This window comes from Pseudarthrobacter sp. Pseusp20, assembly GCF_059492155.1.
The window spans coordinates 1,806,528-1,919,001 of the sequence record NZ_CP168521.1 but is presented as its reverse complement, the minus strand read 5'-3'; the positions used below and the strand labels follow the sequence as shown (position 1 = coordinate 1,919,001).

At 66.5% G+C, this 112,474-nt stretch carries 106 protein-coding genes and 2 rRNA genes (2 of these 108 only partly in view); 26 read left to right on the top strand and 82 right to left on the bottom strand.

All coding sequences use genetic code 11. The annotated features are described in order from the left end of the window. The 5 genes from ACEN9K_RS08925 to ACEN9K_RS08905 form a co-directional block, all read right to left on the bottom strand. Window positions 1–2,843, bottom strand: a 23S ribosomal RNA gene (locus tag ACEN9K_RS08925) (it extends 287 nt beyond the left edge of the window). Between the two features lie 488 nt (window positions 2,844–3,331). Further along, window positions 3,332–4,854 (bottom strand): 16S ribosomal RNA (locus ACEN9K_RS08920). The 16S and 23S rRNA genes sit together here, the layout of an rRNA operon. Window positions 4,855–5,350: 496 nt before the next feature. Further along, window positions 5,351–6,664 (bottom strand): tyrosine--tRNA ligase, encoded by a 1,314-nt coding sequence (gene tyrS, locus ACEN9K_RS08915; protein ID WP_056391308.1) that lies wholly within the window; start codon window positions 6,662–6,664, stop codon window positions 5,351–5,353. A gap of 34 nt (window positions 6,665–6,698) precedes the next feature. Then, window positions 6,699–8,927 (bottom strand): HelD family protein, encoded by a 2,229-nt coding sequence (locus ACEN9K_RS08910; RefSeq protein ID WP_495635563.1) that lies wholly within the window; start codon window positions 8,925–8,927, stop codon window positions 6,699–6,701. 81 nt (window positions 8,928–9,008) lie between these two features. Beyond that, a complete protein-coding gene (locus ACEN9K_RS08905) occupies window positions 9,009–9,668 on the bottom strand; it encodes a DNA-3-methyladenine glycosylase (protein WP_018771551.1) in 660 nt (219 codons plus the stop codon). A gap of 128 nt (window positions 9,669–9,796) precedes the next feature. Here ACEN9K_RS08905 and ACEN9K_RS08900 point away from each other — a divergent pair, with 128 nt between their 5' ends. After that, on the top strand, window positions 9,797–11,275 hold the full coding sequence (locus ACEN9K_RS08900; RefSeq protein WP_488314798.1) for an AlkA N-terminal domain-containing protein: 1,479 nt from the start codon (window positions 9,797–9,799) through the stop codon (window positions 11,273–11,275). Next, window positions 11,272–11,781: a methylated-DNA--[protein]-cysteine S-methyltransferase gene (locus tag ACEN9K_RS08895; RefSeq protein ID WP_495635562.1), complete on the top strand. Its 510-nt coding sequence runs from the start codon at window positions 11,272–11,274 to the stop codon at window positions 11,779–11,781. The genes ACEN9K_RS08900 and ACEN9K_RS08895 overlap by 4 nt, the downstream gene beginning before the upstream one ends. 6 nt (window positions 11,782–11,787) lie before the next feature. Here ACEN9K_RS08895 and ACEN9K_RS08890 read toward each other — a convergent pair whose 3' ends face one another. The 10 genes from ACEN9K_RS08890 to argC all read right to left on the bottom strand — a co-directional run bounded on the left by ACEN9K_RS08890 (window position 11,788) and on the right by argC (window position 21,853). After that, window positions 11,788–12,525, bottom strand: a complete 738-nt coding sequence (locus ACEN9K_RS08890; protein ID WP_223994685.1) for a maleylpyruvate isomerase family mycothiol-dependent enzyme — start codon at window positions 12,523–12,525, stop codon at window positions 11,788–11,790. 38 nt (window positions 12,526–12,563) lie between these two features. Continuing rightward, window positions 12,564–13,112 carry a pyridoxine/pyridoxamine 5'-phosphate oxidase gene (locus ACEN9K_RS08885; protein ID WP_134166030.1) on the bottom strand — a complete coding sequence of 183 codons (549 nt, stop codon included), beginning with the start codon at window positions 13,110–13,112 and terminating at the stop codon, window positions 12,564–12,566. Between the two features lie 70 nt (window positions 13,113–13,182). Beyond that, on the bottom strand, window positions 13,183–14,610 hold the full coding sequence (argH, locus tag ACEN9K_RS08880) for an argininosuccinate lyase (RefSeq protein WP_488314800.1): 1,428 nt from the start codon (window positions 14,608–14,610) through the stop codon (window positions 13,183–13,185). Window positions 14,611–14,615: 5 nt separating this feature from the next. After that, window positions 14,616–15,821 (bottom strand): argininosuccinate synthase, encoded by a 1,206-nt coding sequence (locus ACEN9K_RS08875; protein WP_488314801.1) that lies wholly within the window; start codon window positions 15,819–15,821, stop codon window positions 14,616–14,618. A 45-nt stretch (window positions 15,822–15,866) separates the two neighbouring features. Then, a complete protein-coding gene (locus tag ACEN9K_RS08870) occupies window positions 15,867–16,397 on the bottom strand; it encodes an arginine repressor (protein ID WP_018771558.1) in 531 nt (176 codons plus the stop codon). Then, window positions 16,397–17,398 carry an ornithine carbamoyltransferase gene (gene argF, locus ACEN9K_RS08865; protein WP_018771559.1) on the bottom strand — a complete coding sequence of 334 codons (1,002 nt, stop codon included), beginning with the start codon at window positions 17,396–17,398 and terminating at the stop codon, window positions 16,397–16,399. The genes ACEN9K_RS08870 and argF overlap by 1 nt, the downstream gene beginning before the upstream one ends. After that, on the bottom strand, window positions 17,395–18,648 hold the full coding sequence (locus ACEN9K_RS08860; RefSeq protein WP_223994683.1) for an acetylornithine transaminase: 1,254 nt from the start codon (window positions 18,646–18,648) through the stop codon (window positions 17,395–17,397). Before ACEN9K_RS08860 ends, argF begins: the two co-directional genes overlap by 4 nt. After that, the gene (argB, locus tag ACEN9K_RS08855; RefSeq protein ID WP_018771561.1) at window positions 18,645–19,604 is read right to left on the bottom strand and encodes an acetylglutamate kinase; all 960 of its coding nucleotides are present in this window, start codon (window positions 19,602–19,604) and stop codon (window positions 18,645–18,647) included. The genes ACEN9K_RS08860 and argB overlap by 4 nt, the downstream gene beginning before the upstream one ends. A gap of 54 nt (window positions 19,605–19,658) precedes the next feature. Next, window positions 19,659–20,825, bottom strand: coding sequence for a bifunctional glutamate N-acetyltransferase/amino-acid acetyltransferase ArgJ (argJ, locus tag ACEN9K_RS08850; RefSeq protein WP_056391324.1), 1,167 nt, complete (start codon window positions 20,823–20,825; stop codon window positions 19,659–19,661). Next, a complete protein-coding gene (gene argC / locus ACEN9K_RS08845) occupies window positions 20,822–21,853 on the bottom strand; it encodes an N-acetyl-gamma-glutamyl-phosphate reductase (protein ID WP_026266113.1) in 1,032 nt (343 codons plus the stop codon). The genes argJ and argC overlap by 4 nt, the downstream gene beginning before the upstream one ends. 162 nt (window positions 21,854–22,015) lie before the next feature. Between argC and ACEN9K_RS08840 the strand changes: the two genes are divergently transcribed. Then, entirely contained in the window at window positions 22,016–22,981 is a 966-nt protein-coding gene (locus tag ACEN9K_RS08840; protein ID WP_018771564.1) for a quinone oxidoreductase family protein, read from the top strand. Window positions 22,982–23,066: 85 nt separating this feature from the next. On the opposite strand, the gene pheT is transcribed toward ACEN9K_RS08840, so the two are convergent. Both pheT and pheS read right to left on the bottom strand, forming a co-directional pair. Then, entirely contained in the window at window positions 23,067–25,610 is a 2,544-nt protein-coding gene (gene pheT, locus ACEN9K_RS08835; protein WP_488314802.1) for a phenylalanine--tRNA ligase subunit beta, read from the bottom strand. 2 nt (window positions 25,611–25,612) lie between these two features. Beyond that, window positions 25,613–26,674, bottom strand: a complete 1,062-nt coding sequence (gene pheS, locus ACEN9K_RS08830) for a phenylalanine--tRNA ligase subunit alpha (RefSeq protein ID WP_144600331.1) — start codon at window positions 26,672–26,674, stop codon at window positions 25,613–25,615. A gap of 201 nt (window positions 26,675–26,875) precedes the next feature. Here pheS and ACEN9K_RS08825 point away from each other — a divergent pair, with 201 nt between their 5' ends. The 3 genes from ACEN9K_RS08825 to ACEN9K_RS08815 all read left to right on the top strand — a co-directional run bounded on the left by ACEN9K_RS08825 (window position 26,876) and on the right by ACEN9K_RS08815 (window position 29,185). Next, window positions 26,876–27,328: a hypothetical protein gene (locus ACEN9K_RS08825; RefSeq protein WP_495635561.1), complete on the top strand. Its 453-nt coding sequence runs from the start codon at window positions 26,876–26,878 to the stop codon at window positions 27,326–27,328. After that, a complete protein-coding gene (locus ACEN9K_RS08820; RefSeq protein WP_495635560.1) occupies window positions 27,328–27,984 on the top strand; it encodes an SIMPL domain-containing protein in 657 nt (218 codons plus the stop codon). The genes ACEN9K_RS08825 and ACEN9K_RS08820 overlap by 1 nt, the downstream gene beginning before the upstream one ends. 94 nt (window positions 27,985–28,078) lie before the next feature. Then, window positions 28,079–29,185 (top strand): Rv2578c family radical SAM protein, encoded by a 1,107-nt coding sequence (locus tag ACEN9K_RS08815; RefSeq protein ID WP_018771569.1) that lies wholly within the window; start codon window positions 28,079–28,081, stop codon window positions 29,183–29,185. Here ACEN9K_RS08815 and ACEN9K_RS08810 read toward each other — a convergent pair. Further along, complete coding sequence (locus ACEN9K_RS08810; RefSeq protein WP_056390889.1) at window positions 29,182–29,628, bottom strand: (deoxy)nucleoside triphosphate pyrophosphohydrolase; 447 nt, start codon at window positions 29,626–29,628, stop codon at window positions 29,182–29,184. The genes ACEN9K_RS08815 and ACEN9K_RS08810 overlap by 4 nt on opposite strands. Window positions 29,629–29,802: 174 nt before the next feature. Between ACEN9K_RS08810 and ACEN9K_RS08805 the strand changes: the two genes are divergently transcribed. After that, window positions 29,803–31,011 (top strand): MFS transporter, encoded by a 1,209-nt coding sequence (locus ACEN9K_RS08805; protein ID WP_495635559.1) that lies wholly within the window; start codon window positions 29,803–29,805, stop codon window positions 31,009–31,011. A gap of 148 nt (window positions 31,012–31,159) precedes the next feature. Continuing rightward, window positions 31,160–31,435 carry a GlsB/YeaQ/YmgE family stress response membrane protein gene (locus ACEN9K_RS08800; protein WP_018771572.1) on the top strand — a complete coding sequence of 92 codons (276 nt, stop codon included), beginning with the start codon at window positions 31,160–31,162 and terminating at the stop codon, window positions 31,433–31,435. 103 nt (window positions 31,436–31,538) lie between these two features. Here ACEN9K_RS08800 and ACEN9K_RS08795 read toward each other — a convergent pair whose 3' ends face one another. The 4 genes from ACEN9K_RS08795 to infC all read right to left on the bottom strand — a co-directional run bounded on the left by ACEN9K_RS08795 (window position 31,539) and on the right by infC (window position 34,380). Further along, window positions 31,539–32,465 (bottom strand): TrmH family RNA methyltransferase, encoded by a 927-nt coding sequence (locus ACEN9K_RS08795; RefSeq protein WP_495635558.1) that lies wholly within the window; start codon window positions 32,463–32,465, stop codon window positions 31,539–31,541. 72 nt (window positions 32,466–32,537) lie between these two features. After that, the gene (gene rplT, locus ACEN9K_RS08790) at window positions 32,538–32,927 is read right to left on the bottom strand and encodes a 50S ribosomal protein L20 (protein ID WP_018771574.1); all 390 of its coding nucleotides are present in this window, start codon (window positions 32,925–32,927) and stop codon (window positions 32,538–32,540) included. Window positions 32,928–33,045: 118 nt separating this feature from the next. Next, window positions 33,046–33,240: a 50S ribosomal protein L35 gene (rpmI, locus tag ACEN9K_RS08785; RefSeq protein ID WP_018771575.1), complete on the bottom strand. Its 195-nt coding sequence runs from the start codon at window positions 33,238–33,240 to the stop codon at window positions 33,046–33,048. Between the two features lie 117 nt (window positions 33,241–33,357). Beyond that, a complete protein-coding gene (gene infC, locus ACEN9K_RS08780; protein WP_488314805.1) occupies window positions 33,358–34,380 on the bottom strand; it encodes a translation initiation factor IF-3 in 1,023 nt (340 codons plus the stop codon). Between the two features lie 401 nt (window positions 34,381–34,781). On the opposite strand from infC, the gene ACEN9K_RS08775 reads away from it, so the two are divergent. Next, the gene (locus tag ACEN9K_RS08775; RefSeq protein WP_018771577.1) at window positions 34,782–35,168 is read left to right on the top strand and encodes a DUF1844 domain-containing protein; all 387 of its coding nucleotides are present in this window, start codon (window positions 34,782–34,784) and stop codon (window positions 35,166–35,168) included. 114 nt (window positions 35,169–35,282) lie between these two features. On the opposite strand, the gene ACEN9K_RS08770 is transcribed toward ACEN9K_RS08775, so the two are convergent. The 8 genes from ACEN9K_RS08770 to ACEN9K_RS08735 form a co-directional block, all read right to left on the bottom strand. After that, complete coding sequence (locus ACEN9K_RS08770; RefSeq protein WP_488314806.1) at window positions 35,283–36,599, bottom strand: MFS transporter; 1,317 nt, start codon at window positions 36,597–36,599, stop codon at window positions 35,283–35,285. A gap of 57 nt (window positions 36,600–36,656) precedes the next feature. Next, complete coding sequence (locus ACEN9K_RS08765; protein ID WP_495635557.1) at window positions 36,657–37,541, bottom strand: SseB family protein; 885 nt, start codon at window positions 37,539–37,541, stop codon at window positions 36,657–36,659. 19 nt (window positions 37,542–37,560) lie between these two features. Continuing rightward, complete coding sequence (gene priA, locus ACEN9K_RS08760; protein WP_018771580.1) at window positions 37,561–38,307, bottom strand: bifunctional 1-(5-phosphoribosyl)-5-((5-phosphoribosylamino)methylideneamino)imidazole-4-carboxamide isomerase/phosphoribosylanthranilate isomerase PriA; 747 nt, start codon at window positions 38,305–38,307, stop codon at window positions 37,561–37,563. Between the two features lie 96 nt (window positions 38,308–38,403). Then, complete coding sequence (locus ACEN9K_RS08755) at window positions 38,404–38,562, bottom strand: hypothetical protein (RefSeq protein WP_495635556.1); 159 nt, start codon at window positions 38,560–38,562, stop codon at window positions 38,404–38,406. Further along, window positions 38,563–39,324 carry an imidazole glycerol phosphate synthase subunit HisH gene (gene hisH / locus ACEN9K_RS08750; protein WP_495635555.1) on the bottom strand — a complete coding sequence of 254 codons (762 nt, stop codon included), beginning with the start codon at window positions 39,322–39,324 and terminating at the stop codon, window positions 38,563–38,565. It abuts the gene before it with no gap. Continuing rightward, window positions 39,321–39,947, bottom strand: coding sequence for an imidazoleglycerol-phosphate dehydratase HisB (gene hisB, locus ACEN9K_RS08745; RefSeq protein ID WP_018771583.1), 627 nt, complete (start codon window positions 39,945–39,947; stop codon window positions 39,321–39,323). The genes hisH and hisB overlap by 4 nt, the downstream gene beginning before the upstream one ends. Window positions 39,948–40,008: 61 nt before the next feature. Further along, complete coding sequence (locus ACEN9K_RS08740; protein WP_495635554.1) at window positions 40,009–41,127, bottom strand: histidinol-phosphate transaminase; 1,119 nt, start codon at window positions 41,125–41,127, stop codon at window positions 40,009–40,011. Window positions 41,128–41,235: 108 nt separating this feature from the next. Next, a complete protein-coding gene (locus ACEN9K_RS08735) occupies window positions 41,236–41,637 on the bottom strand; it encodes a LysM peptidoglycan-binding domain-containing protein (RefSeq protein ID WP_081620253.1) in 402 nt (133 codons plus the stop codon). A gap of 353 nt (window positions 41,638–41,990) precedes the next feature. Between ACEN9K_RS08735 and lexA the strand changes: the two genes are divergently transcribed. Continuing rightward, complete coding sequence (gene lexA, locus ACEN9K_RS08730) at window positions 41,991–42,725, top strand: transcriptional repressor LexA (protein WP_495635553.1); 735 nt, start codon at window positions 41,991–41,993, stop codon at window positions 42,723–42,725. A 78-nt stretch (window positions 42,726–42,803) separates the two neighbouring features. On the opposite strand, the gene ACEN9K_RS08725 is transcribed toward lexA, so the two are convergent. Both ACEN9K_RS08725 and hflX read right to left on the bottom strand, forming a co-directional pair. Further along, window positions 42,804–44,864, bottom strand: coding sequence for an ATP-dependent DNA helicase (locus tag ACEN9K_RS08725; RefSeq protein ID WP_495635552.1), 2,061 nt, complete (start codon window positions 44,862–44,864; stop codon window positions 42,804–42,806). Beyond that, on the bottom strand, window positions 44,857–46,437 hold the full coding sequence (gene hflX, locus ACEN9K_RS08720; RefSeq protein ID WP_488314810.1) for a GTPase HflX: 1,581 nt from the start codon (window positions 46,435–46,437) through the stop codon (window positions 44,857–44,859). The genes ACEN9K_RS08725 and hflX overlap by 8 nt, the downstream gene beginning before the upstream one ends. A gap of 437 nt (window positions 46,438–46,874) precedes the next feature. Between hflX and ACEN9K_RS08715 the strand changes: the two genes are divergently transcribed. Beyond that, the gene (locus ACEN9K_RS08715; protein ID WP_495635551.1) at window positions 46,875–47,498 is read left to right on the top strand and encodes a class I SAM-dependent methyltransferase; all 624 of its coding nucleotides are present in this window, start codon (window positions 46,875–46,877) and stop codon (window positions 47,496–47,498) included. On the opposite strand, the gene dapF is transcribed toward ACEN9K_RS08715, so the two are convergent. From dapF to ACEN9K_RS08685, 6 genes are all read right to left on the bottom strand, one after another. Further along, complete coding sequence (dapF, locus tag ACEN9K_RS08710; RefSeq protein WP_056390943.1) at window positions 47,470–48,414, bottom strand: diaminopimelate epimerase; 945 nt, start codon at window positions 48,412–48,414, stop codon at window positions 47,470–47,472. The two genes, ACEN9K_RS08715 and dapF, sit on opposite strands and share 29 nt — an antisense overlap. Before the next feature lie 44 nt (window positions 48,415–48,458). After that, window positions 48,459–49,370 carry a tRNA (adenosine(37)-N6)-dimethylallyltransferase MiaA gene (gene miaA, locus ACEN9K_RS08705; protein ID WP_495635550.1) on the bottom strand — a complete coding sequence of 304 codons (912 nt, stop codon included), beginning with the start codon at window positions 49,368–49,370 and terminating at the stop codon, window positions 48,459–48,461. Between the two features lie 2 nt (window positions 49,371–49,372). Continuing rightward, complete coding sequence (gene miaB, locus ACEN9K_RS08700; protein WP_495635549.1) at window positions 49,373–50,950, bottom strand: tRNA (N6-isopentenyl adenosine(37)-C2)-methylthiotransferase MiaB; 1,578 nt, start codon at window positions 50,948–50,950, stop codon at window positions 49,373–49,375. Between the two features lie 3 nt (window positions 50,951–50,953). Then, on the bottom strand, window positions 50,954–51,454 hold the full coding sequence (locus ACEN9K_RS08695) for a regulatory protein RecX (RefSeq protein ID WP_196804798.1): 501 nt from the start codon (window positions 51,452–51,454) through the stop codon (window positions 50,954–50,956). Window positions 51,455–51,574: 120 nt separating this feature from the next. Further along, window positions 51,575–52,630, bottom strand: a complete 1,056-nt coding sequence (recA, locus tag ACEN9K_RS08690) for a recombinase RecA (protein ID WP_026266121.1) — start codon at window positions 52,628–52,630, stop codon at window positions 51,575–51,577. 250 nt (window positions 52,631–52,880) lie between these two features. Next, the gene (locus tag ACEN9K_RS08685; protein WP_018771595.1) at window positions 52,881–53,105 is read right to left on the bottom strand and encodes a DUF3046 domain-containing protein; all 225 of its coding nucleotides are present in this window, start codon (window positions 53,103–53,105) and stop codon (window positions 52,881–52,883) included. 41 nt (window positions 53,106–53,146) lie between these two features. Between ACEN9K_RS08685 and ACEN9K_RS08680 the strand changes: the two genes are divergently transcribed. Next, window positions 53,147–53,677, top strand: coding sequence for a MarR family winged helix-turn-helix transcriptional regulator (locus tag ACEN9K_RS08680; RefSeq protein WP_018771596.1), 531 nt, complete (start codon window positions 53,147–53,149; stop codon window positions 53,675–53,677). A 126-nt stretch (window positions 53,678–53,803) separates the two neighbouring features. On the opposite strand, the gene ACEN9K_RS08675 is transcribed toward ACEN9K_RS08680, so the two are convergent. The 7 genes from ACEN9K_RS08675 to ACEN9K_RS08645 all read right to left on the bottom strand — a co-directional run bounded on the left by ACEN9K_RS08675 (window position 53,804) and on the right by ACEN9K_RS08645 (window position 61,770). Further along, window positions 53,804–54,256 (bottom strand): helix-turn-helix domain-containing protein, encoded by a 453-nt coding sequence (locus ACEN9K_RS08675; protein ID WP_018771597.1) that lies wholly within the window; start codon window positions 54,254–54,256, stop codon window positions 53,804–53,806. A gap of 168 nt (window positions 54,257–54,424) precedes the next feature. Next, window positions 54,425–54,904, bottom strand: coding sequence for a CinA family protein (locus tag ACEN9K_RS08670; RefSeq protein WP_018771598.1), 480 nt, complete (start codon window positions 54,902–54,904; stop codon window positions 54,425–54,427). Further along, window positions 54,901–55,581, bottom strand: a complete 681-nt coding sequence (gene pgsA, locus ACEN9K_RS08665) for a CDP-diacylglycerol--glycerol-3-phosphate 3-phosphatidyltransferase (RefSeq protein WP_495635548.1) — start codon at window positions 55,579–55,581, stop codon at window positions 54,901–54,903. Before pgsA ends, ACEN9K_RS08670 begins: the two co-directional genes overlap by 4 nt. A gap of 17 nt (window positions 55,582–55,598) precedes the next feature. Beyond that, window positions 55,599–58,487 carry an FtsK/SpoIIIE family DNA translocase gene (locus ACEN9K_RS08660; RefSeq protein WP_144600345.1) on the bottom strand — a complete coding sequence of 963 codons (2,889 nt, stop codon included), beginning with the start codon at window positions 58,485–58,487 and terminating at the stop codon, window positions 55,599–55,601. Window positions 58,488–58,669: 182 nt separating this feature from the next. After that, window positions 58,670–60,361, bottom strand: coding sequence for a ribonuclease J (locus ACEN9K_RS08655; RefSeq protein ID WP_018771601.1), 1,692 nt, complete (start codon window positions 60,359–60,361; stop codon window positions 58,670–58,672). Between the two features lie 40 nt (window positions 60,362–60,401). Further along, window positions 60,402–61,310, bottom strand: coding sequence for a 4-hydroxy-tetrahydrodipicolinate synthase (dapA, locus tag ACEN9K_RS08650; RefSeq protein WP_018771602.1), 909 nt, complete (start codon window positions 61,308–61,310; stop codon window positions 60,402–60,404). A 58-nt stretch (window positions 61,311–61,368) separates the two neighbouring features. Beyond that, complete coding sequence (locus ACEN9K_RS08645) at window positions 61,369–61,770, bottom strand: hypothetical protein (RefSeq protein ID WP_495635547.1); 402 nt, start codon at window positions 61,768–61,770, stop codon at window positions 61,369–61,371. A 101-nt stretch (window positions 61,771–61,871) separates the two neighbouring features. Between ACEN9K_RS08645 and ACEN9K_RS08640 the strand changes: the two genes are divergently transcribed. Beyond that, complete coding sequence (locus ACEN9K_RS08640) at window positions 61,872–63,107, top strand: heparan-alpha-glucosaminide N-acetyltransferase domain-containing protein (RefSeq protein ID WP_495635546.1); 1,236 nt, start codon at window positions 61,872–61,874, stop codon at window positions 63,105–63,107. 19 nt (window positions 63,108–63,126) lie between these two features. Here the strand turns inward: ACEN9K_RS08640 and ACEN9K_RS08635 are convergent, their stop codons facing one another. The 7 genes from ACEN9K_RS08635 to ACEN9K_RS08605 form a co-directional block, all read right to left on the bottom strand. Continuing rightward, on the bottom strand, window positions 63,127–63,600 hold the full coding sequence (locus tag ACEN9K_RS08635) for a hypothetical protein (RefSeq protein WP_018771605.1): 474 nt from the start codon (window positions 63,598–63,600) through the stop codon (window positions 63,127–63,129). A 3-nt stretch (window positions 63,601–63,603) separates the two neighbouring features. After that, the gene (dapB, locus tag ACEN9K_RS08630; protein ID WP_134164459.1) at window positions 63,604–64,374 is read right to left on the bottom strand and encodes a 4-hydroxy-tetrahydrodipicolinate reductase; all 771 of its coding nucleotides are present in this window, start codon (window positions 64,372–64,374) and stop codon (window positions 63,604–63,606) included. A 129-nt stretch (window positions 64,375–64,503) separates the two neighbouring features. After that, the gene (locus ACEN9K_RS08625) at window positions 64,504–64,995 is read right to left on the bottom strand and encodes a molybdenum cofactor biosynthesis protein MoaE (RefSeq protein WP_018771607.1); all 492 of its coding nucleotides are present in this window, start codon (window positions 64,993–64,995) and stop codon (window positions 64,504–64,506) included. Next, entirely contained in the window at window positions 64,985–65,515 is a 531-nt protein-coding gene (locus tag ACEN9K_RS08620) for a MogA/MoaB family molybdenum cofactor biosynthesis protein (protein ID WP_223994645.1), read from the bottom strand. Before ACEN9K_RS08620 ends, ACEN9K_RS08625 begins: the two co-directional genes overlap by 11 nt. After that, window positions 65,512–66,003: a cyclic pyranopterin monophosphate synthase MoaC gene (gene moaC, locus ACEN9K_RS08615; protein ID WP_026266123.1), complete on the bottom strand. Its 492-nt coding sequence runs from the start codon at window positions 66,001–66,003 to the stop codon at window positions 65,512–65,514. Before moaC ends, ACEN9K_RS08620 begins: the two co-directional genes overlap by 4 nt. Beyond that, on the bottom strand, window positions 65,991–67,298 hold the full coding sequence (locus tag ACEN9K_RS08610; RefSeq protein WP_018771610.1) for a molybdopterin molybdotransferase MoeA: 1,308 nt from the start codon (window positions 67,296–67,298) through the stop codon (window positions 65,991–65,993). Before ACEN9K_RS08610 ends, moaC begins: the two co-directional genes overlap by 13 nt. A 68-nt stretch (window positions 67,299–67,366) precedes the next feature. Continuing rightward, window positions 67,367–68,935, bottom strand: a complete 1,569-nt coding sequence (locus ACEN9K_RS08605) for a molybdopterin-dependent oxidoreductase (RefSeq protein WP_495635694.1) — start codon at window positions 68,933–68,935, stop codon at window positions 67,367–67,369. A gap of 265 nt (window positions 68,936–69,200) precedes the next feature. Here ACEN9K_RS08605 and moaA point away from each other — a divergent pair, with 265 nt between their 5' ends. From moaA to ACEN9K_RS08590, 3 genes are all read left to right on the top strand, one after another. Then, on the top strand, window positions 69,201–70,328 hold the full coding sequence (moaA, locus tag ACEN9K_RS08600) for a GTP 3',8-cyclase MoaA (protein ID WP_268002883.1): 1,128 nt from the start codon (window positions 69,201–69,203) through the stop codon (window positions 70,326–70,328). Window positions 70,329–70,333: 5 nt separating this feature from the next. Further along, the gene (locus tag ACEN9K_RS08595) at window positions 70,334–70,600 is read left to right on the top strand and encodes a MoaD/ThiS family protein (RefSeq protein ID WP_056390936.1); all 267 of its coding nucleotides are present in this window, start codon (window positions 70,334–70,336) and stop codon (window positions 70,598–70,600) included. A gap of 97 nt (window positions 70,601–70,697) precedes the next feature. Next, window positions 70,698–72,530, top strand: coding sequence for an HNH endonuclease signature motif containing protein (locus ACEN9K_RS08590; protein ID WP_495635693.1), 1,833 nt, complete (start codon window positions 70,698–70,700; stop codon window positions 72,528–72,530). 56 nt (window positions 72,531–72,586) lie between these two features. On the opposite strand, the gene ACEN9K_RS08585 is transcribed toward ACEN9K_RS08590, so the two are convergent. Beyond that, window positions 72,587–73,504: a helix-turn-helix transcriptional regulator gene (locus ACEN9K_RS08585; protein ID WP_223994641.1), complete on the bottom strand. Its 918-nt coding sequence runs from the start codon at window positions 73,502–73,504 to the stop codon at window positions 72,587–72,589. Between the two features lie 345 nt (window positions 73,505–73,849). On the opposite strand from ACEN9K_RS08585, the gene ACEN9K_RS08580 reads away from it, so the two are divergent. Next, complete coding sequence (locus ACEN9K_RS08580; RefSeq protein WP_018772255.1) at window positions 73,850–74,131, top strand: hypothetical protein; 282 nt, start codon at window positions 73,850–73,852, stop codon at window positions 74,129–74,131. An 8-nt stretch (window positions 74,132–74,139) separates the two neighbouring features. Here the strand turns inward: ACEN9K_RS08580 and ACEN9K_RS08575 are convergent, their stop codons facing one another. The 10 genes from ACEN9K_RS08575 to truB all read right to left on the bottom strand — a co-directional run bounded on the left by ACEN9K_RS08575 (window position 74,140) and on the right by truB (window position 84,204). Next, window positions 74,140–74,646 carry a DUF1579 family protein gene (locus tag ACEN9K_RS08575; RefSeq protein WP_495635545.1) on the bottom strand — a complete coding sequence of 169 codons (507 nt, stop codon included), beginning with the start codon at window positions 74,644–74,646 and terminating at the stop codon, window positions 74,140–74,142. Window positions 74,647–74,745: 99 nt separating this feature from the next. Then, window positions 74,746–76,089 (bottom strand): M16 family metallopeptidase, encoded by a 1,344-nt coding sequence (locus ACEN9K_RS08570; RefSeq protein WP_018772253.1) that lies wholly within the window; start codon window positions 76,087–76,089, stop codon window positions 74,746–74,748. A gap of 112 nt (window positions 76,090–76,201) precedes the next feature. After that, complete coding sequence (locus tag ACEN9K_RS08565) at window positions 76,202–78,460, bottom strand: polyribonucleotide nucleotidyltransferase (RefSeq protein WP_018771972.1); 2,259 nt, start codon at window positions 78,458–78,460, stop codon at window positions 76,202–76,204. 240 nt (window positions 78,461–78,700) lie between these two features. Beyond that, window positions 78,701–78,970, bottom strand: coding sequence for a 30S ribosomal protein S15 (rpsO, locus tag ACEN9K_RS08560; RefSeq protein WP_013600532.1), 270 nt, complete (start codon window positions 78,968–78,970; stop codon window positions 78,701–78,703). 184 nt (window positions 78,971–79,154) lie between these two features. Beyond that, window positions 79,155–80,414, bottom strand: a complete 1,260-nt coding sequence (locus ACEN9K_RS08555) for a kynureninase (protein WP_495635544.1) — start codon at window positions 80,412–80,414, stop codon at window positions 79,155–79,157. Continuing rightward, on the bottom strand, window positions 80,411–81,265 hold the full coding sequence (gene kynA, locus ACEN9K_RS08550; RefSeq protein WP_018771970.1) for a tryptophan 2,3-dioxygenase: 855 nt from the start codon (window positions 81,263–81,265) through the stop codon (window positions 80,411–80,413). Before kynA ends, ACEN9K_RS08555 begins: the two co-directional genes overlap by 4 nt. Window positions 81,266–81,344: 79 nt before the next feature. Further along, window positions 81,345–82,328 (bottom strand): bifunctional riboflavin kinase/FAD synthetase, encoded by a 984-nt coding sequence (locus tag ACEN9K_RS08545; protein ID WP_018771969.1) that lies wholly within the window; start codon window positions 82,326–82,328, stop codon window positions 81,345–81,347. A gap of 96 nt (window positions 82,329–82,424) precedes the next feature. After that, window positions 82,425–82,892 carry a hypothetical protein gene (locus tag ACEN9K_RS08540; protein WP_223994637.1) on the bottom strand — a complete coding sequence of 156 codons (468 nt, stop codon included), beginning with the start codon at window positions 82,890–82,892 and terminating at the stop codon, window positions 82,425–82,427. 19 nt (window positions 82,893–82,911) lie between these two features. Further along, window positions 82,912–83,265 carry a hypothetical protein gene (locus ACEN9K_RS08535; protein ID WP_223994635.1) on the bottom strand — a complete coding sequence of 118 codons (354 nt, stop codon included), beginning with the start codon at window positions 83,263–83,265 and terminating at the stop codon, window positions 82,912–82,914. A 3-nt stretch (window positions 83,266–83,268) separates the two neighbouring features. Beyond that, on the bottom strand, window positions 83,269–84,204 hold the full coding sequence (truB, locus tag ACEN9K_RS08530; protein WP_026266187.1) for a tRNA pseudouridine(55) synthase TruB: 936 nt from the start codon (window positions 84,202–84,204) through the stop codon (window positions 83,269–83,271). Between the two features lie 101 nt (window positions 84,205–84,305). Here truB and ACEN9K_RS08525 point away from each other — a divergent pair, with 101 nt between their 5' ends. Further along, entirely contained in the window at window positions 84,306–85,463 is a 1,158-nt protein-coding gene (locus ACEN9K_RS08525) for a pyridoxal phosphate-dependent aminotransferase (RefSeq protein WP_495635543.1), read from the top strand. A gap of 50 nt (window positions 85,464–85,513) precedes the next feature. Here the strand turns inward: ACEN9K_RS08525 and trxA are convergent, their stop codons facing one another. Then, the gene (gene trxA, locus ACEN9K_RS08520; RefSeq protein WP_223994631.1) at window positions 85,514–85,951 is read right to left on the bottom strand and encodes a thioredoxin; all 438 of its coding nucleotides are present in this window, start codon (window positions 85,949–85,951) and stop codon (window positions 85,514–85,516) included. 2 nt (window positions 85,952–85,953) lie between these two features. Beyond that, complete coding sequence (locus tag ACEN9K_RS08515; RefSeq protein WP_018771963.1) at window positions 85,954–86,457, bottom strand: nucleoside deaminase; 504 nt, start codon at window positions 86,455–86,457, stop codon at window positions 85,954–85,956. 174 nt (window positions 86,458–86,631) lie between these two features. Here ACEN9K_RS08515 and ACEN9K_RS08510 point away from each other — a divergent pair, with 174 nt between their 5' ends. After that, window positions 86,632–87,759: a ScyD/ScyE family protein gene (locus ACEN9K_RS08510; protein ID WP_495635542.1), complete on the top strand. Its 1,128-nt coding sequence runs from the start codon at window positions 86,632–86,634 to the stop codon at window positions 87,757–87,759. Between the two features lie 72 nt (window positions 87,760–87,831). Here ACEN9K_RS08510 and rbfA read toward each other — a convergent pair whose 3' ends face one another. The 5 genes from rbfA to rimP all read right to left on the bottom strand — a co-directional run bounded on the left by rbfA (window position 87,832) and on the right by rimP (window position 93,832). After that, window positions 87,832–88,341 (bottom strand): 30S ribosome-binding factor RbfA, encoded by a 510-nt coding sequence (gene rbfA / locus ACEN9K_RS08505; protein WP_018771961.1) that lies wholly within the window; start codon window positions 88,339–88,341, stop codon window positions 87,832–87,834. Between the two features lie 304 nt (window positions 88,342–88,645). Then, complete coding sequence (infB, locus tag ACEN9K_RS08500; RefSeq protein ID WP_056389874.1) at window positions 88,646–91,561, bottom strand: translation initiation factor IF-2; 2,916 nt, start codon at window positions 91,559–91,561, stop codon at window positions 88,646–88,648. Between the two features lie 152 nt (window positions 91,562–91,713). After that, a complete protein-coding gene (locus ACEN9K_RS08495; RefSeq protein WP_495635541.1) occupies window positions 91,714–92,061 on the bottom strand; it encodes a YlxR family protein in 348 nt (115 codons plus the stop codon). Between the two features lie 179 nt (window positions 92,062–92,240). Next, window positions 92,241–93,221 carry a transcription termination factor NusA gene (gene nusA / locus ACEN9K_RS08490; RefSeq protein ID WP_018771959.1) on the bottom strand — a complete coding sequence of 327 codons (981 nt, stop codon included), beginning with the start codon at window positions 93,219–93,221 and terminating at the stop codon, window positions 92,241–92,243. Further along, window positions 93,221–93,832, bottom strand: a complete 612-nt coding sequence (rimP, locus tag ACEN9K_RS08485; RefSeq protein WP_056389881.1) for a ribosome maturation factor RimP — start codon at window positions 93,830–93,832, stop codon at window positions 93,221–93,223. Before rimP ends, nusA begins: the two co-directional genes overlap by 1 nt. 104 nt (window positions 93,833–93,936) lie before the next feature. Between rimP and ACEN9K_RS08480 the strand changes: the two genes are divergently transcribed. The 3 genes from ACEN9K_RS08480 to ACEN9K_RS08470 all read left to right on the top strand — a co-directional run bounded on the left by ACEN9K_RS08480 (window position 93,937) and on the right by ACEN9K_RS08470 (window position 97,114). Continuing rightward, window positions 93,937–95,139 (top strand): DUF4439 domain-containing protein, encoded by a 1,203-nt coding sequence (locus tag ACEN9K_RS08480; protein WP_495635540.1) that lies wholly within the window; start codon window positions 93,937–93,939, stop codon window positions 95,137–95,139. 99 nt (window positions 95,140–95,238) lie between these two features. Then, the gene (locus ACEN9K_RS08475) at window positions 95,239–96,006 is read left to right on the top strand and encodes a VIT1/CCC1 transporter family protein (protein ID WP_018771956.1); all 768 of its coding nucleotides are present in this window, start codon (window positions 95,239–95,241) and stop codon (window positions 96,004–96,006) included. 67 nt (window positions 96,007–96,073) lie between these two features. After that, a complete protein-coding gene (locus ACEN9K_RS08470; RefSeq protein WP_495635692.1) occupies window positions 96,074–97,114 on the top strand; it encodes an aminoglycoside phosphotransferase family protein in 1,041 nt (346 codons plus the stop codon). A 57-nt stretch (window positions 97,115–97,171) separates the two neighbouring features. On the opposite strand, the gene ACEN9K_RS08465 is transcribed toward ACEN9K_RS08470, so the two are convergent. The 3 genes from ACEN9K_RS08465 to ACEN9K_RS08455 are packed head-to-tail and all read right to left on the bottom strand — an operon-like array spanning window position 97,172 to window position 101,222. Further along, the gene (locus ACEN9K_RS08465; protein WP_478222067.1) at window positions 97,172–98,563 is read right to left on the bottom strand and encodes a pyridoxal phosphate-dependent decarboxylase family protein; all 1,392 of its coding nucleotides are present in this window, start codon (window positions 98,561–98,563) and stop codon (window positions 97,172–97,174) included. 56 nt (window positions 98,564–98,619) lie between these two features. Continuing rightward, window positions 98,620–99,414: a sulfite exporter TauE/SafE family protein gene (locus tag ACEN9K_RS08460; RefSeq protein WP_056389888.1), complete on the bottom strand. Its 795-nt coding sequence runs from the start codon at window positions 99,412–99,414 to the stop codon at window positions 98,620–98,622. Next, entirely contained in the window at window positions 99,411–101,222 is a 1,812-nt protein-coding gene (locus ACEN9K_RS08455) for a proline--tRNA ligase (RefSeq protein WP_478222068.1), read from the bottom strand. Before ACEN9K_RS08455 ends, ACEN9K_RS08460 begins: the two co-directional genes overlap by 4 nt. 399 nt (window positions 101,223–101,621) lie before the next feature. Between ACEN9K_RS08455 and ACEN9K_RS08450 the strand changes: the two genes are divergently transcribed. The 3 genes from ACEN9K_RS08450 (at window position 101,622) to ACEN9K_RS08440 (ending at window position 103,845) form a co-directional block, all read left to right on the top strand. Further along, the gene (locus tag ACEN9K_RS08450) at window positions 101,622–102,455 is read left to right on the top strand and encodes an ABC transporter ATP-binding protein (RefSeq protein WP_478222069.1); all 834 of its coding nucleotides are present in this window, start codon (window positions 101,622–101,624) and stop codon (window positions 102,453–102,455) included. Further along, window positions 102,455–103,210 carry an ABC transporter permease gene (locus tag ACEN9K_RS08445; RefSeq protein WP_056389897.1) on the top strand — a complete coding sequence of 252 codons (756 nt, stop codon included), beginning with the start codon at window positions 102,455–102,457 and terminating at the stop codon, window positions 103,208–103,210. Before ACEN9K_RS08450 ends, ACEN9K_RS08445 begins: the two co-directional genes overlap by 1 nt. A 92-nt stretch (window positions 103,211–103,302) precedes the next feature. Continuing rightward, a complete protein-coding gene (locus ACEN9K_RS08440) occupies window positions 103,303–103,845 on the top strand; it encodes a TetR/AcrR family transcriptional regulator (RefSeq protein WP_478223455.1) in 543 nt (180 codons plus the stop codon). A gap of 33 nt (window positions 103,846–103,878) precedes the next feature. On the opposite strand, the gene ACEN9K_RS08435 is transcribed toward ACEN9K_RS08440, so the two are convergent. From ACEN9K_RS08435 to dxr, 9 genes are all read right to left on the bottom strand, one after another. Next, window positions 103,879–104,445, bottom strand: coding sequence for a hypothetical protein (locus ACEN9K_RS08435; protein WP_478222070.1), 567 nt, complete (start codon window positions 104,443–104,445; stop codon window positions 103,879–103,881). A gap of 4 nt (window positions 104,446–104,449) precedes the next feature. After that, window positions 104,450–104,596, bottom strand: coding sequence for a hypothetical protein (locus tag ACEN9K_RS08430; protein ID WP_268002874.1), 147 nt, complete (start codon window positions 104,594–104,596; stop codon window positions 104,450–104,452). A 103-nt stretch (window positions 104,597–104,699) separates the two neighbouring features. Continuing rightward, window positions 104,700–105,590, bottom strand: a complete 891-nt coding sequence (locus tag ACEN9K_RS08425) for a GNAT family N-acetyltransferase (RefSeq protein WP_056389905.1) — start codon at window positions 105,588–105,590, stop codon at window positions 104,700–104,702. Further along, window positions 105,553–106,719: a flavodoxin-dependent (E)-4-hydroxy-3-methylbut-2-enyl-diphosphate synthase gene (ispG, locus tag ACEN9K_RS08420; protein ID WP_018771945.1), complete on the bottom strand. Its 1,167-nt coding sequence runs from the start codon at window positions 106,717–106,719 to the stop codon at window positions 105,553–105,555. The genes ACEN9K_RS08425 and ispG overlap by 38 nt, the downstream gene beginning before the upstream one ends. Before the next feature lie 34 nt (window positions 106,720–106,753). After that, on the bottom strand, window positions 106,754–107,047 hold the full coding sequence (locus tag ACEN9K_RS08415) for a YciI family protein (protein WP_495635539.1): 294 nt from the start codon (window positions 107,045–107,047) through the stop codon (window positions 106,754–106,756). Between the two features lie 172 nt (window positions 107,048–107,219). Further along, window positions 107,220–107,843 carry a hypothetical protein gene (locus tag ACEN9K_RS08410; protein ID WP_495635538.1) on the bottom strand — a complete coding sequence of 208 codons (624 nt, stop codon included), beginning with the start codon at window positions 107,841–107,843 and terminating at the stop codon, window positions 107,220–107,222. Between the two features lie 63 nt (window positions 107,844–107,906). Beyond that, on the bottom strand, window positions 107,907–108,611 hold the full coding sequence (locus ACEN9K_RS08405) for a MarR family transcriptional regulator (protein WP_377204785.1): 705 nt from the start codon (window positions 108,609–108,611) through the stop codon (window positions 107,907–107,909). A 77-nt stretch (window positions 108,612–108,688) separates the two neighbouring features. Beyond that, window positions 108,689–110,020: a M50 family metallopeptidase gene (locus tag ACEN9K_RS08400; RefSeq protein ID WP_134164470.1), complete on the bottom strand. Its 1,332-nt coding sequence runs from the start codon at window positions 110,018–110,020 to the stop codon at window positions 108,689–108,691. A gap of 17 nt (window positions 110,021–110,037) precedes the next feature. Continuing rightward, a complete protein-coding gene (gene dxr, locus ACEN9K_RS08395) occupies window positions 110,038–111,222 on the bottom strand; it encodes a 1-deoxy-D-xylulose-5-phosphate reductoisomerase (protein ID WP_495635537.1) in 1,185 nt (394 codons plus the stop codon). Between the two features lie 102 nt (window positions 111,223–111,324). On the opposite strand from dxr, the gene ACEN9K_RS08390 reads away from it, so the two are divergent. Next, window positions 111,325–112,474 carry the 5' portion of a lipase maturation factor family protein gene (locus ACEN9K_RS08390; protein WP_495635536.1) on the top strand. Its footprint extends 320 nt past the window's final position, so 1,150 of the gene's 1,470 nt are visible here — the first part of the coding sequence; the start codon lies at window positions 111,325–111,327; its stop codon lies off the right edge, out of view.

The following is a 112,474-nucleotide window of genomic DNA, read 5'->3' as shown; positions in this document are numbered from 1 at the left end:
CAGCGGATAGGGACCGAACTGTCTCACGACGTTCTAAACCCAGCTCGCGTACCGCTTTAATGGGCGAACAGCCCAACCCTTGGGACCTACTCCAGCCCCAGGATGCGACGAGCCGACATCGAGGTGCCAAACCATGCCGTCGATATGGACTCTTGGGCAAGATCAGCCTGTTATCCCCGAGGTACCTTTTATCCGTTGAGCGACGGCCATTCCACAATGTACCGCCGGATCACTAGTCCCGACTTTCGTCCCTGCTCGAGATGTCTCTCTCACAGTCAAGCTCCCTTGTGCACTTACACTCGACACCTGATTGCCAACCAGGCTGAGGGAACCTTTGGGCGCCTCCGTTACTTTTTAGGAGGCAACCGCCCCAGTTAAACTACCCATCAGGCACTGTCCCTGACCCGGATTACGGGCCGAAGTTAGATGTCCAAAGTGACCAGAGTGGTATTTCAACGATGACTCCACCCGAACTGGCGTCCGGGCTTCAACGTCTCCCACCTATCCTACACAAGCCACTCCGAACACCAATACCAAACTATAGTAAAGGTCTCGGGGTCTTTCCGTCCTGCTGCGCGTAACGAGCATCTTTACTCGTACTGCAATTTCGCCGAGTTTATGGTTGAGACAGCGGGGAAGTCGTTACTCCATTCGTGCAGGTCGGAACTTACCCGACAAGGAATTTCGCTACCTTAGGATGGTTATAGTTACCACCGCCGTTTACTGGGGCTTAAATTCTCAGCTTCGCCTTGCGGCTAACCGGTCCTCTTAACCTTCCAGCACCGGGCAGGAGTCAGTCCGTATACATCGTCTTGCGACTTCGCACGGACCTGTGTTTTTAGTAAACAGTCGCTTCCCCCTGGTCTCTGCGGCCCCGATCCCCTCCACACCGCAAAGGGTGTATCAAGGTTGGGGCCCCCCTTCTCCCGAAGTTACGGGGGCATTTTGCCGAGTTCCTTAACCATAATTCTCTCGATCGCCTTGGTATTCTCTACCTGATCACCTGTGTCGGTTTGGGGTACGGGCGGCTAAAACCTCGCGTCGATGCTTTTCTCGGCAGCATAGGATCACCAAATCCCCCCAAACGGGGGTCCCATCAGATCTCAGGCACCATGAGTGGCGGATTTGCCTACCACTCGCCCTACATCCTTAGACCGGGACAACCATCGCCCGGCTCGGCTACCTTCCTGCGTCACACCTGTTAATACGCTTGCCTCCCGGGATCAGGTCCTGCGCTCCACCAAAACCCTCACACCACAAGGGCGCTCGGGCAGGCTTCGGGCAGTTAGTATCCCCCGCTCAGCATGGGCGGTTTTTCGCCGGTACGGGAATATCAACCCGTTGTCCATCGACTACGCCTGTCGGCCTCGCCTTAGGTCCCGACTTACCCAGGGCAGATTAGCTTGACCCTGGAACCCTTGATCATTCGGCGGACGGGTTTCTCACCCGTCTTTCGCTACTCATGCCTGCATTCTCACTCGTGTAGGCTCCACCGCTGGTTTACACCGCGACTTCACCGCCCACACGACGCTCCCCTACCCATCCACACGCCTGAACCACAAGGGCTTAGCTAAAATGTGAATGCCACAACTTCGGCGGTGTACTTGAGCCCCGCTACATTGTCGGCGCGGAATCACTTGACCAGTGAGCTATTACGCACTCTTTTAAGGGTGGCTGCTTCTAAGCCAACCTCCTGGTTGTCTGGGCAACTCCACATCCTTTCCCACTTAGCACACGCTTAGGGGCCTTAGTTGGTGGTCTGGGCTGTTTCCCTCTCGACTATGAAGCTTATCCCCCACAGTCTCACTGCTGCGCTCTCACTTACCGGCATTCGGAGTTTGGCTGACGTCAGTAACCTTGTAGGGCCCATTAGCCATCCAGTAGCTCTACCTCCAGCAAGAAACACGCAACGCTGCACCTAAATGCATTTCGGGGAGAACCAGCTATCACGAAGTTTGATTGGCCTTTCACCCCTACCCACAGCTCATCCCCTCCATTTTCAACTGAAGTGGGTTCGGTCCTCCACGACGTCTTACCGTCGCTTCAACCTGGCCATGGGTAGATCACTTCGCTTCGGGTCTAGATCACGCCACTCACACGCCCTATTCAGACTCGCTTTCGCTACGGCTGCCCCACACGGGTTAACCTCGCGACGTAACACTAACTCGCAGGCTCATTCTTCAAAAGGCACGCCGTCACCAGAATCAGACTGGCTCCGACGGATTGTAAGCACACGGTTTCAGGTACTGTTTCACTCCCCTCCCGGGGTACTTTTCACCTTTCCCTCACGGTACTGGTCCGCTATCGGTCATTAGGGAGTATTTAGGCTTATCAGGTGGTCCTGACAGATTCGCACGGGATTTCTCGGGCCCCGTACTACTTGGGATACTCTCACAGGCGGTACAAACACATTACGGTTACGGGACTAACACCCTCTCTGGCCGGCCTTTCAAAACCGTTCACCTATGCGCGCACATCACACCCCACCAGCCCGGCAGAACTGGTATGGAAAGTCCCACAACCCCGACCATGCAACGCCCGCCGGCTATCACACATGGAACGGTTTAGCCTGATCCGCGTTCGCTCGCCACTACTAACGGAATCACTATTGTTTTCTCTTCCTGCGGGTACTGAGATGTTTCACTTCCCCGCGTTCCCCCCACGCACCCTATGTGTTCAGGTACGGGTCACCGAGTCACTCGCGCGCTCGGCGGGGTTTCCCCATTCGGACACCCTGGGATCACAGTCCGGTTATCGACTCCCCCAGGCTTATCGCAGATTCCTACGTCCTTCTTCGGCTCCTAATGCCAAGGCATCCACCGTGTGCTCTTAAAAACTTGACCACAAAGATCAAAAACATTTCTCGAGAGAACCACAGAAACCAACCACACCCCAACACCCAAAGGGCATCAACAGCGCAGCCAGATCCAGGTTCATTAATCTTGGAAATTGCTTCTTATACAAGATGCTCGCGTCCACTATGTAGTTCTCAAACAACAACCCCACACCACACACCCCACACACCCAAACAGGCGCACGGAACGTCACGGCAGGGAAACCAGAAACAAACAAACCCAGGGGAAAACCCCCGGCCCTGTTGCCTCAGGACCCAACAGTGTGCCAAACACAAAACCACGCATCCCCCCGCCCCACCGTTCCAGAACCATCACTGGCTCGTACTAGACAAGACAAAAAAACACGCAGCCGCTATTTGTTGATATTCCACCCATGAGCACCCGCCACGGAACAATCGTCCATGCTGCGGGCTTGCTTCCTGACAACCCCCCACACCGGCATTCACCAGCACAGAAGAGTTGGAGGTGCTCCTTAGAAAGGAGGTGATCCAGCCGCACCTTCCGGTACGGCTACCTTGTTACGACTTAGTCCCAATCGCCAGTCCCACCTTCGACAGCTCCCTCCCACAAGGGGTTAGGCCACCGGCTTCGGGTGTTACCAACTTTCGTGACTTGACGGGCGGTGTGTACAAGGCCCGGGAACGTATTCACCGCAGCGTTGCTGATCTGCGATTACTAGCGACTCCGACTTCATGGGGTCGAGTTGCAGACCCCAATCCGAACTGAGACCGGCTTTTTGGGATTAGCTCCACCTCACAGTATCGCAACCCTTTGTACCGGCCATTGTAGCATGCGTGAAGCCCAAGACATAAGGGGCATGATGATTTGACGTCGTCCCCACCTTCCTCCGAGTTGACCCCGGCAGTCTCCTATGAGTCCCCACCATCACGTGCTGGCAACATAGAACGAGGGTTGCGCTCGTTGCGGGACTTAACCCAACATCTCACGACACGAGCTGACGACAACCATGCACCACCTGTAAACCAGCCCCAAAGGGGAAACCACATTTCTGCAGCGGTCCGGTTCATGTCAAGCCTTGGTAAGGTTCTTCGCGTTGCATCGAATTAATCCGCATGCTCCGCCGCTTGTGCGGGCCCCCGTCAATTCCTTTGAGTTTTAGCCTTGCGGCCGTACTCCCCAGGCGGGGCACTTAATGCGTTAGCTACGGCGCGGAAAACGTGGAATGTCCCCCACACCTAGTGCCCAACGTTTACGGCATGGACTACCAGGGTATCTAATCCTGTTCGCTCCCCATGCTTTCGCTCCTCAGCGTCAGTTAATGCCCAGAGACCTGCCTTCGCCATCGGTGTTCCTCCTGATATCTGCGCATTTCACCGCTACACCAGGAATTCCAGTCTCCCCTACATCACTCTAGTCTGCCCGTACCCACCGCAGATCCGGAGTTGAGCCCCGGACTTTCACGGCAGACGCGACAAACCGCCTACGAGCTCTTTACGCCCAATAATTCCGGATAACGCTTGCGCCCTACGTATTACCGCGGCTGCTGGCACGTAGTTAGCCGGCGCTTCTTCTGCAGGTACCGTCACTTACGCTTCTTCCCTACTGAAAGAGGTTTACAACCCGAAGGCCGTCGTCCCTCACGCGGCGTCGCTGCATCAGGCTTTCGCCCATTGTGCAATATTCCCCACTGCTGCCTCCCGTAGGAGTCTGGGCCGTGTCTCAGTCCCAGTGTGGCCGGTCACCCTCTCAGGCCGGCTACCCGTCGTCGCCTTGGTAGGCCATTACCCCACCAACAAGCTGATAGGCCGCGAGTCCATCCAAAACCACAAAAGCTTTCCACCAACCACCATGCGATGGAAGGTCATATCCGGTATTAGACCCAGTTTCCCAGGCTTATCCCAGAGTCAAGGGCAGGTTACTCACGTGTTACTCACCCGTTCGCCACTAATCCACCAGCAAGCTGGCATCATCGTTCGACTTGCATGTGTTAAGCACGCCGCCAGCGTTCATCCTGAGCCAGGATCAAACTCTCCGTTGAAGTAAAACAAAAACAGACACAACCACAACCACCGGAAATAACGGCAGAAACAGCTGCACAAAATTTGAAACCAGCTAAAAACACCATGCACACCACGGGGTGGCGGCACAGCACAATCAACCAATTACATACATAATCGGTATCAACAAACTTGGCACACTATTGAGTTCTCAAACAACAGACACATTCGAATATTCCCGGAAACAATTCGAAAGAATTTCTTTTCCGTATTTCTTCGCTGCGATGTTTCCATCTTATTTCATTCATATTCACTTTCGCAAATCCGGATTTTCTTCCGGAATTCACTCGGTGGGATGAATCCGCCCAGCACAACGGGAAGCAATTTCTCCAATTCCACGCGGTGCGCGGCAAGAATTGCTTCTCATAAGTTGGGGGTTTGTCACCACTCAGCGGCGGCGACTCAGAAAACAATACACGCCCCCCAGCGGCCGTGCAAATCGGCCGCCGAAGGGCGTGCATACGGACCGTGAAGGTGCTAGGGAACCAGCACCTCAACAGTGGCCAGGTTCTTCTTGCCCCGGCGCAGGAGCAGGTACTGGCCGTGCAACAGTTCAGACTCGGAGATCACGGCCTCCGGATCTGACACCTTCGCGTTGTTCACGTAGGCACCTCCTTCACCAACGGTGCGCCGGGCGGCGGACTTGCTTTCCGATAGACCGGACGCCACCAGCAGGTCGACGATCCCCATCCCGTCCACCTGCACCGTGGCCGAAGGAAGTTCGGAGGTAGCCGCCTGGAGCGTTGCCTTGTCCAATGCGGCCAGGTCGCCGTTGCCGAAAAGCGCCGCTGAAGCGGCGATGACTTTTTCGGTGGCGTCCACGCCGTGCACCAGTGAGGTCACTTCGAAGGCCAGCTTCCGCTGTCCTTCCCTGGCAAAGGGACGCTCGGCCACGGAAACCGCGATCTCTTCGATCTCGGCCCGGGTGAGGAACGTGAACACCTTGAGCCGGTCCACAACGTCGGCGTCGGCGGTGTTGAGCCAGAACTGGTAGAAGGCGTACGGGCTGCACATGCCCGCGTCCAGCCAGATGGCGTTGCCCTCGCTCTTGCCGAACTTGGTTCCGTCGGAGTTGGTGATGAGGGGAGTTCCCAGGGCGTGGACGCTCTTGCCCTCCACCTTGCGGATCAGGTCGGTACCGCTGGTGAGGTTGCCCCACTGGTCCGAACCACCGGTCTGCAGCACACAGCCGTAGTCGCGGTAGAGCTGCAGGTAGTCCATGCCCTGCAGGATCTGGTAGCTGAACTCGGTGTAGCTGATGCCCTCGTCGGAGTTGAGGCGGGATGCCACGGCGTCCTTGCGCAGCATCGTTCCAACCCTGAAGTGCTTGCCCACTTCACGCAGGAAGTCGATGGCGCTCAAGGGCGCCGTCCAGTCCAGGTTGTTTACGATCCTGGCAGCGTTGTCACCCTCGAAGCTGAGGAAGCGGCTGACCTGGGCCTGCAGGTAGCCCACCCACTCCGCCACCGTGTCCTTGGTGTTCAGGGTTCGTTCAGCGGTGGGGCGGGGATCGCCGATCATACCCGTGGAGCCGCCAACGAGTCCCAGTGGCTTGTGCCCGGCCAGCTGCAGCCGCCGCATGACCAGGAGCTGGACGAGGTTTCCCAGGTGCAGGCTCGGGGCGGTGGGGTCGAAACCGCAATAGTATGTGACCGGCCCGTCGGCGAGGAGCTTCTCAAGCTCTGCTTCGTCGGTGGACACATGGACCAGCCCACGCCACTTCAGTTCCTGCCAAATGTTGGCGAAAGTGGGATCGTTGCGCTGCGGTTCGAGGTTGTTCAGTTCTGGCACGCTTCCTAAGTTAGCAGTAACGCCCGGCGCCGGGTCAGCCAGCAATCCCGGCAGGCACGGGTTGCGAGGCAATCAGCCGCAGGCGCTGTGTTGCACGTGTCATGGCTACGTACAGGTCCCCCACCTTGCCGTGCTCATGGTTGAGCATGACGGATGGTTCCAGGACCACCACGCCGTCGAACTCCAGGCCCTTGGCCTCGCGCGGGCTGATCACCACGATGTCCTGCTCGTAGCTGCCGGCGCCGGTGCCGATCCGTCGCCCATACACGGCACGCAGTGCTGCTGTGGCCCGGGGCAGGAGGTCACCATCGGCGATCACGGCGAGCAGGCCGCCGTCGAGCGCGTCAAGTTCTTCCGGGAGGACCTCCACGAGCCGGCCGACCACCGCGCCGTTCCCTACTTCGTCGATGATGGGCGCCCAGCGCCCCTCACGAACGGCCTTGGGCGCGGAAACCACAAGGCCCGCCGCGTTGGCCATCCTGACGGCGGCTTCGGCGATCTGCGAGGGCGTGCGGTAGTTGACGGTCAGCTCCTCCAGCTGCCAGCGGTCACCGAACAGCGGAGCAAGCGCCCCCTGCCACGAGTTGGCTCCGGCCACGGAGCTGGTCTGCGCGATGTCGCCCACAATGGTGAAGGACTTCAGCGGGCAGCGCCGGACCAGGAGCCGCCACTGCATGGGTGAGAGTTCCTGCGCCTCATCCACCACGATGTGCCCGAAGGCCCAGGTGCGGTCGCTCGTTGCGCGTTCGGCAGCGGTTTGCCGCCCTTCCTGTTCCTGGTTCTGCTCGGCCAGTTCCTCCGCGGACATCAGGGGGTCCACGCCGGCGGCCTGCATGTTGACCAGGGTCTGCTTGGCGTTGGCAAGGTCGCGGGCACGGTCATGCTCCTGCTGGGCCAGTCCGCGCCCGGCGGCCGGGTCCAGCTCGCCGAGCAGTTCGGCGGCCTCGTCCAGCAGCGGCACGTCCGATTCCGTCCACGGGGCATCCGCGGGACGCTGCAGCAGCGCCCGCTGGGCCGGGGTCAGGTTGGGGGTGCAGAATTCCAGCACCTCCGGCTTGCTGAACAGATCCGAGATCAGCTTCTCCGGCGTCATGGGCATCCAGCACAGGTTCAGCGCAATCCGCACATCGCGGGCCGTTCGGACATCTTCGGCAAGGTACGAGCGGTCCGCGTTGTTGCCGAGGTTGCCGGCTTCGACGAGCTCGGTCATCTGTTCGGTCAGCTCGCGCAGCAGGATCTTCACGAACGTCACGCGTGCCTCGTTGTACGGCTTCCCGGTGGCGCGGGCACGTTCCCTTGCACGCCGGACCTGCCGGGGTGTGAGGGTGAGCTTGCGGCCGTCCACTTCAAGGATCCGGTTCTGCGCGGGGACGCGCATGCGGTTGGACACGGCGTTGGCCACGATCGCGGCCATGTCCAGGCGGCCCTTCAGGGCTGCCACGTCCGCATCTGTTTCGGGAACGGCATTGATGCCGGGCATCAGGCGGCCCACGCTGGCCATGACGACACCGGTTTCCCCGAGCGAGGGCAGCACCCGTTCGATGTACTTCATGAACGACGACGACGGCCCCACCAGGAGCACGCCGGCACTTTTGAGGCGGTCACGGTGGGTGTACAGCAGGTAGGCGGCCCGATGCAGGGCCACGGCGGTTTTGCCGGTGCCCGGCCCGCCCTGGACCACGACGGCGCCGGAAATGGAGGACCGGATGATGCGGTCCTGTTCCGACTGGATGGTGCTGACGATGTCCGACATGCGGCCGGTCCGCTTGGAGTTCAGGGCCGCGAGCAGGGCCCCTTCGCCCTGCAGCGATTCGTCGTCGGTAAGCATCCCCGCGTCCAGGACGTCGTCCTCGATCGCCTTGACGTCCCGCCCCTGCAGGATCAGGTGCCGGCGGCGGCGGACGCCCTGCCGGTCGAAGGCCGTGGCCTGGTAGAAGTGCCCGGCCTCGGGCGCACGCCAGTCCACCATCAGCCGCTGCAGGTCCTCGGTGGTAAGCCCGATGCGGCCAATGTACTGGGCTTCACCGGAGTCCAGGTCCAGGCGGCCGAACACCAGCCGGTCATCGACGGCGTCCAGCTGGGCCAGGCGGTCCTCATACAGTGCAGCGAACGCATCACGTTCCGAAACGTTCTGCATGGTGCCCACGGCTCCGGCGCGCCGGACCTGCGCCAGCTGGCGGCGCTTTTCCTCCCGGAGTTCCTCCAGCCGGGCATACAGGCCGGCTACATACTCCCGTTCGTGGGCCAATTCGGCGTCGTGCATTAACGTTCCCCTATCGCGAAAGACAGACCGTCCATTCTACAACCATTTCCGTTAACGCTTGTGAAACGTTGCAGCCGGCAGTCAACGTGCCGGCTGCTTCCGGATCCGGGGCTTGGCAGCCTTGTATTTGGAGACGGTGGGGTCGCCGGTGAGCCAGAATCGCCAGGCGTATTCCGCCGATCCCCCGGCGCCGGCCACGCCCACCCGCGGGCCCGTACTTACCGGACCGCCGGTGCAGGAGGGAAGCTCCAGGCCGAAAGGTGGAGCCAGCGCGTCCCGGCCACTGTCCGCCGTCGTCAATCCAAGCGCTTTGGCCAGGCGGGCCGGACCGCTGGCCAGGTCGGCGGGCGTTCTCGACGTCGGACGGCGCCGTTGCGCCAGTTCAAGTCCGTCCACCACCTCCCCTGCCCGCAGCAACAGGGCGGACGCAACGCCTGCCGGGCCGCAGACAATGTTGGTGCAGTGGTGCATGCCGTAGGTGAAGTAGACGTAGAGGTGCCCGGCGGGGCCGAACATTGGCGCATTGCGGGGTGTCGGGCCCCGGTAGGTATGCGAGCCCGGGTCCGGATGGAGCGAATCCTCGGGCCCAAGGTAGGCCTCCACCTCGGTGAGCCGGATGGACACCGCGCCGTCCCGGGACTGGTGCGTCAGTACGGCGCCAAGCAGCTGCGGGGCGAGCTCGCGGGCATCTCCGGACAGGAAACTCCGGAGCGTCCCGGCGTCCGGAGCACTTTCGTTCATTGCTCGACTTTACCCGGATGCCGCCCGTTTCATCCGCCCGGCAGCCGCCCCGGCGCCGGATTCCCGCCCTCCACGGCCATGTCCGATTTCCGCTAGTACCGGCCGGGGTGGGCTGGCAGGATGGAGGAATGGACTTCTGGCAGCGCTACCGGGCAATCGATGCCCGCGACCCCCGGTTCGACGGCCAGTTCTATACCGCCGTCCGCACAACCGGGATCTACTGCCGCCCCTCCTGCCCGGCCCGCACCCCCAAGGCGTCCAACGTGACGTTTTACGAGACGTCCGCCGCGGCACACGAGGCGGGATACCGGGCCTGCAAGCGCTGCCTGCCGGAGGCGGTGCCGGGAACCCCTGCCTGGAACGTGCGGCAGGACGTTGCGGGCCGGGCCATGCGGCTGATCAACGACGGCGTGATCAACCGGGACGGGGTGGCAGGCCTCGCGTCCCACCTGGGGTATTCGCAGCGCCAGCTTAACCGGATCCTGGGGCAGGAACTGGGTGCCGGTCCCCTGTCGCTGGCCCGCGCTGCGAGGGCGCAGACCGCACGTACGCTGCTGGTGTCCACCTCCATGAAGCTGGCCGACATCGCCTTCGCGGCCGGCTTCAGCAGCGTGCGGCAGTTCAACGAGACCATCGCCGAGGTGTTCGACATGACCCCCACCGCACTTCGCAGGACGGTCCGGCACCCGGCCCCCGGTGGCGGCACGACGGCGCTGACCCTTGGCCTGCCCTACCGTCCGCCGTTTGATCCAAGCATCTTCTCCTTCCTTGCGGTCCGTGCCATCCCCGGCATCGAGGAGGGTACGGCCACCTCCTACGCACGGACCCTGCGGCTCCCCCATGGCGATGCGCGCTTCCAGGTGGCGTACGACGGCGGCACGCGGGCAAAGCAGCTCACCCTCACCGTGGGTGCGGTGGACCTGCGGGACCTTCCGGCGCTGCTGAGCCGCGTGCGGAGGCTGTTCGACCTGGACGCAGACCCCGAAGCGATCGACGGTGCCCTCACGGCCGACCCCAGGCTTACCGCCTCCGTTGCCGGCGCTCCCGGAATGAGGATGCCGGGGGCGCTGGACCCGCAGGAACTGCTGGTGCGGGCCATGGTGGGCCAGCAGATCACGGTGGCGGCGGCCCGGACCGCACTGACCCAACTGTCCGCCGCCGGCAGTCCCAGCAGCACGGCCGGCGACGGCCTGGACAGGCTCTTCCCGACGCCGGCCCAAATAGCCGCGGCCGGCCACCTGCTGCGCGGGCCCAGGAGACGGACCGAATCGCTCCTCCAGGCGGCCTCGGCCATGGCCGCCGGAGAACTGGAGTTCGGCTATGGGGACGACCTAACCGGCCTGGGCGCCAAACTGCTGCCCTTGCCGGGGGTGGGACCATGGACCGTGGGGTACGTGGCCATGCGGGTCCTGGGCGCCCCGGACGTCTTCCTCGCCAACGACGCCGCCGTTCGGAACGGAATCCGCGCCATCGATAATGGTGACAGCGCCCTGAGCCCGGACTTCCGGGAGACCAGCCCGTGGCGCTCCTACGCCACCATGCACCTGTGGCGCGCCGCAGCACGGCCCGCACCGACAACAACCGTTCCCGCGAAAGGGATGCCATGAAAGCGCAACTGATGCAGCTGTCCACGCCTGACGGGCCCTTCACCATCCTTGCCCGGGACGGTGTGGTCCTCGCTTCGGGATGGACGGCAGGCCTTGCAGAACTCACCGGACAGGTCCATCCCACGCTGCGGCCCGACGCCGTGGAGGACGTGGCAAGCCTTGGCGGGATCTCGTCCGCCGTTGAAGCCTTCTACGACGGCGACCCCGCTCCCGCCATGGCAGTACGGGTCCTGCAGCAGTCGGGCCCGTTCCGCGCCCACGCCTGGGACGTGCTGCGCCAGGTCAAACCCGGCTCACCCGTTACATACACCGAGTATGCGGCCCTCGCGGGCAACCCGCGTGCGGTCAGGGCGGCGGCCAGCGCCTGTGCCTTCAATGCAGCGGCGTTGTTCGTTCCCTGCCACCGGGTGATCCGGACCGATGGCTCGCTGGGCGGCTTCCGCTGGGGCCTGCCCATCAAGGAAAGCCTGCTGGCCCGCGAGGCTGGCCAGGACTGCTTCAGTTGAGGACGACTACTTTGGGTCGGGCATCGCCGAAGGCCAGGGCAGCAGGGCGGGAAGGTCGGTGCCGTCCCCGGCGGCGGTGGCCCGCAGGCTGTCCAGCGACGGCTTGCGCCCAGCGAGCCAGGCGGCGATATCCGTGACCATGCCGCTGACGACGACGGTGCTGCCGCCGGCGCCAAGGGCCAGCGGCGGAAGTGCCACCGGCTGCAGGACAAGCCGGGTACCGGCCGGGACGCGGGCGGCCAGGAAGTCGAAGAGGTGGGAGCAGAATTCCCTGTTCCAGGTTTCGGGTCCCGTGCCGGCATCCAGGTCCGCGGTGTGGATGACGAGCTCGCGCCATAGCGCCAGCCCCGCATCGAAGATGACGCCGTCGCGGAACGCGATGGGCGTCTGCCACTCATCCCCGTCCAGTGCGTCAAAAGCCGCCAGCGCGCGGCGCAGCGCAGCATCGACGTCCTCCCTGTGCTGCCCAAGGCTGTGCCCCGCGGCCAGATCGATGGCGCGGTTGCGGCCTTCCACGCCGCCGTCGTAAAGCTCCACCGTTTCACCGCGGCGGCCGTACTCCACCTGACGGGCCAGGGCGTCGCAGATTCCGGCGAGGTGGGCCAAAAGGTGCCCGCGGCTCCAGCCGGGAAGCGTGGACGGAGCACGTTCGCCGCCGTCGGGAATCCGGTCCAGCCCGGCAGTCAGCGCGGCGCCGGCCGTGTGCAGTTCGGCCAGGAGGCCGGCAGGAGAAGGAGAGGTCATGCGGCCAGCCTAGCCGAGCACCCAGGCGCGCCAGGTACTTATTCCAGCGGCGATCCGTCCGGCCCGACACGGTGCCGGACATGGTTGCCGTCGTTGCTGGCCTGCCAGAACTCGATCTCGACGGGCTGGAGGGCGTAGAGCTGCCACTGGGGATTGTCGCTTCCGTCGGCCCGGGGCCGCTCGTGCCAGTCCACCGCGGAAGCCTCGGCAGAAAGCTCGGCCACAGCGCCGGCCACCCGGACCTGGCGGCCCAGGCCCGGCCAGTAGAAGTTCATGGCGGCACGTGGTTCAGCGGCCAGCTCCCGGCCCTTGCGGGAGGTGCGTGACGTGGCGAAGTGCCAGCCGTCGTCGTCAATGTTCTTCAGGATCAGCATCCGCGAGGACGGCTGCTGCCCACCGCCGGATGCCTCGCCCACCGTGGCCAGGCTGAACGCGTGCGGCTGCTGCTCCCCCGCGTCCAGCGCCTCATCCAGCCACTGCTTGAACAGCAGCGCCGGGTCCTGCGGGGCGTTGTCCGGGTCGAAACCGGGCAGGCCGGAGGGGAAATCGGGAAGGGTGCGAAGGAACTTGCGGAAGGTTTCGCTCATGGCTCCACCCTAGCCACAATCAGCAAGGGGCCCCGCGGAAAAACCACGGCGCCCCTTGCAGATCCGGTATTTAGCCTGCGTACGCCCGGACGTCGGCGAGCTCGGCTTCCAGTGCGGCGAGCTGGCGTTCGACGGCGGCCGGCGCCGTTCCGCCCTGGGAGTTGCGGCTGTTCAGGGAGCCTTCCGTGGACAGGACCGTGCGGACCTCGGGGGTGAGATGCTCCGAGATGGCAACGTACTCCCCGTCCGTAAGGTCCCACAGTTCCACACCACGGGATTCCGCCTGCTTGACCGCCGCGCCGGAGAGTTCGTGCGCCTCGCGGAACGGCACGCCCTGGCGGACCAGCCATTCGGCGATGTCCGTGGCCAGCGCGAAGCCCTGCGGGGCCAGCGACTCCATCCGTTCAGTGTTGAACTTGAGGGTGGCGATCATGCCGGAGACGGCCGGAAGCAGCAGCTCCAGGGTGTCGGCGGCGTCGAATACCGGTTCCTTGTCCTCCTGCAGGTCGCGGTTGTACGCAAGCGGCAGGCCCTTGAGCGTGGCCAGCAGCCCGGTGAGGTTGCCGATCAGGCGCCCTGCCTTGCCGCGCGCCAGCTCTGCCACATCCGGGTTCTTCTTTTGCGGCATGATCGAGGACCCCGTGGAGTACGAATCATGCAGCGTGACGAAGGAGAACTCCTTGGTGGCCCAGAGGATGACTTCCTCTGAGATCCGGGAGAGGTCCACGCCGATCATCGAGCAGACCCAGGCGAACTCGGCGAAGACGTCGCGGGACGCGGTGCCGTCGATCGAGTTATGCGTGGCGGAGTAGAAGCCCAGCTCAGCGGCCACTGCTTCCGGGTCGAGCCCCAGCGAGGAGCCGGCCAGGGCACCCGAACCGTACGGCGAGACGCCGGCCCGCTTGTCCCAGTCCTGCAGCCGCTGCACGTCGCGCAGCAGCGCCCAGGCGTGGGCCAGCAGGTGGTGGCTGAGCAGGACCGGCTGGGCGTGCTGCAGGTGGGTGCGGCCCGGCATGGCAACACCGTGGTGTGCCTTTGCCTGCTCCACCAGGGCATCCACCGTGGCAAGGACGCCGCGCGCGATGATCCTTGCGTGGTCGCGCAGGAACATCCGGCCCAGGGTGGCCACCTGGTCGTTGCGGGACCGGCCGGCGCGGAGCTTGCCGCCCAGCTGGGTTCCGGCCCGCTCGATCAGTCCGCGTTCCAGGGAGCCATGCACGTCCTCGTCGGATTCCGCCGGCAGGTACGCCCCGGACGCCACGTCCTCGTCCAGCTGCGTGAGGGCCGCCAGCATGCCTTCGAGCTCGGCATCGTCCAGCAGTCCTGCTTTGTGCAGGACGCGGGCGTGCGCCTTGGAGCCGGCGATGTCGTAACGGGCCAGGCGCCAGTCGAAGTGCGTGGACTTGCTTAGCGCCGCGAGGGCGTCCGCGGGGCCACCGGCGAACCGGCCGCCCCACAGCGCGCCTGTGTTGGTGGCTTCCAGTTTTTGCCCAGCCACAGGGGCTACTTCCCTGCGACCCGGATGTCGCGGCCGGAGGCAACCTTGGCGGACATGCCCCACAGCTCGATGAAGCCCTTGGCCTGGGACTGGTCGAAGGTGTCGCCGGTGTCGTAGGTGGCCAGCGAGAAGTCGTACAGCGAGGTGTCCGAGCGGCGGCCGTTGACGATGGCCTGGCCGCCGTGCAGGGTCATGCGGATGTCGCCGGAGACGTACTTCTGGGTGTCCTCGATGAAGGCGTCCAGGGAGCGCTTCAGCGGGGAGAACCACTGGCCGTCATAGACCAGCTCGGCCCAGCGCTGGCCAACGGTGGCCTTGAAGCGGGCCTGCTCGCGCTCCACGGTGATGTCCTCGAGGTGCTTGTGCGCGGTGATCAGGGCTATGGCACCGGGGGCTTCGTAGATTTCGCGGGACTTGATGCCCACCAGGCGGTCCTCGACGACGTCGATGCGGCCCACGCCCTGGGCGCCGGCGCGGCGGTTGAGTTCCTTGATGGCCTGCAGCGGAGTGACCTTGACGCCGTCGATCGCTACCGGGACGCCGGCTTCGAAGGAGATGATGACCTCATCCGGGGCCGGCGGGAACTCCGGGGTGGCGGTGTAGTCGTAGATGTCCTTGGTGGGGGCGTTCCAGATGTCCTCGAGGTAGCCGGTTTCCACGGCGCGTCCCCAGACGTTCTGGTCGATGGAGTACGGGTTCTTCTTGGTGGTCTCGATGGGCAGTCCCTTTTCCTCGGCGAAGGCGATGGCCTTGTCGCGGGTCAGGGCGAGGTCGCGGACCGGTGCGATGCACTTCAGGTCCGGGCCCAGGGTCTGGATGCCCACCTCGAAGCGGACCTGGTCGTTGCCCTTGCCGGTGCAGCCGTGGGCCACGGTGGTGGCGCCGAATTCGCGGGCTGCCTTCACCAGGTGCTTGACGATGACCGGGCGGGAGATGGCGGACACCAGCGGGTAGTGGCCCTGGTAGAGGGCGTTGGCCTTCAGGGTGGGCACGCAGTATTCGTTGGCGAACTCGTCCGATGCGTCGGCCACGTAGGCCTCGACGGCGCCGCAGCCCAGGGCGCGCTGGCGGATGGTTTCCAGCGATTCGCCGCCCTGTCCGACGTCCACCGCCACGGCGATGACCTCGGCACCGGTGGCTTCACCGATCCAGCCGATGGCGACGGACGTGTCCAGGCCGCCGGAGTAGGCCAGCACAATGCGTTCAGTCACTTTAGATGCTCCTTGTTGGGGTTGGTTGGTTCGTTGTCTTCAAGCTTATTGCCCGGCTTCTTCTGCCATTTGCAGGAAGCGGGCTGCCAGGTCCGGTCCGCCCAGCGGGTCGCGGGAGACCAACAGGACGGTGTCGTCCCCGGCGATGGTGCCCAGGATGGACGGCATCACCGAGTGGTCGATGGCCAGGGCCAGGAAGTTCGCGGCGCCCGGCGGAGTGCGCAGGACCGCGATGTTGGCCGAGGCTTCGGCGGTGACCAGCAGTTCGCTGCACAGCCGGGCCAGCCGGGCATCCAGGATCTCCTGCGTCACGCCGCTTTTCGCGGCCCGCTCGCCGCCTTCGCCGGGAACGGCGTAGACCAGGACGCCTTCCTTGCCGCGGACGCGGACGGCGCCCAGTTCCACCAGGTCGCGGGACAGCGTGGCCTGGGTGACCTGCACGCCGTCGTCGGCCAGCAGCGCCGCAAGCTCAGCCTGGGAACGCACGGACTGCCCGGTGAGGATGGCGGTGATGCGCGCCTGCCGGGCGGTCTTGGTGGCCGGGCTGGTGCCCGGGGAGGACGGCTGGGCGGACACTAGAACGTGCTCTCTCCGGTGCCCTCGACGGGGGAAAGGCCGTCAACGAAGGCCAGGCCCGAGCGGTGCATCAGCCAGGCCATCAGCGCCTTCTGGGCGTGCAGCCGGTTTTCCGCCTCGTCCCAGACGATGGACTGCGGGCCGTCGATGACGTCGGCGGAGATTTCGTAGCCCCGGTAGGCCGGGAGGCAGTGCAGCACGACGGCGTCATCCGCGGCGAGTGCCATGGCGTCCGAATCGACGGAGTAGTCCCGGAACAGCTGGAGCCGGGCCTCCTTCTCGGCTTCCTGCCCCATGGAGACCCACGTGTCGGTGGCCACGACGTCGGCGCCCTTCAGCGCTTCCTTGGCATCGGTGGTGATGAGCACGGAACCGCCGGTTTCAGCCGCGCGCTCCTCAGCCGCGGCCACGATGTCCGCGGCCGGCAGGTAGCCCTCCGGGCCGGCGATGCGGACGTGCATGCCGGCGGTGACTCCGGCCAGCAGGTAGGAGTTGGCCATGTTGTTGGCGGCGTCGCCGAGGTAGCTCATGGTGAGTCCCTTGAGGTCGCCCTTGTGTTCCTTGACGGCCAGCAGGTCCGCCAGGAGCTGGCACGGGTGGTAGTCATCGCACAGGGCGTTGATGACGGGAACCCTTGAGTTCTCCGCCATGGCCACCAGGCCGGCGTGGGCGCCGGTGCGCCACACAATGGTGGAGACCATCCGTTCGAGCACCTTGGCGGTGTCCTCCACGGATTCCTTGTGCCCGATCTGCGCCTCGCCGGGGTTGATGACCAGGGCATTGCCGCCCATGTCCGCGATGCCGGTGGCGAATGAGACCCGGGTCCGGGTGGAAGTCTTGTCGAAGATCACGGCCACGGTCTTGCGGCCGCTGCCTTCAGCGGCGAACGGCTGGACGCTGTAGGGGGCCGCCTTCATGCGGGCGGCGAGCTCCAGGACTTCCGCCTGTTCGGCGGGGCTGAGGTCGGTGTCCTTGAGGAAGTGCCGGGTTGCGGTGGTCACTGGGCGTCCTTAGCTGTCTGGAGGATTGCCGGGAATGCGGCGAGGAACGTGTCGGCCTGTGCCGTGGTGAGGATCAGCGGCGGGGCCAGGCGGATGGTCCGCGGGCCCGGGCTGTTGACGATGAAGCCTGCGTCGAGGCCCGCCTGCACGACGGCCGGTGCTACGTCGGCGTCGAGGTCGAAGCCGATCAGCAGCCCTTCACCCCGGACCTCGGTGACGCCGGGGATCGCGGCCAGTGCGGAGCGCAGGTGTTCGCCCACGGCCGTGGCGTTGGCCAGGACGTTCTGGCTTTCGAGGGCGTGGAGGGTGGCGAGGGCGGCTGCCGTGGCCACCGGGTTTCCGCCGAAGGTGGTGCCGTGCTGGCCGGCGGACAGCAACGACGACGTCTGCCCACCCATGGTGATCAGGGCACCGATGGGGAATCCGCCGCCCAGCCCTTTGGCCAGGGTGATGGCGTCAGGGACAATCCCCGCATCCTCGCTGGCGAGCCACTTGCCGGTGCGGCCGATGCCGGTCTGGACCTCGTCCAGGATCAGCAGGGCGCCGGCTTTGCTGGTGGCCTCCCGCGCGGCCTTCAGGTAGCCCGGCGGCAGGGGGCGCACACCTGCCTCACCCTGGATGGGCTCCAGGAACACGGCGGCCACGGTTTCGTCCACTGCTGCCTCCAGCGCAGCAATGTCGCCGAACGGGATGTGCACCACGCCACCGGGCAGCGGCTCGAAGGGCGCCCGGTAGGCCTCTTTGGCGGTCAGTGCCAGGGCGCCCATGGTCCGGCCGTGGAACGCGCCCTCGAGGGCGATGATGGTGGTCCGCTTGACCGTACCGTCGCCGGTATTGCGGCGGGCAAGTTTGAAGGCGGCCTCGTTGGCTTCGGTGCCCGAGTTGCTGAAGAACACCTTGGAGCCGGCAGGAGCGTGCGCCAGTTCCAGCAGTTTTTCGGCCAGCGCCACCTGGGTGGGGCTGGTAAAGAAGTTGGAGACGTGGCCCAGTGTGGCCAGCTGGCTGGCGATGACTGACGTCACGAAGGGGTGGGCGTGGCCCAGGGCGTTCACAGCGATCCCGCCCAGCAGGTCCAGGTACTCCTTGCCGTCGGCGTCCCACACCAGGCAGCCGGCACCGCGGACCAGGACCCGTTGCGGCGTGCCGAACACGTTCATCAGCGAACTGGAGTAGCGCGAGAGCCACTCGGAGCCTGCGTGGCCCGTGGTTTCCACCAACTCGGTGACTGAAGGCTTTTCAACCGTGTTCATCCGTTGATCTCCTCGTCCGGGACAACCTGGGTGCCGATGCCCGCCGTCGTAAATGTTTCCAGAAGCATGGAATGGGCCAGGCGCCCGTCCACGATGTGTGCCCGTTCCACGCCCTCGTCAACGGCCTTGAGGCAGGCCGCCATCTTGGGGATCATCCCGGACTCGAGCCTGGGCAGCATCTCCCGCAGCTCCGACGCCGTGAGGGAGGAGATCAGGGAGGTCTTGTCCGGCCAGTTGGCGTAGAGGCCTTCGACGTCGGTGAGGATCACCAGCTTCGAAGCGCCCAGCGCCGAGGCGACGGCGGCCGCTGCGGTGTCCGCGTTGACGTTCAGGACCTGGCCCGTGGGCTGGAACCGCGCGGTCCCCGCCACGCTTTCTCCGCCGTCGACAATTTCCGGGGCCACCGTGGAGATCACGGGGATGCGGCCGGCGTCGAGGATGTCCACGATGCCGGCGGGGTCGACGCCCACCACCTCGCCCACCAGCCCGAGGTCCACCTCTTCGCCGTCCACCACGGTGCCGGTGCGGACAGCGCGCAGCAGCCCGCCGTCTTCACCTGACATGCCCACGGCGTAGGGCCCGTGGGAGTTGATCAGGCCCACCAGTTCGCGTCCCACCTGGCCGGTGAGGACCATGCGGACCACATCCATGGCCTCGGGCGTGGTGACCCGGAGGCCGCCCTTGAACTCGGATTCGATGCCCAGCCGGCCCAGCATGGAGTTGATCTGCGGGCCGCCGCCGTGGACCACCACGGGGTGGATCCCCACATGGTGGAGGAAGACGATGTCTTCGGCGAAGGCGCGGCGGAGTTCGTCGTTCACCATGGCATTGCCGCCGTACTTGATCACCATGGTGGTGCCGGCAAACCGCTGGATCCAGGGCAGCGCCTCGATCAGGGTTGCCGCCTTGTCCTGGGCAGCGGACATGCTTGTGGTTTCACGCGTTTGGGTGTTCATGTTGTCACTTTCCGCAGCGGTTCATGCCTTGGCGGGCAATGGCTGGAGGGGCCCCTAGCTGGAGTAGGCGCTGTTCTCGTGCACGTAGTCATGGGTGAGGTCGTTGGTCCAGATGGTGGCCTCGGCATCGCCTGCCTGCAGGTCGATTTCCACCAGGACTTCGCGCGGCTCCAGGTCCACCAGGCTGCGGTCGTCGCCGATGCTGCCGTTGCGGCAGATCTGGACGCCGTTCATGGCCACGTTGAGCTGGTCCGGCTCAAAGGCGGCGTCCGTGGTGCCCACCGCGGAGAGCACGCGGCCCCAGTTGGGATCCTTGCCGAAAATGGCCGCTTTGAACAGGTTGGAGCGGGCCACGGAGCGGCTGACGGTTTCGGCGTCCGCTTCGCTGGCAGCGTTGAACGTGCGGATGGCGATGTCGTGGCTGGCGCCCTCGGCATCGGCGATCAGTTTGCGGGCCAGCTCGGCGCAGACCTTGGTCAGCCCGGCACCGAAATCCTCGGCCGAGGGCACAGCCGCGGAAGCGCCGGAAGCCAGCAGGACAACCGTGTCGTTGGTGGACATGCAGCCGTCGGAGTCGGCGCGGTCGAACGTAACCCGCGTGGCGTCGCGGAGGACGACGTCGAGCATTTCGGGCTGCACCACGGCATCCGTGGTGAGGACCACCAGCATGGTGGCCAGGCCGGGGGCCAGCATGCCGGCGCCCTTGGCGATGCCGCCGATGCTGAATTCCTGGCCGTCGGCGTCGGTGCCGATGAAGAGGGCCGACTTGGGCACGCTGTCGGTGGTCATGATGGCCGTGCCGGCGTCCGGTCCCCCGTCGGTGCTGAGTGCTGCTGCAGCGGCCTCGACGCCCGGCAGGATCTTGTCCATGGGCAGCTGCTCGCCAATCAGGCCGGTGGAGCAGACGAACACGTCGGTGGCTGAGATGCCCAGGACCTCGGCCACTTTCTCCGCGGTGCTGTGGGTGTTCTGGAAGCCCGTGGGACCGGTGCAGGCGTTGGCCCCGCCGGAGTTGAGGATGACGGCATCCACGCGGCCGTCCGAGACCACCTGGCGTGACCAGTGCACGGGGGCTGCGGCCACGCGGTTGCTGGTGAACACGGCGGCGGCGGCTTTGGATGGTCCGTCGTTGACGACCAGGGCGAGGTCCGGGTTGCCGGAGGCCTTGAGTCCGGCGGTGACGCCTGCTGCCCGGAATCCCTGGGGGGTGGTGATGGTCACGGAGCTACTCCCTGCAGGTTGAGGCCGGCGGTTTCGGGCAGGCCGAGTGCGATGTTCATGGACTGCACGGCTCCGCCGGCAGTGCCCTTGGTCAGGTTGTCGATCACGCAGGCGACGACCACCCGTCCCGTGTGGGCGTCGAAGGCCAGCTGCATGGCTGCGTGGTTGGAACCCTGGACCGATTTGGTCCCGGGCCACTGGCCCTCGGACAGCACGTGGACGAACGGCTCGTCGTCGTACGCTTCGGTCCATGCCTGCCGCAGCTGCGCTGCGGTGGTGCCGGCCTTGACCTTGGCAGTGGCGGTGGTCAGGATGCCGCGGCTCATGGGAGCAAGGGTGGGCGTGAAGGAAACGCTGACTTTTTCCCCTGCCGCGTTGGAGAGGCCCTGCTCGATCTCGGGGGTGTGCCGGTGTCCACCGCCCACGCCGTAGGGACTCATGGAGCCCATGACTTCAGCGCCGATCAGGTTGACCTTGGCGGCCTTGCCCGCGCCCGAGGTGCCGGAGGCGGAAACGATCACGACGTCGTCGGGCTCCAGCAGGTGCGCAGCGAAGCCGGGGGTCAGCGCCAGGAGGGCGGACGTTGGGTAGCAGCCGGGAACGGCGATGCGCTTGGCGCCCTTGAGGGCTTCCCGCTGGCCGGGCAGCTCCGGGAGTCCGTAGGGCCAGGTGCCGGCATGGGGCGAGCCGTAGAACTTCTCCCACGCGGCGGGGTCTTCAAGGCGATGGTCGGCGCCGGCGTCGATGACGACTGTCCCTTCGGGAAGCTGGGCGGCGATCTCGGCGGAAGCACCGTGCGGCAGCGCCAGGAAGACGACATCGTGGCCGGAGAGGTTCTCCACCGTGGTGTCTTCAAGGATGCGGCTGGCCAGTCCATGCAGGTGCGGCTGCAGTTCGCCGAGGCGGGACCCGGCATTGCTGTGCGCTGTGATGGCACCGATGGTCACACCGGGGTGCCCCGCCAGAAGGCGAAGGACCTCTCCCCCGGCGTAGCCGCTGGCACCCGAAACCGCAACAGAAATAGTCATGCTCCGACTATACAGCAATAGTTATGCATTGATGCCGATATTTATGCATGGCCGTCCTTGAGGCCTGCGGTTACGCCGGGACTTGCCGTGCCGGTCTGCGGTGTCCCTAGGATGGTCTCGGCAGCCGGGGCCGGAAACGCCGGGACCCGCGAAAGGAGAGCCATGACGCATGCAATCGTCGCACGGCAGGCAGGCGGACCGGAAGTCCTTGACTACGCCGAGGTTCAAACACCCGCTCCGGGGCCGGGCCAGGTGCTCTTCAAAGTCGGGGCGGCCGGCGTCAACTTCATCGACACCTACAAGCGCAGTGGGACCTACAAAGTCCAGTACCCCTTCACCCCCGGCACGGAAGCCGCAGGGACGGTGGAAGCCGTGGGCGAAGGCGTCACCGGCTTCTCCGTGGGCGACCGGATAGCCACGGCCGAGGGCCTGAACTGCTACGCGGACTACGCCCTGGTGGATGAGGACGCCGCACTGCCGGTACCGAAAGGCCTGGATGTCTTTACCGCCGCCGCCCTTCCCCTCCAGGGCATCACCGCGCACTACCTGGTCAATTCCACCTTCAAGGTGGAATCCGGGCACACCGTACTGCTGCACGCCGGGGCCGGCGGGGTTGGACTGCTGCTCATCCAGCTGCTCAAGGCAAAGGGCGCCCGGGTCATCACCACCGTGTCCAATGACGGGAAAAAGGCCCTCGCCCTTGAGGCCGGCGCGGACCATGTGCTGCGCTACGAAGGTTTTCCGCACCACGTGCGCGAGCTCACCGGCGGCAAGGGCGTGGACGTGGTGTACGACGGCGTGGGTAAGGATACGTTCGACGGCTCCCTTAACGCCCTTGGTGTCCGGGGAATGCTGGTGCTGTTCGGCGCAGCCTCCGGCCCGGTCCCGCCATTTGACCCGCAGCGCCTCAACGCCGGGGGTTCCCTGTTCCTCACCCGGCCCACCATGGGCCACTACCTGCGGGATGCCGCGGAGCGACGCTGGCGCTCCGACGAGGTCTTTGCAGCGGCCGCCGGCGGGAGCCTGAAGGTCCGCATCGGGGCCCGCTACCCGTTAAGCCAGGCCGGGCAGGCACACCGCGACCTTGAGGGCCGGAAAACCACCGGAAAGGTTCTCCTGGTGCCGTAGGAAACCCCGCTTCGCCGGATAATGAAGAAGTCCCCGCGCCCATTCAAGGGTGCGGGGACTTCCGTGGTTCACGGGTTTGTCCTGCTTAGCGCTGGACGGCTCCGAACCGTTCCGCGGCCAGGGCAACTGCCTGCTCACGCGCGGCCGAGGCTTCGTCAGCGGTGAGGGTGCGGTCAGCGGCGCGGAAGCGGAGGCCGAAGGCCAGCGACTTCTTGCCCTCCTCGATGCCCTTGCCTGCGTAGACATCGAACAGCGCGACGTCCTCCAGCAGCTCACCGGCGCCTTCACGCAGCGCACCAAGGACCTCGTCCGCGGGCACGTCGGCGGGAACAACGAGTGCAACGTCCTGCGTCGCCACCGGGAACGTGGAGATGTGGCGGGCCACGATCACATCCGGTGCCGCCTCAAACAGGGCGTCGGCATTGAGTTCAAGTGCCACCGAACGGGCCGGCATGTCCGAGGCCGCCAGCAGCTTGGGGTGCAGTTCGCCCGCGTACCCCACGGTCTCTCCCGTCCGCAGTGCGAGCCGGGCGGTGCGGCCGGGATGGAACGCCTGGTGGCTGCCCTGCGTGACCACAAGGTCGACGCCGAGGACGTCGCCCGCAAGGCGGGCAACATCCAGCGCGTCGGCCCAGTCCCACGTCCGCGGAGTATGGCCGGCAGCAGCCGGGGAATCGTGGCCGGTGAGGATGGCGGCCACATGGAACGGCTGGTCCGGGACGCCGTCGTACAGTGCGTCGAGCACCTCGTCGGCGGGCTTGGCGCCCAGCGGCGGGATGGAGGCAGTGCCCACGGTCCCGGCGGGAAGGAACACCAGGCCCGATTCGAACAGGGCGAGGTCGCGGAAGCCGCGCGAGTGGTTGCGCTTGGCCACCTCGATCAGCCCCGGCAGGATGGACGTGCGCAGGTAGCCCTGTTCCTCGCTGATGGGGTTGGCCAGCTTGACCGCGCTCCGCTGGGCACCCTGCTCGGCGACGCCAAAGGTGTCGTTGGCGGCCTTGGACACGAACGGGTAGGACAGCACCTCGGTCAGGCCGGCGTCGGCCAGCGACTGGATCAGGCGCCGGCGCTGCTGCTGGATCCGGGTGAGTCCGCGCCCCGGAGGGGCCACCGGCAAGGTGGCCGGGATCTTGTCGTAGCCCACCAGCCGTGCGATTTCCTCGGTCAGGTCTTCCTTGGTCTCCAGGTCGCTGCGCCACGTGGGCGGCGTAACGCTCCAGCCGCCGTCGTTCTTCTCCACGACGGCGCCCAGGTCCTCAAGGGAGGTGACGATCTGCTCTTCGGTGAAGTCGACGCCGATGCGGGCAGCGGCGAAGCCGGCGGGCAGCCCGATGGTGATGGTTTCCGGAGCCGTGCCCACGTCGGTTCCGGGTTCGTCGGCGGTGCCGCCGGCCAGTTCCACCAGGAGGTCCACCACGCGCTGGGCGGCGACGCCCGCCACCTGCCAGTCAACCCCGCGCTCGAAGCGCTTGGACGCCTCGGAGGGCAGCTTGTGCCGGCGACGCGACCGCCCAATGGACACCTCGTCGAAGTGCGCTGCTTCCACCAGGACGTTCGACGTCGAGTCACTCACCTCAGTGGCGGCGCCGCCCATGACGCCCGCGATGCCGATGGCGCCCGAATTGTCGGTGATCAGCAGGTCCTCGGCGTCAAGGGTGCGCTCCTTGCCGTCCAGGGTGGTGATCTTCTCGCCTGCGGAGGCACGCCGCACCACGATGTCGCCGGACAGCTTGTCCAGGTCGTAGCAGTGCGTGGGCTGGCCCAGCTCGAGCATGACGTAATTGGAGATGTCCACCGGCAGGGAGATGGAGCGGATGCCTGCCAGCCGGAGCCGGGACACCATCCACGGCGGGGTGGGGCGGGTAGCGTCAACGCCGCGCACAGTGCGTGCCACGAAGCGGTCGCAGCCGGGCTTGCCGTAAATGGGGGCGTCGTCGTTGAGTTTGACGCCGTAACCCCCGGACAGCTCTGCCGGGGCGTTGACCCTCGCGGCAGGGTCCGTGAAGGCGGTGCCGGTGGCGTGGGCGTACTCGCGGGCAACCCCGCGGATGGAGAAGGCGTACCCGCGGTCCGGGGTGACGTTAATTTCCGCGGCCTGGTCATAGAGGCCCAGCAGTTCCATGGCGTCGGTGCCCACTTCCGGGTCCAGCCCGATGCGGGACAGCACCAGGATGCCGTCGTGGTCCTCGCCGATGCCCAGTTCGCGGACTGAGGCGATCATGCCGGCGGACAGGTGGCCGTAGGTCTTGCGGGCCGAAATGTGGAAGTCGCCGGGCAGCACGGCACCCGGAAGCGTGACCACCACTTTGTCGCCCTCAACGAAGTTGTGGGCGCCGCAGATGATGCCCTGGACGCCGGAGGGGTCAATGCCGTCCCCGGTGAGGGTCTGCTCCTGCCCCTCGGGGACAACGCGGACCTGGCACCAGTTGATGGTCTTGCCGTTGGTCTGGGGTTCCTTGACCAGGCTCAGGACCTGGCCCACCACGACAGGGCCCCTCAGCGTGTCCGTGGGGCGGTGGACCGCTTCTTCCTCGAAGCCCACCTTGACCAGTTCGGCCATGACGTCTTCGGCCGTTGCATCGGCCGGTACGGCCGCGAATTCACGCAGCCAGGAAAGTGGGATACGCACTGTTAGATCTCCATCCCGAAGTGCTCGCTGAACCGTACATCGCCTTCGATCATGTCGCGCATGTCCCCCACCTCGTTGCGGAACATGAGGGTGCGCTCGATGCCCATGCCGAAGGCAAAACCTGAATAGACGTCCGGGTCGATGCCGGCGGCGCGCAGGACGTTGGGGTTGACCATGCCGCAGCCGCCCCACTCGATCCACGCCGGGCCGCCCTTGGCCCCGGGATGGAAGATGTCCAGTTCGGCGGACGGCTCCGTGAACGGGAAGTAGTTGGGGCGCAGCCGGATCTGGGCTTCATCGCCGAACATCTGCCGGGCGAAGTGCTCAAGGGTGCCGCGCAGGTCCGCCATGCTGAGGTTCCTGTCGATGGCCAGGCCCTCGAACTGGTGGAACACCGGGGTGTGGGTGGCGTCCAGTTCATCCGTGCGGAACACTTTGCCCGGGCACAGCACGTAGATGGGAACCTCGCGTTCCAGCATGGACCGGACCTGCACCGGGGAGGTGTGGGTCCGCATCAGCAGGTGGGCTTCAGGCGGTTCCACGAAGAAGGTGTCCTGCATTTCGCGGGCAGGGTGGTCCGGCTTGAAGTTCAGGGCGTCGAAGTTGAACCACTCGGATTCCACCTCGGGGCCTTCGGCGATTTCCCAGCCCATGCCCACGAAGATGTCCGCCACGCGGTCCTGCAGCGTGGAGAGCGGGTGGCGGGCACCTGCATGACGGCGGCGCGGAGCGGCGGTGACGTCCACAGTTTCCTCGACCAGGATCCTGGCGTCGTTCTCGGCTTCCAGTACCGCCGTGCGGTCGGCGAGCGCCTTGTTGACCCGGCCGCGGGAGGCGCCCATCAGCTTCCCGGCGAGCGCCTTCTGGTCCTTGGGCAGGCGGCCAATCTCACGGTTGGCTAGGCTCAGCGGGGACTTCTCGCCGCTGTGGGCAAGGCGCACCGCCTTCAGCTCGTCAAGGGTGGCCGCACCGGCGATGGCGGTGATGGCCTGATCTACAGCGGCGTTGATGGCGGCCTCATCCGTGGGGTTCGGGATGGCGGCGCCCGGCAAAGTTTCAGTCATCTACTGTTCTTAGCTACGAGTCGTGGCTGCCGGCGGCCGGGGCAGCCGTTGGCGGTTTCCCGCCCGGCGCGTCCGTCGCTGGCAGGTCATGGATGAATGCGCTGAACGTCAGTGTCATTCAATGACCAGGTCAGGGCTCGCCGGCAGGACCGGCGGCCACTGCCCTCCAGTCTAGTTGAACCCTCCGGCTACCATGGCCTCATGACTTTGCGGCAGCGCGCGGGTACCTTTCACGGCCCGACGACGGCCCAGCGGCTCAGGCGGGCAGCGAACCTCCTGAACGGGAGCACCCTGGCCGGGCTCGCCGTCGCGCTCGCCGCCAGGACGCAGATCAGCCGGGGCCCCCGCGGCCTGATCCTTGCCGCAGGCTACCGCTGGCGGTTGCCGTTCGCGCACGCCTACACCCTTGGGAACGTCGTGCTGTGCCGGAGCACGGCCGGTGAACTGCTGTCCCGGCCCGCACTCCTGGGACACGAGGAAGGGCACTGCACCCAGTACGCGTGGTGCCTCGGATTGCCCTTCATCCCCCTGTACCTGGCAGCCGCCGGCTGGTCGGTGCTGCGCACCGGAAATCCGGGAACGGGCAACATCTTTGAGCGCCGGGCAGGGCTGGCGGCCGGCGGCTACCCGCCCACTGCGTCGAGGCGCGCGTGATGGGCCCGGAAGCCCCCGCGCACGGGAATGCGCGAACAGTCACCGCCACGGGCACGGGATGGGCGGAGGCACCCCCTGACCTGATGCTGGTTTCGGTGGGCGTCGAGTGCCGTGCCGGATCGGTGGAGGAGGCGTATGCGGCGGCCGCGGAAGGCCTGGCCATGATGGGCTCGGTCCTCCGCGGCCACGGTGTTGCACCGGCCGATATCCGCTCGGCGGGGATGAGCGTCCGCGCCGACCTCGCCTGGCGGGACGGCGAGGGCCAAAAGCTCGTGGGGTACGTGGCGGCCAGCAGCGTCACGGTCCGGCTCAGGGACATCGCCACCGCGTCCGCCACCATCTCCGCGGCCGTCGACGCGGCCGGGGATTCCGCCCGGCTGAACACCCTGCAATTGGTCCTTTCCGACGACACCGCCGTCCGGGCTGAGGCCCGGGAAGCCGCCTGGCACGACGCACTCCGCACTGCCGGGCAGTACGCAGCGTTGGCCTCCGCCCGCCTGGGACCGGTGTTGTCCGTGACGGACCAGCGCCCGGCGCCGGGCCCGGTTCCCCTGGCGGGCATGCAGCGGGCCTCTGCTCCGGAGGGCATGACGGTGGAACCGGGCGCAAACCGGGTGGAGGCAACCGTGACCGCCACGTGGGCCCTGGAGCAGTAGGCCGCCCCTTCCACCGGCCGGTACCTCTGGGCGACCGGCTGGTATCAGCGCGCGGCGCCTTGACTTCCATTCGAACATGTTTTCGAATGGAGCCATGAGATGGGAAGCGCAGGCACTGGTACCCGATACGCCTGACACCGCGGGTGCCGCTGCTCCGGCGCTGCTTCCGCTGGCAGGACTGGTGCGTTCCGTCACCACCCCCGAGTTCGCCGGCATCACGTTCCACGAGGTCACCGCCAAATCGGTGCTCAACAGGGTCCCGGCAGGGTCAAAGATGCCTTTCGAATGGACCGTCAATCCCTACCGCGGCTGCAGCCATGCCTGTGTCTACTGCTTCGCCCGCAAGTCCCACACCTACCTGGATTTCGACGCCGGGATGGACTTTGACAGCCAGGTGGTGGTGAAGGTGAATGCCGCGGAGGTCCTCCGCAAGGAACTGAACAAGGCATCCTGGACACGCCAGCAGGTGGCGCTGGGTACCAATACGGACCCCTACCAGCGGGCCGAGGGCCGGTACCGGCTCATGCCCGGCATCATTGCCGCCTTGGCGGAATCCGGCACTCCCCTGTCCATCCTCACCAAGGGAACGCTGTTGGCACGGGACATCCCGTTGCTCAAAAGGGCTGCCACGCAGGTGCCCGTGGGGCTGGGCATTTCCCTGGCCATGACGGACGAGGCCCTCTCGGAGGCCATCGAACCCGGTACCCCAGGACCCAGGGCCCGGCTGAAACTCGTCTCCCGCTTACGTGAGGCCGGACTGCCATGCGGCGTCATGGCCATGCCCATCCTGCCGTGGTTGTCGGACAGCGACGAAGCACTTGATTCCCTCTTCGCTTCCCTGGCCACTGCCGGGGCCACCGGCGTTACGGCCGGCGCCCTCTACCTGAAACCTGGCACCCGGGAGTGGTTCATGCAGTGGATTGCCAAACACCACCCCGAATTGGCCGGCCGCTACCGGCGCCTGTACGGGACGGGTTCCTACGCCTCCAAGGAGTACCGCACCTGGCTCGCCGGCAGGGTCCGCTATTTCAAGGCACGCCATGGGTTTTCGCATTCGTCCGGCTTCAGCCACCGGGACCTGGACGATCCCCGTGCCGAGGAAGCGCAGTACCCGGCAGGAAGCATTCCGGCCGGCACGAATGCCGGGCCCCCCGGCGTCCCTTCTTCGTCCCGGCCCTCGCAGCAGGACGCGCTTTTCTAGCGGCTCCGGCCCAGCGACGATCCCACGGATTCCAGCAGCGCATGGACAATCGGATAGTCGGCGGGGATCCACGGCAAGGTGAGGACAGCTTCCCGGTCCCGCAGGTCCACCCAGCGCAGTTCGTCATGGTCTTCAAGGGGCAATGGTTCGCCGTGGGTCACCTCAGCGAACCACACCCTCATACTGGCCCGGTCATTGAGGGGCCAGCCAGCCGGTGTTTCCGCATGAAGTTCCAGTCCCAGGCGCACGCCGATTCCCAGTTCCTCAGCCAGCTCCCTCACCAGCGCCGTTTCGGGTTCCTCCCCGGGCTCCACCTTGCCGCCGGGGAACTCCCACAGCCCCGCCAGGTGCTCCGGCGCGCTTCGCCGTGCCACCAACAGGGCCGCCGGATTGGCCAGCCGGTCCACCACAGCTCCGCCCACAACCTGAATCAGTCCAGTCACCGGGTCATTCTATGGGCCACAATGGAGTGTCCGGGAACAGCATTCCCGCCTTAGGAACAGTTCCTGCCGGGAATACGTCCTGCCCAGCCGGGGTTTGCCACACTGTCCGGACCGTCCTGCCCCACTGCCGTGGCATCCGTCCCTTGCGAGTCCCACGTTTCAAGAAGCAGGAATATGAGCAGCGTTCTTTCCCCGTCCACGGCAACCCGCAGCACGACCCCCAACATCGGCATGGCGATTTTCGCCCTGGCCATGGGCGGCGTAGGCATCGGCGTCACCGAGTTCACCATGATGGGCCTGCTCAAGGAAGTGGAGCAGGGCCTGGCAATTACCACTCCGCAGGCCGGCAACCTGATCTCCGCCTATGCGCTGGGGGTAGTGGTAGGCGCTCCGCTGCTGGCCGCCGTCGGCGCCAGGCTCCCCCGCAAGAAACTGGCGCTGGGGCTGCTGCTGTTCTTTACCGTGGCCAACCTGGCGTCATTCGTTGCCCCCGACTATGGCTGGATGCTGGTGTCCCGCTTTGCCGCCGGCCTGCCGCACGGAGCGTTCTTCGGCGTTGCAGCCGTCATCGCGGCTTCCCTCGTTCCGCCCACACGGCGCGGTTGGGCCATCTCCATGGTCATGGCCGGGCTCAGCGTCTCCAACGTCGTGGGAGTACCGTTCGCCACCTGGCTGGGACAGACCTTCGGCTGGCGCCTGCTGTTTGTCCTGGTCGGTGCCATCGGCCTGCTGGCACTGGCCATGGTGTGGAAATTCGTCCCCTTCCAGCACGCCCACCCCGACGCGAGCATCCGGCGCGAGCTCGGGGCCCTCAAACGGCTCCAGGTATGGCTGGCACTCCTGGTGGGCATCGTGGGTTTCGGCGGCTTCTTCGCCACCTATACCTACATCGCCCACACCATGACCTCCGTGGCCGGCATCCCCTCCACCCTGATCCCCCTTGTGGTGGCGCTCTACGGTCTTGGCATGGTGGCCGGGAACGTCTTCGGCGGCAGGCTCGCTGACAAATCCGTCATGGGCACCCTGTACCGGGTCCTCCCTGCCATCGCCGTGGCTCTGGTGGTCTATGCGGTGGCGGCGCACTGGCAGTGGAGCGCCATGGTCATGGTGTTTGTGGTGGGAGCTTCCGGTTCCATGCTCATCCCCGCTCTGCAGACCCGGCTGCTGGACGCCTCGCCGGATGCCCCATCGCTGGCATCCTCCCTCAACCATGCCGCGCTGAACGTCGCCAACGCGCTGGGAGCCTTCCTCGGCGGCCTTGTCATCGCCCTCGGGTGGGGCTTTGTTGCCCCGGCGCTGGTCGGCGCCGTCCTCGCCGTCCTTGGTTTCGGCGTCGCGCTCCTCAGCGGCCTGCTTGAACGCAAGAGGCCGCTGGCTGCCTGAGGTTATGCGCACGGAGCCCCGAAAACGGCGGCCCGCGCTGTCCTAACGATGCAGCAACGCCGTCACCCGAGCTACTGACTTTGCAGGGGGCTTATGTTAGCTTGAGCCTCATCGGGACTATTAATCCCGGTCACAATAAGGAGGAGACATGGGTTTTCTTGCTTGGATTATTTTGGGCCTCATAGTCGGGGCCATCGTTAAGGCCGTTATGCCCGGACGGGTCGGCGGCGGCTGGGTCACCAGCCTCATCCTCGGTGTCGTCGGTGCCATTGTTGGCGGCTGGATTGGCAGCCTCCTGTTCAACAAGGGCGATCTTGCCTTCTTCGACCTCGGCACCTGGATTCTCGCTATCGTCGGCGGCCTGCTTGTCGCCGGCATCTACGGAGCAGTCACCGGACGCGGAAAAGCAACCCGCGCACCCTGATCACTCCGTCTACCAACACCCCATCGGCCCCGGACTTCCGGGGCCATTCTTTTTTTGGAAGGCCCCTGGCCTTTCCCCGAAGTTCCCGGGCCGTGGCGCGTTCCTATCCGGCCTGTTCCTGCCCCACTGCAGCAGCGGCACCGCGCTGGGAGCGGGCGCTGGCGTAGAGGCATACCGTGGCCGCCGTCCCAAGGTTGAGGCTCTCGGCGGCGCCGTAGACAGGAACGGCCACCCGGTGGTCGGCCAGTTCCAGCTCCTCCGCGGAGAGTCCCTGTGCCTCGTTCCCAAAGAACCAGGCCGTGGGACCGGCGAGGTCGTACACAGACTCCGGCCCTGTTCCGGTGAGCCGGCGCCGGGCGTTCTCGTCCTGCAGGACATCGAGGTCCAGCTGCCCGTAGCCGTCGGCGGCGAGGATGCCGATGCCGCGGGCCTTGCAGGCTGCAGCCAGTTCCGCGGGATCGGCGGCCAGCACCACCGGAAGGTGGAACAGCGAACCAGCGGTGGACCGGACGGCCTTGGGGTTGTAGATGTCCACGCTGGACGTCGTGAACACCACGGCGTCGGCACCGGCGGAATCGGCCGCACGCAGGACCGTTCCCGCATTCCCCGGGTCCCGCACCTGGCACAGCACGGCAATCAGGCGGGGCCCGGCGTCGAGCACGTCCGCCAGAGCCACGTCCACAAACCTGCAGACCGCCACTATCCCCTGCGGGTTGACGGTGTCCGCCATGGCTGCCAGGACCTCATCCGTGGCCAGCCGTGCGCTGGTGCCCTCGGAGAGCTCTTCAAATTCGGGAAAACGGTCAAGGCAGCTTTCGCTGGCGAAGACCTCAGTCACTACTCCGGGACCTCCCGCCGCAAGGCGCTGCTGGTGGAGCTTGAGTGCCTCACGGACGGCCTGCGGGCCCTCGGCCAGAAACTGCCCGCGCTTTAAACGGGCCGGGCGCCCTGCAAGCTTTGCCACATCCCTGACCCGATCAGCTCGGGGGTTGGAAAGTGGAAGGTCTTGCGGGCGCCCGGTTTCGTTCATACAGAAAACTGTAGTAGCTGCTGCCACCAGTTCCTGAACGGGCCCCTCAGGCGAGGGGCGGAAGCTGCTTGCCTAGGCTGCGGCTGCCTTCTTGGCGGAGGTGTCTGCCGGAAGGGAGTCCTTGGCCACCTGGACCAGCGCGGCGAAGGCGTTGGCGTCAGAGACGGCAAGCTCGGCCAGCATACGGCGGTCAACCTCGACCTCGGCGGCCTTCAGGCCCTGGATGAGGCGGTTGTAGGTGAGGCCGTTGGCGCGGGACGCAGCGTTGATGCGCTGGATCCACAGGCGGCGGAAGTCGCCCTTCTTCTTCTTGCGGTCGCCGTAGCTGTACACAAACGAGTGCAGCAGCTGCTCCTTGGCCTTGCGGTACAGGCGCGAACGCTGTCCGCGGTAACCCTTTGCGCGTTCAAGAACAACCCGGCGCTTCTTGTGGGCGTTGACCGCCCTCTTCACACGTGCCACGTGCGTACTCCTTCGAAAATCTGATCCCAAGCATCTACTGCCGGTGAACCGGCGGCCTGAGAATGCTGTTTGGCAGGTGACGGACCGCCAGGCGGCGGCCCCTCATAGAACTTGGAAATTAGATGCCGAGCATCTTCCGGATGACCTTGGCGTCGCCCTTGAAGACGATCCGGTCGCCGGCAAGGCGGCGGGTCAGGCGGGAGGACTTGTGCTCCAGGTAGTGGCGGCGGTTGGCCTGCTGGCGGCGCAGCTTGCCGCTGCCGGTCAGCTTGAAGCGCTTCTTAGCACCACTGTGGGTCTTCATCTTCGGCATGGGAACCGATCTCCTTACGTTTCTGCAGGCCCGGGGGCCGCAGTTCTATCGCGCAGCCACCCCTGCGGGCAGCATGCTGGTTGCTGACTGCCGGAGGCGTACCCCGGCAGCTGTGAACTAGTTGGTCTTCTTGCCGGCCGGCTTCGGCGCTGCCTTGGGGGCAGGGCGCGCAGCAGGCTTCGGCGCAGCAGGCCTGGCCACCGGCTTGGGTGGTGCAGGCACAGCGGCCGGTCTCGGTGCCGCCGGCGCGGCGGCTTCCGGCTTGGCGGCAGCTGCAGGCCTGGGAGCCGGAGCGGCCTTCGGCGCAGCAGCCTTGGGGGCTTCCTGCTTCGGAGCTTCCTGCTTCGGCGCTTCCTGCTTCGGCGCAGCAGCCTTGGGGGCTTCCTGCTTCGGAGCTTCCTGCTTCGGCGCAGCAGCCTTGGGGGCTTCCTGCTTCGGAGCTTCCTGCTCAGGTGCCTCAACAGCGGGCGCCTCGGCGGGGGCGTTGTCCTCGGCCACAGCCTCCGGCTCCGTGGAGACGGTGAAACCTTCGGGCAGCAGGTCCGCCAGTGACTGCGTCAAGGGGGCCTGGTCCTCGCCGGACGTGTCAACGCGTCCGGAAGCCTTGGCTTCGTTCTGGGCCTTGGCCTCGGCCCGCTGCGTGGCGCGCCGTGCCTCAGCCTTGGCTTCAGCCTTGTTCTTCAGCGGCCCAACCACCATGACCATGTTGCGGCCGTCAATGCGGGGGCTGGACTCCACCACGCCAACTTCGGCGACGTCGTCCGCGAAGCGCTGGAGCAGGCGGATGCCCATCTCCGGACGCTGCTGCTCACGGCCACGGAACTGGATCATGGCCTTGACCTTGTCCCCGGCACCGAGGAAGCGCAGGGCGTGGCCGCGCTTGGTCTCGTAGTCGTGGGTGTCGATCTTCAACCGGAAACGGATTTCCTTCAGAACAGTGTTCGTCTGGTTCTTCCGGGCCTCACGTGCCTTGACCGCGGCCTCGTACTTGTACTTGCCGAAGTCCATCAGCTTGCACACCGGAGGCTTCGCCTGAGGTGCAACTTCAACGAGATCAAGGTCGGACTCGGCAGCCAGTCGCAGGGCATCCTCAATACGGACGATTCCTACCTGTTCACCTGCAGGGCCGACCAGCCGCACCTCGGGGACGCGGATACGCTCATTGATTCTTGGCTCGCTAATGTTAAAGCTCCTGTGTTTGTTGTTGAGTCCGGCAAATAGAGAAGGCCCCCAATTGCCGGAGCAATCGAAGGCCTCAGATAGGTTGGCTCGGCAACCCCGTCAGGGCTGCACGCACACAGTCCCGGCGTGTGCCGGTCCATGCCCAACCAGATACCCGGCAACCTTACGTCCCCTGCAGGTTCCAAAGGAACGCCTGGGACAGCGGCTGACGCGGGTGGGAGAGAACTCCGCTTGCAAACTGGAAGCCATTCTACAGAAAAAATTCCCGTCAACGCCGCAAAAGCGCTGTTGGGAACCTGATCGTTTGGGACAATCCCTGAAATAACGACATCCAGTCGGTCTGTGTCAAGCTTACCAGTATGAGCACCTCAGACAGTAATTCGTACGTCTTCGAGCCCGGTGACGCAGGCGCAGACGTTTCACAACAGATCCGGGACATCTCGGAAGTCCCCGCCATCGAGGTCATCACCACGGCCGCCGTGCACCTCATGAGCGCAGCCGCGGTAAAGCTTGGCCTGGCCGCAGAAGACAACGCGGCCGAGCTGAAGGACCTGGACGAGGCCCGGAAGCTGATCACCGCCCTGGCCGGCCTGGTGACGGCAGCTGCCCCCGAAATCGGCTCGCAGCACGCCGGACCGTTGCGCGATGGGCTGCGGTCCCTCCAGCTGGCGTTCCGTGAAGAGTCGCTGATTCCGGATGCACCGGGCAAGGGCCCGGGCGAAAAGTACACCGGCGCAGTGAACTAAGGAAGAACCCACCCAAGCAGCGTCCGACGGCGGGACGGCCTTTCAAGGTCGTCCCGCCGTCGTCGTTTCCAGGCAAAGCACCCGGGGCTTGACCGGCCACTCCGTACCTGCCGTTCAGCGCGGCGGACGGAAATATCGGGCGGCGGCTTTTCGGCGGCGCTGCTGGAGGGCCAGGCCCACCAGGCACAGCACGACGCCGGCGGCGCCAACCGAAACGAAACCCCCGGACGGTCCCATGAGGTCGATGAAGATGCCGGCCAGCGGCGAGCCGAGGGCAACACCAGCGGTCAGGGCTGAGCCGTACCAGCCCATCGCCTCCCCGCGCCGTTCCTCCGACACCAGGTCCGCGACCGTTTCGGAGGCTGCGGAGAGGACGGGGGCGCAGAGCAGGCCGGGCAGGATGGAAACCAGTGCCAGCGTCCAGGTGTCGTGGGCGAAGGCCATGGGCAGCGTCAGCGCCGCCATTCCCAGCAGCAGGATGACAGGCGGGATGGGCCGGTGCATGGCGCCGTAGATGAGTCCGCCCACCACCGAGGCGGCGCACCAGAAGACGAACACGATGCCGATCTCGCTCTGGCGGCCTCCGGTTTCCAGCGCCGCAACGATGCCAACGTCGGTACCGCTCAGGACCATGCCGGCGCCGGCGGCAACGGCAAAGAGTGCCGCGACCGTTGCGGTGAACCACGCGAAGCCGCCCGCCAGCCTTCCGCGCAGTCCCTCTGCCGCACGGCTGGCCGTCCCGGCCGGTGACAGTTCCGCGGCGGCTTCCTGGACGTGGGCCGGAGCGGTGGCGACCACGGCGGCTTCCGCGGCATGTTGCTCATCCCCGGCGCATTCGGCGGTTTGCGCCGGGCTGCGGGTGGGCGGGTTGAACCACATGAGGGACAGCCCTGCCAGGGACGTGGCCACGCCCACCACGGTCAACCCGGCAACGGTAAATCCACTGGTGGCCACCACGGCGCCGGCGGCCGGCCCGATCATGAATACCATTTCGGTGGTGATGGCGTCCAGGGCGAACGCGGTGCGGCGCTGGTCGCCCTCCGCCAGGACGCCCAGGGACTGCCGGACCACGCTGAAAATTGGCAGCGTGAGCAGGCCGCCCACGAAGACCAGTGGGAGGAGCCACTGGTAGGACACGTGCGGCACCACAGACCAGATCAGCGTCTCCGAGATCACGGACGGGATGAGTGCGGTCCGCAACCCTACGGTGTCAACGCGCCTGCCGCGCCACGGGGCGCCCAGGGCAATACCGATGGTCATGACCGCTGCGGCGGCGCCGGCCGCGGCATAGCCCTGGCCAAGGGTGAGGACGATGTGCAGGGTCAGGAGCACCCCGGCCGCTGAGTGCGGGATGCGGGCGATCATGCCAACCAGCAGCAGCCGGCGGATTGGCCGGACGGCGAGCAACTCCCGGTAGAGAGCGAAATTCACGAAACGGTCCTTCAGGGTATGCCGCAGCACTGGCGGGGATCACCCATCCGGCTGCGTCTAGTCGGGAGCGCGCCTCAGTTTGATTTCCAAGGAGTCGACGCGCTCCCCAAACAATACATTCCGCGACCACTCCGCCTGGAGGTTGGCCACCAGTTCCTGGACCCCGGCGGCGTCCAGGCCGTCCTCAAGGTACAGCACCACCTGAAGTTCCGGCCCGGCACCCCCGCCAGGGACTACTGCGCCATCGGCAGCACTGGAAGCCACTCCCCTGCCCGGCATAAGCCCAATGCTGCGGATGGCGGCGAACCCGGAGGCTGCGCGCGCCATTTCATCGGCCAGCTGGGGGTCGTTGTAGGAGGGGGTCCAGTCGTGCTGCTTTGCCAATGCCCAGACCCCCGGACGGCGCACCACGAACGTCACGTCGGCGCCCGGGTCCAGGACCAGGAGCTCGGCGCCTTCGGCGACTGCCGAGAGGGCAGCCCGCGCGGCGTACACGGCGACGGGCCGGGCCTCGGGATGCCAGGCGGCCAGCCCGGCGGCCGAGGTGAAGGCGGGGAGGGCAGTCCTGCCGTCAGCCGCCTTCAGCGTTACCAGCGCCATGTCCGCCTGCTTGTCAGCGTGCAGTCCGTGGGCTGTTTCCGACTCTTCAGCCAGCTGCGCAACAATCGGAATGAAGACCCGGGCCGTTGCCAGGGCGGCCACGACGCCCGCTTCATCGCCTGCCCCTTGCCGGAGCGCGTCCAGGGCGGCGAGGTAGCCGGCGTCGGCCGTTCCGTCGTCGTCCTCGAAGTTGTGGATCCTGCTGTCGTCACCGGCCAGGCTGCGTCCTGCCCATGGCTGGCCCGCCGAATCCGTGGCGCCACCAGCGCCGGACAGGGCTGCCGCGATATGTCCGGGCAGCTGGCGTGCTGGCTGCCGCCCTGGCTCCTCGACGTTAGGCATGGGGTCGATGTCCGCCGGGTCAGCGCCGGCCGGCGACGTCGAGGGCTTCGGGCAGCGTGAAGGCTCCGGCGTACAGGGCCTTGCCCACAATCGCGCCTTCCACGCCCAGCGGGACCAGGGACCGGAGGACCTTCAGGTCGTCCAGGCTGGAGATGCCGCCGGAAGCCACAACCGGCTTGCCGGTCTTTTCCACCATCTGGCGGAGGAGTTCGACGTTGGGGCCCTGCAGAGTGCCGTCCTTGGTCACGTCGGTCACGACGTAGCGGGAGCAGCCGGCCTCTTCGAGACGGCCAAGGACCTCCCAGAGGTCCCCGCCTTCCTTGGTCCAGCCGCGGCCGGCGAGGGTTGTTCCGCGGACGTCGAGGCCCACGGCGATTTTGTCGCCAAAGCGTTCGATGGCCCGGCGGGTCCACTCCGGGTTCTCCAGTGCAGCCGTTCCCAGGTTGACCCGGGCCACGCCCAGGTCAAGGGCGGCTTCCAGTGTTTCGTCGTCGCGGAGGCCTCCGGAGAGCTCCACCTTGATGTCCAGCCGGCCCACGACTTCCCGGAGCAGGTCTGCGTTGGAGCCGCGGCCGAAGGCTGCGTCCAGGTCCACCAGGTGCACCCATTCGGCGCCTTGCTGCTGCCAGTTCAGCGCAGCTTCAAGGGGGGTGCCGTAGCTGGTTTCACTGCCCGCCTCGCCCTGGACCAGCCGGACGGCCTGGCCGTTGACGACGTCGACGGCTGGCAGCAGTTCAAGTACCGGCAGGTCATGTGCGGTGGTCATACTCATCCTCGGTGTCGATTTCGGTGCGGAAAGCAGGGCGCTGGGTCCGCGATGCTGTTGGGGTGAAGTTGGCGGCCCTCGCGCTGTGGGCTGTGGTCAGTCTGCCGGCAGGGTCAGCAGGTAGGCCGCCACCAGTGACATGGCGGCCAGGACGTAGAACGCCACCTGTGTCCAGAGTGGCTTGCGCTGCTGCCGGAATGAGATGCCGCCACCGATGAGGATGCCGGCGAGGCCCATCAGGAGTACCGACCACATCTAGGCGTCACTGCCGGCGTCCGCCGGTGCTGCAGCGGATTGACCGGCGGCCGGTTTCCGCAGGCCTTCCACCCAGTTGCGCAGGAGCCGCGCACCGGCGTCGCCGGACTTTTCGGGGTGGAACTGGGTGGCGCAGAGGGGGCCGTTCTCGACGGCGGCGATGAAGGGGCCGCCGTGTTCGGACCAGGTGACCAGGGGCGGCGCCATCCGTGGCTGGATGACGTCGAAGTTCCATTCCTGCACGCCGTATGAGTGCACGAAGTAGAAGCGTTCGTTTTCGACCCCGGCAAAGAGTTTGGAGCCTTCCGGCACCTTGACCGTGTTCCAGCCCATGTGCGGAACCACCTCCGCGGGGAGGGCCTCTACCTTGCCGGGCCATTCGCCAATGCCTTCGGCTTCGGTGCCGTGTTCCACTCCGGCTTCAAAAAGGACCTGGAGGCCCACGCAGATTCCAAGCACGGGGCGTCCGCCTGCCACCCGCCTGCCGATCAACCTGATGCCGTCCACGGCCTTGAGTTCGCGCATGACGGTCTCGAACGCACCTACGCCCGGAACCACCAGGCCGTCCGCGTTCAGTACATCCTCGGGCTTGGCGCTCAGGACTACTTCCGCGCCGGCACGTTCCAGTGCCCGGACTGCGGACCTGACGTTCCCGGAACCGTAATCGAGCACGGTGACCGTGGGTTTGCCCTCAGGTGAAGGCAGCTTGCCTGATGCTGACGGATCGATGATCGCCCCGTCTTTGAGGACCTGGCCGCTCACAGCGCCCCCTTGGTGGAGGGGATGCCTTCAACCCGGGGATCGGGTTCGACGGCGGCGCGGAGGGCGCGGGCGAAGGCTTTGAACTGTGCCTCGACGATGTGGTGCGGGTCCCGTCCGGCCAGCACGTTCATGTGCAGGCAGATGCCGGCGTGCAGTGTGATGGCTTCGAAGACGTGGCGGGTCAGGGAACCGGTGAAGTGGCCGCCGATCAGGTGGTACTCCTGCCCGGCCGGCTCGCCCCCGTGCACCAGGTACGGGCGTCCGGACACGTCCACCACAGCGTTCGCAAGCGCTTCGTCCAGCGGAACGGTGGCCTCACCGAACCGGCGGATCCCGGCCTTGTTCCCGAGGGCGGTCCGCAGGACCTCGCCGAAGGTGATGGCCACGTCCTCAACAGTGTGGTGGACGTCGATGTGGGTGTCACCCGTGGCCTTGACCGTCATGTCGATCAGGGAGTGCTTGCACAGGGCCGTGAGCATGTGGTCGTAGAACGGCACGGAGGTATCGATGTCCGATACGCCGGTTCCATCGAGGTTGATCTCCACGAGCACGGAGGACTCGCTGGTGGCACGCTCCATGCGGGCGGTCCGGGCCGCAGCCGTATTCGATCCGGTGGGACTCATGGTGAAGGATCCTTTGTGGGAGAAGAAGTAGTTCAAGGCGCCCAGCGCCGCAGTATCAAGTCTAGGCGGGAAGCGCGGCCTGGCCCGCAAGGATGCGTTCCAGGGAGGTAAGGAAGGCTGTGGTTTCCGCCTCAGTGCCTGCGGTGACCCGAAGGTGGCCGGGGATGCCCACGTCGCGGATGAGCACTCCGGCGTCCAGCAGCTCCTGCCATACCTGGTGCGGATTTTCCAGGCCCCCGAAGAACACGTAGTTGGAGTCCGAGGCGGCAGGCTTGAGGCCCATCCTGGTCAGTTCGGCCACAATGCGGTCCCGCTGCCCCTTGATGTCCTGGACATCGGCCATCAGTGCCTCGCGGTGTTGGAGCGCGGCCAGTGCGGTTGCCTGGGTAATCGCGGACAGGTGGTACGGAAGGCGCACCAGCCGCAGGGCATCGGTGACCTCCGGGGCCGCGGCCATGTAGCCGAGGCGGGCGCCGGCGAGTGCGAAGGCCTTGCTCATGGTGCGGGAAACTATCAGCCGCTCCCGGCCGGGCAGCAGGGTCAGGGCGCTGGGCGTGCCGTCATGCGCGAACTCGTGGTAGGCCTCGTCGACGATCACCACGGTCTGGCTGTCCTCGCCGGCGTCATAGACAGCCTCCACAACGTCAAGCCCCAGGCCGGTCCCCGTGGGGTTGTTGGGCGAGCAGAGAAAGACGATGTTGGGCCGCAGCTCCTCGACCTGCCGGGCGGCGGATTCGGCGCTCAGGTCGTAGCCTTCCGAGCGCACTCCCGTGATGTATTGGGTGTCGGTTCCGCTGGCGAGCAAGGGGTACATGGAGTACGTGGGTGGAAAGCCCAGGGCGGTGCGGCCGGGGCCGCCGAAGGCCTGGAGGATCTGCTGCAGGACCTCGTTGGAGCCGTTGGCTGCCCAGAGGTTTGATTCGTCGAGCCCGTGCCCCAGGTATTCCGCGAGGGCCTTCCGCAGGTCGGTGAATTCCCTGTCCGGGTACCGGTTGAGGCCTGCAGCTGCTTCCGTGACCGCCGCGCTGATGGCGGCGCGTACGTCCGCCGGAACACCATGGGTGTTCTCATTGACGTTCAGCAAAATGGGAACGTCCAGTTGGGGTGCCCCGTAGGGGGTCAGCCCGCGAAGATTGCTGCGGAGGGGAAGTCGGTTCAGACGCTCTAGCTGGTCGTTCACCTGAACAGTTTAGTTGCCGCGGCAACTACCGGAAAATGTGACAGATTCTGTTCGCCACCGGCGTTGCTGTCCCGGTCATCTTTCTCAAAGGCCAACACCAGGTGCCGCTCAGTGCGTGGGGACGAACAGCTGCTGCCCCGGCAGCACAGCGGCGGCCGGAAGGTTGTTGAGCTGGACGATGTCCGCCACCACGTCCCGGGCATCGCGGTCCGGAGCAACAGCGCCTGCGATGCTCCACAACGACTGGCCCGCCTGCACCGTCACGGTGACCGTCGGCGTCACGGCCAGGTCCGCAGCTGAATCGGATGCCTTGGCCGGTGCGTTGAAAAGTCCGGACAGGGACAGCAGGAGTACCGCGAGGAGCACAAGCGGAACTCCGATCAGGACGATCCGCCCCCGGCGGGTCAGCCGCAGGGGCGCTGCTGACGGCGTCCGGCGCTGCGAGGGCTTCCGGGTCTGCAGGGAAACGCGGTGCGTAGGTGAAACCTGGTGAAGAGATAAAGCTGACATGAACTAAGCCCTCCTGGACCTGCCGTGCTGCCCGGGTGTCCGCCCGCTGCCGCCCTGCCGTTCAGACCGTGTCCGGAGCTTCTCCGGCCATGTTTTCGAACGGGGCAATCGCTGGTTAGAACACATGTTCGAACTTTGCTTGTTAAGTTTTAGCACCTATCAACGAACAATGTCGAGACTCGCTAGAACAAATGTTTGAAAAAGCAATGTGGCTGGCCTAGCTTTGAACCAAAGAACAACCACCACTGAAGTTGAACAGCAGGGTCTGACAATGACAGTGGGAGTCCTTCCGGCGGCGCTGTGGAACAGGCCGCAACGGAAGATCCGGCGGCAAGCGAAAGGCATTGGCGAATATGGCAGCAGCAGCCGCCGGGGGCAGGACCGCCCCGCAACCCAGGAAGACCGCCAAGGGCTTGACCCCCCGGCAGAAGAAGATCCTCGAAACCATCCAGCGCTCGGTCAATGACAACGGCTACCCGCCCTCCATGCGGGAGATCGGCGACACGGTTGGCCTGGCCAGCCTGTCCAGCGTGACCCACCAGCTTTCGCAGCTGGAGAAGCTGGGTTACCTGCGGCGCGACCCCAAACGGCCGCGGGCCATGGAGGTGCTGATGCCCCTCACGCTGGACAGCGGAAGCAATGCCGCCGGCACCTCCCCCGCGCCGCAGGCCACGGGCGGCGGTGCCACGGTAACGGAGCTGCCCACCGCGCTGGATACGGCCATGGTTCCGCTGGTTGGCCGGATTGCTGCCGGCGGTCCCATCCTCGCTGAGCAGCTCGTGGAGGATGTCATGCCGCTCCCCCGCCAGCTGGTCGGCCAGGGCGAGCTCTTCATGCTTAGGGTGGCTGGCGACTCCATGGTGGATGCCGCCATCTGTGACGGTGACTGGGTGGTGGTGCGGCGCCAGGCGGACGCAGCCAACGGGGACATCGTTGCTGCCCTGCTGGATGACGAGGCAACCGTCAAGACATTCCGCCAGCGCGACGGCCACACCTGGCTGCTGCCCCAAAACACGCAGTACGAACCCATTCTGGGCGACCATGCCACCATCATGGGCAAGGTTGTCTCGGTCCTGCGTTCCCTCTGACCGCGTCTCCCGCGAAGGGACGGCCTGCCGGAAATTGCACGGCGGCTGCCCCCGCTGGCGTCGTTCGCCTGCCGGGCCCTACGTGGCCGCGTCCGCGCCCAGCCTGGCCAATGCCGCCAGCGCCTTGCTGCGGTCCGTGGTAGCCCAGAACGGCGGCAGAGCGCCGCGGAGGAATCCGGCGTAGCGCTCTGTTGCCAGCCGGGAATCCAGAACGGCCACCACTCCCTTGTCTCCCGTGGACCGGATCAGGCGGCCGGCACCCTGGGCCAGCCTGATGGCGGCATGCGTGGCCGAGACGGACATGAAGCCGTTTCCGCCGGCCTGGGCCACGGCACGCGAACGCGCGGTCATCAGCGGATCATCCGGCCTGGGGAACGGGATGCGGTCGATCACCACCAGGCGGCAGGAGCCTCCCGGAACGTCAACCCCCTGCCACAGGGACATGGTCCCGAAGAGGCAGGTGTCCGGTTCGTCGGCGAACTGCTTCACCAAAGCGGTCATGGTCGACTCGCCCTGGCAGAGGACAGTCACATCGAGCTTCGGCCGCAGGGCGTCGGCAGCCTCTTCGGCAGCCCGTCGGGATGAAAACAGGCAGAGGGCACCCCCGCCGGACGCTTTGATGAGCGCTTCCAGTTCCTCCAGCGCCTCCGGCGAAACGCCGCGGCCCGGCTTTGGCAGGTGGCCGGCCACGTAGAGGATGCCCTGTTTCGGGTAGTCGAAGGGCGAGCCGACATCCACACCCGTCCAGCTGGGTGCGCCGTCGCCGATAAGGCCCAGTCCCCCGGCCGCGGGTTCAAATGCCGAGCCAATGGCGAGGGTTGCAGACGTCAGCACGACGGTGTGCCCGGCGAAGAGTCCTTCCCGGAGCCTGCCTGCCACGGACAGCGGCGCGATGTTGACCAGCACCGGGGCATTGTCATCGGGCTGGGAATATCCCTGGCCGGGATCGAACGTGCCGGCCCGGGAAAACCACACGACCTCGCGGTTTTCACGGGCAGCAATAAGCCGCTCACACAATTCCAGGATGAGCATGAGGCGGGACCGGGCCAGCTGCCGGCCGCCGTCGGCCGTGGCGTTGCTGTCCCCCTTGGAATCGGACAACGCGGCCCGGCACGCCTCCCGCAACTGGTCCATGCAGTCCAGCTGTTCGTCGTTCAGCCCGTTGGGAAGCAGGCCGCTGGGCGCACCGGCGAGGGCCAGTTCAAGGTTTGCGGCTGCGGCGTTCAGCGCGTCCACCGTGATGGCGGTATGTTTGCGGGCGCCGGAAGCGGCAGCGTGGACCATGGCCACCGACAGCTGACCGGACACGGCTCCGGTGACCCGGTCCTGCAACTCGTGCGCTTCATCCACCACCACGACGTCGTACTCGGGCAGGACTGCAAGTCCTTCGAAGGCGCTGACGGCCAGCATGGCGTGATTCGTCACCACCACATCTGCCTCGGCTGCGTCCTGCCGGGCCAGCTCGCTGAAGCACTCGGCGGCCATGGGGCACTTTTGGGCCCCCAGGCACTCCATGGAAGTGACGGAGACCTGGCGCCAGGCACGGTCCGTCACACCAGGCAGGAGCTCATCCCGGTCGCCGGTGGCCGTCTTCTCCGCCCACTCGCGGAGCCGCACCACCTCCTTGCCAAGCTGGGACGAGGGTCCGCCCACGGAGGCGGCAAAGTGCGGGACGCTGGTGTCTTCGCCCAAGGAGAAAAGCTGACCCTCGGAAGGCTCCTCGGAGGGGAACCCGCCTTCCAGTTTGTGCCGGCAGACATAGTTTGACCGGCCTTTCACCAAGGCAACCTTGACCGGCCGTTCCAGGGCCGGGGTGATGTTCTTCAGCAGCCGCGGCAGGTCCCTGCCAACAATCTGGGTTTGCAGGGCCAGCGTGGCGGTGGACACCAGAGCGGGCTTGTTGCTCTCCAGGGCGTGGGCGATGAGCGGCACCAGGTAGGCCAGCGACTTGCCCGTGCCCGTGCCCGCCTGGACCAGCAGGTGGTTGCCGGTTTTGATGGCCCGGGCCACCTGCCGGGCCATCTCGTGTTGTCCGGTGCGGCTTTGTCCGCCCATGCCGGCGACGGCGCGGTCGAGCAGTTCGATGACGAACTGCTCGCCGGCCGTCTGCGCGGTTTCGCCGGCGGCGGGGTCAGTCATTGACGATGAACGGTTCCAGTTCGGACGCCAGGCCCTCGCGGACCTTCACCGCAGCCCTGGTACCTGCCTCAACGTGGTCAACGCTGAGGATTTCCGCGTCGGACTCATGGAGCTTGCTGACCAGGTCTCCGCGGTCATACGGGATGAGGAGTTCCATCTTGACCGAAGGCCGGGGAATGGCTTCGCTGATGGCCTTCAGCAGCTCCGGGATGCCCTCACCCGTCCGGGCCGAGACCACCACATGCCGCGGTTCGCGCTGCTTCAGGCGCTCCACCACGAACGGGTCAGCTGCATCAGCCTTGTTCAGCACGATGATCTCCGGCACCTTGCGGGCATCAACTTCGCTGAAGACCTTCCGGACGGCGGCGATCTGCCCTTCGGGGTCCGGATGCGACACGTCCACCACGTGCAGGATCAGATCCGAGTCCGCCACTTCCTCGAGGGTCGAACGGAAGGCCTCCACCAGCTGGGTGGGCAGCGAGCGGACGAATCCAACGGTGTCGGCCAGGGTGTATCCCAGGCCGTCCGCGGTTTCCGCCTTGCGGACGGTGGGATCCAGGGTGGCGAACAGTGCGTTCTCCACGAGGACTCCGGCGTCCGTAAGCCGGTTCAGCAGTGAGGACTTGCCGGCGTTGGTATACCCGGCAATCGCCACGGAGGGCACTTCATTACGACGGCGGTTGGCCCGCTTGGTCTCGCGTGCCGGCTTCATTGCGGCGATTTCACGCCGCAGCTTGGCCATGCGGGTACGGATCCGGCGCCGGTCCAACTCGATCTTGGTTTCACCAGGACCTCGGGAGCCCATGCCGGCGGCAGCGCCACCCACCTGGCCACCGGCCTGGCGGGACATCGACTCACCCCAGCCGCGGAGGCGCGGAAGCAGGTACTCGAGCTGCGCGAGCTCCACCTGCGCTTTGCCTTCACGGCTCTTGGCATGCTGGGCGAAGATGTCAAGGATCAGCGCCGTGCGGTCGATGACCTTGACCTTGACGATGTCCTCAAGTCCGCGGCGCTGGGAAGGCGCAAGTTCAGCGTCCACCACCACCGTGTCCGCGCCCGTGGACATGACGATGTCCTTGAGCTCCAGCGCCTTGCCTGACCCCAGGAAGGTTCCCGGGTCCGGCTTGTCACGGCGCTGCACCATGCCATCCAGGACCTCCGAACCGGCGGTCTCGGCGAGGGCTGCCAGCTCACGCAGCGAGTTTTCGGCGTCGGCAAGCGTTCCCTCGGACCAAATCCCGGCCAGGACCACGCGCTCCAGGCGCAGCTGGCGGTATTCAACTTCGGTGACGTCTTCGAGCTCGGTGGACAGGCCTGCCCTTCGGCGCAGCGCGCGCCGTTCCTCGAGGTCCTGCTGGTCGCCGTCGTATGTTGAGTGTTCTTCGTCGAGCCGGGAAATGGCCTGCGCCTTGCCGAGCACCGCTTTTCCATTGCCGCTGCTCTCACCGCCGGGCGTGCTGACAGTCTTGGCCGGGACGTCCTTGGCGAGGATCCGGTCGATAACAGCCTGGATTTCCTGCGGACTCATGTCCTGGGCGGCTGGATCGGAACCGGTGTTGGGCTGGCTGGTCATGGTCTCCTTTGAAGATTCGGCAATTCCAGAATAGTGCTGATTGCTTGGAAGTTGGAACGTATTCGCGCTGGGCTGACGGCCTGCGGTCATGCAATTCTCCTGGTTGTCTCGCGGCCGGCTGCGATGCCGGGGCCGGGATGCCGCGTCAGAAGGGCGGCAGGGCTAAAAAGGCCGGAAAAATAGCGGGAAGTGCAGCAGGAGGCTGACTTTCGAGTATCGTCCGGCGGCCGGGCAGAACAGATGCGTCTGGCCGGTGCACAAGCGGAAGGCTGAAAAACCTGCATCGCTGCGGGACGGGCTGTCGCTGGAGGACAGGCTGCGGGGACGGGCGTGGCCCGTGCCGGCTACTCGAAGATCAGGAACATGCCATCCAGCGTAGCAGAGGGGGTTCTGCACGGTTTCCCATTACGCTGCAAGGGGAACTACTCTGGCCAGTTATGGAGTCCGCACACTATTTCAGCACGTCCCCCGCCGGCCCCTTTACCCGTAAGCCACTCACGGTGGAGCTGGCCGGCGAGACCCGCAGGCTCCACACCTCCGCGGGAATCTTCAGCCCGGACGGGATCGACAAGGGCACCGCAGTGCTCCTCGCCGATGTTCCGGCGCCGCACCCCCAGGGGAACCTGCTGGATATCGGATGCGGCTGGGGGCCCATCGCACTCACCATGGCGCTGCTGGCGCCCGGGTCGACGGTCTACGCCGTGGACGTCAACGAACGCTGCGTCGCCCTGACCAACGAAAACGCGGCCGCGCTGGGGCTGTCCAACGTCGTCGCCAGTACACCCCAGGAGGTGGACGCCGGCGTCAGGTTCGACACCATCTGGTCCAACCCGCCCATCCGGATTGGCAAGGAGGAACTGCACGCCCTGCTGAAGCTGTGGCTTCCGCGCCTCGCGGACGGCGGCACGGCGTGGCTGGTGGTACAGAAGAACCTGGGCTCGGATTCGCTCCAGCGCTGGCTGGCCGCCGAACTGGACAGTTCCTATACCGTGACCCGCGAGTCAACGTCCAAGTCCTTCCGGATCCTGAAGGTTACGAAAGCGTCCCGCTCGCCACAATGACGGCGGGGCCGCTGAGTTCCACGTGCTCGTGGCCGGCGGGGCCGGCGAAGAACTTCACGCCCACCACACCTCCGGGAACGTTGACCCGCCAGGCATCAGGGGCTTCCGCGCCGGCCCAGTGCCGGATGGCGACGGCGGCAGCACAGGCCCCCGTTCCGCAGGACTGGGTCTCCCCCACGCCTCGCTCATGCACCCGCATGGTCACGGATCCGACGCCGTCATGGACCAGAGGCTCCGCAGGGACGACGAACTCCACATTGGTCCCATTCACGGGGACCGGATCGACCTTGGGAGCCGTGAAGAGGCGGGTGCCTTCGAGCTCGCTGAGTTCCGCGAGGGCCACTACGGTGTGTGGGTTGCCCATGCTCACGGAGAGGGCCGGCCGGGGAACTTCCAGGCCGTCGGCAGTAACCAGGGAATCCATCGCCTTGGCGCTGGCCTCCCCGGGGAATATGAACTCCCACGGGCCCATGTCCACCGCGTAACCGTTCCCTGTCCGGACCACGGTCTTGACCCCTCCGCGGGTGCCGATGGTGAGTGATCCGCCGTCGGGCAGGTCGATCAGGCCCTCGGACCGCAGGAAGTGGACGAAGACCCGCACGCCGTTGCCGCACATTTCAGACAGTGAGCCGTCGGCATTGCGGTAATCCATGAACCATTCCGCGTCCGGGGCATCGGTGAGCAGTTCCCGGCCTTCCGGCAGGAAACGGGACGGGACAGCCCTGATCAGGCCGTCGGCGCCGATTCCCCGGTGCCGGTCGCAGAGCGCTGCGGCCTGGTCTGCGCCGATGGCGTGCACCCCCTCGGGATCGGCCACCAGGACGAAGTCGTTGCCGGTGCCATGCCCCTTGGAAAAGCGGAGCCCGCTCAGTGCGTGCAAGGCAGTCCCAGTGGCTTCTGCGGGGGTTGCATTCATGGTCACAAGCGTAACGGCGGATGCCGCCGGTGCTGAAACCGCGGCTACCGGCCCGGATCCTGGACGCACACCTCGGCCGCCTTACCCGTCAGCTCCGGGTCCTGCCAGTTCAGCCAGGTGATGCGGGGGTCGGCGCGGAACCACGTCAACTGGCGGCGGGCGAACTGCCGGGTGGCCACGATTGTTTCCTCTGCGGCCTGCTCAACTGTTGACGTGCCGTCGATGACCCGCAGGAACTGTGAATAGCCCAGTGCACGGGATGCTGTTTTGCCCTGCCGAAGGCCCCGCGCGTCCAGCATCCGGACCTCCTCCAGCAGGCCGGACTCCACCATCCGGTGAACCCGTACCGCCAAGCGCTCCCGCAGGACCTCCCGGTCCACGCTCAGGCCCACCTGAACCGCAGGCTGGTAGTACTCGCGGCGCGGCATGAAGGAACTGAAGGGCCGTCCGGTAAGTTCATGGACTTCCAGTGCGCGGATAATCCGCCGGGCGTCCGAGACCCTGTCCGCGGATACGGGGTCCAGGGCCCTCAGCCTGTCCAGCAGCGCCGGGGTCCCCAGCCGTATGTGGTCCGCCTCCAGCCGTGCACGGAGCTTGGGGTCGGTCCCCGGGAACTCCAGGACGTCCAGGGCGGCCCGCACGTACAGGCCGGAGCCGCCCGCCAGGATTGCGCGCTTGCCGCGGGCATGGATATCCCCGATGAGGCTGCGGGCGTGTTGCTGGAAGTCGGAGACGCTGGCTTCCTGGGTCACGTCCAGGACGTCCAGGAGGTGGTGCGGCACTCCCCTGCGCTCGGCCGTCGTGATTTTGGCAGTGCCAATGTCCATGCCGCGGTAGAACTGCATGGCGTCAGCGTTGATGACCTCGCCGTCCAGTTCAAGGGCAAGGTTGACGGCCAGGTCGGATTTGCCGGAGCCGGTGGGACCGACGACGGCGATGACAGGCGAGGCAGTCACCTTCAGCGGGTGCGCAGCGGCAGCGAGGGCATGCCAAGGGAGACAGCCTTGGGTCCTGCGCTGGAGCCGGGGGCAGGCGCACCACAGGAGTCGGCCTGGGACCTGTCCCAGGCGTCCCCCGCCCGGGACCGGCGCAGGCTGTAGTCCTCCGGCGTGGGATCGGCCACCAGGTGGAAGGCCGCCGCCTCCGTAATGGTGACGGTGACGAGGTCTCCGGGCCTGGGTGCCGGGGCCCCTTCGGGGACTGAGAAGTGGACCAGCCGCTGGTCCTGGGAGCGGCCGGACAACCGGTGGGTTTCCTCCGACTTCCGTCCGGACTGGGCGGTGACCATGACTTCCAGCCTCCGGCCCAACTGCTTCCGGTTTTCCTCGGCGGCGATCCTGTCCTGCAGGGCGGTGAGGCGTTCGAAGCGTTCCTGGACCACGGCCTTCGGCAGCTGGTCCGGCAGGTCGGCAGCGGGCGTGCCGGGGCGCTTTGAATACTGGAAGGTGAAGGCGGTGGCAAAGCGTGACTTTTCCACCACGTCCAGCGTCGCCTGGAAGTCCTCTTCGGTTTCGCCCGGGAAGCCGACGATGATGTCGGTGGAGATGGCGGCGTGCGGAATCCTGTCCCGGACCTTGTCCAGGATGCCCAGGAACTTCGTGGAACGGTAGGAACGCTTCATGGCGCGGAGGATGCGGTCCGAACCGGACTGCAGGGGCATGTGCAGCTGCGGCATCACGTTGGGCGTCTCGGCCATGGCATCAATGACGTCATCGGTGAAGGCGGCCGGGTGCGGGCTGGTGAAGCGGACGCGTTCAAGGCCCTCGATTTCGCCGCAGGCGCGAAGGAGTTTGGAGAAGGCCTGGCGGTCGCCGAACTCGACACCGTAGGAGTTGACGTTCTGGCCCAGGAGGGTCACTTCGATGGCGCCGTCGTCCACGAGGGCCTGGATTTCGGCGAGGATGTCTCCGGGCCGGCGGTCCTTTTCCTTGCCGCGGAGGGCCGGCACGATGCAGAACGTGCACGTGTTGTTGCAGCCAACGGAGATGGATACCCAGCCGGAGTAGACGGAGTCGCGTTTGGTGGGGAGCGTGGAGGGGAAGACGTCCAGGGACTCCAGGATTTCCAGCTGGGCCTCATTGTTGTGCCGTGCACGGTCCAAAAGTGCGGGCAGGGCGCCGACGTTGTGGGTGCCGAAGACAGCATCCACCCATGGTGCCTTCTTGAGGATGGTTTCGCGGTCCTTTTGGGCCAGGCACCCGCCCACGGCGATCTGCATGCCGGGGTTGGCGGCCTTCACGGGCGCCAGGATGCCGAGGTTGCCGTAGAGCTTGTTGTCCGCGTTCTCCCGGACTGCGCAGGTATTGAACACGACCACGTCAGCATGGTCGCCGGCTGCCGGTACGTAGCCCGCATCCTCCAGCATGCCGGCCATGCGTTCGGAGTCGTGCACGTTCATCTGGCAACCGAACGTGCGGACCTGGTATGTACGCGGCTGCACTGCCCCGGATTGCGGAACAGCACCGGCTTGCGCATCAGCAGCAGGCTCAACGGACGCGGCAGCGCCGGAATGGGGGGAAGGAATGGTCAAACTCACCAGTTAAGGGTACCGGCTTTGGAGCATCCCGCTGTCGGGATCCTGCCGGGAATCCAGGACGTCGTTGACGATCCTGAACGCCTGGGACGGCTGGTAGCCCTTCCTGGCCAGCATGGAGGCGAGCCGCCGGACGGCTTTGTCCCGTTCCGACTGGTCAGGCAAAACCGTCCCGGGCCGGAGCTTGCGCTCCACCAGGGCGCGTGCCGCCGCTTCCTCGTCGGCGTCCGTCAGCTGCTCCAGGGCAGAAGCCGCCGTTTCCTGGTCGATGCCCTTCTCGGCCAGTTCGCGCCGGAGAGCGCCCTTGGCAAGCTTGCGGGACTGGGACCGGCTCCTGACCCACATATCGGCAAACTCGGCGTCATTGATCAGGCGCGCCTCCTGGAACTTGTCCAGCACCGCCTCGGCGACGTGTTCGGGGATATTCCGTTCCGCCAGTTTCCGGGCAAGCTGCAGCCTGCTCTTGGGAGCTGCCGTGAGCTGGCGGTACACGATGGCCTGCGCCACCGAGAACGGATCCGGTTCGGCGTCAACAGCCTGCGGATCCTCAGGGATGGAAAAGCCGTCCGGCGGCCCTGAAGAGGGGCCGCCGGGCCGGGCCCGCCGTGAACGTGGTCCGGTCAAGGGCTAGAACCCGTCGACGGCTTTCAGCTTTGGCGCGTCCTTGGACTCGTCCTCGGCGGGCTTGACCCCTACGCCGAGCTTTTCCTTGATCAGGCGTTCCAGTTCAGCCGCGAGCTCGGGGTTGTCGCGCAGGAAGCGGCGCGAGTTCTCCATGCCCTGGCCCAGCTGGTCGCCGTCGTACGTGAACCAGGAACCGGACTTCTTGATGATGCCGTGCTCCACGCCCATGTCGATGATCCCGCCTTCGCGGGAGATGCCCTGGCCGTAGATGATGTCGAACTCAGCAACTTTGAAGGGCGGAGCCATCTTGTTCTTGACGATCTTGGCCTTGGTCCGGTTACCGACGGAATCGGCACCTTCCTTGAGGGTCTGGATCCGCCGGACATCGATGCGGACCGACGCGTAGAACTTCAGGGCCTTACCACCGGTGGTGGTTTCGGGGGAGCCGAAGAAGACACCGATCTTTTCACGGAGCTGGTTGATGAAGATGGCGGTGGTCTTGGTCTGGCTCAAGCGTCCGGTGATCTTACGCAGGGCCTGGCTCATGAGCCGTGCCTGGAGGCCGACGTGGCTGTCGCCCATGTCACCTTCGATTTCGGCGCGCGGCACCAGGGCGGCGACGGAGTCGATGACGACAACGTCCAGCGATCCCGAGCCGACCAGCATGTCCATGATCTCGAGCGCCTGCTCACCTGTGTCCGGCTGCGACACGAGGAGGGCGTCGGTGTCCACACCCAGCTTGGCGGCGTAGTCGGGGTCCAGGGCGTGTTCTGCGTCGATGAAGGCTGCGATGCCGCCGGCGCGCTGGGCATTGGCCACGGCGTGCAGGGCAACGGTGGTCTTACCCGAGGATTCAGGACCATAGATCTCGATGACACGGCCCCGCGGAAGGCCGCCAATCCCCAGAGCGACGTCCAGTGCGATGGAACCGGTGGGGATGACTTCGATCGGGGCGCGTACTTCGTCGCCCAGGCGCATGACCGACCCCTTGCCGAACTGCTTGTCAATCTGGGCAAGCGCTGCTTCCAGCGCTTTTGCACGATCCGGGGCTGCCGCCATGGTTGACACCTCTAATGCTTTCTCGATGGTGGCCTTCGCGGCCGTTTTATTGGTCATCTCTGACGCTACTGGGACCCACTGACATTCCGGCCTGAGGACAACGGCTATGTGGATAAGCCCAATAGAAAAAGCATAGCGTTATCCGAACAGGTATTCGAAGAGTGCCGGTCCTGCGGCGTGTCCGTCCAAGGGCGCTTCGGCTGCGGCAGGCTCACGAAGGACCCACCCGGGAAGCCGTTGTTAGGCGCTGCTAGTCGCGGCGAGGGGCGATGTCCCGGCCCAGCCGCCGTTCGGCCGGGACGTCCTGGACATCGCAGACTGCCAGCCAGACTTTGCGCGGTTCGATGCCTGCAGCCAGCGCCTGGTCCGCAGTGCGCCCGCCGACGCCGGTCAGGACCAGGGTACTGCTCAGCACGCGGGAGTACCCCGCACCGAACTCGTCATCCATCAGACGCCAGTACTCGCTGATTCGCATCGGTAAATCCTCTCATGATTGCGGACCCTAGAATTGTTGCCATGAGCAACTCCCCGGATCTCCCGCCGCCGCCGGACGCAGGCGCTGATGCCGCCGATACCGCGCTGCAGAATGTTGAACACCAGATCAGCCTCTTCTGGCGGCGGGCCAGGGCTATCTCCAACCAGCTCTCGCGCGAAGTCCACCCGGATATGGAGCCTGCCGCGTACGGGCTGTTAACGGTTATCCGCCGGGAAGGGCCCATCCGCCTGACGGAGCTTGCCATGAACATCGGGGTGGGCAAGCCGTCGGTCAGCCGGCAGATTGCCTTCCTGGAGAGCCTCGGACTGGTATCCAAGGAAGCCGATCCCCTGGACCGCCGGGCACAGTCCATCCGGCTGACGCCCAAGGGCGAAGAGAAGATGCACCAGGTCCAGGACGCCAGGCGCCAGGTTTTCCAGGAACGGCTGCGCGAGTGGCCCGTGCAGGACCTGCAGGAGCTGGCCCGCTACATGGCCAAGCTGAACTCCACCTACGAGCGTGACGGATTCCCCAGGGAAGGCGGAGGCGGCTCCCCCGCAGAAGAGGAATAGCCGCAGCGACGAACAGCCGGCAGGAGTACCACCAGCCGGGCACATCAATCGGGCGCCAACGCAGGAAGCCCCCGGCGCGGCCGGGGGCTTCCTGCGTTCCAAGGCCCACCTGCGGTGGGGCTGGCTTTACCGGGCGCCGGAGAGAAGGCCCGTGGAGAGTTCGTCGTTCAGTTCAGTGTTGAGGTCGCGCTCGAGGTCACGGCCGTAACGCTGGGAGAATTCCTGCGGAACTGTGTCCGGAACTGCGACGCCTTCGGCTACTGCCACACGGTCGCTGACTTCACGGAGCATGCTTGACAACGGAACATCCAGTGCCGAGCAGATTGAGGACAGAAGCTCTGACGAGGCTTCCTTCTGGCCGCGCTCCACTTCGCTGAGATACCCCAGGGAGACGCGGGCGCTGTGCGAAACTTCACGGAGCGTGCGTCCCTGACGCTGGCGGACATCGCGCAGCACATCACCGATTTCGTGACGAAGTACTACCATCTTGCGCTCCTTCTGTTCGCTCTTAGCCTGTTCGGCGAGGCCCACATCCTTCCAGCGGACAACGCCGTTTACGGATACGGGCTGCTTTACCATCTGTATCGCCTTGCTCCCTCATTGGTCAGGTTCACCGTGGGGCGAACCGTCGTGGTCATTTCATCCTAGGCGCCTCCACTATCCGGAAGCGACACAATGTAATAACTAATCGGTACCGGCTTTTGTTCCCGGCAACTTTACGCCCGGTAACTTGGGGTCCGGCAGGCGTCAGGCGGGCAGTGCCTCGAGGAGCCGTTCCAGGGCGGCGGCGCAGGCTGCGGCCCTGATGTCGGGCCTGCTGCCGGTGAAGGAGTATTCGAAAGCCGCCGTTCCGGCCGCTGTGGCAATTCCAATGTAGACGCGCCCCACGGGCTTGCCGTCATGGGCATCGGGACCTGCCACCCCCGTTGTGGAAATCCCGACGTCGGCGCCCAGGACCGTGCGTGCCCCGGCTGCCATGGCACGGGCAACGTCGGGGTCCACGGAGCCGGCACGGGCCAGGAGGTCGGCAGGAACGTGCAGCACCGCGTCCTTCACTGAGTTCTGGTAGGCGACCACACCGCCCTGCAGCATGCCGGAGGCCCCGGGAGTGTCGGCAAGGACAGCGGACACCATCCCCGCCGTCAACGACTCGGCGGTGGCGACGGTCTGCCCGGACTCGAGCGCCTGCTGGACGGCCTGCCCGGCCAAACGGTGGAGGTTGCTCATGCCTGGTCCTGGCCCGTCGCTGATTCCTGCCCGCTGGCTGTGTCCTGCCCTGTGACAGTCCCTGCCTGCCGTTTCCCCTTCGCGCGCAGTCGCAGGGCCTCGATGACGTATTCGACGCCGGTCCACAGCGTGATCGCCACGGCAGCCATCATGACGGCAAACGCAACCCAGGACATCCAGGGCGCGAATGCCCCGAACGGCAGGAGATAGAGGAAGATCGCCGCGGTCTGCACCACGGTCTTGAGCTTGCCGCCCCGCGAGGCGGGAATGACCCCGTACCGGATCACGAAGAAGCGCAGGGCGGTGATGCCCCATTCCCGCACCAGGATCACCAGCGTGGCCCACCAGGGCAGCTCACCCAGCAAGGAGAGCATCACCAGCGCGGAGCCGATCAGGAGCTTGTCTGCGATGGGGTCCGCGATCTTGCCGAAGTCCGTGACCAGGTTCCGGCTCCTGGCGATGTCGCCGTCGAGCTTGTCCGTGTAGATGGCGACTGCGAAGGCCGCCACTGCCGCCCAGCGCCATGGTCCGGAAACACTGTGCAGGCCGGGCGCGTCCGCCACGAGGAACCACACAAAAAACGGGACCAGCGCGATGCGGATCATGGTCAGGACGTTGGGAAGGTTCCAGACCCCGGCACGGCCCTGGCCGGCGGCGGTTGCATCGGTGCTAGTCACGTTCCTAGGCTACCGGCCTAGCGCCCGGTGAGGGACCATGCGTCTTCGGAGCCGTCGTCGTCATCGCCGTACCCACCGGGGGCGGAATCCGAGCCGTCGTAATATTCGACGTTCTGCTTCCGCTGGTCCAGGTCCGCCGCCACCAGGTCTTCGGCGTAGCCGCCCTGCGCGATGTTGGCGTTGGCATTGTCGCTGAGGGCAGCGGTCTGGGAATCGGCGGCGGCCGGCGCCTCCTGGCCCTTCATGGCGGCCAGGACGGCGGCGAGGTCATCAGGTTTGACCAGCACATCGCGCGCCTTGGAGCCCTCGGATGGTCCCACGACGCCGCGGGATTCGAGCAGGTCCATGAGCCGTCCGGCCTTGGCGAACCCGACGCGGAGCTTGCGCTGCAGCATGGAGGTGGAGCCGAACTGCGTGGTGACCACCAGCTCCGTCGCCTGCAGCAGGACCTCGAGGTCATCCCCGATGTCGTCGTCGATCTGCTTCTTGGGTGCTTCGGCAGCAACGTCGTCACGGTAGGAAGCCTGCAGTTGCCCCTTGACGTGTTCCACCACTTTGTGGATCTCCGACTCGGTAACCCAGGCGCCCTGGACGCGCATGGCCTTGGAGGCGCCCATGGGCAGGAAGAGCGCGTCACCCTGGCCAATGAGCTTCTCGGCGCCGGGCTGGTCCAGGACCACGCGGGAGTCGGTGACGGAGGACGTGGCGAAGGCCATGCGCGAGGGCACGTTGGCCTTGATGAGGCCGGTGACAACGTCCACGGACGGCCGCTGGGTAGCCAGCACCAGGTGGATGCCGGCGGCACGGGCAAGCTGGGTGATGCGGACGATCGAGTCCTCCACGTCGCGTGGTGCCACCATCATCAGGTCGGCAAGCTCGTCGACGATCACCAGCAGATACGGGTAGGGCCTGATGACGCGCTTGGAGTCCACCGGCGGCTGGACCTTTCCGGCCCGCACCGCCTTGTTGAAATCGTCGATGTGCTTGAAGCCGTAATTTGCGAGGTCGTCGTAGCGGGCGTCCATTTCACGGACCACCCACTGCAGCGCCTCGGCGGCTTTTTTGGGGTTGGTGATGATGGGCGTGATCAGGTGCGGGACGCCCTCGTAGGCCGTCAGCTCCACGCGCTTGGGGTCCACCATGACCATGCGCACCTCGTCGGGGGTGGCCCGCATCAGGATGGAGGTGATCATGGAGTTCACGAAGGACGACTTACCGGCGCCGGTGGCCCCGGCCACCAGGAGGTGCGGCATCTTGGCCAGGTTGGCCACCACGTAGCCGCCCTCCACGTCCTTGCCCACACCCATGACCATGGGGTGGTCGGTGCGCCGCGCATTCTGGCTGCGCAGCACGTCGCCCAGTGACACGGTCTCGCGGTCGGTGTTGGGGATTTCGATGCCGATGGCGGACTTGCCGGGGATGGGGCTCAGGATGCGCACGTCGCTGGAGGCCACAGCGTAGGAGATGTTCTTGGACAGCGCGGTGACGCGCTCAACCTTGGTTCCGGGAGCAAGTTCGATTTCGTACCGGGTGACGGTGGGACCACGGCTGAAGCCGGTGACGGTGGCGTCGACGTTGAACTGCTGCAGGGTATCCGTCAGGGCAGCGACGACGGCGTCATTGGCTTCGGTGCGCTCCTTCGGGATCGAGCCGGGTGTCAGGTAGTCCGAGGCAGGGAGGGTGTACGTGACGTCCCCGGCGAGCGAGAGCTGTTCGGTCCGCTGCGGGATGGGAACGGGCGGCGGCGCGGGGGCCACCGGGTTGGAGGGCACGGTGGGCGCGGCGGCGGCTTTGGCGGGAGCGGCGGCACCGGGGATGACCAGGGGGATGGCCTCGGTGGCGTTTTCCGCCGGAGGTGCCTGGGCACCGGCACCCAATCCCTGGGCTGCCTTGATCTTTTCGACGGCGATCTCCGCCTGGGTGGGGCGCCGCACTCCGGGCGCGGGCCGCTCGGGTTCGGGCTCGTCGTCGTCAATGACGGCGTGCTCGAAGGCTTCGTCGCCCACGTAGCCCTCAAGGCCGGCGTCGGACTCCTGGTCCTTGCCGAAAAGCTTCCGCTTCTTCTTCTTGGGCGCAGCGGCAGCCGTGCGTTCGAGGTAGCTGCGGTCGTGGGTGTCCTGGTGTTCCTGGTCCATCAGGTCGATGCCCATGAGGTGTTCATAGGCGCCGCGGATGCGGCGCGGGATCGCCGTGAACGGGGTGGCGGTGATGATCAGTACCGACACAAAGGCCAGCAGGGCATACAGGGCCACAGGCACAGCCGGATGGATGGCGGCCAGCGGCGTGGCGGCCAGGAAGCCGAGCATCCCGCCGGCTTTGCGGAGGCCGTCGAAGCCGTCGGCCACGGTGGGCTGGCCGCCGAGGATATGAGCCAACCCGCACCCGGCGAAGGTCATGATCAGGAAACCGATGCCCACCCGGTTATTGCCCCGGCCGTCCGAGGGCCGGCGGAACAGCCGGAAGGCGCACACGAACAGCATGAGCGGGAGCAGCAGGGAGATCCAGCCGAAGGTGCCGTTCACCACGGCGTAGACGGCGTCCGGGAACCAGCCCGTCAGTCCCCACCATGCGAAGGTGGCGATGAAAATACCAAGGGCCAGGTTGAAGAGGGCGGCACCGTCGCGGCGTTCCTCCGTGGGGAGGTCGCTGACGTCGTGGCCGATGCGGCGCACTCCCCCGCCCACCAGGTGGCCCACTCCAAGCCACGCTCCGCCCACCACGCGCAGCAGCCAGGGCTGGTGGTGCTCGACGGCGGGAAGCTGGCGGGTGCGTGCAGTGCTGGTTGAGCCGCCGCGCCCTGTCCTGCTGGCGGTGGAGCCGGTTCCGCGGCCTGTGGAACTGCCCGCTTTGCTGCCGGAGCTCCCCCTGCCGGTACCTTTGGGCGCGGAAGTAGTACGTGTGGCCATAATAGCCACGGTACCGGAACCATGCTGTGATTCCGGGGATATCGGGGCCGCCGGGCCACCCGCCGGGCGCCAGGTGCGGACCTGCCCGGACGCGCCCGGGGACCGTCCGGATGCGCCGAAGGGCCCGGTCCATGAAGAACCGGGCCCTTCCGGGTGTGCACCAGCGCGACGCCAGCCTGGTGTCAGGCCTCGAGCACCACGGGAATGATCATGGGCTTGCGGCGCAGCTTGCGGTTGACCCAGGTTCCCACGACGCGGCGTACCACCTGCTGGAGCTGGTGGCTGGTGTGGTCGGCGTGGTTCTGGACCGCTTCCTCCAGGGCTGCGTTGATCTTGGGGATGATGTCGTCGAAGACCGAATCGTCCTCGGCAACGCCGCGGGCGTGGATCTCGGGTCCGGACACCACCTTGCCGGTGGCGCGGTGGACAACGGTGATGATGGAGATGAAGCCTTCATCGCCCAGGATGCGGCGGTCCTTGAGGTCGGCGTCGGTGATCTCGCCCACGCTGGAGCCGTCCACGTAGACGAAGCCCACCTCGACCTGGCCGACGATGTCTGCCTGGTGGTCGCGGAGGTCGATGACCGTGCCGTTGTCAGCAAGGATCACGCTGGCATCCGGGACGCCGGATTCGATGGCGATCTTGCCGTTGGCGATCAGGTGCCGGGTTTCGCCGTGCACGGGCATGGCGTTCAGCGGCTCAAGGATGTTGTAGCAGTAGAGCAGCTCGCCGGCGGCGGCGTGGCCGGAGACGTGGACCTTGGCGTTGCCCTTGTGGATCACGTCGGCGCCGAGCTTCAGGAGGCCGTTGATGATGCGGAACACCGCGTTCTCGTTGCCCGGGATGAGGCTGGAGGCCAGGATGACGGTGTCGCCGTCCCCCACCACCACGCGGTGGTCGCCGTTGGCCATCCGGGACAGGGCCGCCATGGGCTCGCCCTGGGAGCCGGTAGACATGAGCACCACGCGGTTGTCCGGAAGGTTGTCGATGTTCTTGATGTCCACGATCAGTCCGGCGGGGACGTCAAGGTAGCCCAGCTTTTCGGCGATGGCCATATTGCGGACCATGGAGCGGCCCACGAAGGCCACCTTGCGGTTGTGCTTGGCCGCTGCATCCAGCACCTGCTGCACGCGGTGGACGTGGGAGGAGAAGGAGGCCACGATGATGCGCTTGGTGGCCTGGCCGAAAAGCCGCTCCAACGTGGGGCCGATTTCCTTCTCGGCCGTGGTGAATCCGGGGACGTCGGCGTTGGTGGAGTCGGACATGAAGAGGTCCACGCCTTCTTCACCCAGTTTGGCGAAGTGCCGGAGGTCGGTGATGCGTCCGTCCAGCGGCAGCTGGTCCATCTTGAAGTCGCCGGTATGCAGGACAGTGCCGCCCGCCGTGCGGATGAACACCGCCAGGGCATCCGGAATGGAGTGGTTCACGGCCACGAACTCGCATTCGAACGGCCCGAACTTCTCCACCTGGCCCTCTTCCACGGTCAGCGTGTAGGGCCGGATGCGGTGCTCCTGCAGCTTCGCCTCGATCAGCGCGAGGGTCAACTGAGACCCCACCAGGGGAATGTCGTTGCGCAGGCGCAGCAGGTACGGCACGGCGCCGATGTGGTCCTCGTGGCCGTGCGTGAGGATCACGGCCACGACGTCGTCCAGCCGGTCTTCGATGTAGGAGAAATCCGGCAGGATCAGGTCAACGCCGGGCTGGGTTTCCTCGGGAAAGAGGACGCCGCAGTCCACGATCAGCAGCTTGCCGTCGATTTCGAACACGGCCATATTCCGGCCGATCTCCCCGAGTCCGCCAAGCGGAACGATCCTGAGCGTGCCCTGGGGCAGGCGCGGAGGGGTGACAAGGCCGGTAAGGGCAGTTTGGGTCATAGTGCACTACTTTCCAGGCGGAAGGGTGCCGGTCTTAGCCTCAGGAGAAGACCAGCCCCGCTTCCGCCAAATCCCCGCGGATGGTTTCGATCTCGGTTTCGTCCGGCTCCACGAGGGGCAAACGGACGATCGAGTTGGGCAGGACTCCCTGCCATTTAAGAATCTGTTTGGCCGCCACGGCGCCCTGGACCCGGGTCATGGTGGCGCGTACCACCGGCTGCAGCTCGAAGTTGATCTTGCGCGCGGTGCCGAGGTCGTTGGCGTTGATGGCGTCGATGAGTTCGCGGAAGCGGCGGGTGGCGACGTGGGTGGTAACGCCCACCAGGCCGACGGCGCCCAGCGCCATCCAGGGAAGGGTCAGTCCGTCATCGCCCGAGTAGAACAGGAGGTCCGTTTCCGCCATGACACGGGTGGCTGCCATGAAGTCGGCCTTGGCGTCTTTGACGGCCACGATGTTGGGGTGCTGCGCCAGCCGGATCATGGTGTCTGGCTCGATGGCGATGGAGGACCGGCCGGGAATGTCGTACAGCATGACGGGTACGTCCACGGCCGAGGCGATGGTCTCGAAGTGGGCGCGGACACCGGCCTGGCTGGGCTTGTTGTAGTAAGGAGTCACCAGGAGGAGGCCGTCGACGCCGAGGGCAGCAGCCTGCTGGGAAAGGTGGACCGAGTGCGCGGTGTCGTTGGTGCCGGTGCCGGCGATGATGGCCGCCCGGCCGCCGACGGCCTCCTTCACGGCGCGGAACATGCCGAGGTTCTCTTCGTCCGTCAGCGTGGAGGTTTCACCGGTGGTGCCGGTGACCACCAGGCCGTCACAGCCGTCGTCGACAAGCTTGCTGGCCAGCGCTGCCGCCTGGTCGTAGTCCACTGCGCCGTCCTTGGTGAACGGCGTGACCATGGCGGTCAGGAGGGTACCGAGGGCAGGGATATGCGCGGAAGAGTCAGCCATGGAAAAAACGTTACCCTGTCCCCGGCTGGTTAGGACAATGCCACGGGCGTGACAAGCGTCAAATACGGCTCCGCCCGGACTTCGGAGTACCTACTCCGGCGTGGCAATAGCGGCCGACGGCGGCCTGCCGGAGGTCCTCAGCCCAAGTGGCGAGCCGCTGCGCCGCCCGAACATAGTGGAACAGCTCCGTGGGCGTCAGGGCGTCGATGTCTGTCTCCGCCAGTCGGCGGGCGAGCTCCGCTCCTTCCGGCTGGGCGGACAGGCTGATACCTTCCCGTTCCCACTGGACGTCCTCGGCCGGACGCCCGGAGACAAGTTGGCGGAACAGGTAGTCCACCACGCCCGGGCTCATCGCCTTCAGCACTCCTGAACCCTGGCTTTCCTGCGGGGCAGGCTTAAATCCCTGCGGGGCAGGCTCAAATCCCTGCCGGGAAGCGGCTCCCAATGATGGCATCTCCATGGCCCCATGCTATTCGAACATATATTCGAATACAAGAGCCCACACCTCCGCGTCTCCCCCTGCGGCAGCCAGCCCACGGACGCATGTGAGACGATCTGGTCATGACGTCCCGCACCCCGGCCACCCGGCCCCGGAAGACCGCAGACCGTCAACAACCGGGGCGTCTTCGGGGCATCGATGCGGCCCGTGGCTTGGCTTTGCTGGGCATGATGGCCACTCACCTGCTGCCGACGTTCGAATCGAACTCAAGCCTCACACCAACCTGGATCGGCCTCACGTTCTCGGGACGGGCCGCCGCCCTCTTCGCAGTGCTGGCGGGCGTCGGGCTTGCCCTGGCCACGGGAAAGAACAGGCCGTTGGAGGGCGCCGAACTCTCCGCGGCCCGCCGCGGGGTGGGGCTGCGCGCACTGGTGATTGCCGCCGTCGGACTGACCCTCGGCGGCCTGGACGTGAACGTGGCCATCATCCTGGTCCACTACGCCGTGCTGTTCCTGTGCGTCCTGCCCTTCCTGGGGCTGGGCGTGAAGCGCCTGTGTGCGTGGGCCGCCGGCTGGATCCTGGGCTCCCCGGTGCTGGCCTACCTGCTGCGGCCCTGGCTCCTTGCCCCGGAGCCGCCATTGAGGCTGGGCCACAACCCGGCATGGGAGGACCTCGGAACGCCGTCCCGGCTGCTCGCGGACCTGTTCCTCACGGGCTACTACCCGGTGCTGCAGTGGCTGTCCTACCTGCTGGTGGGGCTGGCCATCGGCCGCCTGGTGCTGACCAAGGCGCTGGTCCCCGCGCTGCTGCTGGTGGGCGGAACGGTAGTGGCCGTGGCGGCCAAGAGCCTGGGTGTCGCGGCCATGGAGGACTGGGGCGGCCGCGCAGCGCTGGAGAAGGTCCTCAACTCACCGGGCTACCCGCTGGGCAGCGTACTCCAGGTGAACCTGGCCGGACTCCCCCAGGAAGGTTCATGGTGGTGGCTGGCATCGGCCGCACCGCATTCGGGTACGCCGCTCGATTTGCTGCATACCTCGGCAGTTGCGGCGGCCGTCATCGGTGCCTGCCTGCTTCTGGGGCGGCTGGCCGAATGGGTGGACCTGGACCTGCTGCTGCCGCTGCGGGGACCCGGCGCCATGACGCTGACGCTGTACACCGTCCATGTCTGGGTGGTCTCCAGCTTCTACCTCAAACCGCTGCCCGCAGGCTGGACCGAGGACGGAATGTACTTTGCCCATGCCGCGGCTGCCATCGCCGTGGGCATCGTGTTTGCGCGGATGTCGTGGCGCGGCCCCCTGGAATGGGTGGGCCATACTGCAAGCCTGGTGGGGCGCGGCGGCTTCAAGGCCCTGTCCTGAACCCCTGCGGCAGCAGGGGCTAGGATGCCGTGGTGAAGAGCTTCACAGCGTCGCGCATGGAAGCCCGCGCGCGTTTGCGGTCCCCGGCGGCGTCATAGGCACAGCTGAGCCGGAACCAGGAACGCCAGTCATCAGGAGCGGCCTCGGCTTCGGCCCGGTACTTTTCGAACTCCGCGTCGGCTGCGGCGCGGACAATCCGGCCACCGGGCGTGCGGGGAAGCTCGTCCACCGGCAGCCCGCCTTCGGCTTCCAGGACCTTGGCCATCTGCTCGGTGCGGGCGCCAAACATCAGTTCGCGGATCAGGGCCCACGCGCCAACAATGGGCAGCACCAGGTAGGCGGCCCCGATGGCCTTGGCGGTGAGGTTGCTGTCTGCAAGGAGCAGGAGCGAGCGCTGGAAGGACACCACCAGGTAGAAGACCAGCAACAGCGTCACCGCTCCCACCCAGATCTTGGTGCGGTTCTTAAGGAAACCGGCTGCGAACCCGTTCACCGCCTAGAGTCCCAGGTCCAGGTAACCGTCCAGGCCCACGGTCAGCCCGGGGTGGGCAGCAACGTTACGCACGCCCAGAAGTACGCCGGGCATGAACGACGCGCGGTCGAAGGAATCGTGGCGGAAGGTCAGCTGCTCGCCGGGACCGCCCAGCAGGACTTCCTGGTGGGCCACGAGGCCACGGAGCCGGACGCTGTGGACGCGGACGCCGTCCACGTCGCAGCCGCGTGCGCCCGCGCGTTCTGAAGTGGTGGCATCCGGGCTGGGCGGCACCTGGGCAGCCTTGCGTTCAGCGGCGATGAGCTCTGCGGTGCGGACGGCGGTGCCGGAAGGGGCGTCCACCTTGTCCGGATGGTGGAGCTCGATGATTTCCACGGACTCGAAGTACTTTGACGCCTTCGCGGCGAACGCCGAAGCCAGCACAGAGCCCAAGGCAAAGTTGGGCGCGATGAGTACGCCCGTTTCCGGGTGCTCCGCCAAAAGGGATTCAAGCGCGGACAGGCGTCCCGCGTCCCAGCCGGTGGTGCCCACCACGGCGTGGATCCCATGCTCGACGGCGAAGCGGACGTTGGCTTCGGTGCTTTCGGGGACTGTGAGGTCCACCAGGTACTGGGCACCGGAGGCCGTCAGCTGCTCCAGCGAGTCACCCCGTCCCAGGGCTGCGACGAGCTTCAGGTCGGGCGCGGCATCAATGGCCTTAACGGCCTCGGCGCCCATGCGTCCACTGGCGCCAAGGACGGCCACCAGTTTGGGGGCGGGGTGTTGTTCGGTCATGGGATTAACCCTACCGGCGGGACAGGTTGGGGCAGGAACCGGACGGCGTGCGTTACCTCGCAGTTTGCGGAGCAACGCCGGCCGGCCCGGGCAGCGTGGAGGCGCGGCCCGGCGTGCCCCGGCGCGGCATCAGCTGCCGGCGCCGACCCATTCCACGGTGCCGTCCGAAAAGAACTGTTCCTTCCAGATGGGCACCTGGTCCTTGATCCGGTCCACCAGCTCGGAGCAGACGGCAAACGCCTGTCCGCGGTGTGCGGCGGATACCGCGCACACCAGCGCCGGGTCCCCGATCTCCAGCATCCCGATCCGGTGTGCGGCCCAGATCCTGACGGGTTGGGCTGCCTTTCCCGCGGGGGTCTCCCCGGCCGCGTCACCGGCCTCGGCGTCCTGCTCGGCAACCAGGCGCGCGACGACGTCGGCCATCACCTGGTGCGCCGTAGGGTGCGCACTGTAGCTGAGGCGCTCGACGGCCTTGCCGCCGTCGTGGTTGCGCACTACACCGCTGAAGCTGACCACCGCACCCGCAGTGTCGCTTTCCACCGCGGCAATCGCCTGGTCCACGGAGATGGGCTCCGCGCTCAGGACTGCCCGCACTACCTCGAATGCTGCTTCAGTGCCCATGTCCGCCTTCCAACTGGTCGCAAAGATGTCCGATCACCGGGTCCAGGACGCTCAGCCCATCCATGACACCCTTCGGTGACCCGGGCAGGTTCACAATGAACGTCTGCCCGGCAGCGCCCGCATAGCCCCTGCTCAGGGCCGCCAGCGGAGTCTTGACAGCGCCGGCACGCCTGATCGCCTCCATGATGCCCGGGATTTCCCGGTCCAGCAGGGGCAGGGTGACGTCGGGTGTCCGGTCGTCCGGGCTGAGGCCGGTTCCGCCGCTGGTGATGACGACGGCGGGACGCTGGGTGAGGAGCGCCCGGATGGCAGCGCCCACGGGCTCGCCGTCGGGAACCACCATGGCCGGGAAGACGTCAAAGCCGTGTTCAGTGAGCCAGTCGGTGATCACGGGGCCGGTTTCGTCGTCGTAGATGCCCGCTGCGGCACGGGTGGACGCGATAACGACGCCGGCCTTCCGCCCCTGCACGTCGCCGTGGCGGTGGGGTTCGGAGACGTCCAGGATGTTGGGGTCGGTCACAGTGCCCAGTCTCCGCTCTTGCCGCCGCTCTTGGCCAGCACCTTGATGTCCGTCAGGACGGCATGCTTGTCCACGGCCTTGATCATGTCGTAAACGCTGAGGGCTGCCACGGAGGCAGCCGTCAGGGCCTCCATTTCAACTCCCGTGACGCCCCTGGTCTTCACGGTGGAGCTGATGGTGACGGCGGCCGCGCCGAGGTCGAAGTCAACGGTGACTTTCGAGAGGGGCAACGGATGGCACAGCGGAATCAGGTCCGGCGTCTTCTTGGCCGCCATGATGCCGGCCACCCGGGCAACGGCCAGGGCGTCGCCCTTGGGGAGCCCGCCGGAGCCCAGGAGCTGCATCACCTCGGGGGTGGTCCGGACGGTGGCGGTGGCGGTGGCCTCCCGCGTGGTCTCGGCCTTGGCGGAGACATCAACCATCTGGGCGCTGCCGTCCTGGCGCAGGTGCGTCAGTGCGGGGGTATGTTCTGCGTTCACAGCATCCATACTTCCACCTCGTCGCCGTCAGCGAGTTCCGTTACACCCACAGGGACATGAACCAGGACGTTCGACCCCGCGAGTGCGTGCATCAGGTGCGAACTCTCGCCGCCCTCCAGCTTCACGGTCCCGTCCGGCTGCAGGCTGCCGCGGCGGACCTGGTGCTTGTGCCCGGGAGAGGTGAGCGGACGGCCCGGGCCCCCAAGATCAAGGCGGGCGCGCAACGGCAGCCTCCGGCCCGGTGCCCCCAGCAAGGCTGACAAAGCGGGACGGAGGAACATCTCGAAGGACACCAGGCAGCTGACCGGATTGCCGGGAAACCCAAGGAATGGCACGCCGTCGAACGTTCCCAGTCCTTGGGGGCCGCCCGGCTGCATGGCCACGTGCACGAAGCGGACCGGCTGGTCCGCCATTGCCTGCCGCACTACCTCGTAGGCTCCCTTGCTGACCCCGCCGGTGGTGACGATCAGGTCAGCCCCCGGGCTTTCGGTCCGCAGCAGCGCCTGCAGTTCCGCCGGAGTGTCGGTGGAGATGCCGGTGCGGCGGACTGTGAGTCCCGCCTGCTTCATGGCGGCCTCAAGGAGCGTTCCGTTGGAGTCGTATATTTTGCCGGGAGGAAGCGGCAGGCCGGGTTCCACCACTTCGTCGCCCGTGGTGACGAGCAGGACGGTCACCGCCTTGTACACCGCCACCTCCGGGAGGCCCAAGGCAGCGAGCAGCCCCAACTGGGCCGGCCCCAGGCAGGTCCCCGAGGCCAGCGCCCGCTCCCCCGCTGCGATGTCGCTGCCCGGGAAGCGCACGAACGTTCCCGGCGCGGTGCCGGGCAGCCGCACGGTGGCGCCGCTGCCGTCCCCCGCTGTGTTTCCGGGGTCCAGGAAGTGATCGGGCACCGCCTTTTCAATGGGTACGACGGCGTCGGCCCCCGCCGGGATCATGGCACCGGTCATGATGGGTGCCGCGGTTCCTGGTTCGAGTGGCTCCGGGCTTGACCCGGCCGGAACCGGGGGCATGATGCGGAGGTCCCCGCCGCCGTCGGGAAGGTCGCCGGAACGGACGGCGTATCCGTCCATTTGGGAATTGGCGAAAGGAGGAAGGCTGAGTGGCGCGGCCACATCGTCCACCAGGGCCCGGCCCAGCGCCTGGCTAAGCGGGAGGGTTTCCATCCGGTCCATTGACAGGAGCGGCCGCAGGAGTTCCACGACTGCGGCGGCATGGCCAGCGACCGACCGGGAACCCTCCGCTGCATGGTGGACGTGGCCTTCCGGGGTGTGGTCTGCCAGGGCGTGCGGGGTGTGGCTGGTCATGGATACGCCTTTGGTCTGGGCCATCAGGGTTTGGGCCGTCAGGGTTTGGGCCGTCAGGGTTTGGGCCGTCAGGACTTCACGTCAACTCTAACCGTGTGGAATCCCGAGGCGCCGTCCGGTGCCGGCGGCCGCGCGGTTTCGTCCTGGGGTTCGCCCGCCAGGTTGGTGGCCCGGACCTGGACCTCGTACTGCCCCGGGGCAAGGTCCATGGCCAGCTTCCACTGGTACCAGGTGTCGGCGGAGATTCCCGTGGCCAGTTCCGCTTCCTGCCACGGTCCCCGGTTGATCCGCAGTTCCACGTTCCGGATGCCGGTGTGCTGGGCCCAGGCAACGCCGGCGAAGACAACTCTTCCCGCGTTGACCGGGCGGCCGCTGCGGGGGACGTCGATGCGGGACGAGGTCTTGATGGGGCCGCGCGCGGACCAGCCGCGCGGGGTCCAATATCCGGCGTCATCGGCGAACCGGGTGACCTTGAGCTCGGTGACCCATTTGGTGGCCGAGACATAGCCGTAGAGGCCGGGAACCACCAACCGGACCGGGAAGCCGTGCTCCAGCGGGAGCGGTTCACCGTTCATGCCCACGGCAAGCAGGGCGTCCCGGTTGTCGGTGAGGACATTCAGGGGCGTCCCGGCGGTCCAGCCGTCGGCACTGCGGGAGAGGACCATGTCTGCTCCCGGCTGGGGAACGGCCAGGGCCAGCAGTTCCCGGACCGGCCAGCCGAGCCAGCGGGCGTTGCCGATCAGGTCGCCGCCCACTCCGTTGGAGACGCAGGCAATGGTGATGTGCCGCTCGGTGAGGGGCTTCGCCATTAGGTCGGCGAAGGAGAGCAGGACTTCCCGGGCCACCATGCCGGTTACCTTGAGGACCCAGGTATCCGGGCTGACCGCCGGGACGGACAGCGCGGTGTCGATCCGGTAGAAATCCCGGTTGGGGGTCACCAGCGGCGGCATTCCGGCAACACCGGCTTCCGCAGCAGGGGGCACAGGTATTGCCGGCGATGCCGCTGCGGGCAGGGTGATGCGTGCCCTGGCCTCATTGACAGCCATGGTGGCCCCGCGCCAGATTCCCGCCAGTACTCCCCCTGCCGCAGCGGCCGCTGCGGTGATGCCCAGGGCCTGGAAGAAGCTGCGGCGCGATTGGGTGGCCGCGGAGTCCGGTGTGGCCTCGCCGGGGGCAGCGGGAAGGCTGTCCTCGGGATGATCTGCGGCTGCTTGGTGGGAGGCTGCTTGGTGGGAGGCTGCTTGGCCGGCAATCGCGGCATCCCATGCCTGCAGCCTGCGCAGCAGGAACCGCAACAGCACGACGGCGGCCACCGCGGCCAGGAGCGGCGGCACGAGGGACAGGGGGGTCATCTGGGAACGCGTCAGGACGGCGGCCGCTCCGGCAAGTCCAAAGATTCCGATCACGGCAGCACCAGTGAACCGGCGGCGGCGCTCGAGCGCTCCGGCCAGTGCGGCCAGGGCGGCGATGACCAACGCCATTCCCACCAGGAGAGCTGCCTTGTCGGCCGTGCCGAAGACAGAGATCGCCCAGTCCTTGACGCCCGGAGGCACGGCATCGATCACGGCACCGCCAACGGCCGTCAACGGCGAAAGGGAGGGGCTGAGAACCCCCGCAGCCAACTCCCCTGCTGCAATACCGCCGCCTGCCGCGGCTATCCCGGCAGCCGCGGCCCAACCACCTCCGGCGCGCGGGACTGCCGGTAGTGGGAAGGGACTGTCCGCCCGCTCCCCAAGGCCGGCGCCGCCGTCGTACGCCGCATGCCCGCGCTGGGAACTCCTCACAACACCAGCATAGGTTTGCCGGTGGTCCCCGGCGCCGGTGCCGCCGGGATTCCTGCCCCGCGTCTCACAGCGGGGTCACGGGTGTGATGGGCGGCTCAACGTGGCGTAGCCTGATTTCATGACTGTCCAGCTAGGCATGCCGCAGCCGCGGGAGGAAGCAGCATCGGCGCTGCCGGGCGTTCCCGCGCGCCGGCCAGCGGATGCACCGGCCGGGCTGGCGGACCGCTACGGCCGCCGCGCCACCGACATGAGGCTGTCCCTGACGGACAAGTGCAACCTCCGCTGCACCTACTGCATGCCGGCAGAGGGCCTGGAATGGCTGGCAAAGCAGGCCGTCATGTCCGCCGAGGAGATCGTGCGGATCGTCAAGGTAGGCGTGGAGCAGCTGGGAGTGCGCGAACTGCGCCTCACGGGCGGTGAGCCGCTGGTGCGGCACGATCTGGTCCAGATCATCTCGGCACTGCGGGCCAACCACCCGGACCTGCCGATCTCCATGACCACCAACGGCGTTGGCCTGGCGAAGAAGGCAGCGGCCCTCAAGGACGCCGGCCTGACGCGCATCAATGTGTCGCTGGATTCCCTGCATGAGGAAACGTTCACCAAGCTGACCCGGCGTCCGTTCCTGGACCAGGTCCTGGCGGGTGTGGACGCCGCCTGGGCTGCCGGCCTGGGCCCTGTGAAACTGAACGCCGTCCTGATGCGCGGCATCAATGACCTCGAGTCGCCGCAGCTGCTCGCGTGGGCCTTGGAGCGCGGGTACGAACTGCGGTTCATCGAACAGATGCCGCTCGATGCGGACCACGGCTGGACGCGCCGCAACATGATCACGGCAGCCGAGATCCGCGGGCTGTTGTCCCGGGACTTTGCCCTCACTCCGGATCCCCGGGCACGTGACGGCGCTCCTGCGGAGCGGTTTGAAGTACGACGGCGGGCGGCAGGTTCCGCGGACGCGGACGGACCGGTGCTGGGAACCGTGGGAATTATCGCCTCCGTCACCGAGCCGTTTTGCTCCGACTGCCGGCGCACCAGGATCACCGCCGAGGGCAAGATCATGAGCTGCCTGTTCTCCCGCGAGGAGTTCGACCTGCTGGGCCTGCTGCGGGCGGGCGCCACCGATGATGATCTGGCGCAGCGGTGGCAGGACGCCATGTGGATCAAACCGAAAGCCCACGGCATGGACCACGTGGGACTGGATGCTCCGGACTTCGTCCAGCCGGACCGCAGCATGAGTGCTATCGGGGGCTGACCGGGATGCTTGTACGTTATTTTGCTGCCGCACGCGCTGCGGCAGGTTTCGAGGAAGAGAAGTTCCACCTTCCCCAGGGCGCCACCGTGGCGGACCTGCTCGAGGCCGTGCTGGCCGTGGACCGCCCTGAACCCCCTGCCGGGACCCCGCCCCTTTCCCGGCTTCTTTCCCGCAGCAGCTTCCTGCTCAATGAGGTGGCCGTACGGGACCAGGCGGCAGTCCTTGGTCCGGACGACGTGGTGGACGTACTGCCTCCGTTCGCCGGCGGGTAAGTATTCGCGCACGTCCAGGCGAATGGGCAGCAGCCGCCCTGGCCTTGCCAAAGCTGCCGTGGCTTTGAATGTCGGTGCCTCGCTGGATGATGTGGGTATGGGAATCGGCACGGATGTTGGGGTGGTGTTGGAGGGTGTTTCTGCCTCTGTTGCTGCCCTCGATGCGCTGGACCGTCAGGATCATTTCCTTGCCGCCGGGACCGGTGTTGGTGCTGACGTCGATGTGCTGCAGCGGCGGTACGAGCTCCGGCTGGAACGGCTGGAGGCAGTCTCCCGGGTCGAGGCTCAGCTCGCTGCGGTCAAAGCTCGTGATGCCGTGGAGTGCGTCGGTTTCCAGCAGGCACTGCTTGCCCCTGACGCCCCGGTGGATGAGCGCATGTTTTCGGAGATGTCAACGGTGGAGGAGATCGCCGGTGTCCTGAGCATCAGTTCCGCGGCCGCAGGCGGGTTGGTGGAACAATCCCGCCGGGTGTGTTCCCTGCCGCCGCTCCTGGGCGCCCTGTCAGCCGGTGACCTGTCGTGGCAGCATGCCAGGATTGTCGCCGACGAAACCGAGGGGCTCACCCCTGACGGGGCTGCTGCCTTGGTGGCGCACTTCTTCGACCCCGACGCCCCCAACCCCGCCCGCGGCGCCGCGCCCGGTGAACTTGTCCCTGCCCGGTTCCGCGCCAAGGTCCGCGCCTGGCGGGAACGCCACCACCCCGAAACCCTCGAAAAACGCCACGCCAAAGGCGTCGCGGACCGGCGGATGGAATACACCCCGGACCGCGACGGCATGGCCTGGCTCTCGCTCTACCTCCCCGGCGACACCGCCTGCGCCATCTGGAACCGCACCACCGCCACCGCCCGCGGCCTGCAGGGCCCTGACGAGCCCCGCTCCCTCACCCAACTCCGCCCCGACATCGCAGCATCACTCCTCCTCGGCGCCGGAACCACCACGGCCACGGCCGAGGCTGCTGTGGGTGGGGCTGCACGGGCTACTGGTGATGCTGCGGGAACGGGCGCAGGCAGCGTTTCCGGCACAGGGAGCACTGGTGGTGTTGGCAAGGTTCCCACCCCGCGGGCCGATGTCCTGGTCACCGTCCCGGTCTTCTCGCTGCTCGGCCTCACCGATGAGCCGGCGGTGCTGGACGGCCTGGGCCCGATCCCGGCGTCGATGGCACGGAGGCTTGTCGCGGACGGGGCGGAGTCGTTCTACCGGGTCCTGGTCGACCCCCGCGACGGGGCACCACTGGAGATCGGACGCACCCGCTACCGGCTCCCCGAAACCATCAAACAATGGATCCGCATGCGGGACCGGAAATGCACCTTCCCCGGCTGCAGCAACCACACCCCCGACAACCACACCGACCACCTCACAGCCTGGGAACACGGCGGCAGAACAGACATCCGGAACCTGGCCCAGCTATGCCCCAAACATCACCGCTTGAAACACGCCCGCGCCTGGACCCCCGACCCCGCCACCAACAACGGACCACCCGGCTGGACCTCACCCACCGGCCGCCACTACAACCCCGAACACCAAGACCCCGAACCAACCCACTGGCCGCCAGGGCTTCTGCGGAGGAACAGCACCGTGTCCGGGCAATCCGCAGCGGCAGTCTTGAACCCGTCGGCAGCGCCAGACCCACCGGCAGTCTTGAACCCACCGGGAGGGTTGGGCACACCCCGGAAAGCGGACGAAGCGGGGCTACGGGAACCACCACCGCCTGAATTGCGGCGCGATCTGCCGTTTGGGCTGCCGCAATGGTGCCAGTTACTGGCTGACATGCCGGAGTGGCTGGAGGTGCCAAGCGAGGAGCCGCCTGGCGGGAACTTGCTTGAGCCGGATCAACTCCCGCCAACAGATCCTTTGTGGGACGATTTCTACGCCATGCCGTTCTTCCTGCCGCCAGACCCGGCGGGGAATTGGGACGTCCTCTTGTCGTAGGACTTCCCCAGGGGCATGTGCGTCAACGCGTGGTTCCAGGAGACGACGGCCCACCGCTAGACCCGGGCCCCCGTTCCCAGGGCAATGGCCAGCAGTGACGCCCGGCTGTGGACTCCGCAAGCCTGGAAGAGTTGCTTGAATTGGTCCTGGACCGTGTACGGTGTCACGCCCTGGGCATCCGCCATGGCTGCCGTATCGGCCCCTGTTGCGGTGAGCCACAGCAGTTCCCCCTGCCGGGGTGTCAGGCCAAACGCCCGGGCAAACATGTCAAGCCGCGCGGCAGGCGTGCTGGCCTGAATCGTCACGGCCACCGGTGGAGTGGGTCCGGACACTCCCGACTCCATGCGGTTGGCCCGCAGGGAGGCCCAGCGGCCCGCCCCGACGTAGACCCTGCATTCCGCGGCGTGGGTGTCCACCAGTGCTTCCCTTGCCGCCAGCTGGGCAGCAACGTTCAACACCTCAGCAGGCACATGATCGTGAGGGACCGGACCAGGCTGAAGCAGCTGCAGCCAGTCGTCCACGGACGCCGTTCGACCAGCTATCGCCAGATCGTCGTCCAGGGTGAGGACAGCCTGCTCCGGCAATCCGGGCTGCCCGGCTCCTGTCCCGGCGGCCGGGTCCGGGCCAGGTTCCGGTTCCAGTCGAGTCCGAAACTGCCTGGCCACGGACCTCCGCAGGCCGGCGGTCACTGCCGCTGCGGGCTCGCCCAGGTACGCAGTTTCCTCATCCGTGAAAGGGACCGAATCGCCGGTCCGCCACAAATCGAGCCAGGCCCAGCACCCATACTTGTCGGCAAACACGACGGACAGTACATCGCGGACCCCATAGCGTTGCAACACGCCACTCCACACCGGGCTGCGGGAGGGCTCTCCCTGCGTTGCCTTCAGGAGGGATGCCGCCGGCACCGGCGAATGCATCAGCTCGGTCCAGCGGCCGGCCCCGGAGAGGTACTTGAGGCGGATAAGTGTGGGCAATTCCTGAGGGCAGGGAATCCTGGCCCTCGGCGCCATCCCTACCGTCGTGACGGGATCACACAACGGCCAAACGAATGCATCGAAAGGCACCATGGTGGCCACTTCTGCCAGAATCGCTGTGCGGAGAGCTTGGTGATCCAGGTCCGAGCCTGCCAAGAGTCGGATGCGCTCCTGGCTCCGGTTTCCAGCCCAGCCCTTGGTCATGTTCCAAGTATGCTCCGGCCATCCCGGGCAACCCGGAGGCGCTGCCACCCAGAATTCTGGGATACCCGCCGCAGCCCGGACCGTCTAGCTTTAGCAGCGTGGAGCGTCCTCCAACCTGGCGGGACGAGTAAGGAGACTGGGATGTTCACCCTGCAGATCGAACACAGCATCACCGATTTCAGCACGTGGAAGGCGGCATTCGACCGGGATCCGGTGGGCCGGTCCGCGTCAGGGGTTCTCGCGCACCGGATAGGCCGGCCCGTGGGCGAACCGCAATACATTGTTGTGGAACTCGACTTCGCGGACCTGGCCCAGGCAGAGCAGCTGCTCACGAACCTTCGAACACAGGTATGGCGTTCGCCCGCCAACGCCCCTGCCCTCGCCGGTGCGCCGAAAACGCGCATCATCGAGGCGGCATCGTAGCCCCTGCCTCAGGCGCGGTGGAATTCCGAGCGCATGAATGGCCTGTAGGACAAAGCCTCGCCGTCCACACCGGCCTCCGGGGCGTCGCCGCCGTCGTCCCGCCCGGGCGAACGCAATTCGGTGACGTGTGTCAGGACACCGTTCGCCACCTCGATGGAGTGGCGCGTCCAGCCTCCGGCATTGCGGCGTTCAACACGGAGGACGCCGTCGCGCCAGGTGCAGCGGGCGGCGTTGCCGGGCGGCACGCCGGTGCTGTCAACGTAGTACCACAGCACGTTGTTGTGGACCGGATCGATCGTGAAGATGCCGTGGCCTTCGAAGTGGCTGCCGTCCGGTTCAATGTGCCGGTAGCTCTGCACCACGCCGAGGCCCCCGGCAACCTGCGTGTAGGACACCTGGGCGCTCACGCGGTGTTCCGGCCCCCAGGGACCGGCAGCCACGTGTGTGTAGCCCTGCCAGTGACCCAGCAGGTTCGTTAACGCCGGATGTCCGTGCTCCGCTCCTGGCCCGTTCACCGTTCCGCCTTCCCCTGCCGAAGAATCACTCCCCACTCAGGATGGACTCTGCAGAGCCGGGCCGCCAGCGTCTTCGCGGCATCTCCGCGGCGCGGGGTGTTACAGGCCGAAGGTTTCGGTCTCGTCGAACGGGCCAACCACGGTGACGGTCCGGGGCGCGGCGGCGAGTTCGGCGGCAAGTTCCTGGACCTGTTCCGTGGTGACGGCTTTGATCAGCCGCAGTGTTTCGTCAATGTCCTGGTACTCGCCGGACACCAGTTCGGCGCGGCCCAGCCGGGACATCCGGGAGCCGGTGTCCTCCAGTGCCAGGACGATTCCGCCGCCCAGTTGTCCCACGGCCTTGCGCAGTTCGTCGTCTGAAATCCCGTGTTCCGCGAGCTTGTCGAGCTCCACAGCCAGCAGGTCCAGCACCTGCCGGACCTTGGAAGGCGTGCAGCCCGCGTACATCCCAAAGTAGCCGGCGTCGGCGTAGGACGAGGCAAAGGAGTAAGTGGAGTAAACCAGCCCGCGCTTCTCACGGACTTCCTGGAACAGCCGCGAGGACATGCCGCCGCCCAGGACCGCGTTCAGGACACTCATGACGTAGCGGCGTTCATCGGTGGCAACGATCGTGGGGCAGCCCATGATGATGTTCGCCTGCTCCACGGCCCGCTTGACCACATGCAGGCCCGCCGTTCCCGTGATCAGGGCACGTTCGGTGGAACGCCGCTGCACCGGCGCGGCGTCCGGCTTAAGCGACCAGCCCGCGGTCTGGAGGGCATCCACCACGAGTCCGCATACGACGTCGTGGTCCAGGCCGCCGGCGGCGGTAATGACCAGCTCTTCCGGCTTGTAGTACCTGCGGTAGTGCTCCCACACGGAATCGCGGGCTACGGCCTTGATGGCGGCGGGAGTGCCGCCGATGGGCCGTCCCAGCGGATGGCTGCCGAGGACCGCGGCGACGAAGTGCTCGTGCGCCACATCAGTGGGGTCATCACTGTCCATGGCAATTTCTTCCAGGATGACGTCCCGTTCCTGCTCCATCTCGTCAGGATCCAGCACGGCGCCGGTGATCATGTCAGCGATGACGTCGATGGCCATGGGAAGGTCCGAGTCCAGCACCCGCGCAAAGTAGCAGGTGCTTTCCTTGGCCGTTGCCGCGTTCGATTCGCCGCCCACCTCGTCAAACGCGGAAGCAATCTCCAAGGCCGTGCGGCGCTTGGTGCCCTTGAACAGCAGGTGTTCAAGGAAGTGGGTGGACCCGTGCTGGCCGGGTGCCTCGTCACGGGATCCGACGCCCACCCAGAAGCCGATGGTGGCAGACCGCTGTCCCGGCATCGCCTCGGTCAGTACCCGCACTCCCCCTGGCAGCACTGAACGCCGCACCTCGGACCCGCCGTCGGAGCCGTGGACCAGGGTGTCGCCGGCGTGGTTCTGCTCAAGCGGCAGGGGTACAACAGTCATTGATGCCTTTCAGGACGGGCAGCCGGATCTGGCTGCCATCGTAACAGCGGCGGGACCGGTGGATCATCCACCGGTCCCGCCGATTCATGCTTATGCCGGGAAGCCCCTGCTGTTAGACCTCAGCGCCTTCAGCAGGCTCCGTGGCGTGAACGCGCTCGGTGTCGTCGGCGCCTTCCTCTTCAGCCACGACCGGAGACAGGGACAGCTTTCCGCGGTCATCGATCTTGGTGATTTCCACCTGGATCTTCTGGCCCACGGAAACAACGTCGTCAACGTTGTCCACCCGCTTGCCGCCGGCGATCTTGCGCAGCTCGGAGATGTGCAGCAGGCCGTCCTTGCCCGGGGTCAGCGACACGAAGGCACCGAAGGTGGTGGTCTTGACCACCGTGCCCAGGTAACGCTCGCCGATCTCCGGGACCTGCGGGTTGGCGATGGCGTTGATGGCGGAGCGTGCTGCATCTGCAGACGGACCGTTCGTGGCGCCAATGTAGACCGTGCCGTCGTCCTCGATGGAGATGTCGGCGCCGGTGTCTTCCTGGATCTGGTTGATCATCTTGCCCTTGGGGCCGATGACCTCGCCGATCTTGTCCACGGGGATCTTGACGGCGATGACGCGCGGTGCGAACTCGGAGAGCTCGTCCGGGGTGTCGATGGCCGAGTTGATGACCTCGAGGATGTGCAGGCGCGCCTCGCGGGCCTGCTTCAGGGCTGCCGCGAGCACGGAAGCGGGGATGCCGTCGAGCTTGGTGTCCAGCTGGATGGCCGTGACGAACTCGGCGGTACCGGCAACCTTGAAGTCCATGTCACCGAAGGCGTCTTCGGCGCCGAGGATGTCGGTCAGTGCCGCGTAGCGGGTCTGGCCGTCAACCTGGTCGGACACCAGGCCCATGGCGATGCCGGCGACGGCGGCCTTCAGGGGCACACCGGCGTTCAGCAGGGACAGGGTGGAGGCGCAGACGGAACCCATCGACGTGGAGCCGTTGGAGCCGAGGGCCTCGGATACCTGGCGGATGGCGTACGGGAATTCCTCGCGGGACGGCAGCACGGGCACGATGGCGCGCTCTGCCAGGGCACCGTGGCCGATTTCGCGGCGCTTGGGCGAGCCCACGCGGCCGGTCTCACCGGTGGAGTACGGCGGGAAGTTGTAGTTGTGCATGTAGCGCTTGCGGGTGACGGGAGACAGCGAGTCGATCTGCTGTTCCATCTTGAGCATGTTCAGCGTGGTGACACCCATGATCTGGGTCTCGCCGCGCTCGAAGATGGCCGAACCGTGAACGCGGGGCAGAACCTCGACCTCTGCGGTGAGCTGGCGGATGTCCGTCAGGCCGCGGCCGTCAATGCGGATCTGGTCCTTGAGGATGCGCTGGCGCACAACGTGCTTGGTGACGGAGCGGAAAGCAGCGGACAGCTCCTTTTCGCGACCTTCGAACTGGCCTGCCAGGCCGGCGAGGACCTCGTCCTTGAGCGCGTCGGAGGCGTTGTCGCGTTCCTGCTTGTCGGCGATCTGGAAGACAGCGGCGAGCTTTTCGGCGGCAGCGGATTCGACGGCGGCGTAAGCGTCGTCTTCGTAGTCCAGGAAGACCGGGAACTCGACCGTGGGCTTTGCAGCGCGTGCGGCGAGGTCGGCCTGGGCGTCGCAGAGTGCCTTGATGAACGGCTTGGCAGCCTCCAGGCCCTCGGCCACAACCTCTTCGGTGGGGGCGGTGGCGCCCTGTTCCTTGATGAGGTTCCAGGAGTTGTCGGTTGCTTCGGCCTCGACCATCATGATGGCGACGTCGTCACCGGCAACGCGGCCGGCAACCACCATGTTGAACACGGAGTTTTCCAGCTGCGAGTGCTTGGGGAAGGCAACCCACTGCGATCCGTTTTCGTCGTTGACCAGGGCAACGCGGACGCCGCCGATGGGGCCGGAGAACGGGAGGCCGGACAGCTGGGTGGACATCGAGGAAGCGTTGATGGCAACGACGTCGTACAGCTCATCGGGGTTGATGGCCAGGACGGTGACCACGATCTGGACCTCGTTGCGCAGGCCCTTGATGAAGGCGGGGCGCAGCGGGCGGTCCATCAGGCGGCAGGCCAGGATGGCTTCGGTGGACGGGCGGCCTTCGCGGCGGAAGAACGAGCCCGGGATACGGCCGGCAGCGTACATGCGCTCTTCGACGTCGACCGTGAGCGGGAAGAAGTCGAAGCCTTCACGCGGGTGCTTGCCGGCGGTGGTTGCGGACAGCAGGGCGGTGTCATCGTCGATGTACACCATTGCTGCGCCGGCTGCCTGCTTGGCGAGGCGGCCGGTTTCAAAGCGGATTACGCGCTTGCCGAAACGGCCATTGTCAATGACTGCTTCCGAGAACTGGATTTCGGGACCCTCCAAGAGAGTCACCTCCGTTTCTATTTACGGAAGTCCAGCCGCATCAACCCAGCCAGCATCTGTCTACTGGCCCTGCACCCGGTCATCGATCGAGACCCACGGGCCGCCGGCTTCAGTCAACGAAGCCGTTCCCGGGGATCACTACCGAGGACCGCGAATGCGTGATGCGGTTGATCCTCCTGTTTAGTTTTTATTTGAAGAAGGCGGCCCGTTCCGGAGGGAAAGGGCCGCCCCAAAGTGTGACTAGCGGCGCAGGCCGAGACGCTCGATGAGCGAACGGTAGCGGGCGATGTCAGTCTTCTTGAGGTAGCTCAGCATGCGCTTGCGACGACCAACCATGGCCAGCAGACCGCGCTGGGTGTGGTAGTCGTGCTTGTGCTCCTTCATGTGCTCAGTCAGATCCTTGATCCGCTGGGTCAGGACAGCAACCTGGACCTCGGGTGAACCGGTGTCACCTTCGCCAGTTGCGTATTCCTTGATGATGGACTGCTTTACAGCGGCGTCAAGTGCCACAATATCTCCTTGGGATGTGCCGTGAGGGCCCAGGTCAGTAATTCACTGCCGGGTCTGCCGTGCTGGTCCTGATCCGGATAACCGGAGAAGGCCGACTACAACAGGAACCAGCCGCCACGGACTGCAGCCGGATCCATCGTCCAGTTTACCGGGCGCGGCCTAACCTTGTCGAAACAGTGCGCCGTCAGCCCTGCAGCCGGGCCCGGATCGCTGCCATGCCCTGGAGCACTTCCGCAAAACTGGTGCTCAACGGCGACAACCCCACCCGGATGCCATGGGGAGATCGGAAGTCAGGGATCACGTCCCCTTCCCAGAGCGCTTCCACGGTGGCCTTGGTGAAGTTGGGATGGTCCACCGTGATATGCCCGCCCCGCTCCCCCGGGTTCCGCGGCGACGCCAGTTCGGCTCCCAGCGGGGCCAGCCAGGCATCGAAGACCTCCACGGCGAATGCGGTCAGGGCCTGGGACTTCTCCCGGATGGCAGCCATGGTGGCTTCCTCGATGAGGTCCAGGGTTCCCCGCATGGCAATCATGCCGAAAATGGCGGGGGTGCCGCTGAGGAAGCCCCGGATGCCGGCGGCAGGTTCATAGCCGGCGGCCATCTCGAAGGCGTCCTTCCGCCCCATCCAGCCCCAGATGGGCTGGTTCAACGAGGGCAGGTGCCGGGCATTGACGTAGGCGAAAGCAGGCGAGCCCGGGCCCCCGTTGAGGTACTTGTAGGTGCAGCCGGCTGCGAAGTCCACGTCGGCACCGTCCAGGTCGATCTCCACCGACCCCGCGGAATGGCACAGGTCCCACACCACCAGCGCGCCGGCGTCGTGCACTGCCGCGGTGATCCCCGGCAGGTCCGCGAGGTGGCCTGAGCGGTAGGCGATCTGGCTGAGGAGGACGACGGCGGTCCTCGGCCCGGTGGCCTGGCGCACCTGGTCAAGGGTCACCCCGGCGGCCGGGTCGGGCTCGATCCAGCGCAGGGTGAGGCCTTCCTCGAGGGCGATGCCCTCCACCAGGTAGCGGTCCGTGGGGAAGTTTTCCGTATCCAGCACCAGCTCGTTGCGGTCTGGATCCTGTACGGCGGCCAGGGCCGCGCGGATCAGCTTGTAGAGGACCACGGTGGTGGAATCGGCGATTATGGTCTGCCCCGGAGCAGCTCCGAGGACGGCGCGTCCGAGCTGGTCCCCGATGGCCTGCGGCATGCTGAGCCACTGTTCGTCCCAGCCACGGATGAGGCGTCCGCCCCACTCGTCCCGGATGAAGGCGGCGACGTCGTCGGCAGTGCGCGTCAGGGGCCGGCCCAGGGAGTTGCCGTCCAGGTAGGACAGCGGTGTGTCCGTGCCAATGAAAAGGTCCCGGTAGTGTGCCAGGGCGTCCCGGCGGTCCAGCTCTTCGGCGCGCCCGCGGAGCGCTTCGGCAGACACATCGAGGTGGTTTTCCTGATGGATGCTCATTGTCCGATCTCCGTCCTGACAGCGAATAATTCCGGGAAGAACGTCAATTCAAGGGCCTTTTGCAGGAAGGTCACACCGCTGGATCCCCCGGTGCCGGTCTTCATGCCGATGGTCCGCTGCACGGTGCGCAGGTGGCGGAACCGCCAGAGCTGGAAGTTGTCCTCCAGGTCCACCAGTTCCTCGCACGCCTCGTAGGCAGCCCAGTTGTCCGCCGCGTTTTCATAGATGTGCTTGAAAAGCGGGACCAGTTCCGGGGTGAACTCATGGGCCTGGGTCACATCCCGGTCCAGGACCGATCCCGGCACATCGAAGCCCTGCCGCGCGAGGTAGGCCAGGAACTCGTCGTAGATGCTGGGGGCGGCAAGCAGTTCGGCCAGCATGGCGTGGGCTTGCGGATCGGATTCGAAGACGGGCAGCATCTTGCTGTTCTTGTTCCCCAGGACGAATTCCACCGCCCGGTACTGGGCCGACTGGAACCCTGACGAGTTGCCCAGGAAGCCCCGGAACTGCGAGTACTCGGTGGGTGTCAGGGTGGCCAGGACAGACCATTGTTCGGTAAGGGTCTTCTGGATGTGCTTGACCCGGGCAATGCCCTTGAGCGCGGAACCGAGGTCGTCCCCGCGGAGCCACGCGGCCGCGCTGCGCAGCTCGTGCAGGACCAGCTTCAGCCACAGCTCCGTGGTCTGGTGCTGGATGATGAACAGCAGTTCATCGTGGTGCTCGGGCTGGCTGACCGGCTGCTGCGCGCTGAGCAGCGTGGGAAGCTGCAGGTAGGAGGCGTAGCTCATCCGCGAGCTGAAGTCGCGGACAATCCCCTCATCCAGCTTGCGGGTGTTCTTTTCGACGGACACGTGCTGCCTTTCGTTGTTGTCACCCCGTTGTTGTCACCCCGTTGTTGCAGCCACGTGTTGCAACCGGCGGATGCTGCAGTCAGTGGTGGCTGAGGAGCTGGTGGGCCTGGGCCACATCCAGCCGCATTTGTTCCACCAGTGCCTCAGGGCCACGGTAGGCCACCATGCCGCGAAGCCGCGCCACGAATTCAACAATCACTGTCTGGCCGTACAGATCGAAGTCCTCCACGGCCTCCTTGGGCCTGTCGATGACGTGCGCCTCCACCTGGCGGCTCACGCCCTCGAACGTGGGATTGGACCCCACCGAGATCGCAGCAGGCCAGCGCGTGCCCGCCTGGTCCACCAGCCAGCCCGCATAGATGCCGTCCGCGGGGATCAGCCCCGTGGCGTTCGAGGAAAGGTTTGCCGTGGGGAAGCCGAGGGCGCGGCCGCGGGCTGCCCCGTGAACCACTTCGCCGCGCATTCTGTGCGGGCGGCCCAGGACCGAGGCGGCGGTGGCAACATCGCCTTCCTGCAAGGCTTCGCGCACCCAGGTGGAGGAGCAGCGCCGGTCCGTGCCGTCGTCGTCATGCAGGGGGTAGCCCTCGGCGCCGAACTCGCTGATGACCTGGACATCGAAGCCGAACTTGTCGCCCAGCGCCTTCATGGTGTCCAGGTCTCCGGAGTTGCCCCGTCCAAAGCGGGCGTCGTGGCCGATCACCACGTGGCTGGCGTGGAGGCAGTCCACCAGGTACTGCTCCACGAATTCCTCAGCCGTGAGGCTGGCCAGATCCAGTGAGTACTTGATCACCAAAATGGCGTCCAGTCCGAGTCCGCCCAGCGCGTCCAGTTTGTCGTCCAGGCCCATGATGAGCTCGGGCGCGGCCTCGGGCCGGTGGATTACCGCCGGGTGGGGGTCGAAGGTCACGGCCACAGCCTTGGCGTGGGAAAGGCGGGCCGAGCGGATCAGCTGGGACAGCACCTGCTGGTGGCCGCGGTGAACACCGTCGAAGTTGCCGAAAGTGACAACAGATGGGCCGAAATCCGCCGGGACATCGGACGGATCGTTCCAGATGTAAACCATCACCCTCGCCTTAAGCTGCCTGCAAGCCACGTTCCGGAACCATGCCGGCCGCGGAACTCTTCAAGGTTACCCGGATTCACTGTGCTGCCTTTGACATCACTGCGCGGCTTTGGAACGCGATTCAGCCGCCACCGAAGGCCGGCGCCGGTAGAGCCACACCAGTCCCAGGATGGGCAGCAGCAGCGGAATGAAGCCATAGCCGCGGCCAAACAGGGACCACACGGTCTCGTGCGGGAACTGCACGGAGTCCAGGATGCTCAGGGTACCCACCACCAGGACGCCCACGAGTTCAACGAGCACCGCGGCAACGGAGACCTTGAACCAGGTGGTTCCGGCTCTGGCCAGCGACACCGTGGCCACCACGTACACCAGCGCGGCCAAGGCGGAGAGCAGATAGGCCAGCGGAGCCTCGGAGAACTTGGTGAGGATCTGGTATCCGGCCCGGGCCGTGGCCGAGATCGCGAAAACGCCGTACACGGCAATCAGCAGGCGGCCTGGCCCGGTATTGCGGGTATTGCGGGTGGGTGCCTCGCCGGGAGCCGCCGGGGCTTGCTTGTCGTTCATTCCTGCTGCTTCTTCCACTTCAGTACCAGATCTGGTTCATTCGGGCGGCCATGACGAGTGCCGTGACGCCGACCGCGGCCAGGACAAAGTTGCTCCACCGGGTGCGCTCCAAAATGGACCAGTAGATTGCCGCCGGCGGCAGGAGCACGGCGGTGGCCATGTAGCCCCAAAACTCCCACGCCTCCCCGGCAATCGGTTCGCCGGCGATCACGCGGACGATGGACCCCACCAGGTACACCACCAGGGCCGCTTCCACGGCTGCGACGGAGAGGATGGTGACGTCGTTCGGCGCCTTCTTGAGGATGCCCGCACCCAGGCACACCAGCGTGGACCCCAGGCCGACCACGAGGATGATCCAAAAATATGCGTCCACGTGTCAGGCCTCCGCGGCGGCGGTTGCGGCCGTCCCGGCGCCGGGGGCGAAGACGAGCACCGGCTTGGCGTAACTGCCTGCGTCGGCAAGAAGGGCCACGAGGCTGCCGTCGGGAGCGAAGGCGGCGGCCGGATGCTCCACAGTGGCGGCGCCGGGAGCGCCGGGGGCCGCGCCGGCAGCGATCCGCCGCCCGAAGGATATCTCCGTGGTTTCCTCGGCGCTGAGTTCGCGGTTGGGCATCAGTGCCCGGGCAGCCTGCGACATTTCCAGGACGTTGAGCTCTTCGGCGAGCTGTTCGAGCGTGCGCGCCTGGTCCAGCGAATAGGGGCCCACATGGGTCCTGCGGAGGGCAGTGAGATGCCCTCCAACACCCAGCGCATTGCCAAGGTCCCGGGCCAGGGCACGGATGTATGTGCCCGAGGAGCATTCAACGGTGACGTCGAGGTCAATCACACCCGCCGCCGGATCCCGCCGGACGGCGTGCACCTCGAACCGGTGGATGGTGACAGGGCGTGCGGCCAGCTTCACATCCTCGCCGGACCGGACGCGCGCGTAGGCGCGTTCGCCGTTCACTTTGATGGCGCTGACGCTGCTTGGCACCTGCTCGATGTCGCCTGTGAGTGCCGCGACGCCGTCGTGAATTGCCTGCTCAGTGACACCGGAAGTGCCGGCCGTGGCCGTGACCTCCCCTTCCGCGTCGTCCGTGACGGTGGCCTGGCCCAGCCGGATGGTGGCGGTGTAGGTCTTTGAGGTGCCCACGATGTAGGTCAGCAGGCGCGTGGCCTTGTTGATGCCGACCACCAGGACGCCCGTGGCCATGGGATCCAGGGTTCCGGCGTGCCCTACTTTCCGGGTACCTGCGAGGCGCCGCATCCGGCCAACCACATCATGGCTGGTCCATCCCTGCGGCTTGTCCACTATCACCAGTCCAGAAAGCACGCCTCCCAGTATATCGGCGCTGGTTGGCCCGCCGGCCCACGCCACCACCCCGGTCCCGGACGCACCGCGGCAGCCCGACGGGGACGGCTAGGATGGCTGCCATGCCTGAGCTTGCCGCCCATGTCCGCGACGTACCCGTCAACGAGATCCGCGAGATCACCGAGGCCGCGTGGCGTACTCCCGGCGCCATTGTGTTGAGTATCGGGGAGCCGGGTTTCCCGCTCCCCCGCCATGTCCTGGACGCAGGCATCGCCTGCCTGGACCGCGATGAAACCAACTACACACCCAACGCCGGGATCCCCGCCCTTCGGGAAGCGTTCGCTGCCAGGTTCCGGGAAGAACAAGGGGTGGACGTCGGTGCTGACCGCGTCTACGTGGTGGTCGGGGCGCAGCAGGGCCTGCATTTCGCCATGAGCCTGCTGCTGTCCCCCGGCGACGAAATCCTGATCCCCAACCCGGGCTACCCCACCTTTGCGATGACCAGCCGGTTGCTCGGTGCCGTGCCGGTGGGCTATCCGCTGCGCCCCGAACACAGCTTCCAGCCACAGGTTGCCGACGTGGAGGCCCTCATCACCAGCCGCACCCGGGTGCTGGTGCTCAATTCCCCGTCCAACCCCCTCGGAGCAGTGCTGGGTGAAGAAGTGGTCCGGGAATTGATGGACCTGGCCCGCCGGCATGACATTTGGGTGGTTTCGGACGAGTGCTACGAGGCGTTCACTTACGATGTTCCCCACGTCAGCCCGGCAAGGTTCGACGGCGGCACCCCGGCGGATGCACGCGTGTTCACTTCGCTGACACTGTCCAAGACGTACGGCCTGACGGGTCTGCGAATCGGCGCGCTCATCTGCCCGCCCGGCCTCAAACAGCAGATGGACAACGTGATGGAATCCATCGTGTCGTGCGTGGCGTCAGCGCCGCAGTACGCGGCGCTGGCTGCCCTGACCGGGCCGCAGGACTACGTCCGGCACGCCCACCAGCACTACCGGGAGAACCGGGATGCCGCCTCGGCAGTCCTCACCGCAAAAGGGATCCGCTATCTGCCGGCGCAGGGGGCGTTCTACCTTTGGGCCGATATGTCCCATGTGACCGGCGGGGACGTGCGGGCCTGGGTTCGGCGTTTCCTGGCGGATTCCGGTGTGGCGCTGGCCCCAGGGACCGCCTTCGGCTCCATCGGCGAAGGGTGGGTCCGGATCGCGCTGTGCGGCCGGAAGCAGGATCTGCTGGACGGGCTGTCCCGGCTTCCGGACGGCCGGCCCTGACGTCCTGGGTTGATACCTGGCTTGGCCGGCCGGCGAAGCTGCCTGCTCTGTTAGCTGCGGGCGCCGGCGAGGGCCTTGTCCAGCCAGGAACGGAGGACGCCCGCCGGTGCGGCGCCGGCCTGGCGGGCTGCGACCTTTCCGTCGACCAGAACCACGAGGGTTGGAATGGCCTGGACGTCGAACCGCCGCGACAGGCCCGGAGACGCGTCCACATCCACCTTCACCAGCTTGATCTTCCCGGGCCGCTCCCGGGCCAGCTGGTCCAGGACGGGGCTTACCATGCGGCAGGGCCCGCACCAGGCGGCCCAGAAATCCACCAGCACCGGAACCGGCGACTGCTCCGCCACGGCGGCGAAGTCGCTGTCGCCCGCGGACACGATCCAGGGCAGGTCCGCCTTGCAGTTGCCGCAGCGGGGATGTCCGGAGGCCTGGGCCGGCACCCGGTTGGTCTTACCGCAGGCGGGGCAGCGGAGTAGGGCGGATTCCATGGCTAGTATTCCTTCCTGCTGTCAAAGGCGCGCCACGCCTGGAAGGGGACGTCCGACGTCGGGATGTCACTCCTGGTGACGGGCATCAGCTCCGGGGCCGCGCCGCTGAAGTAGTCGTAGAAGAGGGCGTCGTCGAAGCCTGCCGCAGCGGCGCCGTGGCGGTCCGCGGCGAAGTAGACGTGGCCGATCCTGGCCCACAAGGCAGACGCCAGGCACATGGGGCACGGCTCGCAGCTTGCGTAAAGGACAGAGCCGGTGAGGTCGAAGTCCGCCGCAGCCGCGGCCGCTGCCCGGATGGCCACCACTTCCGCGTGGGCAGTGGGATCGTTGTCCCGGGTCACCCTGTTGACCCCGGCATGCACGCGCCCGTCAGGTGTTACCACAACAGCTCCGAAGGGGCCGCCGCCTTCACCAACATTTTGTGTGGCCAACTCCACGGCCTGTTCAAGGTACTGGGCAAATGCAGGGTGCCGTAAGCCCCGGTTGCCGTGTTCTGCGGAGGTCATAGCACGATCCTAGCCATGTGCACCCCATAGGGGGACGGAAAGGGGGCCAGGAAGGGGGCAGGCCCCCAACGCCTACCCGCTGGTAGGAGCCTACGCTGACGCCCGGGGGATATATTTCGCCTCTACGGAGGCGCCACATCCAGCCCGCAAGGGCCTCGCACCCCGGAGAATCCAATGAAGAAAAGACTCACACTTATAGCCTGTGTAGCGGCCTCGGCCGCTGCCATAGCGTCCGCAGGCCCCGCCGCTGCTTCCACCGGTACGGACGGGTACGACGTCCTCGCAGGGGGCCTCGTCTCACCGCTGCACGTCACCGCCGGAACGGGAAGAACGGTCCTGGTGTCGCAGGACTTTGCCGGGAAACTCACCCGGATCAGCCGGGACGGGTCCACCGAAGACCTGGCCACAAAGACTCCCAAGGGCTGGGAAGTGGCCGGGGCAGATACCCGCGGCAGCACAACCTATTTCCTTGAAAGTGTGGGCGCCGGCGAGGGAGACCCGGCCGCACTGAACGGACACCTGAAGTCAATCGATTCCAGGGGCGACGTGGACACGATCGCCAACTTTGCCGACTACGAGCGGCGCCACAACCCCGATGGCGACCAGCGCTATGGTTTCGGCAACGACGTGGGCGCCCAGTGCCTTGCGGGCTGGCCGGCTTTCCCGCCTACCAAGTACAAGGGCCTGGTGGATTCCCATCCGTACGCGCTGGCAGTGAAGGATGACACCGCATATGTGGCTGACGCCGGCATGAATGCTGTCCTCAAGGTCAACCTGAAGAATGGTGACATAGATACGGTCGCTGTCCTGCCTCCACGCCCGGCGGTCATCCCCAAGGGTTTGGTGGTTCCCACCGACATGCAGGGTGGCACTATGACGGTGCCGGACTGCGTGGCTGGTCATAAGTATGCCTTCGAACCGGTACCCACCGACGTGGCGATCGGTTCTGACGGCATGCTGTACGTGACGTCGCTGCCCGGCGGCCCCGAGGGACCGGAACTGGGTGCACGCGGTGCCATCTTCAAGATCAACCCATGGAACGGCGACACGGATCTCTGGGTCGATCACATCATGAGCCCCACGGGCTTGGCCGTGACAGACAACGGTGATGTGTATGTCGCTTCACTGTTTGGCGGTGAGATCATCAAGTTCAACTGCGAAGGCCACCGCTCACAGTTCCTGGCGGTGAACCTGCCGGCGGATGTCGACATCAGCGGGCACACCCTCTACGCCACGATCGACGCACTTGGCGACCCGTCCAAGCCACCTGCAGGCAGGGTCATCAAGGCGGATCTCAGGTAAGCAGGTTCACTAACGCAGCAGGACCCGGAGGTGCCTCCGGGTCCTGCTGCTGTGTTTGCGGAAGTCCGCTGCCTACTTGTTGGCGTCCTCGTCGAGGTCTTCGTCGTCGCTGAGGTCCAGGTCCTCTTCGTCGAAGTCGTCCTCGTCGATGTCAACGTCGGCGACCGCGTCGGACTTGTACGGATCCGCGTCGCCGGCGTGCCGGGCGTTGGCGGCAAGGGCGGCAACCTCGGCATCCCGCTTCTTGGCCTCCCGGAGCAGTTCCTCCAGGTTGGAGGCGTTGACCGGAATCTGGTCGGCCACGAACTCGAGGGTGGGGGTCAGCCGGACGGTGATGTTCCGGCCCACCTCCTGCCGGAGCACACCCTTGGCCTTCTCAAGGCCCTTGGCAGCGTCGGCCTGGACAGCCTGGTCCCCGAAGACGGTGTAGTAGACGGTGGCATGCTGCAGATCATTGGTCACGCGGGCATCGGTAACGGTAATGCCCTCAAGCCGGGGATCCTTGACCTTCCGGCCCAGGGCCTCAGCAACAACAACCTTAATCCGCTGCGCCAATTTGGCAGCACGTGCCGGATCAGCCATGAACAACTCCTAAAAGAAGAAAAATTTGGGACGTACGACGGCGGCGCAAACGTCAGCCCACGCGCCCAGGGTCTGGATGCCACGCACCCAAGCGAGCCGATGACGCACCCGTTGGATTTTTTCCGGCGGCCCGGGAGTGGCATCTAAGGAAATAGCCGAGGGTCCCCACGCGAGCTTGCGAGTGTTGGGAAGGCCATTTCCGCTGCCGAAGCTGGGCGGCGCGGGATCGAAGATCCCAAGCCGCCCAGCGAAGGGGCGGGGCCGCCGGAAAAATCCAACGGCCCCGGCCACGGACTAACAAGAGTTAGACGCGCGGCTTCTCGCGCATCTCGAAGGTCTCGATGATGTCGCCTTCGGTGATGTCGTTGTACGACCCAAGGCCGATACCACATTCGAAGTCCGTGCGGACCTCGGTGGCATCGTCCTTGAAGCGCTTGAGCGACTCAACGGTGAGGTTGTCACCGATGATCTTGCCGTCGCGGCTGACGCGTGCCTTGGCGTTGCGTCGGATGATGCCCGAGCGGACGATCGAGCCGGCGATGTTTCCGAACTTGGAGGAGCGGAAGACTTCGCGGACCTCGGCGGTGCCGAGCTGGACTTCTTCGTATTCCGGCTTGAGCATGCCCTTGAGCGCTGCCTCGATGTCATCGATTGCTGCGTAGATGACGGAGTAGAAGCGCATGTCCACGCCTTCGCGGTCTGCCAGTTCGGCAACCCGCTCGGCGGGCTTGACGTTGAAGCCGATGATGACGGCGGAGTCGACCGTTGCCAGGTTGACGTCGTTCTGGGTGATGGCACCCACACCGCGGTGGATGACGCGCAGCTGCACGCCTTCGCCGACGTCGATCTTGAGCAGCGCGTCTTCGAGGGCTTCCACGGCACCGGACACGTCACCCTTGAGGATGAGGTTGAGGGTGTCGATCTTGCCTTCGGCGACGGCCTGGTCGAAGTCTTCCAGGCTGATGCGCTTGCGGCGCTTGGCCAGGGCGGCGTTGCGGTCGGCTGCTTCACGCTTCTCGGCGATCTGGCGGGCAGTGCGCTCGTCAGCAGTCACGAAGAAGGTGTCGCCGGCGCGCGGCACGTTGGACAGACCCAGCACCTGGACGGGGCGGGACGGACCGGCCTCGGTCAGGGCGCTGCCGTCGTCGTCGAACATCGCACGGACGCGGCCGTGGGCCGTGCCTGCCACGATGGTGTCGCCGACGCGCAAGGTACCGGACTGGACCAGGACGGTTGCAACAGCACCGCGGCCCTTATCCAGGTTGGCTTCGATCGCGATGCCGCGGGCGTCCTTGTTCGGGTTGGCGCGCATGTCCAGGGCAGCGTCCGCGGTGAGCAGGACGGCCTCGAGCAGCTCGTCGATGTTGAGGTTCTGGCGGGCAGAGACCTCCACGAACATGGTGTCGCCACCGTATTCCTCGGGAACCAGGCCGTACTCGGTCAGCTGGCCGCGGACCTTCTCCGGGTTGGCGCCTTCCTTGTCGATCTTGTTCACTGCCACGACGATCGGCACGTTGGCCGCCTGGGCGTGGTTGAGGGCTTCAACGGTCTGCGGCATCACGCCGTCGTCCGCTGCGACCACCAGGATGGCGATGTCGGTGACCTTCGCACCACGGGCACGCATGGCGGTGAACGCCTCGTGGCCCGGGGTATCGATGAACGTGATCTTGCGGTCGTTGCCGTCGTGGTTGTGCGTGACCTGGTAGGCACCGATGTGCTGGGTGATGCCACCGTGCTCGCCTGCCATGACGTCGGACTTGCGGATGGCATCGAGCAGCCGGGTCTTACCGTGGTCGACGTGGCCCATGACGGTGACAACCGGGGGACGTGCTTCCAGTTCCTCGTCGCCTTCGGCTTCGAGTTCGGCATCAAAGTCGATGTCGAAGCTGGAGAGCAGCTCGCGCTCCTCGTCCTCAGGGGAAACGACCTGGAGCTTGTAGCCCAGTTCCTCGCCGAGCAGGGCGAAGGTGTCCTCGTCCAGCGACTGGGTGGCGGTGGCCATTTCACCAAGGTGGAACAGCACCGTCACCAGTGCGGCGGGGTTTGCCTCGATCTTGTCGGCAAAGTCCGTGATGGACGAGCCACGGCGGAGCCGGATGACGGTGTTGCCGTCGCCGCGGGGTACGCTCACGCCACCCAGCGACGGGGCACTCATCTGCTCAAGTTCCTGGCGCTTTGCACGCTTCGACTTGCGCTGCTTGCCACGGCCTGCGCCGCCCTTGCCGAAGGCACCCTGGGTGCCGCCGCGGCCGCGGCCGCCCTTGCCGAAGCCACCGCCGGCGGGAGCACCGCCGCCGGCACCGGGACCACCGGTACCGGGAGCGCCACCAGGGCGTCCAGGACCGCGGCCGCCGCCGCCCGGACGGCCGGCACCTGCGGGTGCGGGACGCTCAGTGCGGTTGGGCATCATGCCGGGAGTAGGACGGGGACCGCCGGGACGGGGAGCGCCCGGACGGGGTCCGCCTGCGCCTGCTGCAGGACGGGGGCCACCGGCACCCGCTGCGGGACGCGGCCCACCCGGACGAGGTCCGCCTGCACCTGCTGCGGGACGGGGACCACCGGGGCGGTCGCCGTCGGTACGGCTGCCACCGGGGCGGGGCATACCCTGCGAAGTGGCGAAGGGGTTGTTGCCCGGACGGGGGGCGCGTTCACCGTCTCCGCCGCGGCCGCGGGGCATGCCCTGCGAGGTGGCGAAGGGGTTGTTGCCCGGACGGGGACCGCCGGGACGCGGGCCGGACCCGCCCGGCGTGGATCCACCCGGACGGGTGGAGGGAGCCGGGGTTTCGGCCTTGGGTGCCGGGCGTGCACCGGGCTTGGCGCCGGTGGACGGAGCACTCGAGGACGGAGCCGCGGGGGCGGCAGGCGTGGCGGCCGGCGCAGCCGGTGCTTCTGCCTGTGCAGGTGCGGTGGGGGCAGCGGGAGCCGGTGCCTGTGCCTTGGGGGCCGGAGCCTTGGGCGCAGCGGGGCCGGGAGCCGGTGCTGAAGGGCGTGATTCTGCCACGGGGGCAGGTGCCTTGGGTGCAGCGGCGGGCGCTGCGGCCGGGGCCGCTGACTTGGCAGCGGCGTCGGGGAAGGCGTTGCGCAGTTTCCGCACAACGGGGGCCTCAATGGTTGACGAGGCGGAGCGAACGAATTCGCCCAGTTCCTGCAGTTTTGTCACTGCATCTTTGGAAGTTATACCGAGCTCTTTGGCGAGCTCATGTACGCGGACCTTGGCCACATTTCTCCTGTCTCGGTCCGCACCGAGCCAGGCACGAACCGTCTACTTCTTACTGCGGACCCCAGCCGCTGTTGATGCGAAGGGGCCCATTGCAGAGCGCAACAAAGTTGTCATCGTTACGCACTCATCGCTGGGAACTCATCGGGTTTCCATCAGATTTCTGACCCGCTTTCAGGTTGGACGGTTGGTGTTGCAGCCACCGGGGCGGCGTCAACGTTCGGACCTGACATGATCCAGTGTTCGACGGCGGCTGTTCCGGTTGCGCCCGGAAGGGCACGTCCGAATGCTCGCCGCTTGATCGCCAGAGCCAGGCACGATTGGCTGGGGTGCAGCCATGCACCCCGGCCAGACATCCGGCGTCGTGCATCCACCAGGACAGCGGTTGACCCGCTGCCTTCGGCGACGAGCCGGAGCAACTGCGACCGCGGGCCTTTCTTCCGGCACCCGATGCAGGTACGTTCAGGTTGACTTCCGGTGGAAAGCACTTCTGCCACGGTCATCGTCCTGACGTTCATTCTGCTGGCCGAAGGTTTACCGGTTCCGCAGTTACGGAAACGAGCACGCCCAAGGCACACGGCTACCGGCCGTTAGGCGCGGTCCTATCTATTCTAGCCCCTTCGGGCCGTTCTGCCAGAAACCGGGTGGCTGCCGCGTCGCGCCAGCCACCGGTGCCTGGACGTTACTTGTCGCGGGAAACCGCGGCGTCGGAGACGATGTCGATGCGCCAGCCGGTCAGCTTCGCCGCCAGCCGGGCGTTCTGGCCTTCCTTGCCGATGGCCAGCGACAGCTGGTAGTCGGGAACGACAACCCGGGCGGAGCGCGTGGCTTCGTCCGTGATGGTGACGGAATTCACGCGCGACGGCGAGAGTGCGCTGGCGATGAAGGTGGCCGGGTTCTCGCTGAAGTCAACGATGTCGATCTTTTCATCGTTCAACTCGGTCATGACCGCGCGGACGCGTGAGCCCATCTCGCCGATGCAGGCACCCTTGGCGTTGATCCCCGGGGTGTTCGCCTTGACGGCGATCTTGGTGCGGTGGCCGGCTTCGCGGGCCAGGGCAACGATTTCCACGGAGTGGTCGGCGATCTCGGGTACTTCGAGTTCGAAGAGCTTGCGGACCAGGCCCGGGTGGGACCGGGACAGCGTGACGGACGGACCCTTGGTCCCGCGGTGCACGTCGATGACCAACGCGCGAAGGCGGTTGCCGTGGATGTACTTCTCACCGGGAACCTGCTCGGGCGGCGGCAGCAGGGCTTCGATGGAGCCGAGGTTTACCTGGATCATGTGCGGGTTGTTGCCCTGCTGGATGGTACCGGACACCAGTTCGCCTTCGCGGCCCTTGAATTCGCCCAGGACGTTATCGTCCTCGACATCGCGGAGGCGCTGCAGGATGATCTGGCGAGCAGTGCTGGCGGCGATCCGGCCGAACCCTTCCGGGGTGTGCTCGAATTCACCGATGGGGGCGCCGTCGTCGTCAATCTCCACGGCCCAAATAGTGACGTGGCCGCTCTTGCGGTCCAGCTCGGCGCGCGCTTTCTCGAAGGCGCCGGGAGACTTGTGGTAGGCAACCAGGAGCGCCTGCTCGATGGTGGGGATCAGGAGGTCCAGCGGGATTTCACGCTCACGCTCCAAAAGTCTCAGTGCGCTCATGTCAATATCCATCAGGCCTCCTCAGAAGGTCCATTGTGTTCAGGTTCCAGACCGTCCTCGGGGAGGTGGCTGAATTCGATCTCGACTTTTCCGTTGCGGATCCTGTCGAAAGGAAGTTTTACGGGTTCGCCCTGCCGGGGCTTCATGCCCTTCTTGACGGCGACCTCGGGGACCAGGGTGACTCCCCCATCGTCCACGGACTGGATGCGGCCGGTGATGTTGTCGCCCTGGATCACGTTCACCTTGACCATCCGGCCACGGGCCCGGTGCCAGTGGCGGGGTTCCGTCAGGGGGCGCCCCACGCCGGGCGAGGACACTTCGAGGTCGTACGGACGGCCGTCGTCGTTGGGATCGTTGTCCAGTACATCCGAGAGCACTTTGGAGATGTCCGCAATGACGTCAAGGCTGACGCCACCGCTTTCCTCCTGCGGCAGGTCCACCACGACGTGGACCACCCGGTGCGAGCCGGGGATGATGGCCACATCCTCCAGGTACAGGCGGTTGGCCTGGACTGCGGGTTCCAGGAGGGCCCGGAGCCGGGCAGCTTCGGGGTTGTGGGCCGGCGCGGATCCGCTTCCCGTACCGGTGTGGTCTGGTGAAGCCGTGGCTTCTGCATTGCTCACGATGCCGGCCGCCTCCCTATAGATGATGTGGTTTTACTAGCGTAGCTATTTTACCGGCCATTGGTGCACCCGGCTTCCCCTTCAGCGTGACACCATGGTCTGTTGTGAAAGACCGTCCCCAGGACCCCAGCCCCCGCATGCGCCCGCTCCGTTTTGCCGTCTTCGCCCTTGCCGCGCTGGTTGTCCTGAGCCTCGGTTTTGCCCTGGTTCCCGCGGAAAAGCCCGCACCTGCCCAGCCTTCCTTCTCGGAGCGGGCCCGGGCGGCGGCGTTCAGCAAGGCAGTGGACCTGCGTACTGCGGGAATGCAGCTCGCCTCCGCCGGTGCCGCGGACGCCACCGTGCTGGAGCCGGTTGTGACCTTGCTGACCATCCAGGCAAGGGCACTGCTGGGCCCTGCCCCGGAGTCAGCGCCGGCGTCGCCCCCACCACCTTCCACTTCCGGCCTCCCCAGTGCCAATCTTCCCAGCGCAAATCTTCCCAGTGCCAATCTTCCCAGTGCCGGCCTCCCAACTGCCGCCGAATTTGTCCAGGCCCTGGCTGACAGCGGCGCCGCGCGCGTCAAGGACGCGGAAACGGCCGACGGCGGCATGGCGCGGCTTCTGGCGGGCACCGGCACGGCACAGCTCCTCGCGGCCGGGCGTCTTGCTGCCGCAACGGGGATGCCCGCGCCGCAGGGACACGCAGGAACGCAGGGACAGTCAGGAACAGAGGGTACGGGAGTAACTGAGGGACAGACTTCCGGGGCAGCGAGAACCCCAGCGCCCTGCCCCTCGCCTTCGGCGCCGGCCACCGTCCCGGAGACCACCGGGCCCGGCACTGCTGCGGGGATACGCCAGGCACTGGCCGCTGCCATCACCGCGGAGCACCAGGCCACCTACGGCTACCAGGCGGCACTCCCCCGGCTGGCGCCCGCGGAGGAGGGACCGGCGTCGGAATTCCTGGTCCGGCATAAGGAACAGGCCGCGGCCGCGGAGGAACGCCTGCTGTCTGCCTGCGGCGCGCCCGTGCCGCAACAGCCCGGGTACGTCCTTGATCCTGGCTTCCTGGCAGCACCGGCCGCCGGTTTGGGCAAGCTTGAGGCGGCCACGCTGGAGGCCTACGGCGACGTCGTTGCAGTATCCCAGGGCCAGGACCGGCAGTGGGCAATGTCAGCGCTGCAGTCTGCCGCCGGACGGGCCCTGCGGTGGGGCGCAGACCCCGGACCTGTTCCCGGCCTGGCCCTGGACGTCGACCAACTGCCCGCCCTCCCTGCCGGTGCCAGGCTTCCTGCCAGCGCCGGCCCCACGACGTCGCCAACCGCATCCTGAACCCGTGCGGTCTCAGCGTGCCCGCTTCGTTCTGTCGCGTGCCCGAAGAAAGCCGCCTACAGGGTGGCGATGGGCGGGCATGGGTGGTTTGCTGATGGGATGAACGCGGACCAACCGGCCGACGACCCGGGAGGGACGGCAGCGAGCCCCGGGCTCAACAGCCACCTCGAGACCGAACCACACGGCAACGATATTGCGCACCGGCTGAACTGGCTCAGGGCCGGCGTCCTGGGCGCCAATGACGGCATTGTCTCCGTCGCTGCCATTGTGGTGGGCGTGGCCGGGGCCACCGCCGAAATAGGACCCATCCTCACGGCAGGCGTCGCCGGAGTGGTGGGCGGTGCAGTGTCGATGGCCTTGGGCGAATATGTGTCGGTCAGCAGCCAAAGCGACAGCCAGCGGGCCCTGATCGAGAAGGAACGCCGCGAACTGGCGGAAGAACCGGAAGCGGAACTGGCCGAGCTGACCGCCATCTACCAGGCCAAGGGTCTCACCCCTGAAACAGCGGCCAAGGTTGCCCGGGAGCTTACCGCCCACGATGTGCTGGCCGCGCACCTGTCCGCCGAGCTCAACATTGATGAGGCGGACATCGTCAGCCCCTGGCATGCGGCTTTCGCTTCCGCCATCGCGTTCACCGTCGGGGCCATCCTGCCCATGCTGGCCATCCTGCTTCCGCCGCCGGAGATCCGGGTCCTGCTGACTTTTATTTCGGTCCTGCTGGCTTTGGCCTTGACGGGGGCAGTTGGCGCCTGGATCGGCGGCGGTTCAAAAACACGCGCCGCCGTCCGCGTGGTGGTGGGCGGTGCCTTGGCGCTCGCTGCAACATTCCTGATCGGCAACCTGCTCGGGGCCTCCGGTGTTGTCTGACCCCGCGGTGCCTGACGCTGTGATTCCTGACGCCGTGATTCCCGATCCCATGATTCCTGACAACGGGATGACCAACCCCATGGTGAGCGGCTCCGCGGCGGCGGTCCCCATTCCGCCCGGCCTTTCGGCCCGCTACGCCCGCAGCAGCGAGGGAAGGGCATGGCTTGACAGCCTTCCGGTCCTGCTGCGGGACCGCTTGGAGCAGTGGCAACTGGCGGTTGACCTGCCGCCTGCGACCCTGCCGTGGAACGGCCACGGCGGCTTGGTGGTGCCGGTGCGCCGGCACGATGGCTCCCCGGCAGCGCTCAAGATCGCTTTTCCCCACGACGAGGCAACGGTGGAGCGGCATGCCCTTGCGCTTTGGGACGGCCGGGGCGCAGTTGCGCTGCTGGCCTCTGATGCAGGTTCTTGCGCCGTGCTCCTGGAACGCCTCGACGCCGGCAGGACGCTGGCGGACCTGGCGATGGAGGACGCCGCGCAGGTGTGGGGCGGGCTGGTGCGGCAGCTGGGGATTGTCCCTGACCACCGCCCTGAGTGGCGGGAATTCGGTCACATCGCGGCCAGGGCGGAACAGTGGAGTGACGACCTTCCAGCGGACTGGGAGCAGCTGGGCCGGCCGTTTCCCAGGTGGCTGTTGGAGGCAGCCCTGGAGGTGTGCCAGACGCGCGGCGCGGTGGGACGCCGGTCCGCGCATGATCTGCTGGTCCACACCGACCTCCATTTCCTGAACATCCTCGCGCGCCCGGGCACGGACGGGCCGCCGGCACCGGCAGGTTACGCGGCGATCGACCCCCAGCCGATGATCGGCGAGCCGGAGTTCGCGGTGGCGCCGCTGCTGTGGAACCGCCTTGGAGACCTGCCGGCAGTCCAAGCCGGGCCGGCGCTGCTCAGCCGCTGCAACGACTTCAGCACGGCCGCCGGACTTGACTCCGATGTAGCCCGGCAATGGGGTATCGCCAGGGAGGTGGACAATGCCCTGTGGTACGCGTCGCACCGCCATCCTGGCGACCTGGCCCGGTCCCTCTGGGTTGCCAGCACCCTTGCCGGAAACACCTTGGAAGGCCTCCCGCATCCCCATGCGCTGCCGGAACCCGGCCAGGGCGGCTAAGGGCACTCCGCACCCCGAGAGGGCCGCACCGTCCGGTGAAGAACGATCGAAAAACCGTCAGGAGTTCCGAACAGCAGCCAGGGCTGAGCGGACAGCATCCACGGCTATGGCCACCTCGTCGTCCGAGGTATGCCAGTTGCTCACCGAAACCCGAAGGATGTCGCGGTCCCGCCACCGTGAGCCGGACATCCACACCCTTCCCTCCTCGATGATGCGGGCTGTGACTGCGCGGGTGGTGTCGTCGTCGCCAAAAGCCAGGCACACCTGGGTGTAGCCGACGTCGTTGAGCACCTCCACGCCGTCCAAAGCCGCCATGCCTTGGGCGATTGCGGTGGCAGCAGAGGCCAGTCCGCCCACCTGGGCTGCCACGCCGTCCCGGCCCAGGCTTTTCAGGGCCGCCCATACCGGCACTCCGCGGGCCCGCCGGGACAGTTCCGGGACCTTCTCGAACGGGTCGCCCGGGCCTTCCGCATCGTGGACGAGATAGCTGGCGTGCAGGCCCATGGCGGCCCGCAGGGCTGACGGGTCCCTGACGATGGCAATGCCGCAGTCGTACGGCACATTCAGGGTTTTGTGGGCATCCGTCCCCCACGAGTCCGCTTCCTCACAGCCGCGCATGAGGTGCCGCAGTTCCGGCGCGGCCGCGGCCCACAGCCCGAAGGCGCCATCAACGTGCACCCAGGCGCCATGTTTGCGGGCAACGGCGATGGCCTCGGTGAAGGGGTCGAAGGCGCCGGAGTGCAGGTTGCCTGCCTGGAGGCACACCAGGGCGGGGCCGGTGCCGGCGGCAAGGGCGGCGTCCAGTGCTGCGGGGACCAGGCGGCCCTGCCCGTCGGCGGGGACCTGCGTGGGCTGTCCCAGGCCCAGGTAGCGCAGGCCAAGGTCCACGGTGTCGTGCCGTTCCCGTCCCACGAAGCAGCGGATCCGGGGTGCGCCGAAGAGTCCGTCCCGGTCCAGGTCCCAGCCCGCATCGGCGAGCAACCGCCAGCGGGCGGCCGCCATCCCGGTGAAATTTGCCATGGTGGCGCCCGTGACGAATCCGACGTCGGCAGTTGAAGGCAGGCCCAGCAACTCCAGGACCCACTGTCCGGCGGCTTCCTCAATCGCCGCGGTGGCCGGGGTTGCATAGCGGAGCCCGGCGTTCTGGTCCCAGGCGCTGACCAGCCAGTCCGACGCCAGGGCCGCGGGCAGTGTCCCGCCGATAACCCAGCCGAAGAACCGGCCCGAGGGCATGGCCATGAGCCCCGGCCCCGCTGCGTTGGCCAGGAAATTGACTACCTCATCGGCGGGCATGCCCGCCGGCGGCAGGGGCCCGCCAAACACTGCGGCGAGCTCGGAGGCGTGCAGGCTGGGTCCCACGGGGCGGTGGGAAAGGCTGTCCAGCCAGGCCTGCGCATGCCCCGCTGCGGCCGCCAGTGCCGGGGTGTACCCGTCATCGCCGTGTGCCATACCTGCATGCTACGCCGGGCCGGTCCACGCCACGAGGAGCAGTTTTTAGGGACCGGTCAGGCGAAGTTTTCCTGCCAGACGTCGTAGCCGAGCTTGATGATCAGGGCCGCAACAACCACCAGGAAGACAATGCGGACAAACTTGCTCCCCTGCTGCACTGCCGTGCGGGCGCCAAGGTAGCCGCCGGCCATGTTGGCTCCGCCGAGCAGCAGGCCGATGCCCCACAGGATGGATCCGTGCGGCAGGAAGAACAGCAGTGCGCCGGCGTTGGTGGCCATGTTCACGATCTTGGCCTTGGCGCTGGCCTCGAGGAACGCGTAACCCATGGCGGACACCAGGGCGATGACCAGGAAGGATCCCGTCCCCGGGCCAATGAGGCCGTCGTAAAAGCCGATCACTGCCCCGATGAGGCAGGCAACGACGTAATGCTTGTGGCCGTCGTGGCGCAGCGCTGTCAGCTCACCGACCCCGGGTTTCAGGGCGGTAAACAGCGCGACGGCGACCAGCGCCACCACGATGATGGGCTTGAATACCCCGGCCGGCAGGGTGGCAGCAAGGCTCGCCCCGCCGAAACTGCCCGCCAGGGCTATCACTGCCATGGGGATGGCGGTCCGGAGGTCCGGGCCCACCCGCCGGTAGTAGGTGGCGGCGCTGGTGGCGGTTCCGAAGATGGAGCCCATCTTGTTGGTGGCCAGCGCCTGGACGGGTGCGATCCCGGGTACCAGGAGCAGCGCGGGAAGCTGGATAAGCCCCCCGCCGCCCACCACCGCGTCAACCCACCCGGCTGCGAATCCAGCCACCACGATCAGGATGATGGTGGCGGGCTGGATCGATTCGAAGCCGGAAATCACTGGTTTCGAACGGCGTTAACCACGTAGTCCACGGCCTTGTCCACCTCGATGTTCTCGGCTTCCCCGCTGCGGCGGTCCTTGATTTCCACCACGCCGTCCACCAGGCCGCGGCCCACGGCCAGGATGGTGGGCACACCAACCAGCTCAGCGTCGCCAAACTTCACGCCCGGCGAAACCTTGGGGCGGTCGTCGTAGATGACGGACAGGCCGGCGTCCTCGAGCTCAGCCGAAAGCTTTTCGGCAGCCTGGAAGACCTCCTCGCCACGACCCACTGCCACCACATGCACGTCGGCCGGGGCTACGGTGCGGGGCCAGACGAGTCCGCGGTCATCGTGGTTGGCCTCGGCCAAAGCGGCAACGGCGCGGGTCACGCCAACGCCGTAGGAGCCCATGGTGACCACCACCTGCTTGCCGTTCTGGTCCAGCACCTTGAGGTCCAGGGCTTCGGCGTACTTGCGGCCGAGCTGGAAGATGTGGCCCATCTCAATGCCGCGGGCGGTCTCCAGGGGGCCCGAGCCATCGGGTGAGGGGTCGCCCGCGCGTACTTCGGTGCACTCAATGACGCCGTCCCAGCCGAAGTCGCGTCCGGCCACCAGGCCGAAGACGTGCTTGCCCGCCTCGTTGGCGCCGGTAATCCACGTTGTTCCGCTGACCACGCGCGGGTCCACCAGGTACAGCAGCTTGGTGGCACTGTCGGATCCGAGGAGCGGCTGGTCCAGCGAAAGCCCCGGGCCCAGGTAGCCCTTGACGATCAGCGGCTGCTTCTTGAGGTCGTCCTCGCCGGCCTGCTCGAGTCCGATCTCGCCCGCGATCGGCAGGAAGGCGCCAATGTTCGCCTCCACGCGCTTGAGGTCCACGGCGCGGTCGCCGGGGACGCCGATGACCACCAGCTGCCGCTCACCGGTGGGCAGCGTGACGGCGAGGACCACGTTCTTGAGCGTGTCCGCCGCAGTCCAGGCGCCGCCGTCGGCCTCTTCGCGCGGGGCAATCTGGTTCGCCGCGGCGACCAGCGTCTCGATGGTGGGGGTGTCCGGGGTGTCCAGGACCTCTGCGGCCGGGGCGTTGCTGAAGTCGATATCGTCGGGGACCACGGTGGTGACGGCTTCGACGTTGGCTGCATAACCGCCGGCCGAGCGGACGAAGGTGTCCTCGCCGATCTCGGTGGGGAACAGGAATTCCTCGCTCTTGGACCCGCCCATGGCACCCGCGGTGGCTGCCACCGGAACCACCTCGAGGCCCAGGCGCTCGAAGATCTTCAGGTAGGCGCCCCGGTGGGCTGCGTAGCTGGCGTCCAGGCCGGCGTCGTCGACGTCGAAGGAGTAGGAGTCCTTCATGATGAACTCACGGCCGCGGAGGAGCCCTGCCCGCGGGCGTGCCTCGTCACGGTACTTGTTCTGGATCTGGTACAGGCTCAACGGGAGGTCCTTGTACGACGAGTACAGGTCCTTGACCAGGAGCGTGAACATCTCCTCATGGGTGGGGGCCAACAGGTAGTCCGCACCCTTGCGGTCCTGGAGCCGGAACAGGCCTTCACCGTATTCGGTCCAGCGGTTGGTGGCCTCGTACGGCTCGCGGGGCAGCAGGGCCGGGAAGTGGACTTCCTGGGCGCCGATGGCAGCCATTTCCTCACGGATGATTTCCTCGACCTTGCGCAGCACGCTCAGCCCCAGCGGAAGCCAGGTGTAGATGCCGGGGGCCGCCCGGCGGATGTAGCCGGCGCGGACCAGGAGTTTGTGGCTGGCAACCTCGGCATCGACGGGGTCTTCGCGCAGCGTGCGCAGGAAAAGCTGGGACAGTCGTATGACCACGGGTGGTATCCGTTTCTGGGGAAGTGCTGGGTCAGCAGGGCCGGACAATTCGTCTGGGTACTAATCTACCGGCACTCAACAAGCGGCACGGACTGCGGACCCCGGACACAGTAGGGCCACGCCCGGCAATACAAAGCCCCTGGCCCCCCAATGAGGCTGGTCATCGCATCCGGGCGTGGCCCAACGCCGTTATCGCCTAAGTACTGGTGAGGACTGGTGAGACCGCCCACCCCACTTCCAGCGCAGCTAGGTTGAACCTATGTGATCGCGCACACGTTTGACAAGTGTTTTTACTTTATGAACCTGTTGACGGCTGTCAGGGCCAGGCCTAGCTTTAATTCATCAGGTGATGAATTAGCCGTTGTGCGGCGCCACCTGCGGACGCGCCCGGAGGCAACAATGTCCCATGCAGCATCCACTACGTTGGACCGCGGTGGCGCGGCCGGTGCGGTCGTGGCCGCGTCGCTCTCTGTCAAACTGCGGCGGCAAGCCGTGCTCCACAGTGTGGACTTCACCATCCCGGCGGGACGGATCACCGGCCTGCTGGGGCCCTCCGGGAGCGGCAAGACCACCCTGATGCGGACCATCGTGGGAGCGCAGCGCATTGCCGCCGGAACCCTCGAGGTGCTGGGGCTGCCCGCCGGAAGCCCGTCCCTGCGGCGGCAGGTGGGCTACGTTACCCAGTCACCCAGCATCTACCCCGACCTCACGGTCGAAGCGAACGTGCGCTATTTCGGCGCCATGCACCGGAAAGGCAAAGCCGACGTGGCGGAGGCGATTGACGCCGTCGGACTTGGCGCCCTGTCCCGCCGCAAGACGGCCGACCTGTCCGGCGGCCAGGTCAACCGGGTATCCCTGGCCTGCGCCCTGGTGGCGAAGCCACGGCTGCTGGTACTGGATGAGCCCACGGTGGGCCTGGATCCCGTGCTGCGCGCGGACCTTTGGGACCGTTTCCGGGCCATGGCGGAGTCAGGAACAACACTCCTCATATCCAGCCACGTCATGGAGGAGGCAAGCCGCTGCGAAACGCTGCTGCTGTTGCGCGAGGGGCGGCTTTTGGCCCAGCTCACGCCGGAAGAGCTGGGCAGGCAGGGGCACAGCGCCAACCTGGAGCAGGCCTTCCTGGCCATCATCAGGGAGCAGGAAAATTACGACGCCGGGATCCCGCCGAAGCGCCATGCCGGCAGGAGCGGCGAAGGGGCAAGGATGCAACAGGGCAGGAGCGTGCGGTGATGGACGTCCGGATGATGCTCGCGACGGCACGCAGGGTGCTCAGCCAGCTCCGCCATGACCACCGCAGCATCGCCATGATCCTGGTGGTCCCGGCACTGCTGCTCACGGCGGTGTACTTCCTCTACGAAAATGAGTCAGTCCCGCCAGGCGCGCCACGCACGTTCGACCGCGTTGGCCTGATGATGCTGGCCATTTTTCCGTTCGTGGTGATGTTCCTGGTCACCTCGATCACCATGCTTCGGGAGCGCACCTCCGGAACCCTGGAGCGGCTGCTGACGACGCCCGTCCACAAGGCCGACCTGCTGTTCGGCTACGGTGTGGCCTTTTCCCTGATGGCCGCCCTGCAGTCCCTGGTGGCCACGGCTGTGGCGTACTGGATTTTCGGGCTCGACATCGCGGGGGCACCGGGTTACGTGGTGCTGATCGCTGTGATCAACGCCGTCCTGGGGGTGGCCCTTGGCCTGTTCTGTTCGGCGTTCGCCAGGACCGAGTTCCAGGCGGTCCAGTTCATGCCAGTGGTGGTGGTGCCGCAGATCCTGTTGTGTGGGCTGTTCGTGGCGCGCGACCGGATGAATGATGTGCTGGAAGCGATCTCCAATGTGCTGCCCCTGACTTTTTCCGTGGATGCCCTCCAGGAGGTGGCGTCCCACGCGGAGGCGACCGGGCGGCTGTGGCAGGACGCGGGCACCATGGCGGCCATCTCCTTTGGTGTCCTGGTCCTCGCCGCCTTCACGCTGCGGCGGCGGACTCCGTGAAGCTGTCCCGTCCTTCAACCGGCCCGGAGGGCCCTGATGCGTTTCCGGTCCGCAGGGGCCGCCGGGGCGGCGCCACGGAGTCCCGGGAGCACATCCTCGACGCCGCCCGGAAGCTCTTCGCCGAGCACGGCTTCGAGGGAACCAGCCTGCGGCAGGTGGCCCGCGCCGCAGGGGTGGATCCGGGAATGGTCCACCACTTCTTCAAGGGCAAGGATGAACTCTTTGCCCTCAGCGTGGAGCTGCCGGCCGACCCGGAACAGGTGCTGGCGGGCGTGGCGGACTCGGACCCCGCCCAGCGGGCGGAACTGATCGTCCGCACGGTGCTCCGCCTGTGGGAGAGCCCCGCGCAGGCCGGCCTGCTGGCCTTCCTTCGCGGGACGATCGGGTCCAAGGCCAAAACGGCACTCCTGCGGGAAACGGTGACCCGCAGGGTGATCACCAGGATCATGGCAGCTGTTCCCGGGACGCCTGAAGAGGTGGCGCTGCGCGGAAGCCTGGTGGCCACCCAGGTGGTGGGCCTGATGATGGTGCGCTACGTGGTCCGGCTGGAGCCGCTCGCGTCCGCAGCCCCCGAGGACGTGGTGCGGCTGGTCGCGCCGGCTGTCCAGCGGTACCTCACCGGGCCCCTGTCCTGAGGAGGTCGACGGACGTGTCCCGGAAGCCGGGTTCTACTTGACCAGGGCGGCAGCCGAGTCCAGGAGCGCACCTGCCCGACGGACCGCGTCGGTTTCGCTTTCGCCGCCGGACGCCACCGAGGCGATCAGTACGCCGCGGTGGACCACCTGCGCCCTGACCATGGACTGCGTGCGGCCATCTGGCAACGCACTGTCCGTGCGGTAGGCGACGGCGCCCGGCAGCCCGGTGACACCCGTTACCGGAGTAATGGTGACGGCAACGTCCATGCCTGACACCGTCATGGTCATGGAGGAGCACTTCGCCAGCTGCTCGGACGGGTCCGTAACCTGGGCCAGGACGCCTTTATCCAGGCCGGCCACCAGCGACAGGGCCGTGACCGCGCCGGTGGCGGTGTCAGTACTCATGCCTATCGCCATGGTTGCATCCTCCACGGACGGCACCGTGCCCGCCGCAGCGAGTTCCTTGCACTCCGCCGGCTGGACGTCGACGGAGGAGATCATGGCCTTGGTTTGCTCGATCGCCGCAGCGATGTCGGCCTTCGGCAGGACGGAAAGCCTGCGGTCGGCAGCATCCCGGACCTGCCCCACGATGGCAGCCAACTGGTCACTGGTGTAACCCGTGGCTGTTGGCGTGGGCGTTGGTGTCGGGGTGGGCGTCGGCGTCGGGGTTGGCGACGCGGTCGGTGTTTGAGGGGCTGCAACCGTGGCCGGTGAAGAGTCCGCTGACTGCGGGGCGGCCGGACCGCCACATGCCGAAACCGCTATGGCCAGAAGGGCCGATGCCCCGAAAGTTCCCAGCACGGACGTCTTCAATTTTTCCCCCAATATTCAAATGAACGCGGACCGCTGCCCGGTTAGAAAAGAACTGTAGCGAACGTCCCCACCTGGCGGAACCCCACACGTTCGTAGGTGGACCGCGCCCGGGTGTTGAAGCCGTTCACGTAGAGGCTGGTCACGGGGGCGATCTGCCGGGCCTTTTCCACCACTGCCGACATGTAGCCCGCGCTCAGCCCCCGGCCGCGGAAGATCGGGTTCATCCAGACGCCCTGGACCTGGGTGACGTCGTCGGTGACTGCCCCGAGCTCGGCTTTGAACACCACCTCGCGGGCGTTGTTGAGGTGGACCAGGGAATGTCCCTGCCTGATGAGGCCCTCCACGCGGCGGCTGTAGAATTCCCTGCCGCCGAGGTAGGGCGAGTACCCCACCTCTTCCTCGAACATGGCGGCGCAGGCGGGAAGGATGCGGTCGAAGTCGGCGAGGTTCCCTTGGTCCAGGCCGCGGTTGGGCTGGACAAGGGGCGGTCCGTCGATGATCATCAGCGGCTGGTCAGCCCTGACCTCGTGTGCACGGTGGCCCAGCACAGCGAGCTCGGCGTTGAGTGCCAGCACTGCGGGGGCCGGCCCAAAGGCAGACGCATACCGGCGGCCGGAACTGTTTGCGGCGTCCGCTACAAGGGGCGCCAGGGCGGGATCAAGCTGGACCGGAACCAGGTTGGCTCCGGCCCAGCAGGCACCCGTCAGGATGCCGTCGTCGAAAACCCCGATCACACCGGCGCCCCCGCTGGTGGGCGCCGCAGTCCCCGTGGCCCGCAGGTGGGCCAGGATGAACACGTTGGCCACAGGGTCCTGCTGGGCCAGCAGTTTCAGCGCGGGAGTGTCCTGGCCATCAAGCGTGCGGACAGAAAGCCCCGCAGGGTCTGGAGTCTCCCTACGAGACGCTAACCACGGGGCTACCCTTGACAGCATCTTCGCCATCGGCCTCCCCCATCTCTTCCGCGATACGCATAGCCTCTTCGATCAGTGTCTCAACAATTGCGCTCTCGGGAACAGTCTTGATGACCTCGCCCTTAACGAAGATCTGGCCCTTGCCGTTGCCCGAAGCCACGCCAAGGTCAGCCTCGCGCGCTTCGCCGGGGCCGTTCACGACGCAGCCCATGACCGCCACGCGGAGGGGAATTTCCATCCCTTCGAGCCCGGCGGTGACCTGTTCAGCCAGAGTGTACACGTCAACCTGGGCACGGCCGCAGGAAGGACAGGACACGATTTCCAGCTTGCGGGGCCGCAGGTTCAGCGATTGGAGGATCTGGTTGCCCACCTTGATTTCCTCCACCGGGGGCGCGGAGAGGGACACGCGGATGGTGTCACCGATTCCCCGGGAAAGGAGCGCGCCGAAGGCCGTGGCGGACTTGATGGTGCCCTGGAACGCCGGCCCGGCCTCCGTGACGCCAAGGTGCAGGGGCCAGTCACCCTTTTCGGCGAGCATTTCGTAGGCTGCCACCATGATCACGGGGTCGTTGTGCTTCACGGAAATCTTGAAGTCGTGGAAGCCGTGCTCCTCGAAAAGGGAGGCTTCCCAGACGGCTGATTCAACCAGTGCTTCGGGGGTGGCCTTGCCGTACTTCTTGAGGATGCCCGGCTCCAGGGACCCGGCATTGACGCCGATGCGGATGGAGGTGCCGTGGTCCTTGGCGGCGGCGGCAATCTCCTTGACCTGGTCATCGAACTTGCGGATGTTTCCAGGATTCACGCGCACGGCTGCGCAGCCTGCTTCGATGGCCGCAAAGACGTACTTGGGCTGGAAGTGGATGTCCGCGATGACCGGGATCTGGGACTTCCGGGCGATGATGGGCAGCGCCTCGGCATCGTCGGCGGACGGGCAGGCGACGCGGACAATGTCGCAGCCGGACGCCGTGAGTTCGGCGATCTGCTGCAGCGTGGCGTTGATGTCCGTGGTGGGCGTGGTGGTCATCGACTGCACGCTGATGGGGAAATCAGATCCCACGCCTACCGAGCCGACTTTGATCTGGCGCGTCTTGCGGCGGGGGGCAAGGACGGGCGGTGGTGCTGACGGCATTCCCAGGCTGACCGAGGTCACGTGGACTCCTTGAGTTGAAAGGGTGAAAAGGCGGCTACGCGGCGATCCCGGCCAGCATGCCGGTTACCGGAGACCATTCGGTGATGCGGGTTCCGGCGACCACTCCGGCCGCGGCGAAAGGATCCTGCTTGAGGATCGAGTTGAGGGCGCCTTCATCTGTTGCCTTGAAGATCAGCAGGGCGCCCGCGCCGTCAGCGTAGGGTCCGCTGGCCACGATGACGCCGTCCTGCGCCAGGCCGCCGGTCCATTCCCGGTGTGCGGGCCGGACCTCGTTGCGGGTGTCGGTGGAGTTGGCGGCATAAACGTACTCAACGGCAAAAACTGTCATACCGCTACCCTATCGCCATGGCCGGCTTGGTACCGTACCGTTCCCCCTGGAGCGAAGTGCCCCGCACCGGAGCAGGCCCGCCGGAGCAGGAGTTTCACTGCCATGGCAGGAGTTTCACTGCCAGGCGGGAGTCTCACTGCCAGGCGGGAGTTTCACTGCCGGTGCGGGAGTTTCACTGCAGGAAGAGGACCTTCACCGCGGCCGCGGTCCCGGCCGCCCAGAGCATGGAGGTGAGGGTCCCGATGATGAAGCGCTCGGCGGCCACCGGCGTCTCCTTCAGTTCGGCGAACCTGCCCAGGCCCTTGATGGCGACGATGTAGGCGATGGCCACGGGTTGGCCGGTGAGGATGGCGAGGCACACCCCCAGCCGCTCCAGCACGCCGATGATGGCGCCGCCGCGCAGGATGCGTTGGCTGGGCAGCGCGGGTCCGGCAGCCGGCCCGCCCGACGCCGGCCCGGCGGCAGGGGCGGTCAGCTCACCGTCCACTGCCTGGCCGGCCGGCCTGCCGGCAGCATCAACCGGCCCATCAGGGGCCGTGACCGCGTCCGGAGCAGTGACCGCGTCCGGGTCCGGGGATGTGGCCCTGCCCGGTTCCCCGCGGCTGGCGATGGGGGAAGGATCGTCCACGGTGACGTCGGCAGAGGGGTCCTGTTCCGTCCTGCGGGCTTCCTCCGCGGCCTTGGCAGCATCGGCTTTGTCGTCGATGGTCCGGGCCAGCTTGAACACCAGCGCAGTGACCGGCCAGCCGGCAAAGCCAGCCACCACCAGCGCCACTGCCACCCAAAGTGCGGTCACCTGTCTCCTTCATTGGGGTTGTCTTCGATCCGGCCGTCCGGCTCCTTCAGATGCTGGACACTCCTATGCCTGGCCGTCGTTGAGTGCCTGGGTAATCTGCGAGTCGGCGTAACCAAGAAGCATGGAGGCTGCCGGCCTGGCTGCCCATTCTTCCTGCCAGCCGGACCGAAGCACGGTTCGGCTCACCGATTGCTCCGAGATTCCAAGTTCACGGGCCACCTGCTTCTGGCTTCCATGCCGGCCCGGGCCCTGGCCACCAGCACCCAGGCGGCGCAGGGCATCCACCACCCGCCACTGGGCTTCCGTGCGGTCCTGGACAAGCCGGCCGAGCAACCGGAGCACTGCTTCCGCGTTGGCACACGCCCGGACCCCCTCCCCCGCAGGAACGCCCCTGCCGGCCTCCCCCGCCATGATGCCGGGCACCACCGACAACGGCACCTGGGAACCGGCGCTTTTGGCGTGTTCAACCGCCCTGCGGGCGGCAACAAAAGCAGTCCCGGTCCCTTCCCGCGGACTGGCATCCGGCGGCAGCGAAACGCTGCCGACGCCGATGCCCACGTACCAGCGCCCTTCGCGGAGCGCGTGCAGTGCTATCTCCACCACGGCGGAAGCCTCCCGCACCACCCCCTGCACCTCGTCCCCGACGGAACGTTCGAACACCGGGTGCGCCGGCCCCGGGAGTTCGAGGCGGGCAACCTGTGCAAGGAAGGACGGAACCCGGTCCTGGTCGCCGGTGCTTCCGCGTTGGTCGATGGTCATGACGAACATTCATCAACCATAGGCGGTTGATCCCGTATGATCAATCGCATTTGGCTGATTTTTCGGAGTCAGCCGAAACTGAATGACTATCCGAAGAGATTGACGGGCTTGACGATGTCTGCGTAGATCAGCAGCGCGCTCATCCCCATCAGCAGCGCTGCAACCACGTACGTGACGGGAAGCAGCTTGGCGATGTCGAACGCTCCGGGATCCGGCCGTCCGCGGAGCTTTGCCACCCGGCGCCGAATGCCCTCATACAGGGCCCCGGCAACATGGCCGCCGTCGAGCGGCAGGAGCGGAATCAGGTTGAACACGGCAAGCGCAAAGTTCAGTCCGGCCAGCAGGCCAACAAGCGTAGCCACCCGGGACTGCAGCGGTACGGCCTCCATGGCCGCCACCTCGCCCGCCACCCTGCCGACGCCCACCACGCTGATGGGGCCGTTGGGGTCGCGGGGCTCTTCGCTGAAGGCTGCCTTCGCCACTCCCACCACACGGGCCGGCAGATTGAAGACAACGCCGGCCACCTGGCGGATGTTCTCCCCCGCCATGGGCAGGACGGACGACGCCGGCTGGGCCACCAACGCCGTTTGCGCACCGATGCCGAGGAATCCCACGTCCTGGTACTGGAGGTTGCCGGCAGCATCGGTGGCCTGCCGTCCGTCGCTTCCCATCACGGGCCGCGCCGACAGGACGGGGGTCACTGTGGTTGACACGGGATTGCCGTCCCGCTGCACGGTGATGGCTACTTCCCTGCCGGCAGAGGCGCGGATCCACTCCGTCAACTGCTCCCAGCTGGTGACGGGTTTGCCGTCGAAGGAAGTAATCGTGTCGTTTGGCTTCAACCCGGCCGCCGCGGCGGGCGTCAGCCGGCAGTCCGCAGAGTCGGGATCGACGGTTTGGCCCGCGGCCACCTGGCATTTGGAGACGTCCGAAATGGTGGTGGTGGCGGTGGCAATGCCGAAGCCCATCAGCAGCACGGCGGTGAGCAGCACGCCAAGGATCATGTTCATGGCCGGGCCGCCCAGCATCACAATCACTTTTTTCCAGACCGGCAGGCGGTAGAAGACCCGGTGTTCGTCGCCCGGCCCCACTTCCTCGTGGGCCATGGAGCGGGCCTCGGTGGCAAGTGTCTGGAACATGCCCGTGCTGGAGGGGCGGACCGAGCCGTCGTCCTTGTTCGGCGGGTACATGCCGATCATGGAGACGTAGCCGCCCAGCGGAACGGCCTTCACGCCGTACTCGGTTTCGCCCCTCCGGCGGGACCACAGCGTTGGCCCGAAGCCGATCATGTACTTGGTCACGCGGACTTTGAAGAGCTTGGCCGGCACCAGGTGCCCCACCTCGTGGAGCGCGATGGACACGGCAATACCCAGGGCGACGAAGACGACGCCGAGGATGAAAAGTAGGACAGGGGTCATGGAGGTGGTGCTGCTTCCTAGAGACTTCTGACTGCTAAACGTTCGTGGGCCCGGGCACGTGCCCAGCTTTCAGCATCCAGCACTGAATCCACCGTCAGCCCGGAGGAACCTGAGTGTTCGCTGAGCACACTGTCCACGGTATCGACGATGTCGGTAAACCGGATCCGGCCGTCGTGGAACGCCGTCACTGCCTCTTCATTGGCCGCATTGAACACGGCAGGGAAGGTGCTTCCCTGCCGGGCGGCGTCCTTGGCAAGGCCGACGGCGGGGAAGGCCTCGGCGTCCAGCGGCTCGAAGGTCCAGGTAGCGGCCTGGGTCCAGTCGCACGGGCTGGCGGCCTTGGGCACGCGCGCAGGCCAGCCAAGCCCCAGGGCGATGGGCAGCCGCATGTCGGGCGGCGAGGCCTGGGCGATGGTGGAGCCGTCGACGAACTGGACCATTGAGTGGACGATGGACTGGGGGTGGACTACCACGTCGATCCGGTCCAACGGGATATCGAACAACAGGTGGGCCTCGATGACCTCCAGGCCCTTGTTGACCAGCGTGGCGGAGTTGGTGGTGACCATCATGCCCATGTCCCAGGTGGGGTGGGCCAGTGCCTGCTGCGGGGTGACGTCGTGGAGCTCGTCCCGGCTCCTGCCCCGGAACGGTCCGCCGGAGGCGGTGAGGATGAGCTTGTCCACTTCGCCGGCGGTGCCTGAACGCAGGCATTGGGCAATCGCGGAATGTTCCGAGTCCACCGGCACGATCTGGCCGTCCCTTGCCGCGGCCTTGACCAGGCTGCCGCCCACGATCAGCGACTCCTTGTTGGCAAGGGCCAGGGTGGCTCCGGACTTAAGGGCCGCCAGGGTGGGTGCCAGGCCGATGGAACCGGTGATTCCGTTGAGCACCACGTCAGCCTCGACGGCGGCGATCCGGGCGGAGGCGTCGGGGCCGGCCACGATCTCCGGGCGGTATTCCGGACGGCCTGCCGCTGCGGCGGCGTCGCGGATCAGGCCTTCCAGCCGTCCGGGGTCTCCGAAGGCGATCCCCACGGCCGCGGCCCCGGTGTGGACAGCCTGCCGGGCCAGGAGTTCCAGGTTGCCGCCCCCGGCACTGAGTGCCACCACCTCGAACAGGTGCGGGGCGCCGTCGACGACGTCAATCGCCTGGGTGCCGATGGAACCGGTGGATCCTAGGAGGACGACTCTGCGTGGCTGCATTGCTTAAGTATCCCGCACCCTTCCCGGCCTGCCTGCGCCCCTGGCCTGCAGACGGGCCTTAGTCGCCTTGACCCGCGGACGGCCGGGCGTAACGTGGATTGAGTGGACTGGCTCACGTGGTTTGATGCGCCGGAGTACGAATTTGCCCGGCAGGTGCTGCAGCGGGGTGTTGCCGCATTGTATTTCGTTGCCTTCCTCTCCACGCTGAACCAGTTTCCCGCCCTGCTCGGCGAGCGCGGCCTCCTCCCGGTGCCGGAGTTCCTGGCGGCATTCACCCGCCTGCGCCGGCCAACGCTGTTCCGCTGGCGGTACTCGGACAGGCTGCTTCGCGGTGTCTGTGCCGGCGGCCTGGTGGTGTCGGCGCTGCTCGTGGCGGGGATACCGCAGGCCGGGCCGCCGTGGGTCCCGATGATCGCCTTCCTGGCCCTGTGGCTGCTGTACATGTCGATCGTGAACGTGGGCCAGACGTTCTATGGGTTCGGCTGGGAAATGCTGCTCCTGGAAGCGGGCTTCACCGTGGCGTTCCTGGGCTCCAACCAGACGGAGCCGCCCCGGACCATCCTGATCCTGATTGTGTGGCTGGTGTTCCGGCTGGAGTTCGGGGCGGGAATGATCAAGATCCGCGGTGGCCGGGAATGGCGGGACCTGACGGCCCTGTACTACCACCACGAGACCCAGCCCATGCCCGGGCCATTGAGCCGGCAGGCCCATCTCCTGCCCAAGCCGCTGCACCGTATCGAAGTCGTGGGCAACCACATCGCCCAGCTGGTGGTGCCGTTCCTGCTGTTCGCCCCGCAGCCGGTGGCCGGCGTGGCGGCGGGGGTCGTCGTCGTGACCCAGCTGTGGCTGGTGGCCAGCGGCAACTTCGCCTGGCTGAACTGGATGGCAATCGTGCTGGCGTTTGCAGCCGTCAGCGATCCCGTGGCGCACGCCGTCATACCGGCAATCCCGGCAGACTGGGACGCCGCCACGGGAGGCCGGCTGGAGACCCCGCTGTGGTGGCTGGCCATCACCCTGGCAGCATCCGCCCTGCTGCTGGCCCTGAGCTACTGGCCGCTGCGGAACCTCTTCTCCCGCCGGCAGCTGATGAATGCCAGCTTCAACCGGTGGCAGCTGGTCAACGCCTACGGCGCGTTCGGCACCGTGACCAGGCAGCGCATCGAGATTGTGGTGGAAGGCACGCTGGACGACGATCCCGACGACGACCCGGAATGGCGCGAGTACGGTTTCAAGGGCAAGCCCGGGGATGTCC

What these genes read in the sequence shown, in the direction of transcription:
- ACEN9K_RS08645 (WP_495635547.1), bottom strand. Translation starts at nt 61,770, where the DNA reads ATGGAGATGCCATCATTGGGAGCCGCTTCCCGGCAGGGATTTGAGCCT.
- ACEN9K_RS08405 (WP_377204785.1), bottom strand. Translation starts at nt 108,611, where the DNA reads ATGTTCGTCATGACCATCGACCAACGCGGAAGCACCGGCGACCAGGAC.
- ACEN9K_RS08555 (WP_495635544.1), bottom strand. Translation starts at nt 80,414, where the DNA reads ATGAGCATCCATCAGGAAAACCACCTCGATGTGTCTGCCGAAGCGCTC.
- argB (WP_018771561.1), bottom strand. Translation starts at nt 19,604, where the DNA reads ATGAACACCCAAACGCGTGAAACCACAAGCATGTCCGCTGCCCAGGAC.
- ACEN9K_RS08800 (WP_018771572.1), top strand. Translation starts at nt 31,160, where the DNA reads ATGGGTTTTCTTGCTTGGATTATTTTGGGCCTCATAGTCGGGGCCATC.
- ACEN9K_RS08895 (WP_495635562.1), top strand. Translation starts at nt 11,272, where the DNA reads ATGAAAGCGCAACTGATGCAGCTGTCCACGCCTGACGGGCCCTTCACC.
- dxr (WP_495635537.1), bottom strand. Translation starts at nt 111,222, where the DNA reads ATGCAGCCACGCAGAGTCGTCCTCCTAGGATCCACCGGTTCCATCGGC.
- rpmI (WP_018771575.1), bottom strand. Translation starts at nt 33,240, where the DNA reads ATGCCGAAGATGAAGACCCACAGTGGTGCTAAGAAGCGCTTCAAGCTG.
- ACEN9K_RS08910 (WP_495635563.1), bottom strand. Translation starts at nt 8,927, where the DNA reads ATGCACGACGCCGAATTGGCCCACGAACGGGAGTATGTAGCCGGCCTG.
- rbfA (WP_018771961.1), bottom strand. Translation starts at nt 88,341, where the DNA reads ATGGCTGATCCGGCACGTGCTGCCAAATTGGCGCAGCGGATTAAGGTT.
- ACEN9K_RS08765 (WP_495635557.1), bottom strand. Translation starts at nt 37,541, where the DNA reads ATGCCTAACGTCGAGGAGCCAGGGCGGCAGCCAGCACGCCAGCTGCCC.
- ACEN9K_RS08775 (WP_018771577.1), top strand. Translation starts at nt 34,782, where the DNA reads ATGAGCACCTCAGACAGTAATTCGTACGTCTTCGAGCCCGGTGACGCA.
- ACEN9K_RS08475 (WP_018771956.1), top strand. Translation starts at nt 95,239, where the DNA reads ATGAACGCGGACCAACCGGCCGACGACCCGGGAGGGACGGCAGCGAGC.
- ACEN9K_RS08590 (WP_495635693.1), top strand. Translation starts at nt 70,698, where the DNA reads ATGGGAATCGGCACGGATGTTGGGGTGGTGTTGGAGGGTGTTTCTGCC.
- dapF (WP_056390943.1), bottom strand. Translation starts at nt 48,414, where the DNA reads ATGAATGCAACCCCCGCAGAAGCCACTGGGACTGCCTTGCACGCACTG.
- ACEN9K_RS08445 (WP_056389897.1), top strand. Translation starts at nt 102,455, where the DNA reads ATGGACGTCCGGATGATGCTCGCGACGGCACGCAGGGTGCTCAGCCAG.
- ACEN9K_RS08660 (WP_144600345.1), bottom strand. Translation starts at nt 58,487, where the DNA reads ATGGCCACACGTACTACTTCCGCGCCCAAAGGTACCGGCAGGGGGAGC.
- ACEN9K_RS08680 (WP_018771596.1), top strand. Translation starts at nt 53,147, where the DNA reads ATGAGCAACTCCCCGGATCTCCCGCCGCCGCCGGACGCAGGCGCTGAT.
- ACEN9K_RS08905 (WP_018771551.1), bottom strand. Translation starts at nt 9,668, where the DNA reads ATGAACGAAAGTGCTCCGGACGCCGGGACGCTCCGGAGTTTCCTGTCC.
- ACEN9K_RS08570 (WP_018772253.1), bottom strand. Translation starts at nt 76,089, where the DNA reads ATGACTGTTGTACCCCTGCCGCTTGAGCAGAACCACGCCGGCGACACC.
- ACEN9K_RS08715 (WP_495635551.1), top strand. Translation starts at nt 46,875, where the DNA reads ATGGAGTCCGCACACTATTTCAGCACGTCCCCCGCCGGCCCCTTTACC.
- ACEN9K_RS08640 (WP_495635546.1), top strand. Translation starts at nt 61,872, where the DNA reads ATGACGTCCCGCACCCCGGCCACCCGGCCCCGGAAGACCGCAGACCGT.
- ACEN9K_RS08825 (WP_495635561.1), top strand. Translation starts at nt 26,876, where the DNA reads ATGACTTTGCGGCAGCGCGCGGGTACCTTTCACGGCCCGACGACGGCC.
- hisB (WP_018771583.1), bottom strand. Translation starts at nt 39,947, where the DNA reads ATGAGTCCCACCGGATCGAATACGGCTGCGGCCCGGACCGCCCGCATG.
- ACEN9K_RS08430 (WP_268002874.1), bottom strand. Translation starts at nt 104,596, where the DNA reads ATGTGGCGGTCCGGCCGCCCCGCAGTCAGCGGACTCTTCACCGGCCAC.
- dapB (WP_134164459.1), bottom strand. Translation starts at nt 64,374, where the DNA reads ATGACCGAACAACACCCCGCCCCCAAACTGGTGGCCGTCCTTGGCGCC.
- ACEN9K_RS08685 (WP_018771595.1), bottom strand. Translation starts at nt 53,105, where the DNA reads ATGCGAATCAGCGAGTACTGGCGTCTGATGGATGACGAGTTCGGTGCG.
- moaA (WP_268002883.1), top strand. Translation starts at nt 69,201, where the DNA reads ATGACTGTCCAGCTAGGCATGCCGCAGCCGCGGGAGGAAGCAGCATCG.
- ACEN9K_RS08820 (WP_495635560.1), top strand. Translation starts at nt 27,328, where the DNA reads ATGGGCCCGGAAGCCCCCGCGCACGGGAATGCGCGAACAGTCACCGCC.
- ACEN9K_RS08625 (WP_018771607.1), bottom strand. Translation starts at nt 64,995, where the DNA reads ATGGGCACTGAAGCAGCATTCGAGGTAGTGCGGGCAGTCCTGAGCGCG.
- ACEN9K_RS08525 (WP_495635543.1), top strand. Translation starts at nt 84,306, where the DNA reads ATGCCTGAGCTTGCCGCCCATGTCCGCGACGTACCCGTCAACGAGATC.
- ACEN9K_RS08890 (WP_223994685.1), bottom strand. Translation starts at nt 12,525, where the DNA reads ATGACCTCTCCTTCTCCTGCCGGCCTCCTGGCCGAACTGCACACGGCC.
- ACEN9K_RS08755 (WP_495635556.1), bottom strand. Translation starts at nt 38,562, where the DNA reads ATGTGGTCGGTACTCCTGATGGGCCTCGCCGGCATCCTCATCGGTGGC.
- ACEN9K_RS08725 (WP_495635552.1), bottom strand. Translation starts at nt 44,864, where the DNA reads ATGACTGACCCCGCCGCCGGCGAAACCGCGCAGACGGCCGGCGAGCAG.
- dapA (WP_018771602.1), bottom strand. Translation starts at nt 61,310, where the DNA reads ATGGCTGACTCTTCCGCGCATATCCCTGCCCTCGGTACCCTCCTGACC.
- ACEN9K_RS08450 (WP_478222069.1), top strand. Translation starts at nt 101,622, where the DNA reads ATGTCCCATGCAGCATCCACTACGTTGGACCGCGGTGGCGCGGCCGGT.
- ACEN9K_RS08655 (WP_018771601.1), bottom strand. Translation starts at nt 60,361, where the DNA reads ATGACCCAAACTGCCCTTACCGGCCTTGTCACCCCTCCGCGCCTGCCC.
- ACEN9K_RS08675 (WP_018771597.1), bottom strand. Translation starts at nt 54,256, where the DNA reads ATGGTAAAGCAGCCCGTATCCGTAAACGGCGTTGTCCGCTGGAAGGAT.
- ACEN9K_RS08610 (WP_018771610.1), bottom strand. Translation starts at nt 67,298, where the DNA reads ATGACCAGCCACACCCCGCACGCCCTGGCAGACCACACCCCGGAAGGC.
- ACEN9K_RS08805 (WP_495635559.1), top strand. Translation starts at nt 29,803, where the DNA reads ATGAGCAGCGTTCTTTCCCCGTCCACGGCAACCCGCAGCACGACCCCC.
- ACEN9K_RS08840 (WP_018771564.1), top strand. Translation starts at nt 22,016, where the DNA reads ATGACGCATGCAATCGTCGCACGGCAGGCAGGCGGACCGGAAGTCCTT.
- ACEN9K_RS08900 (WP_488314798.1), top strand. Translation starts at nt 9,797, where the DNA reads ATGGACTTCTGGCAGCGCTACCGGGCAATCGATGCCCGCGACCCCCGG.
- ACEN9K_RS08670 (WP_018771598.1), bottom strand. Translation starts at nt 54,904, where the DNA reads ATGAGCAACCTCCACCGTTTGGCCGGGCAGGCCGTCCAGCAGGCGCTC.
- pheS (WP_144600331.1), bottom strand. Translation starts at nt 26,674, where the DNA reads ATGACTGAAACTTTGCCGGGCGCCGCCATCCCGAACCCCACGGATGAG.
- recA (WP_026266121.1), bottom strand. Translation starts at nt 52,630, where the DNA reads ATGGCGGCAGCCCCGGATCGTGCAAAAGCGCTGGAAGCAGCGCTTGCC.
- ACEN9K_RS08510 (WP_495635542.1), top strand. Translation starts at nt 86,632, where the DNA reads ATGAAGAAAAGACTCACACTTATAGCCTGTGTAGCGGCCTCGGCCGCT.
- ACEN9K_RS08580 (WP_018772255.1), top strand. Translation starts at nt 73,850, where the DNA reads ATGTTCACCCTGCAGATCGAACACAGCATCACCGATTTCAGCACGTGG.
- ACEN9K_RS08860 (WP_223994683.1), bottom strand. Translation starts at nt 18,648, where the DNA reads ATGAACACGGTTGAAAAGCCTTCAGTCACCGAGTTGGTGGAAACCACG.
- ACEN9K_RS08400 (WP_134164470.1), bottom strand. Translation starts at nt 110,020, where the DNA reads ATGACCCCTGTCCTACTTTTCATCCTCGGCGTCGTCTTCGTCGCCCTG.
- ACEN9K_RS08415 (WP_495635539.1), bottom strand. Translation starts at nt 107,047, where the DNA reads ATGACAGTTTTTGCCGTTGAGTACGTTTATGCCGCCAACTCCACCGAC.
- nusA (WP_018771959.1), bottom strand. Translation starts at nt 93,221, where the DNA reads ATGGATATTGACATGAGCGCACTGAGACTTTTGGAGCGTGAGCGTGAA.
- ACEN9K_RS08540 (WP_223994637.1), bottom strand. Translation starts at nt 82,892, where the DNA reads ATGAACGACAAGCAAGCCCCGGCGGCTCCCGGCGAGGCACCCACCCGC.
- ACEN9K_RS08735 (WP_081620253.1), bottom strand. Translation starts at nt 41,637, where the DNA reads ATGTCAGCTTTATCTCTTCACCAGGTTTCACCTACGCACCGCGTTTCC.
- ACEN9K_RS08885 (WP_134166030.1), bottom strand. Translation starts at nt 13,112, where the DNA reads ATGAGCGAAACCTTCCGCAAGTTCCTTCGCACCCTTCCCGATTTCCCC.
- ACEN9K_RS08815 (WP_018771569.1), top strand. Translation starts at nt 28,079, where the DNA reads ATGAGATGGGAAGCGCAGGCACTGGTACCCGATACGCCTGACACCGCG.
- ACEN9K_RS08795 (WP_495635558.1), bottom strand. Translation starts at nt 32,465, where the DNA reads ATGAACGAAACCGGGCGCCCGCAAGACCTTCCACTTTCCAACCCCCGA.
- hflX (WP_488314810.1), bottom strand. Translation starts at nt 46,437, where the DNA reads ATGACCAGCCAGCCCAACACCGGTTCCGATCCAGCCGCCCAGGACATG.
- ACEN9K_RS08465 (WP_478222067.1), bottom strand. Translation starts at nt 98,563, where the DNA reads ATGGCACACGGCGATGACGGGTACACCCCGGCACTGGCGGCCGCAGCG.
- ACEN9K_RS08515 (WP_018771963.1), bottom strand. Translation starts at nt 86,457, where the DNA reads ATGACCTCCGCAGAACACGGCAACCGGGGCTTACGGCACCCTGCATTT.
- ACEN9K_RS08545 (WP_018771969.1), bottom strand. Translation starts at nt 82,328, where the DNA reads ATGGTTTACATCTGGAACGATCCGTCCGATGTCCCGGCGGATTTCGGC.
- trxA (WP_223994631.1), bottom strand. Translation starts at nt 85,951, where the DNA reads ATGGAATCCGCCCTACTCCGCTGCCCCGCCTGCGGTAAGACCAACCGG.
- ACEN9K_RS08470 (WP_495635692.1), top strand. Translation starts at nt 96,074, where the DNA reads ATGACCAACCCCATGGTGAGCGGCTCCGCGGCGGCGGTCCCCATTCCG.
- ACEN9K_RS08425 (WP_056389905.1), bottom strand. Translation starts at nt 105,590, where the DNA reads ATGCTGTCAAGGGTAGCCCCGTGGTTAGCGTCTCGTAGGGAGACTCCA.
- argC (WP_026266113.1), bottom strand. Translation starts at nt 21,853, where the DNA reads ATGACTATTTCTGTTGCGGTTTCGGGTGCCAGCGGCTACGCCGGGGGA.
- ACEN9K_RS08595 (WP_056390936.1), top strand. Translation starts at nt 70,334, where the DNA reads ATGCTTGTACGTTATTTTGCTGCCGCACGCGCTGCGGCAGGTTTCGAG.
- moaC (WP_026266123.1), bottom strand. Translation starts at nt 66,003, where the DNA reads ATGGATGCTGTGAACGCAGAACATACCCCCGCACTGACGCACCTGCGC.
- priA (WP_018771580.1), bottom strand. Translation starts at nt 38,307, where the DNA reads ATGACCACCGCACATGACCTGCCGGTACTTGAACTGCTGCCAGCCGTC.
- lexA (WP_495635553.1), top strand. Translation starts at nt 41,991, where the DNA reads ATGGCAGCAGCAGCCGCCGGGGGCAGGACCGCCCCGCAACCCAGGAAG.
- ACEN9K_RS08495 (WP_495635541.1), bottom strand. Translation starts at nt 92,061, where the DNA reads ATGACCGTGGCAGAAGTGCTTTCCACCGGAAGTCAACCTGAACGTACC.